The following is a 113,829-nucleotide window of genomic DNA, read 5'->3' as shown; positions in this document are numbered from 1 at the left end:
GGCTTTTCTTGACTTCGACAAAAACAACCGTGTCGCCGTCACGACAAATCAAATCAATTTCACCGCTTTGACCGCGCCAGCGTTCACCGGCAACCCGGTGATTGCGCCGCAAATAGTCGCGCGCGACAATCGCTTCAGCCGCAAGCCCTGCGTGATATCCGGTTTGCCCCGTCATTCATCATCCTTCATGCCAAGGGCGGTCTGGTAAACCTGCCTGCGCGGCAACCCCAACGCACCAGCCACAACCGTCGCTGCGTCTTTCACGCGCATCGTTTGCATCGCTTCGCGCAGCGCGTCTTCGACGTCCAATTCGGCCACATCTGTCGCCCCGGCGCGCCCAACCAACACAACCAATTCGCCTTTTACCGCACGTCCATCAAAAGCATCGGCTAATTCTGCCAGTGTCCCGCGTTGCGTTTCTTCAAATTTCTTTGTCAGTTCACGACAAACGACGGCCTGCCGATCCCCACCCAAAACATCGCGCAAATTCCCTAACATTTCACCAACGCGTTTGGGGCTTTCATAAAAAACCAACGTAAACGGGACATCCCGAAGCGCCGCAATTTCGGTTTCGCGCTGCTGTTTCGCCGCCGGCAGAAATCCAACGAACGCGAATCGGTCGGTTGGCAGCCCCGAAACGGTAAGCGCCGCCAAAACCGCCGAGGCGCCCGGTGCCGCTGTCACAAAAAGCCCCGCGGCAATAGCGGCGACGCCCAGTTCATAACCCGGATCGGCCACCAGTGGCGTTCCCGCCTCAGAGACGTAAGCGACTGATTTACCGCCCTGAATATCGCTCACCAACCGCGCGACCGCACCTTCGCCACTGTGGTCATGAAAGGCCACAACCTTGCGCCCATTCAGCGGCACACCGTGGATTTCCATCAGCTTGCGGGCTGTACGTGTGTCTTCGGCGGCAATCAAATCCGCGCTGGTAAGGATATCGAGCCCACGCAACGTCATGTCGCGTGCGGACCCGATAGGCGTGGCGACAAAATACAGTCCGGCAGAGAGTGGCTTGTTAACGAAATTCATATCTAGACCCGCGTGTCCCCTGCTTTATGATGGCGGTCAAATGGCGTTGCCACCAATTCAGACCAGCGCCCGATCCTGGAGGGATACCGCAAATGTTCGCCCGATACAGTAGTGCACGTCAGCTTGTTGCACGTTTTTTCGCTTTCACCGCTTTGCTTTGGCTGGCGGCCTGTGACGTCACCATCGATCCGAACGCCAATGTTGGGCAAGACATCGACCCAAGTGATCCGGTGCCTGTGGCCCTTTTGGTGCCACGTGGGTCTGGCACGGGCAGCGATGATTTCCTTGCGCAGAACCTCGAAAATGCCGCGCGCCTTGCAATCGCGGATCTAGAGGGCGCGACAATTGAACTGCGTGTCTATGATACCGCTGGCGATCCAACAACTGCGGCGGCGGCAGCTGTGACGGCTGTCAATGATGGCGCCAAAATCATCCTTGGGCCGCTTTATAGCGAAGCGGCGAATGCGGTTGGCGTGGCCGTCGCGGGGCGCAATGTGAACGTTTTGTCGTTTTCAAACACGACCAGCATCGCAGGCGGTAACGTGTTCGTACTGGGGGCAACCTTTGAAAATACGGCCAACCGCCTAGTACAATATGGCACCCGCACCGGGATCAGCCGCTATCTAATTGCTTACGGCGATGACGCTGCTGGGCAAATCGGGAGCCAAGCCATTGCGCGGGCTGTCCAAAATAACGGCGGTCAAGTTGTCGGCATGGAAAGCTACCCACTGTCGCAGCAAGGCATCTTTACATCGACCCGGCGCATTGTCGCAAGCGTGCGTAGTTCTGGGGCGCAGGCCGTGTTCACCACCGCTGGGGCCACGGCTGATCTTCCGATTATCGCAACCGCATTGCCTGACGCCGGTATGAGCGACAACGTGAACTTTATCGGGCTGACGCGCTGGGATACGGTACCACAGCTTTATGCGCTGCCGGGCGTTCAAGGCGGGCTATTTGCCATGCCTGACCAATCTACGGCGACGTTGTTTGCAAATCGCTATTCAGCAACCTACGGCCAAGCCCCGCACCCGCTAGCAGGTCTTGCATATGATGGCATCGCAGCGATCGGCGCGCTTGTCGCGGCCGGCAATACTGAGGCTCTGACCAAGGCCGCACTCACCAGTCCGCAGGGATTCCGTGGCACATCGGGTGTCTTCCGTTTGCTGCCAAACGGGCTTAACCAACGCGCATTGGCCATCGCAACCATTCAAGAAAATCAGGTGATCGTCCTTGAACAAGCCCCACGCAGTTTTGGCAACGCCGGTCTCTGACCACGCGGCCAAGCCCCATCAAAATACGCCGGATAGTTTGATCTGTCCGGCGTCTACTATTTTTGACCACGCCCAAGTCAGCGCCGACCTGACCGAGGCAAACAACGATGCGCAATCCGAAAAGGACGTGCGCGCTGCAACTGTGGGCATTTTATCGGCGGCGCGCAACAAAGGCCGCGCGGCGATTGCCGAAGCGTTTCACGCGCAGCCCTTTGCGTCGCGCGCAACAACGCAGGCCTATAGCTGGCTCACCGATCAAATCGTGAAACTGGTGCTTGAGGTGTCAACAGAGCGGTTGCACCCGCTGCCCAACCCGACCCAAGGCGAAAAACTATCACTGATCGCAGTTGGCGGGTACGGGCGCGGCGAAATGGCGCCTGAATCAGACGTCGATCTCTTGTTCTTGACGCCGTACAAAATGACCCCTTGGGCCGAAAGCGTGATCGAAACCATGCTTTACATATTGTGGGACCTGAAACTGAAGGTTGGGCATGCCAGCCGCACCGTCAAAGATTGCGTGCGCTTGGCCCGCGAAGATTACACAATCCGCACCTCGCTGGTTGAATATCGCTATATCGCGGGCGATGCCCCCCTAGCAGAGCACTTGGGTGAACAGCTTTGGGAAGACCTGTTTAAGAACACCGCCGGCGAATTTATCGAAGCCAAGCTTGCGGAACGCACAGAGCGCCATCGCAAGCAAGGTGGACAACGCTATGTTGTTGAACCAAACGTCAAAGAAGGCAAAGGCGGCCTGCGCGACCTGCAATCTTTGTACTGGATCAGTAAGTATATCTACGACGTCAAAAAAGCGTCCGACCTTGTCGATCTCGGCGTTTTTTCAACGGAAGAGTTCGAAACATTCGTCACTGCCGCCGACTTCCTTTGGGCCGTGCGCAGCCACATGCACCTGATCACCAAGCGCGCCACGGATCAGTTGACCTTTGATCTTCAGGTCGAGGTCGCGAATGCGATGGGCTACACCGATCATGGCGGACGTCGCGCGGTTGAACATTTCATGCAGGCCTATTTCCGACAGGCCAACCGCGTCGGCGAGTTGACACGCATCTTTTTGACCGCACTTGAAGCCACCCACTCGAAACCTGAACCAGTATTGTTACGGCTGTTTGGGCGTCGCAAAAAAGCCAAAGCCCCCTACGCCATCAAACAAAACCGCCTCACGATCGCAGATGAGGACGCTTTTTTCGCAGACAAACTAAACATGTTGCGGATGTTCGAAGAAGCCCTGCGTACGGGCACATTGCTCCACCCTGATGTGATGCGGTTGATCGCGGCCAATCTCGAAATGATCGACGATGATTTACGCCAAAACCGAGAAGCGCGCCGGATTTTCCTTGATCTCTTACTCAAGCACGGGAACCCCGAACGCGCGCTGCGCCGGATGAATGAACTTGGGGTGCTTGACGCCTTCATTCCTGAGTTTGCGCCAATCGTCGCGATGATGCAGTTCAATATGTATCATCACTACACCGTCGACGAGCATACGATCCAATGTATCTCTAATCTTGCGCAGATCGAACGCAACGAACTGATAGAAGAACTCCCGGTCGCCTCGGGGATATTGGAACGGGGTGTAAATCGTAAGGTGTTGTATATCGCGCTTTTGCTGCACGATATCGGCAAGGGGCAGAAAGAAGATCATTCTATTCTCGGGGCGCAGATTGCCCGCAAAGTGGCCCCAAGGCTGGGGCTGAACAAAAAGGAATGCGAGACCGTCGAATGGCTGATCCGCTATCATCTGCTGATGTCGGATGTGGCGCAGAAACGCGATATTTCGGAACCACGCACAGTGCGCGGTTTTGCCAAAGCGGTGAAATCCGTCGAGCGGCTTGATCTTTTGACGGTGCTGACGGTCTGCGATATCCGCGGTGTTGGGCCGGGCACATGGAACAACTGGAAAGCCGTACTGATCCGCAACCTCTATAAGGCGACCAAAAGTGCGCTCCAAAACGGGCTTGAGGATTTGAACCGCGAAACCCGCGAGACAGAAGCAAAGCGCGCCCTGCGCGCAGCGCTCGCGGATTGGCCCGCAAAAGACATCAAAACCGAAATCGCGCGCCACTATGGCCCCTATTGGCAGGGCATGCCTTTGGCCAGCCATGTGACTTTCGCCAAGCTTCTACGTGGCATTTCGGACAATGAATTGCGGCTTGATCTGATGCTTGACGAAGACCGCGACGCCACGCGTACCTGTTTTGCGATGGTGGATCATCCGGGGGTGTTTAGCCGAATGACTGGTGCACTGGCTTTGGTTGGCGCAAATGTCGTCGACGCGAGCAGCTACACGTCGAAAGACGGTTTCGTAACGGCCGTGTTTTGGATTCAAGACAACGACGGCAACCCCTATGAGGAATCGCGATTGCCGCGATTGCAGCAGATGATTTCTAAGACCCTGAGCGGGGACATCGTTGCGCGTGATGCATTGGTCAGCAAAGATAAAATCAAGAAACGCGAACGTGCCTTTAAGGTCCCGACCAATATTACCTTCGACAATGATGGGTCCGAAATTTACACGATCATCGAAGTTGAATCGCGTGACCGTCCCGGCTTGCTTTATGACCTGACGCGGACCTTGGCCAATAGCTATGTCTATATCGCCTCCGCCGTGATCGCGACCTACGGCGAACAGGTTGTTGATACATTCTATGTCAAAGACATGGTTGGGTTAAAGTTCTACTCCGACGCAAAACGCGCAACTTTAGAACGCAAGCTGCGCGAAGCCATCGAACAAGGCGCAGAGCGGGCGCATAAATGAAGCCTATCCGCCTCATGTCCGGTTTTTTCACCGTCGGCATATGGACGCTGGCGAGCCGGCTGTTGGGCTTTGTTCGCGACATCATGATTGCGGCCTTTCTTGGTACCGGCCCCGTGGCCGAGGCCTTCTTGGTCGCGTTTTCATTGCCCAATCTGTTTCGCCGGTTCTTCGCCGAAGGCGCGTTTAACATGGCGTTTGTGCCAATGTTTTCCAAAAAACTTGAAGGCGACGACGGCGCGCATCAGTTCGCCCAGGACGCCTTTGTCGGGATGACAGTCTTACTCACCGGGTTCACGATCCTTGGCATTATCTTCATGCCCTTGCTGGTCACCGCAATGGCCAGCGGTTTTATCGGAGATGCCCGGTTTGATCTGGCGGTGGCCTACGGGCGCTTTGCGTTTCCCTATATCTTATTCATCTCATTGGCGGCGCTTTTGTCGGGCGTTTTAAACGCAACTGGCCGCTTTATGGCTGCCGCTGCGGCCCCCGTCTTGCTGAATGTAATCTTTTTGATCGCCATCATCGGGACGGCCTTGTGGGGCTCTAGCACGCAAGAGGCGCAAAGCCACGAAGTAGGCAATGCACTTGCCATGGCGGTGCCCGTTGCTGGCATCGCACAGATGGCATTGGTCTGGTGGGCAGCGGCACGCGCGGGATTCCCACTGCGGCTGCGACGCCCAAAGATGACACCTGAATTGAAACGCCTTGCGATCATCGCCGCCCCTGCCGCACTTGCGGGTGGGGTCGTGCAAATCAATCTGTTGGTTGGCCGCCAAGTCGCCAGTTTTTTTGACGGCGCCGTTGCCTGGCTGAACTATGCGGATCGGCTGTATCAACTGCCGCTTGGCGTTGTGGGCATCGCGATTGGTGTTGTCTTGCTGCCTGATCTGTCCCGCCGTTTGCGTGCGGGCGACACCGAAGGGGGGCAAAACGCGTTTAACCGGGCCTGTGAAATCAGCCTCGCACTGACCATCCCTGCAGCTGTCGCCCTCATGGTGATCCCATATCCGCTGGTCAGCGTCCTATTTGAACGTGGCGCATTTGACGCAACAGATACCGCAGCGACCGCCATTGCCGTCGCAATCTACGGGTTGGGGCTGCCCGCGTTCGTGATGCAAAAGACGCTCAACCCGCTGTTTTTCGCCCGTGAAGACACCAAACGCCCGTTCTACTATGCGCTGGTTGCACTTGTGTTGAATGCGGCGCTCGCGATTGGGTTGGCCCCTTACATCGGCTATATCGCCGCCGCCATTGGGACCACGTTGACCGGCTGGGCGACGGTGCTGCTCTTGTGGAACGGTGCGCGCGATATGGATGGAGCAGCGCGGTTTGATGCGCGGTTCAAACGGCGGCTTCCGCGCATTTTAATTGCTTCACTCGGGATGGGTGCCATTCTTTGGGCAATGGCTGCACTACTATCCCCATGTTTCGCAATCGCGACCCTACGCTACGGCGCCCTGTTGGCCTTGGTTCTCAGCGGGATCATCAGCTACTTTGGAATTGGGCACTTGGTTGGCGCGTTCAAGCTCGCAGAATTCAAACGCAGCTTGCGCCGCTAGGATCGCTGCCGCATCCGACGCAAGAATGCCGCCCAACCACCAGGCGCCAGCAACAGTGACAGGCCAAACCCAACGACAAAGGCGCTCAACTCCGCGATCCAGCCATAGCCAGTGTCAAAGATCAGCCCAAACACCAACTGCAAACCAAGCAATACAGCAATCAAGCGAAACGCCTTCAACTGGTTTTCGCCCATCGCCTTAAGATCTAGCCAAAGCGCATAAGTATAAGCCCCGATCAGCCCGTAAACAGGCGGAAAGCCCCCAATCAATCGGTAGTTGTTTGGGGCGATCAATCCAAACGCGATAGCCCCCACAATTGCGGTGACACCATAAAGCAGAAGGATTTTAACCCCGCCGTAAAACTCAGCCGTGAACTTACCCAAGGCCAATGTCAGTGCCGCACAAAACGCCATCTGCGTGAGACCCCTGTTAATAAAAGGGTAGGTTACAAACCTCGCAAGCAAAGAAGCAGAATAATCATTGTTTATCATCAAACGATCCAAGACCCCACTTGAAAAGCCATAGTCTTGCTGTGCCGCCAAACGCCAGCCAACACCGCGTTGCCCGCCGACGATCCCTACATCAGCAAGCTGTAAAACGGCCTCGACCCCAATAATCGCCAGTGCCAACACAATGATGATGGGCGGAATCGCATTGATTGGACTTTCGGGTTTCATCATATAGCCTTGAGATGTTGAAGTTGACGGGTCTGTCTGGCATGGGTATGCGACCCCTGCCCTGAAATCCAGCCCGGACATTTGCACAATGACAGATACAACATTCACGCCCCGCGTTTTCTCTGGGATCAAACCCTCTGGCGGGCTGACGCTTGGCAACTATCTGGGCGCGATCAAACGGTTTGTGGGCATGCAGGGCCAGATGGAAACCATCTATTGCGTGGTCGATATGCATGCGATCACCGTCTGGCAGGACCCTAGAGAGCTGGCGCATATGACCCGCGAGGTCGCCGCCGGCTATCTAGCCGCCGGGCTTGATCCGTCACAATCAATCTTGTTCAACCAAAGCCAAGTCGCCGCCCACGCAGAACTGGGATGGATTTTTAACTGCGTGGCGCGTGTCGGCTGGATGAACCGCATGACCCAGTTCAAAGACAAGGCCGGTAGCAACGCTGAAAAAGTGTCGCTGGGGCTCTATGCCTATCCGTCATTGATGGCTGCAGATATTTTGCTGTATCACGCGACACATGTGCCCGTTGGCGAAGACCAAAAGCAGCATGTTGAACTGACCCGTGATATCGCGGCCAAGTTTAATCACGACTATAAGGTTGAATTCTTCCCAACGACGGAACCGGTCATCGAAGGCCCTGCCATGCGGATCATGAACCTGCGTGACGGCACCAAAAAGATGTCGAAATCAGGCGAAAGCGACATGGAACGCATCAACATGACCGATGATGCAGATAAGATCGCCAAGAAATTCAAGAAAGCGAAAACCGATCCTGAGCCACTGCCCGAAACCGTCGAAGGTTTGGCCAGCCGCCCGGAGGCCCGCAATCTGGTCGAAATCTACGCAGCTTTGGACGACACAACCCCCGAAGCCGTCATCGCGCAATATCCCGGCGCTGGTTGGGGCACATTCAAACCCGCGCTGGCCGATTTGGCGGTCGCAAAGCTCGCGCCGATTTCCGAAGAAATGGCACGGCTGATGGATGACCCTGCTGAAATCGACCGCACCTTGGCCGCTGGTGCCGATAAGGCGCGCGCCATCGCTGAACCGATTCTCAAACAAACCTATGATATTGTTGGACTATTGCGCGGATAGGCCGCTGTCACAAAAATGAATCGCGGCATGGCGACCATGATGGCGCGCAGCAACGATTCGCCATGCGCCCCCGGCCCCGCGCGTCACGTCCCGCCCCTTGTTGGACGCCTTGGTCAAGACGGCGTTCGATGTCCCCCCGGCATCGGACGCCAATTCTGACGGCCCCGTTCAAAACCGTTGCCACTATGCATGCAATGCGCCAATATCCCCGGAACGGGAGAATACTGAACATGCGTAAGTTCTTGGTTGTACTTGATGATAGTCGCGAATGCCTGAATGCGATGCGTTTTGCGGCGATGCGTGCCTCGTCGACGGGCGGTGGCGTTGCAATCCTGTCGGTTATCCCCCCGGATGAGTTTAACCATTGGATTGGCGTTGCTGAAATCATGCGCGCTGAGACCCGCGAACGCATCGAAGTCCATTACGAGGTCTTTGCCAAATGGATGCGTGATCGTCAAAATGTGCACCCCGAATTGATTATCCGCGAAGGCGAACCGATCGTAGAGATCATCAACCAAGTCACCGAAGACCCTGAAATCGGTGTTTTGGTCTTGGGCGCGGGCACCGATAATAAAGGCCCCGGTCCCCTGGTCACGCAGCTCACCCGTCAATCCGGCAGCCTGCCGATCCCGATCACCATTGTGCCGGGCGATCTGTCCAAAGAGCGGCTTGAGGCCATTACCTAGTTTAGAACTGTTCCAAACCTTGACACGGGCGGGGCCAAGGCGCATATCGTAACCCTGACAAAAAAGGTTTGCCCGATGTTCATTCAGACAGAATCTACGCCCAACCCCGCAACACTGAAATTCTTGCCCGGCCAGAACGTGCTGGACGCAGGCACCGCAGATTTTCCAAGCGTCGAAGCCGCCGAGAATTCTCCGCTTGCGAAGCGCATCTTTGCGGCAGGCCAAGTAACTGGCGTGTTCTTTGGCAATGATTTTGTGACAGTGACCAAAGCCGATAGCGTCGAATGGGACCATATCAAACCCGGTATTCTTGGCGCGATCATGGAACACTACCAATCCGGTCAACCTGTCATGGCCGACGACCATGCCCCTGCCAGCGGTCACGCCGACCATACCGGTGAAGACGGTGAAATCGTCGATCAGATCAAAGAACTGCTGGATACCCGCGTGCGCCCTGCAGTGGCCCAAGATGGTGGCGACATTACATTTCACGGCTTTGACCGCGGCATCGTTTATCTGCATATGCAAGGCGCCTGCGCAGGCTGCCCATCGTCTACCTTAACGTTGAAAATGGGGATCGAAAACCTGCTGCGCCACTATATTCCAGAGGTCGTAGAGGTGCGCCCCGTTGCCGCCTAAGCCAACAATCATTGCTTTTGATACATCGGCGGCGCATTGCGCCGCCGCTTTGTTGTTGGGCGACCGTGTTATCACCCGCATCGATGAGATGGCCAAAGGCCAAGCTGAACATTTGATGCTGATGGTGAACGAAGTATTAGCTGCCGAAGGGCGCACATGGGCAGATATCGATGCCATAGGTGTTGGCATCGGCCCGGGCAATTTCACAGGCATTCGGATTAGCGTGGCCGCCGCGCGTGGGCTGTCGCTAGGTCTTGGGAAACCCGCGATTGGCGTTTCGACGCTTGAGGCCCAAGTTTATGGCCTTTCTGGTGTTGTGGCGTCATGTCTGCGCGCACCGCGTGAACGCGTTTATATGCAAGGGTTCTGCAATGGCCCGACGACAAAGCCCGCGCTGTGCGATATGCGCGCCGATGATATGCCGCTGCTGCCAGCTAAGGCTGAGCCGCAGATCTGTGGCGATGCCGCAAACGAAGTCGGCGCGCTGATGGGATGGCAACCCGTTGCTGCACAAGCGCCCTATATCGTCGGGATCGCCAAACTGGCGCGCGCGCGGATGCATTCGCATACCACGCGCCCCGCGCCGCTTTATCTGCGGCCCGCGGATGCCGCGCCGCCGCGTGACCCTGCACCAAAAATTCTAACATGACACCGCATGCGCTTGCCCAGCTTCATGCTGCTGCGTTTACACAAACGCGCGCGTGGTCCGAGGCAGAGTTCACAACCCTGCTACAACAGCCCGGCGCGATTCTCTCAGCGCAGGAATTCTGCTTTGCCTTGCTGCGCGTGACATTGGACGAAGCCGAAGTGCTGACAATTGCGACGGCCCCGGATCAGCGGCGTAAAGGGCATGCCGCACGTATCCTTTCACAGGTCGAAGCATCTGCCCAAAAATCAGGCGCAACCACCGTATTTCTCGAAGTGGCCGAGGACAACCACGCGGCAATATCCCTTTATACAAAGGCTGGTTATGCCCAAGTGGGGCGGCGCCCGAATTATTATACGCCCAAAGATGGGGCACCTATTGCCGCGCTCGTGCTACAAAAACAATTTTAGCGCGACTAACCCGGCGTAACCCCCTGATTTCGCCCCCATCGCATCGGCAATGATCGTTCAATCATTGAAAAACCTGTTGATCTTCCGTGTTAGTCAGGGCCTTATCTGTTGATGGACCGACGCTAAGATCGGCTCGACATATTCAAAGAGGCGGCGCATCGCGCCAAAAATGCCTCACATAACGACTTGGGAGACCATAAATGACCCTTACACAAAAACTCTTTGGCGCTGCGGCGACCATCGCTTTGACAGCTGGTGCGGCTGCCGCTGATCCCGCGATCCTGTTCGATCTGGGCGGTAAGTTCGACAAATCCTTTAACGAAAGCGCGTATAATGGCGCAGAGCGTTGGGCAGCCGAAACTGGCGGCACATACGCAGAAGTTGAAATCCAATCTGACGCGCAGCGCGAACAAGCGATCCGTCGCTTTGCTGAATCTGGCGCGAACCCAATCGTGATGGCAGGCTTTTCATGGGCAACACCATTGGCTGAAGTTGCCGCAGATTACCCAGACACCGCATTTACCATCATCGACATGGTTGTTGATGCGCCGAACGTCCGTTCAGTTGTGTTTAACGAACACGAAGGATCATACCTTGTGGGGATGATGGCAGCGTTGACGTCTGAAACTGACACTGTGTCATTCATCGGCGGCATGGACATTCCGCTGATCCGCAAATTCGCATGTGGCTACGCCCAAGGCGCGTTGGCGGCAAACCCTGATGTCACAGTGATTGCAAACATGACAGGCACAACACCCGCGGCTTGGAACGATCCGGTAAAAGGATCAGAGCTGACACTTGCACAAATCAGCCAAGGTTCTGACGTTGTCTTTGCGGCCGCTGGCGGCACAGGCGTTGGTGTTTTGCAGACAGCTGCAGACGAAGGCATCCTATCAATCGGTGTTGACGCGAACCAAAACCACCTGCACCCAGGCATGGTTCTGACATCAATGATGAAGCGCGTGGACCTCGCGGTTTATGACGCAATGTCAGATGGCCCAGACATGGAAACTGGTTTTAACGTGATGAGCGTGACAAACCACGGTGTTGGTTTTGCAATGGACGCGAACAACGAAAACATCGTTGGCTATGACGTGCTTGCAGCGGCTTATGCAGCCGCTGCTGCAATCGAATCTGGCGAATTAGCTGTTCATGATTACTCAAGCGACGAAACCTGCCCTGCGCTTGATTTCTAAGCAAACACATTAAGCTATACATATTCGGGGCCGCGCGGCTACAGTTGCGCGGCCCTTCCTATTTCCAGACAGGTATCTCATGACCGACACTGCCCCAGCGATTGAACTCAGAGGTATCTCCAAAGCCTTTGGCCCCGTGCAAGCCAACAAGGACATCTCGATCCGCGTGATGCCGGGCACGATCCACGGGATCATCGGAGAAAATGGCGCAGGCAAATCAACGCTGATGTCGATCCTATATGGGTTTTACAAAGCGGATGCTGGCGAGGTTTTTATCGCGGGCGAAAAGAAAAATATCACCGATAGCCAGGCGGCCATTGCTGCGGGCATTGGTATGGTGTTCCAGCACTTTAAACTGGTTGAAAATTTTACGGTTCTTGAAAATGTCGTGCTGGGCGCCGAAGATTCCGGGCTGCTGAAGCCGTCACTGGCGCGCGCACGCCGCGAACTCAAAAGCCTTGCCGAGGAATACGAGCTAAACGTCGACCCCGACGCGGTCATCCAAGACGTGGGCGTCGGCACACAGCAGCGGGTTGAGATCCTTAAGGCGCTGTATCGCAAGGCCGATATTCTGATCTTAGACGAACCAACCGGCGTGTTGACCCCGGCCGAGGCGGACCACCTGTTCCGTATCTTAGAAAACCTGCGCCGCGAGGGTAAGACCATCATCTTGATTACGCATAAGCTGCGCGAAATCATGGAAATCACTGATACAGTCAGCGTCATGCGGCGCGGCGAAATGACGGCCACTGTCAAAACATCTGAGACCAACCCACCACATCTGGCCGAGCTGATGGTTGGGCGCAAAGTGCTGCTGCGCGTCGACAAAGCCCCGGCGCAAATCGGCCGCAAAATCCTAGAGGTCAAAGACCTCAATGTGACCGACGACAAAGGTGTGCACCGCGTGAAAGGTGTCAGCTTTGACGTCCATGCGGGCGAAATTCTGGGCATCGCGGGTGTCGCAGGCAATGGGCAATCTGAATTGCTCGAAGTGCTCGGTGGTTATGAAAACGCCACGGGCAGCATCGTGATGAACGGCGAGGCGATTGACCTGACAGGCGCGAAGTCAGACGGCCAAAGCCGCCGCGCGCGTGGCATCGCCCATGTGCCCGAAGATCGGCAACGCGAAGGGCTGATCATGGACTTTCACGCATGGGAAAACACCGGGTTTGGCTACCACCATGACGCCGCCTATCAAAAGAACGCGCTGTTCATGGATAATGCCGCGCTTAAACGTGATACCGAAGAAAAGATGGCCCGTTTTGACGTGCGTCCACCCGATCCGAACCTTGCCGCCAAAAGCTTTTCGGGCGGCAACCAGCAAAAAATCGTGCTGGCGCGCGAGATTGAGCGCAACCCAGATTTGCTGTTGATCGGCCAACCGACGCGCGGCGTGGACATCGGCGCGATTGAATTCATTCACCAACAAATTGTTGCACTTCGGGATCAGGGTAAGGCTATTTTGCTTGTTTCCGTAGAGTTAGAAGAGATTTTGTCGCTCTCTGACCGGATTGCTGTTATGTTTGACGGAAAAATAATGGGCGAGCGGATGCCTCAAAACACAGACGAAAAAGAACTCGGCCTACTTATGGCCGGGATGACAGGAGGCGATTCCTGATGGACGCGATGCCAAAATGGGCGGACGTGATCCTAATCCCTGTGATTTCGATCTTGCTTGCCGCCATTCTTTCTGCGCTGGTTATTCTTGCAATTGGTGAAAACCCTTGGGCTGCGCTGAAGTTAATGGTCAGTGGTGCGCTCGGATCCACCTATGGCTGGGGTTATACAATCTATTACGCCACCAACTTTATCTTTACCGGCCTTGCCGTTGCGATTGCCGCACAAGCGAAGATGTTCAACATCGGTGGTGAAGGTCAGGCGCTATTGGGCGGTTTGGGCGTTGCGATCATCTGTCTTTACATCCCTTGGCCCCATTGGACGATCGCACTGCTTGGCGCCGCTTTAGGGGCTGCACTGTTCGGCGCAGCTTGGGCGGCGATCCCGGCGTTCTTGCAGGCCAAACGTGGTAGCCACATCGTGATTACAACAATCATGTTCAACTTTATCGCCGCAGCTTTGCTAAACTACTTCCTCATCGGTGCACTGAAGGCACCGGGCATGGAACCTGCGACCGCAAAATTCCCAGAACCTACGCATCTGCCCTCCTTCCAAGACATGTTTAACTTTGGCGAAACCACGTTTTTCCGTGGTGCACCCGCGAATGTGACATTCTTTGTGGCCATTGCGGCATGTGTATTTGTTTGGGCCTTGGTCTGGCGCACGCGTTTGGGCTACGAAATTCGGTCATTTGGGGAATCTGAAACTGCCGCGAAATACGCGGGCATTAACCCCACAAAAATCATCATGGTCACCATGTTAATCTCTGGCGCGCTTGCCGGAATGATGGCCATCAACAACGTACAGGGCGAGGCCGAACGGCTGGTCCTGAACGCAGCAGAGGGCGCTGGCTTTATTGGCATCGCCGTCGCGCTCATGGGTCGCAACCATCCTTTCGGGGTATTGTTGGCGGCCCTTCTTTTCGGCTTTCTATATCAAGGCGGCGCAGAACTCGCCCTATGGACGTCGATCCCTCGTGAGTTGATCATCGTAATACAGGCATTGGTGATCCTCTTTACGGGTGCACTAGACAATATGGTGCGTATGCCGCTCGCGCGGCTATTTCTATCATTGAGGAGAGCATAAAAATGATGGCAGGACCTTTTAAAATAGGTGTCGATGACGACACCGGCGCAGATCTGGGCTTTGTGCTCAGCTGTCTTGCGTTAGGAATGATCACGATGGAGGAGCTACATATGTGGATCCATCACGTGATTGCACAAACACCCGGTGGCGACGTGCCGCCACATTTGGTGGCACTGCTTGCGCTACAAAAACCCGCAAGCGTCTTCCGCCCGAACGAGGCCGTGATGCGCCGCATCCCACATGACCCGTTCATCAACGATGACCGCTTTGACGCGATGCTGGGGCTGCAGTTCTTTTTGCGCCGCGACAAAACCCAAGCCGTCGACATTTCCCAAGCTGAGGCCGAAGATGCCCTGCGCCGGAACCCGGAAGTTGCGGATCGCTTCTTTGCGCTCTTCCCCTTCTTGATGGAGAAAGTTGCCTAAATGGATCTCGCGACCCTCTTGCAGATGCTAGACGCAACCCTGCGTCTAGCAACCCCGCTTTTGCTAGCTTGTTTGGCTGGTCTTTACTCCGAGCGGGCCGGAATTTTTGATATCGGGTTAGAGGGTAAGATGCTCGCCGCTGCTTTTTTATCGGCGGCAATTGCGTCGGTCACGGGCAACGTTTGGCTGGGGCTTGTTGCCGGGATTGGCGCGTCGATGGCGCTATCGCTGATCCATGGTTTGGCTTCGATCACGTTTCGGGGCAACCAATTGATTTCCGGGGTCGCGATCAACTTTTTGGCGGCTGGGTTGACCGTTGTCGTTGCACAAAGCTGGTTCAGCCAAGGCGGGCGTACACCGCAGCTATCTGGCGATGCGCGGTTCGAACCGATTACGCTGCCCTTTGCAGAGCAACTGCGCGAAGTCCCATTTCTTGGTCCCATATATTACGAACTAATTTCAGGTCACACGATCCTTGTCTATCTGGCTCTTTTGCTTGTGCCAGTGACATGGTGGGTGCTTTACCGTACCCGCTTTGGCCTGCGACTACGCGCGGTTGGTGAAAACCCTGCCGCGGTGGATACCGCTGGGGTATCTGTCGTGGGATTGCGGTTCGCTGCCGTGGCGATTTGTGGTGTTCTTTGCGGCATTGCCGGCGCTTACCTAGCAACTGCACTGCAAGCCGGTTTCACCAAAGACATGAGCGCAGGGCGCGGCTATATCGCGCTGGCCGCATTGATCTTTGCGAAATGGCGTCCTTGGTATGCGCTGTCTTCATGCATCTTGTTTGGCTTCCTGCAAGCAATGGCCCTGCGGTCCGATGTGGTTGAAGAGGTCATTGGCTTTGCGCTCAACGGACAACTTTTGGACGTGTTGCCATTCATCTTGGTCGTTGTGTTGACAGGCTTTGTCGGTAAGGCAACAGGCCCCAAAGCAGGTGGGCAGGCCTATGTCAAAGAACGCTGATACACTTGCGGCACAAATTCGCGCGCTTGCGGGTGACGCGCCCGTGCGTGTCGGCCTGATCCTTGGCTCTGGCCTTGGGCATATTGCCGATGCGGTTGACGGCGTGGCGATCCCTTATCGTGATTTACCGGGGTTTCCACATGCAGGCGTCTCGGGGCACAATCCGAACCTTGTGATCGGCGATCTTGAAGGCATGCGGGTCGCGGTCTTTGGTGGTCGCGCGCATTACTATGAAAACGGCACGGCGGATGCGATGCGCCTGCCGCTTGAGGTACTGTGCGCCCTTGGTGCAGAGCAAATGATCGCAACCAATGCCGCCGGATCTATGTTACCGGACATGCCCACCGGATCGATCATGTGCTTGTCTGACCATATCAATTTTTCTGGGTTAAACCCCCTCATCGGCGAACCGACAGACGCGCGGTTTGTACCGATGAAAGATGCCTATGATCCGGACATCCGCAAAGCCCTACGTGCGGCGGCTGACGCCGCAGGTGTCGATATGGCTGATGGGGTCTACGCATGGTATTCCGGCCCATCTTTTGAAACGCCTGCCGAAATTCGTGCGATTAAACTGCTAGGGGCCGATGCGGTCGGCATGTCCACCGTTCCCGAAGTGATCCTCGCCCGGTTCTTAGGACTGAAAGCCGCCGCGATTTCCACGATCACCAACATGGCCGCCGGAATGAGTGACGAATCTATCAGCCATGAACACACCAAGGCCATGGCCCCCATTGGTGCCGCCAAACTTGAAAAGGTTTTGCGCGGATATTTACGCGGATTGGTTTAAGTCCAGAACCTTATAGCTGTTAGCGCCAACGCGGCAATTCCGCACCGCCAGCCCATTATCTGAACCCGACGGTTTGACAGCCGCGCATGAAACCTGTTTTTGTTAGCCTGCAAACACCCGGAACAGTTCATGCAAGTTTACCTTCCCATCGCCGAAATCTCGGTGAACGCCTTCCTTCTTTTGGGGATCGGCGGGCTTGTCGGGATTTTGTCAGGGATGTTTGGCGTAGGCGGTGGTTTTTTGATTACGCCGCTGTTGTTTTTTATCGGCATCCCCCCTGCGGTCGCAGTTGCGACGAGCACGAACCAAGTTGTCGCTTCGTCGTTTTCTGCGCTTCTCGCGCATCTTAAGCGCAAAACCGTTGATATGAAGATGGGGACGGTGCTGCTTGTTGGCGGGCTTGCTGGCTCTGCGCTTGGGGTCCTGTTGTTTAATTTCTTGCGTTCCCTTGGCCAAGTCGACCTGCTTGTGCAGCTTTGTTATGTGCTCTTTCTTGGCGTGATTGGCGCGCTGATGTTTGTGGAAAGCTTGAACGCTATCCGCCGCGCCAACCGCCCCGGTGCCCGCGTCGTGCGGCGCAAGCACAACTGGGTCCACAACCTACCGTTCAAGATGAAATTTCGGGTCTCGGGCCTGTATATTTCAGTTGTCCCTCCCTTGCTAGTTGGTGTCTTGGTCGGCGTTCTCGCCGCGATTATGGGCGTCGGCGGAGGGTTCATCATGGTCCCCGCGATGATCTATTTGCTGGGTATGCCGACCAAGGTTGTGATTGGGACATCGCTGTTCCAAATCATCTTTGTCGCTGGCTTTACCACTGTGCTACACGCCACGACCAACCATACGGTTGATGTGGTCTTGGCGCTATTGCTGCTAATTGGCGGCGTGGTCGGTGCGCAATTTGGCACCCGTTGGGGTGTGCGGATGAAGGCAGAGCAATTGCGCATTCTGTTGGCCACACTCGTCTTGGGCGTTTGTATCAAGCTGGCCATTGATTTGCTTATTCAGCCAACTGAATTGTATTCGCTAACAGCGGGGGCACTATGATCCGGTTGATCATGTTTATGATTTTGCTGGCACTCCCCGCATCTGCGGACGAAGAAATCGTGCTTGGCCTGTCACACGATCAGGTCGCGATTACAGCCACCTTTGAGGGGTCCAATATCCTTGTGTTCGGTGCGGTTAGGCGTGAAACGCCGATCCCCGACAAAAGCGAGTTGGGCGTCATCGTCACCATCGCAGGCCCCGACATGCCTGTTGATATTTGGCGCAAAGACCGACGGGCAGGTATTTGGATCAACACCGATGAGGTCGAAGTCGACGCTGCCCCGTCATTTTATGCCGTCGCCACATCGGCGCCAATGCGCGATGTGCTGCACCATGTCGAAGACCTACAATACCGGATCACCGCGCCCCGCAAAATTCGGGCCATCGGTGGGCAGGTCAGTGATAGCGTCGCCTTTATGAATGCGCTGATCCGCATTCGTACCGATGAAGGGCTTTATCAGCGGCTTGAGGGGGCGGTCGATCTTGAACAAGATACGTTGTTTCGCACCGCGATTACCCTGCCCGCGAACCTGACCGAAGGCATCTATGAGGCGCGGATATTCTTGACCCGCAATGGGCGAGTTATCGATGAATATATCACCGAAATTCCGGTTCAAAAAGTAGGGCTGGAACGTTGGCTCTATAACCTCGCGCACAATCAATCGCTGATCTACGCATTGATGTCGCTTGCGATTGCGGTTGGGGCAGGATGGGGCGCATCAGCCGTCTTTGGGATGATCCGGCGCTAGCCGCGCTTAAACTTCTTCGCTGACCAACGTGAAGGGCGCGTCGGGTACCGTCAAATCATCGACACGTAGCGTGCCTTCGGGGCGGGCCAAGCGGTTGCGCACCACCCAGCGCAATTGGTTTTCTGCACGGGTGATCGCAACATAGGCAAGCCGTTTCCACAGGGGTTGCCCGGCTTCGACCCGACCCATGCGGCTGGCAATTTCGATGTCAGGTGCGAATACTTGCACCGTATCCCATTGCGACCCTTGCGCCTTATGGATCGTCACTGCAGCGCCGTGCAAGAACGTCGCCCCCATCCGCGCGGCAAAGGGGATAAACGGTTCCTCGTCACCCTCTTGTTCAATCTTCACGATGCTCGCCGCGCTGACTTGCGGGTCTTCGGCACCCATCACATGCAGGCGCGAAAAGCCGGGTTTGCGGCCCGGCCCAAGGTAGATCACTTGCGCACCTTTGATCAGGCCACGGGCCTCAAGATCAAGGCGCTTTTTGCGGTGCTTCAGCGGCAGTTCAATCCCGTCACAAATCAACGGCTCACCCGCGAGTAATTCATCACCTGGCGCACCAAACGCCGCGCGAAAGGCATGGATCAACCGGATACGTGTCGCGTTGCGCCAAACCAGGCAGGGCGAACGGGCCATCAAATCCGCTTCGACACGTTGGGCCATCACCACACGTTCGTCAATCTTTGCGGCCTCTGCAACCATCCGTTCAAACGCATAAAAATCCACCATCGGGTCGGCCAACGCATGGGCCAGATCAAGAATCGGGTTGCCCGCATCTTGACGGTGGATGCGGTTCAAGACCTGCACCCGTTTGGCCGGCAGGGTTTCAAACACCATCCCGCCAGATGATTTCACCGGGGGGAGCTGCGCTGGATCACCAAACAGAATGAGCGTCGGAAAAATTTCTTGCAGGTCTTCGAACTGCTTTTCATCCAACATGGAGCTTTCATCGACGAACCCTATGTCCAACGGGTCTTCGCGGCGTTTCCATCCGGTAATAAAATCACTGCCACGCAACCCCGCAGCCGCCAGTGCTGCCGGGACAGAGCTATTGACCTGATAGGACGCATAGGCGCGGTCCAGTGCCACATCTGTCAACCCTTCAATCTCAGGGCGGTCCCCCTGCCCGGCTAGCCATTCGGCGATTTTTTCGTATTCCGGATCATACATCGGTGTGTACAATATCCGGTGAATGGTGGTCGCCGGAACGCCCCGGTTGCGCAACACGCTGGCGGCTTTGTTTGTTGGCGCCAAGATCGCCAAAGTGCGCCGATCTTTGCGCTTGCGCCCTTCCCAATCGCCCGACACCACATCAACGCCGGCTTCTTCAAGCGCCTTGTATAGCTGGGCGAGCAACATGGTTTTGCCAGACCCGGCCTTACCGATAACCGCCATGACAGAGGATTTTTCTGATGCGGGCGGCGTCAGCAGGCTGTCGTCCAAATCCACACCCGATTGGCGTAGTGCGGCTGCGACGTTATCCCAAGCCTCGGCCTGATCGTCAGAGAATGTAATGGCTGGTGCGTTCATGCCGCGACACTACCTGCGCGATCGCGGGCGTGCCAGTGGATTACGCCACCTTTTGCATCGCCTGAATAGATTGACCAAACGATAGATCAAACCAGGCTTCGGATTGGTCCGACGTGACCTGCGCACGGCGCAAAACGCGCGCACGATCTTCGGGACGGAAAGGCCAAAGACCGACGCTGATTTTATCGCGGCCTGTTCCAGCGCTGCCCAATACCTCTGGCGAGGCGCCGATCATACTATAGATGCGTACCATACGTGGATCAAAGACGCCCAGAAGATGCGTTAACGAAAACGCGCGCATCAATTCGCCACCTGCAAGCATCATTGCCGCTGCGACACGGGGGGTGGCCTGTTGACCAAGGACAAAGCGCGTGCACTCCCAGATATATGGGCTTTCGATCCGTTCGCCGTTCAATAGGTTTGAAAAATGATCATTGACCATCGTGCGTTCGCTCGTTGGTAAAAACCGCATCGATCCACCATGGGTGCCATCCGCGTTTTCCCAGATTACATAGAGCGGGTTCATCGCATCATATTCGTCGTGTTCTTCGCCGTTTTCATCAACGGACACCGCCCAGCGGAGCCGCTCCGCAAATTGCTCGGCCCGATCACGGTGCATTGTGTGCTTCAAAACTGGTCGCCGGGCCAAGTCATTCCCGTAGATATAGCGCAACATAGAAAATTCCCCTTCAGCATGATTGGATAGCTCAAGGGTAAGGGCGCGTGCGCGGGCAGTTCGTTAATCGCGCGTGCGCGATATTAATGGTTTGTTAACAAATTGCTGCACCGCAGCGTTATTCGTCTTCGCGACCGGGCCAACCGCCGCTGGCCTCGCGGGCGGCACCGCCGACAACGATTAGCCCTTCACCAACCGCGCGTGCGACTGCATGGGTGGTGTTAAGCGCACCAAGCTTAAACCGGGCGCTTTCAATATAGGCGCGCAAAGTATGCTCAGAAATATTCAGCAATTCAGCAACTTGCGCGCGGCCATGCCCCATTCCAAGAAATGTCAGCGCCTCAACTTCGCGGGGGGACAGCTGACGTATCGGTTCTGGTCGTCGCTGCGCAGCAAGGGCCAGCACCTTTCTGTTCATAAAATGCGCGATCAATATCCATTCACGTTGATTCGCATGAACGAAATCATCCCAGCTTGCGTCATCGGTTGTGTGTGATGTGGTCAACAAAGCCAGTTGCCCATTGGGCCCGCGGATTGGGAATGAAAAACCTTGATTGCCAACACCATGCGCAATCGCATCTTTTCGGAACGCTTTTGCCGCACGCGATGACCAATCTAGTTGACGCCAGTCAACAGGGTGAAATCTTTGGAAGCACCCGATGATAACAGGGTCGATACGGATATAATCATTTTCGACATAGTGTTGGACCCAAACGGGATCATAGGTGCCAAACCCGTATTGCTCACCATCTGCACTTAGCCAATGATAGACCATGTGATCCACTGCGAAGATATCGCGCAGCTGCACGGTTAAATCTTGGATTTGTTCAAGCGTTTCCGCTTGTTCCAACGTTTGCAGAAAGCTGTTCAGTTCCAGTGTTTTCCCCTTGCGCTAAAAAATGCGCACTCTCGATCATACGGCTCATTTCAACCCTAGCGGAAGCTGCCGCATTTTCAAGCTGCGCTTCTAAAACGGAAAGCTGATGTGTTTGCGCGTATCGCTGCAGATCGGTGATAACATCGAGAATCCATTCGTGGCCCATTTATCGATTCCTTAACTAATTACAAAGTTGTTTCTTTCTGCAAGAACAACACGATAACTATTAATTATTTATCCACAGGCGCAAACCCCCCAATTATGGGGGGTTTGGACAGATTTCACATTAACTCAGCATAATTAGGCGCCAAGTACATTGCAGCGTCATAGGGATGAGATCCATCTATGCGTGTGCAATCAATCTCGTTCGATCGCGTCATCAAGCGAACGCAGCCCGGTTTTTGGTGCTTGGATCAACACAGCCATGTTGCCGGGTTTATGTTCATTGCGGCGCATCTTTGCATGGGCCTCTGGCAGTTCTGCCCAAGTGAAGACTTCGGACATGCACGGGTCCAAACGACGTTCAATCATAAGCTTATTGGCCGCGCTCGCCTGTTGCAGGTTCGCAAAGTGGCTGCCCTGAAGACGCTTTTGGTGCATCCACATGTAACGCACGTCGAACGTCAGGTTATACCCGGTTGTCCCCGCACAGATCACAACCATGCCACCACGTTTACAAACAAATGTGGACACGGGGAACGTGGCCTCGCCGGGGTGTTCGAACACCATATCGACGTTGTTGCCTTTTCCAGTGATTTCCCAAATCGCTTTGCCGAATTTACGTGTTTCATTAAACCACGTCTTATATTCGGGCGTATTCACGGTTGGCATCTGCCCCCAGCAATTAAAGTCATTGCGGTTAATGACCCCTTTTGCGCCCAATGACATAACAAAATCACGCTTTGTTTCATCACTTATAACACCAATCGCATTCGCGCCTGCGGTATTGATCAACTGAATAGCATAAGATCCCAGCCCGCCTGATGCGCCCCAAACCAAAACGTTTTGGCCGGGTTTCAACTCGTGCGGGTGGTGACCGAACAACATGCGGTAAGCGGTCGCAAGCGTCAGCGTATAACAGGCGCTCTCCTCCCATGTCTGGTGCTTTGGGCGGGCCATCAATTGCTGCGACTGCACGCACGTGAACTGCGCAAAGGAGCCATCGGGGGTTTCATAGCCCCAAATCCGCTGGCTTTCGGAATACATCGGATCGCCGCCGTTGCAATGTTCGTCGTCGCCATCATCTTGGTTGCAGTGAATGACAACTTCATCGCCGACCTTCCAGCGTTTGACCTTGTCGCCAACGGCCCAAACGATGCCGGACGCATCGGACCCGGCAATATGGAAATCTGCGCCATGGACATCAAACGGGCTGATCGGAATACCCAGACCGGCCCAAACGCCGTTGTAGTTCACACCAGCCGCCATCACGAGAACAAGCACCTCGTGGCTATCGGGCTTTGGGGTATCGACCGTCTCTACTTGGAACGCCTCAAGGGGCTCACCGTGCCGTTCACGGCGGATCGTCCACGCGTACATTTGATCGGGCACATGCCCAAGCGGTGGAATTTCACCGACTTCATAAAGCGCCTTTTGCGGGGCTGCTGCGGGGGCATTCAGATCTAGGGCCATGTCGGTCTCCATCACATAAGGTCACGTTTTGCTGCGCCGCAGAATCAGCGGCCTATGTGATGGATAATATTGACTGCGCAACTTTACAACTGCTCAATGTACATTTTTGTAACTTTATGTCCGCCGCGTCGCAGCGTAACTTAGTAGAAAGTCACGGCAGAGACCTGACAGACGTTAACATTGTTGCGTACGACGCTGCTTCCGTCCCGGAATTCTGCTTTCAAATCAAACATGCAAGCCCCCGTACCATCGTCGAAATCGATGTTGATGGAGCTACCGTTCGCCAAAATAGACGATCCGAGGATGTCTTCTTCCCATGAATTTGTGCTGGTGCGCGATCCGTAGAACCGCCAAATCGTGTAGCCCGTGTTGTTCACAATCAGCACATTGCGGTTCATTCCGCTGGATGCGGTGCTTGTTTCAACGCAGCCAGAGGCGCCCAATGCGACCGTCGCCGCCAGAGCAAAAGATTTAAAATGAAATGCCATACCGTTTACTCCCTCGTTAAACGCGGCCCAAACTGGCCACGAAACAAAGGTAAACACCGCGATTGATTCGGATCAATCCCTAGGGTGCCGCAACGTCAGCGTCAAAGTGATGCGCAATAGTGTTTGCGTAATATGCAAGAATTGCTTGGCCAGTTTCCGTGATTTCGATGGTGTCGCCAGCAATATTGATAGCCCCGCGGACGGCAAGCCGGTCCAACGCATCGGATGCAATCTGATCCGCAGGGCGTCGCGGCAGAGGCATTCGTTTTGGTTTGAGCTGAGTAAGTTTTTTCACGATCACCGCCTCGAGCGCAGCTCTGTCGGCGACGTTATCATGGACCAACGCATGCGCAACCAACGGCACGCCCAATACCGGGACCGCCCTCATGATCCGCTTCTTTAGTTCCTCAGCGACGGCCGTGGTGATCTCATTGGCAGGGGCCGTTGTGTGATACTCAGATAGCTTCAGTGGATCACCAAAGCTGACCGAGGCAGTTCCGAATGTCCGAAACTGGCGCGTGATCCGCAACCAAACATGTCGCCCTACCCGGCGCAGCACATGCATGAAAGGTGGCCGAAACCGCCGTGTCCCTGACTGATCAGCAGCGATGAGAAACGTATCTTCAAGCACCCGGTCATAGTTCAGGGCGACGGGTACGAAAATAACTTCGCGCGCGTCCGGGTCAAAATCATCTATGATATAATTGAGCAGCCCAACACGAGGCTGTGCCATCCGCCCATCAAGGCTCAGCCCACCTTCGGGAAATACCGCTTGGCTCACGCCGCCGCGCGTGGCCATCTGCACATAGCGCGCAAGCACCTGACGATAAAGCGCACCACGCGATTTACGTCGGATAAAATAGGCCCCCATCGCGCGGATGATCGGCGAAAGCGGCCACACCCGCGCCCATTCCCCCACCGCATAAGACAGCGCACCCGCATTGGCCGCAAGATAAGTGACCAGCACATAATCCATATTACTGCGATGATTAATCACAAAGACGACCGCAGCATCGGGGTCTATCTCAGCCAATTGTTTGCGATCAAATGTTCCCAGACGAATGCGGTACAGCGATTTCGACAGCCAGCGCGCCAACCGAATTCCATAGCTAAAATAAGCTGTCGCTGAAAAGGACGGAACAATCTCGCGGGCGTAGCCCTTGGCTTTTTCAAAGGCGACGTTTTCGGGGACATTCTCTTTGCGGGCGTATTCCACGATCGCACGAGTCACTTCGGGGTCATAGATCAATCGCTGGATCATGTCATAGCGCCGGGCGAGCTTGAACGGCTCAATTGGGCGCTGAAGCCGTTTATTCACCCGCGCGATGACGCGTTCGGCCCGTTTACGAAAAAACCAACGCACCGATGGAAATAGGAAATGCGACGCAAACGTCACCCCCGCAAACAGGACAATTAGGACGAAAGCCCACAATGGCATTGAAACAGTTTGCGTCATCGCGTGAACCTGACAGGGAAATGCGCCGACGTAAATCCCGTCATGCCGCAACGCAGCGAATTGACAACATCACAAAATACCGGATAGTAACCCATAAACGTAACATTATTTCAAAGGGACCCGACATGTCGCACGCGCAAAAAGATCGCCCATGGCTTTTCCGGACCTACGCAGGCCATTCAACTGCGGCCGCATCCAATGCGCTTTACCGGGGCAACCTTGCCAAAGGGCAGACCGGGCTTTCCGTCGCCTTTGATCTGCCAACCCAGACCGGATATGACAGCGATCACGTGCTGGCCAAAGGCGAAGTAGGCAAAGTCGGCGTACCTGTCAGCCATTTGGGTGATATGCGCGCACTGTTCAATGACATTCCGCTTGACCAAATGAACACGTCGATGACGATCAACGCCACCGCGCCTTGGTTGCTCTCGCTTTATATTGCCGTCGCCGAAGAACAAGGTGCAGATATTTCCGCGCTACAAGGCACCGTGCAAAACGACATCATCAAAGAATACCTGTCGCGTGGCACCTATATCTGCCCGCCGGAACCTTCTTTGCGGATGATCACCGATGTCGCCGCATATACCCGCGAGCATCTTCCTAAATGGAACCCAATGAACGTCTGTTCCTACCATCTACAAGAAGCCGGTGCGACACCCGAAGAAGAGCTCGCTTTTGCTTTAGCAACCGCGACGGCCGTTCTGGATGACCTCAAAGACAAAGTACCCACCGCTGACTTCCCAGCGATGGTGGGCCGTATTTCGTTCTTTGTGAATGCGGGCATCCGCTTTGTCACCGAGCTGTGCAAAATGCGCGCTTTTGTCGAGCTGTGGGATGAAATCTGCGCGACCCGCTACGGGGTGGAGGACGCAAAATATCGCCGGTTCCGCTATGGGGTGCAGGTGAACTCCCTTGGCCTGACCGAACAGCAGCCTGAAAACAACGTCTATCGCATTTTGCTTGAGACGCTCGCCGTGACATTGTCAAAGAATGCCCGCGCCCGCGCGGTGCAGTTACCTGCTTGGAACGAAGCGCTTGGCCTGCCGCGCCCTTGGGACCAGCAATGGTCGCTGCGGATGCAACAAATTCTGGCCTATGAAACGGATCTGTTGGAATTCGACGATCTCTTTGACGGCAACCCGGCCATTGACCGCAAGGTCGGCGCGCTCAAAGAAGGGGCGCGCGCAGAACTGGCGCAAATCGACGGGATGGGCGGCGCGGTTGGCGCGATTGGCTACATGAAATCACGGTTGGTCGAAAGCAACGCCGCGCGGATCGCAAGCATCGAAGACGGGCGCACCACCGTTGTCGGCGTCAATAAATGGCAAGCAGGCGAACCCTCACCGCTGACCGCGGGCGATGACGCGATTATGGTTGCCGACCCCGAAGCAGAGGCCGATCAGCTGGACCGTCTGCGTGCATGGAAAACTGACCGCGATAATGCTGCGGTTAAAACTGCACTCGCCGCGCTGCGTACTGCCGCCACAGACGGCAGCAACATGATGCCCCCGTCCATTGCCTGCGCGCGTGCAGGCGTGACAACAGGCGAATGGGCCGATGTGATCCGCAGCGTCTTTGGCCAATACCGGGCGCCAACCGGGGTCAGCGCGAACCAATCCAACCGGACTGAGGGGCTTGATGATCTTCGTGAGCAGGTCAATTTGGTCAGTTCCGCACTGGGACGACGTATGAAATTTTTGGTCGGCAAACCTGGTCTTGATGGGCATTCTAACGGCGCCGAACAAATCGCAACCCGTGCGCGCGATTGCGGCATGGATATTAGCTATGAAGGTATTCGCCTGACGCCCGATGAGATTGTCGCAGCCGCGCGCGAGAACGAGGCGCATGTCATTGGACTGTCGATCCTATCGGGATCGCATGTGCCATTGGTTCATGATGTGATGACAAAGCTTGCCGCCGCCAATCTAACCCATATTCCCGTCATTGCGGGCGGCATTATCCCTGACGATGACGCCATTTCGCTGCGGGAAATGGGCGTCGCGAAAGTATATACGCCGAAAGATTTCGAATTGAACAAGATCATGGGTGATATTGTTCAATTGGTCGACCCGCGCGAGAAACCTTAAGCTGACTGAAATCTAACTTCGGGTCTCCCGCTTTGCGCGTGTTCGGCATAGTCTGACGCAAAAGCAAAAGGAGACCTGACATGACCATCCACATCGGCGCTGAAAAAGGCGACATTGCCCCTACCGTCTTGATGCCGGGCGATCCGTATCGCGCGAAATGGGCGGCGGAAACGTTCCTAACAGATGCGCGCTGCATCAATCAGGTGCGTGGAATGCTGGGGTTTACCGGCACATGGAACGGCCATCCGGTCACAATCCAAGGGTCGGGCATGGGCATGCCGTCACTGTCGATCTACGCCAATGAATTGATCAAAGATTACGACGCGCAAACGCTGATCCGCATCGGGTCATGCGGCGGGATGCAAGAGAATGTCGGCATTCGCGACGTGATCTTGGCAATGACGGCATCAACGCTTTCAACCCCATCTAGCGGCATCTTCAAAGAATTGAACTTTGCCCCATGCGCGGATTACGGATTGCTTGCCGCAGCCCATCGCGCGGCCATGGCCAAAGACGTACCCACACATGTTGGCGGCATCTATTCATCTGATGTGTTCTATGACGAACGCCCAGATCTGAACGAACAAATGGTGCGTCATGGGATTCTAGGCGTCGAAATGGAAGCGGCCGAGCTATACAACCTTGCGGCCCGCCACGGGCGGCGCGCGCTTGCGGTTCTCACCGTCAGCGATCACCTCATCACCCATGAGGCCCTGCCTGCCGAAGACCGCGAAAAATCCTTTGGGGATATGGTTGAAATCGCGCTTGAGGCGGCTTTTACCTAAGTACCATGGCTGCGGTCATATCTGTTCATAACAGGCGGCACCCACTCATCTAGGGTGCCGTCTTGGGGGCGCAGCACTTCCATATCAAGCGGATAGCACGCAGCCGCATCGCTTGAATGTTCAGCACTGCAATCGCCGCCCGGACAAGCGCTGAGCACGGCAAGCAGGTCGATTTCCGCAAACAGTTCGATATAATCGCCGGGGCGCACGGGGCTGGCTTTCATAAAATACTGCCCGGTATCGCGGGTAAACCCGGTACACATGAATACATTCAACACATCATGCACCAGCGGTTCAGCGGCGTCTAACCCCTGGCCCATATGCGCGGCCAAGGCGCGGGTCAGGTTGGAATGGCAACAATGGTGATACTGCGCGCCAGACAATAAATTCCCGGTGTAAGGATCACAACGCGTCCCAATCACATCATGCACAGAGCCGCCAAATGCATCCATTCCGTACCAATCTAACGTATCATGCGTCACCGTTGCCATTGGGCGCAGCGTCGGAAACGACGACCACAACCGGTCGCCTGTGGTCACATGCGTGCCATGCAGCGCGCGGGTTTTACCGGAATAGAAACGCTCTGTCAGGTCATTGGCATTAAACAAGTTCAAATCACCAACCTGCGGGCCATCAACCGAATGAATACGCAAGAAATGCCCGGCAGGCACTTTGATTACCGCTGCATCACGTGGCGCGACAGTCACCCGCGACAGGGGTGTTAACCTGTCGCGGGCGGCTTGATATAGCGCCATATCGGCGGCGGGTAACGTATCCGTCGGATAGCATATGACCGGCGGGACCGCGCGGCGCGCATCGGCATCTTTAGGTGGAGTCATCAGGTACCTCTGTATGCGGCAGGGGCTGCGCGGTTTTGGCGCGCATCCAAGGTCGCGCTTTCTTGCCTTCTACCCCATACCATTCTTCGTCTTTCGTCGCGATCATAGTGGCGGCAATTGCCATAAACGCAAGGGTCGCGCCAAACATGAGCGCGTAATCCGCACTCCGCAGGATTAAATACAGCACCGCATAGAGAACCACGAGCAAAGCGCCCATTATCCATGCCCGATTACCAAGCTTCAGACCGACAAACGCGTAAAATGTGATCAACGCGGTCGTCACAGCGGCCGACAGCAGATATGCGGCGCCAAAGCCGATCTGTTCAGCATAGGCAACCATCAACAAAACGAATGTCGACTGCGCAAGACCAATCAATATGTATTGCACCGGGTGCGCCGGGCGGGCCTGACGTTTTTCGATTAACAACACTGTCAAAAACGTCAATGAGATAAAGAGCAGCCCATAACGCGCTGCGCGGTAAGCTTGCTGATAAAAATCATTGGGTTGATAAAAACGCACGCCAAAGCTTCGCTGTGCGGCGTTATCAATTTGATCGCTACGGGAAACTTGTGGAAGGGGGCGTGCAAGCCCTGGGATTGTCCACTGCGCGTGAAAACCCGCTTCTGATATCTCGGAGCTATCAGGTAAGAACGCACCAGAAAAACTTGGATGTGGCCAATCGCTCGACATGGTTATCGTATTTGACCAACCAACAGGTGCGACATACAGGCTCCTTGCGCCATTAAATTCAAGGACGAGTTCATAGGTTAGCGCCTCTTGCGGGTCACCGACTGCGGCCATCACACCAGATGACGACAGCCGTGGCCGAAGGGGCACGTCGTGACCATCGACGGACAATATCGCAGCACCGCGCAGCGCACGATTGGATGTTAATCCGACCTCGAGGCGCGCCAGTTGCCATAAAATCGTATCCTGATCATCTACGTTGGCATCAAGCCCATCAACCGAGAAATCAAAAGAAAGCCTGCTGTTCGCACGATAAACCGGGACTTCAAAAAGCCCCCGTTTTCGGATTTCGCTCACTGTCGAAAAATCCACTGCAAAGTTTTCAGGCAACAGCACAAGCGACTGGCGGCGGCGTATTTCGATTTCGGAGTAAGTTTCTGTCCGAACCTCACCGTCATCTCCTCTTATCTCACGTTGTTTTTCGACCTCAACGGGGCCTTCAACAGGAATGACAAGCTGCGGCCCCGATATGGTCTGTGGCCCGCCCCATTCGCTACTCACGCTGCGCAGGCTTTCGCGCGCATATCTTGCGCGGCTATCGACAATTTCGCCCGCAAAAAACAATGGAATAAACATAAGTAGGGCAAGAAGCCCCACGACAAAAAACCGCATTCCTGTTGACCGCATTTTATGATCTCTTTTTCAATTCATGTATGCGCGTTTACTAAACAAAAGCCCCCGCAAAATTGCGAGGGCTTTTCGTGAGTTTATGTGCAGGGCGTCACTGGCAACGTGACCAGGAAAGGTTAAACGACGCGTTCGACCATCATGCCTTTGATATGCGCAATCGCCTTGGCTGGGTTCAGCCCCTTTGGACAGGTCTTGGCGCAGTTCATGATCGTGTGGCAGCGGTACAGTTTAAATGGGTCTTCAAGATCATCCAAACGTTCGCCTGTTGCCTCATCCCGGCTATCAATGATCCAGCGGTACGCGTGCAAGAGCGCAGCCGGCCCAAGGTAGCGGTCGCTGTTCCACCAGTAGGATGGGCAGGATGTTGAGCAAGACGCGCACATCACGCATTCATACAGGCCATCAAGCTTTTTGCGGTCTTCGATTGACTGTTTCCATTCCTTGGCGGGGCGGTTCGTTTTTGTTTCCAGCCATGGCATGATTGAGGCGTGCTGCGCATAGAAATGGGTCAGGTCAGGGATCAAATCCTTGATGACAGGCATATGCGGCAGCGGATAGATTTTCACATCGCCCTTAATCTCATCCAGCCCGTAGATACACGCCAGCGTGTTCACCCCGTCGATCATCATCGCACATGACCCACAGATACCTTCGCGACATGAGCGGCGGAACGTGAGGGTTGGATCAATTTCGTTTTTGATCTTGATCAGAACGTCCAGCACCATCGGGCCGCAGGTGTCCATATCGACGAAATATGTGTCGAGTTGCGGGTTCTTCCCGTCATCTGGATTCCAACGATAAATCTGCACCTTGCGCAGATTGGTCGCGCCTTCAGGCTTTGGCCACGTTTTTCCCACCGTCATGCGGGAATTCTTAGGGAGTGTCAGTTGCACCATCGCGATGTTCCTTCCGTCACGGGCTATATTGCCCGAAAATTCTTACAATGACCGCAGCCGCGCGGGGCGGATCGGCATTTCGCCCGTCAAATCAATGACGCAGCTTTCGTATACTTCTTGCGGGTCACGTCCGCGCAGCAGATCGGCGGACAAGCCGATACTGATACCGGTTGAAACACCTGTGTCGCTATTTACACCAACGCTGACCCCACCAGTGGGGGCTTGGGCGGCACGCGCACGTTCTTCGCAACGTTGGGCTGCTTCCTCGGGCGTAGGCGGCGTTGCCGCGCAGGCACCCACAAGGCACATGGCCAAAATTGCGAAACTGCCCCGCCACACGCGCATCAGCCAAACACCGACAAAAGATCGCCAACACCCAATGTATCGTCCGCGATGCATGAAATCGTATCCGGACGCCCGGCAATTTCGACCACCAGATCCGTTGTCGCAGAGGTCGTGCCAACAACAGCAGCCTGTGCGATTTCAACGATTTCGCTGCTGGATGCGTTGTCGATAATACAATCGGTCACCGGTGTCGCATCGACCCCAGGGAACTTGCTCTCGACGACGCCATTCACCACAGTTTTTGCGCTGCTGCGCGCGATTTGGTCGACGCTATCAGACGCGTCAAGACACCCAGACAGGCCAAAGGCTGTCGCAGCAATCAATCCATATTTCCACATTAGAACGTCCTTTCTTTGGGCGCGATTTTCGCTTCGGAAATTCCGCCCTGCTTTTCGGTTGTCAGTGGGGTCGTGATGACAGGACGGTGGCTGAGCTTGACGCTATTGCCGTCAACGTGGCTGATTGTGTGCACCCGCCAGTTTTCATCGTCACGCGTTGCGTAGTCTTCATGCGCGTGGGCGCCACGGCTTTCCTTGCGGGCCTCAGCGCCAACGATTGTTGCCAAAGCGTTTGGCATCAGGTTGGTCAGTTCCAGTGTTTCCATCAGGTCAGAGTTCCAAACCAGGCTGCGATCAGTGACCTTGAGGTCATCCATCTTACCCGCAATCGCCGTCATTTTCTCAACACCTTCGGCCAGAGTTTTGTCGGTGCGGAACACCGCAGCGTCTGCCTGCATCGCCTTTTGCATCTCAAGGCGCAGATCAGCCGTGGCAATGTTGCCTTTGGCGTGGCGCAGCCCGTCAAAACGATCAAAACACGCATCAACAGATGGCTGGTTCAATGTTGGGTTTGGCGCGTTGCGATCAACCACTTCGCCTGCACGAATTGCAGCCGCGCGGCCAAACACCACAAGATCAATCAGCGAATTCGACCCAAGACGGTTCGCACCATGCACAGAGGCACAGCCAGCTTCGCCAACGGCCATCAGGCCCGGCACAACAGCGTTTGGATCTTTGGCAGTGGGGTTCAGCACCTCACCGTAATAGTTGGTTGGGATACCGCCCATGTTATAGTGCACTGTCGGCAGAACCGGGATCGGCTCTTTGGTCACGTCAACACCGGCAAAAATCTTGGCCGATTCAGAAATACCCGGCAGACGTTCTGCCAGCGCTTCGGATGGGAGGTGGTTGAGGTTGAGGTGAATATGATCACCGCCTGCGCCCACACCGCGCCCTTCGCGAATTTCCATTGTCATACAGCGGCTGACATAATCACGCGGAGCAAGGTCTTTGTAGTTCGGGGCGTACCGCTCCATAAACCGTTCACCTTCAGAGTTGGTGAGATACCCACCTTCGCCGCGCGCGCCTTCGGTGATCAGACAGCCAGCGCCGTAAATACCGGTTGGGTGGAATTGCACGAATTCCATGTCCTGAAGTGGCAGCCCCTGACGCGCCACCATACCGCCGCCGTCACCTGTACAGGTGTGTGCAGACGTGGCTGAGAAATAGGCGCGGCCATAGCCGCCGGTCGCGAGCACAACAGTTTTTGCGTTGAACACATGCATCGTGCCATCGTCAAGCTTCCATGCGATGACGCCTTGGCAGACGCCATCTTCGGACATGATCAAATCAAGCGCGAAATATTCGATGTAGAATTCAGCCTGCTGTTTCAGCGATTGCCCATAAAGCGTGTGCAAAATCGCGTGACCGGTCCGGTCAGCAGCGGCACAGGTCCGTTGCACGGGCGGGCCTTCGCCAAATTCGGTGGTGTGGCCGCCAAATGGACGCTGGTAAATCTTGCCTTCTTCAGTACGCGAGAATGGCACACCGTAGTGCTCTAGCTCGTATACCGCTTTGGGGGCTTCGCGTGCGAGATATTCCATCGCATCTGTGTCACCCAACCAGTCAGACCCTTTCACAGTATCATACATATGCCACTGCCAGCTATCGGGGCCCATGTTCCCCAGCGAAGCAGCGATACCACCTTGCGCCGCAACTGTGTGCGAGCGGGTTGGAAACACCTTTGAGATACAGGCTGTCCGCAGCCCTTGTTCCGCCAGACCCAGCGTCGCGCGCAGACCAGCACCACCAGCACCGACAACGATCGCGTCATAGGTGTGGGTTTCGTATTCGTATGCAGCCATTGTTTTGTTGCTCCGCTAAATTAAAGGGCGATGCGCACAATTGCGAAAATCGCAAAGGCAGCAGCAGAATAAGACAGGCAGTTCACACCGATGATCAAACCTTTGCGGGTCAACCCGCCGGTGTAATCTTCGATGGTGGACCGGGCGCCATGGGCAAAATGGTTAAACCCAACCAGCATGGTCAAGATCGCAATCATCGCCGGGAACGGACGTTGATAATAGGCGATCACTTCGGAATAGGGCGACCCAAGGATCGCCCCGAATGAAAAGATAAACATAATCACAAGCGGCAGCAGTGCCACAGAGGTGACCATCATATGCCAATGATGTTCGGTACCAGTTTTCGCAGAGCCAAGCCCCGCAGCGCGTTTACGGTCAGTGATAAAACCCATGATCCGTCTCCCTTACAGTACGACGACGACAAAGATCGTCAGCAAAACGGACCCAACCAACGCGGCCTGCGCGTATAATTCGGATTCATCGACTTCAAGCATCCGACCTGAATCCCAGATCAAGTGACGAATGCCGAACAGCATGTGATAAAACATCGCCCATGTTGACAGGAACAAGATCAAATCGCCAAACCAGCTGGTCAAAAAACCATTTGCAGTTGCAAATGCGTCCGGGCCAGATGCGGCAGCAACAAACCACCAAACAATCAACAATGATGCGACAAGCAACGAGAGCCCGGTAATCCGCGTAAAGATTGACGTCATCGACGTCCACTGTGGGCGGTAATATTGCCCGATCATGAACGGTGACAGAGGACGGTTGTCCTGTTTATTGTCGGCCATGAATGTTCCCTTCTTTGGCTTGGCTGCCATTTCGGTTGCGCCTTTGGCTCTTTTTTGCACCAATTCAAGCCAAGAGTCACGCAAAGTAAGATGGATAAACAGTGAATAATTGACGCAATTTTGGAAAAAGTCAGCTTTTGTGATCACACATTTTTTCCATGTGATCACAAAATAAAAGATGAGTTATTTTGTCAGAATTAATTTCAACAAGCTGTATCATATCTCCAGCAACGCACCCAAGATAGCTAAGGATATCGATCGCTGCATAGCGAACGGCAGGTTTGAGCCTAACTTTACCGGATGCTACAGGACATTCGAATGGCTGTTTCATGAGCACACACCTGAGTTTAGCTGTCAGGATCTGGACGGCACGGAAGATGTGCCCTGACCTTACTCTATGCCAACGAGCGTCAATCGGTTGCTTTCAAACCCGCGTCGACAATCTGTGGCGTCGTGCAATAAATCGGCAAACAAGAGTTCCAAGGCAGTCATGCCAACCCCTTCAAACCGCATGTCATCACATTCACCATTATTGGCAAATTCACTTGCATTGTCACCAAAGTCGATCACGTTACCATCAATGCCGCGCAACCTCACGTTTCCCGCCTCGTACTGCATGCGGCAGTCTTGCGCGTCATGCATCATATCCGGTTGGGCAAAGTATGTCCCAAAGGCCAGTTCTCCCATGCCGGGTCCGACGAAGCGCGGGTCGTCACATCTTCCATCCTTGGCCCATTCACTTGCGTTGTCACCAAAATCAACCTGCTGCGCCAAAAGCGCATGCGGTACGATCAAGAGAAAAAAAACTGATGAGAACAGGCGTAACAACATTGACATGACTCCCAAAAAATTTCGGTGACACTGGAAATGCTTAAGCCCCAAAACAGGTTTGTCCCGTTACGCAGCCTTTCAGATTCGTCGCGCAATTTTTGCGTCAGCCTAGGATGGCAGTCAAGGGCTGGCTACATTTCTTTGGGCGGTTAATTTGACATCCAAAGCTGCCACTCCCTTAGCTACATCGAGTGTACGTTTTGTCCCCGCAGCGCAGACATTGGCAAGAATAACGGTGACGGTCCGCCCTGGCAGCGAACCCACGTCGCCCCAGTTGTTAGGACAACTCGTTCATTCCGGCATCAACGCCCAATAATCCAAATCAAGCAGCACATCGGGGTCATACTTCCCATCATCCGTGCGCAGAACACCCGCCACGCCCTTGGTCGCAACCAGCCTTAGCCGGATCGCGCCGACGCCCGGTGCGGGTGTTTCGGCGATATCCAGGACCTCGGTCCACGCCCGCACTGTATCGCCCGCAAAACAGGGATTCGCATGCGCGCCGCCATTCAGCGCCACAATCATTTGCGCATTGGCCAACCCGTTAAACGACAGCGCCCGCGCCATAGAAATCACGTGACCACCGTAGATCAGTCGTTTTCCATCGGGGCGGTTGGTTGCGTCGAAATGCACCTTGGCGGTGTTCTGCCAAAGCCGGGTCGCAAGCATATGCTCGGCCTCTTCAATGGTGACACCGTCCACATGGTCGATGACTTCGCCCACCGCATAGTCTGATAGGCGGTGGGGTTCCCCCGCCAGCGCGAAGTCATAGGCGCTAAAATCAAGCCCCTCTGGGATCACCAGATCATCCGCCGCAACGGCGCTGTTCAGCGCAGGGATCACCGTTTCAGGCGCGGGACCGTCCCCGCGTTTGCGCACCATGACCCAACGCACGTAGGACATCAGCACTTCGCCATGCTGATTGCGCCCGGTTGTGCGCACCCAAACCACACCGCTTTTGCCGTTCGAATTCTGCTTGACCCCGATCACCTCGGATGTTGCCGTGATCGTATCACCCGGCCACAGCGACGTTTCCCAGCGACCCTCGGCATAGCCGAGATTGGCAACCGCGTTCAGCGACACATCAGGAACCGTTTTCCCAAAAACCGTGTGAAAGGTCACAAGATCATCGAGCGGGCTAAAGGGCAACCCGCAGTTCTGCGCGAATTGATCCGACGAATGTAACGCGTGGCGCGCCGGGTAAAGCGCGTGATATAGGGCGCGTTCACCCATCTTGATCGTGCGCGGCACGGCATGGGTGATCACAGCACCAACGGCGTAATCCTCGAAAAAGCGGCCTGCGTTTGTCTTGCTCATTGCTGGCCCAACTTCATGTCCGGTGTGTAGGGCGTGTCGATATCTTTGGTCACGGCCTGCCCGCAGCGCATCACACCATTGGCTTGGTCAAACGCATAGGTTGGGCCGCCGTGCAATTCCCAGCCTTTTGATAGGGCCAAAGACACTTTGTGGCAAAACGCAGATGTGTCGTCTTCAGTGAGCAAGCGGTAGATTTTCATGTCTTATCCAAACGGGTTATAGCCCAGCGCCACATGCACGCCCGCCACGACGGCAAAGACGACAAGAGTGGCGATCAAGGCGGTGATCTCTTTTTTCACGGGCACGGCTGGGCCCGGTGTCCAATCAGGTTGCGCACGGTTGATCAGCTGCACTTCGGAGCTTGCCCAAACAAGCAACCCACCAAACAAAACAAACGATGGGGTGTCGCCATTGACGATCAAATGCGCAAGCGCCCAGATCATCACGGCGGTCAACTGAGGATGGCGGATGTATTGGGTGATCCGGGCTTTTGATCCAGAGGCCGCAAAAAGGTAAAATGCAAGCAGCATCAACAGGTTGTTGATCCCTACCAGCGCCGGGGTCCGGCCCCAATAATAGGTACCTTGTGCCATACGGTAACCAATAACCATCAAGACCAACCCGACAACAGCACCAATGGCCACAACCATTTTGCCCCGGTCACCAAATTTGGCGCGATGTGTCGGCGCCAGCCGTTTCCAAAAATGCACCCCAACCCAAAGGGCAAGGCCGAGTAGCAAGAATATCATGAAGTCTCCAATGCGGTGATGGCGTCAGCTTTGGCCAACGTCGCCCGCGCGGTGACAATATGCAAGTTCTCAACGATGCGTCCGTCAACCACAGCCACCCCCTGCCCTTCGGCGGCGGCGGCGTCAAAGGCGGCGATCTGGCGGCGCGCCAAATCGATATCTTCCGCGCTCGGTCCAAAGGCCGCATTGGTAATCGCGACTTGGGCGGGGTGGATCAATGTCTTACCATCAAACCCCATATCGCGCCCTTGCGCACATTCGGCTTGCAACCCTTCGTCATCTTTGAATGCGTTATAGACACCATCCAGCACCACAATACCCGCGGCTTTCGCGGCCAGCACGCACAGTTGGAGCGAAGTGATCATCGCCCCCCGCCCGCGCGCGTTGAGGTCTTTGGCCAGATCATTCGTACCCAGCACAAACCCCGCCATGCGCGGATGGGCCGCGATACTAGCGGCATTTAAAATCCCTTGTGGCGTTTCCATCATCGCCCAGATCGGCAGGTCTGGCACCAACCCGGCCAACGCATCCAGATCAGCGGTGCTATTCACCTTGGGCAATAGGATCGCGTCGCAGTCCATATTTGCAATCGCAGCCGCATCATCCGCGCCCCACTCTGTATCCAGCCCGTTCATCCGCACGATTTTCAAACGCGGACCATATCCGCCCTGCGCCAATGCATCCGCCAAGGTACTGCGCGCTTCAACCTTCGCATCAGGTGCTACAGCATCTTCAAGATCAAATAAGATCACATCCACAGGCAAACTGCGCGCCTTATCAAGCGCACGCGGTTTTGAGCCGGGAATATAAAGGGCCGAACGAAAAGGGCGGGTCTGCATGATGTCTCCTCGCAATAAAATTGCGCATACATGGCCAGAACTTGAATGATAGTTCAAGTGAAAATATGCCGCAGCGCGGCAATTCATCAGTGACGTGTAGATTTGGCAGCTATTGAGAAGCGAAGGGTACTCATGCCTGCGTCCCAAAAAATCATCGCGAATCCTCCACTACTATTTTGTTACATTTCTCTAAGAATACGAAAGCCCACAAAGCGCGACCTTCGGTTTTGTGATCTATTTCCACGGTTGGCGGGGCGCGCATATTCTGCACTGGCACCGAACCTCCCACCTTTGACGACGAGTTCACACTGTTCTGTTTCTGATGCGGCAGCCGCATAAGCGCTTGTTGTTGGTAGGCCGAGGTGCCGTTCAGTAATGCACGACATTGTTAGCTCGGCAATATTCCCTGCGGCATGGCGCACTCCCCATGCATTGGCTGCTTCCAGCTCATCGACAGGCACTGGTATTGGTCGGTTGTTTGGATCACCGAAGTGAGTGCCATTCTCCGAATAGAATATTCCAATATTTGCTTGATCGACCGTCAGGGTGTCGCCCTGACCATATACCGTTGTTGCACCACCGCGCGCCAAGTATTCCCATTCTGCCTCGGTGGGGAGACGGTATGCATGCGTCCCGACCACGCTGTTCAGCCAGGTGACATATTCAAGCATATCGAAATAGGATACATCCATGACCGGGTGGCGCGGATCATCGGCATAACGTTTGCCTTGCCGTGTGAGAATTTCGGGGTCCGGCGTATGGGTGCACCCACCATCCGTAACACACGCCAAAAATTCTGCACGTGTGACCTCATTGCGCCCTACAGCGATTGGGATATCAACAACAACCTCATGTTCTGGTCCTTCACTCGGGAGGCCCAGAACCTCGTCCTGCGCAGGGTCGTTGTTCCATAAAAGGTATAGCGCCGCAGATTGCTCTAGCGGCGCCCCCATAGCAAATTTTTCCATTGGCAGAACAATCATCTCGGGGCAATCGGTGCATTCTTGGAACATCTCGAGTTCGCCGACAGTTTGCCCATCGGTAAGCTGATAGGTGGGGGCGGTTTCGGCTATGCCGACCGTGCCAAGCGCCGCACATCCGAGCGCTCGTAGAAATATCTTGGTCATCACGTTCATATGAGGGGTAACCTTCTGGTAGTGGGCCATCCACCCTAGAACCGCTAACATTGCGCCACCCCACCGTAAAGCGATGGATAGCGCGGCTAGGCTAGCGCCACCCAAATCAGCCGCGCGCCTGTCAGCACCAGCAAGACATAGGTCAGCCCAAAGAATAGCCGTTCGGGCACCACGTCATGGGCGCGCACCCCAATCCATCCGCCCAACAGTGCAAACGGGGCCAGTGCGAGACTGCCCATGAGCGTGTCCCAAGTGAAGACCCCTAAAAACGCATAGGGCAGCACTTTCATCCAGTTTACGGCCCAAAAAGTGACCACCATTGTCGCTTGATACGTTGTTTTGCTAAGCCCTTGCGACAGCAAATAGACAGTTGCCGGCGGCCCACCTGCATGGCTTATGAAGCTGGTAAACCCACCCACAAACCCCGCCCCACGTGCAAAGTTTTGCGAAAACGGGGCATCGCCGATCTTGAGCCACCCAAGCGAGCGGCTAAACTGAAAGACCACGAAAGCAAGACAGACGCACCCAATCAGCAGTCGGACAAAATCGGCGTCAACGACCGTATAGACCCACACCGCAAAGATGATCCCAGGCAAAGCGCCCTGGATCAACCCCTTGGCCGATGGCCAATCCCATTTGCGCCAATAGGCTTTCATCGTCGCGACATCGACCAACATGTAAAGGGGAAGGATAATCCCAAGCGCAGCCCCCGGAGGCACGACCAGCGCCAGAATCGCACCGCCCACAAAGGCGACACCACCACCGAATCCGCCCCGTGAGATACCCGCGAAGACCATCGCAGGAATGCCCGCCGCGAAAAAATGCCAATCAAGCTCGAACACGGTCATGCCTCTTAAATACCTTGGTTTCACCCTTTGTTAGCGCCTAACAGGATAGTGAACCACAATACAATATGGGATGCCGCGATGCGGCACTCTTGCACAGGCGCGTGCAAAAGCTTACCCAATGTCGCAAATCGAACCACCAAAGGATCCATTTCAATGGCCAGACCCAAGATTGCTCTCATCGGCGCCGGACAAATCGGCGGCACGCTTGCACACCTCGCTGCGATCAAAGAACTCGGCGATGTCACATTGCTTGACCTCAACGACGGCGCAGCAAAAGGCAAGGCGCTCGACCTTGCTGAAGCCGGCCCGTCCGAGGGTTTTGACGCCGAAATGGCGGGGACAGCGGATTACGCTGATATCGCAGGCGCCGATGTTTGCATCGTGACTGCGGGTGTTGCGCGTAAGCCCGGCATGAGCCGCGATGATCTTTTGGGCATCAACCTTAAAGTGATGAAAGCTGTTGGCGAAGGCATCGCTGCACACGCGCCAAACGCATTTGTGATCTGCATCACAAACCCGCTTGACGCGATGGTTTGGGCGCTGCGCGAATTCTCTGGCCTGCCCCACAACAAAGTTTGCGGCATGGCTGGCGTTCTGGATTCTGCACGTTTCCGTCACTTCCTTGCGGATGAATTCAAAGTTTCCATGCGCGACGTGACTGCATTCGTTCTGGGTGGCCACGGCGACACAATGGTCCCACTGACACGCTACTCCACCGTCGCAGGCATCCCATTGCCTGATCTGGTCGACATGGGCTGGACAACGCAAGACAAGCTTGACGCGATCGTGCAGCGTACACGTGACGGCGGCGCTGAAATCGTTGGCCTGCTGAAAACAGGGTCTGCGTTCTACGCCCCAGCGACATCCGCCATTGAAATGGCAGAAGCCTACCTCAAGGACCAAAAACGCGTACTGCCAGCTGCGGCCCACGTTGAAGGCGCTTACGGGCTGGACGGTTTCTATGTTGGCGTGCCAACAGTAATCGGCGCTGGCGGCGTTGAGCGCGTTGTCGAAATTAAAATGAACAAAGACGAACAAGCCATGTTCGACAAATCTGTCGACGCGGTCAAAGGCCTGGTCGCTGCTTGTAAAGACATCGACGGTTCACTGGCCTAAGCGCCATATCGCATCGTTTACACTAGGGCGCCCCTCGGGGCGCCCTTTTGCGTTTCGTATAGCTGACACTACCGCGAATCCCTCTATTTAGCTAAGTTCCGCGCGAACAACTTAGGTGACATCAAATTTGTGATCACAGCGTAAAAACGTGTGATCACAAATGTTCGATTATGCCCATATTTTTCATTTTTCAGTTACAAAACATTCATTCCTTGTGGTTTAGATAGGTCAACCGAAGCCAAATTGGACATGTCCCTATGAACATCCACGAATATCAGGCCAAAGCACTCTTGCGCAGCTACGGCGCGCCAGTTTCTGACGGCCGCCCAGTCACACGTGCAGAAGACGCAAAAACCGCTGCTGGCGAACTTGATGGCCCGCTTTGGGTTGTGAAGGCGCAGATCCACGCAGGTGGGCGCGGCAAAGGCAAATTCAAAGAAGCTGACGCAGGCGAAGCAGGCGGTGTCCGTCTTGCCAAATCAGTTGAAGAAGCTGCCGAAGAAGCCAAAAAGATGCTGGGCCGCACATTGGTCACGCACCAAACTGGTCCCGTCGGCAAAGTTGTGAACCGCATCTACATCGAAGACGGTTCCGGCATTGAGACTGAAATGTACCTTGCGCTGCTCGTTGATCGCGCGACAAGCCGGATTGGCTTTGTTGTTTCGACCGAAGGCGGGATGGACATCGAAGAAGTTGCCGAAAACACCCCTGAAAAAATCCTGAACTTCACGGTTGATCCTGCAACTGGCTATCAGGCGTTCCACGGCCGCCGCGTTGCGTTCGCACTTGGCCTGAATGGCCCGCAAACAAAGCAATGCGTCAAACTTATGGGCCAGCTTTATACAGCCTTCGTCGAAAAAGACATGGAAATGCTGGAAATCAACCCATTGATCGTCACCGACGGCGGCGCCCTCAAAGTGTTGGATGCCAAAGTTTCTTTCGACGGCAACGCGATCTACCGCCACGCGGATATTGCGGCGCTGCGCGACGAAACCGAAGAAGACCCCAAAGAATTGGCCGCATCAAAGTTCGACCTGAACTACATCGCCCTTGAAGGCGAAATCGGCTGCATGGTGAACGGCGCTGGCCTCGCGATGGCCACAATGGACATCATCAAACTTTACGGCGCAGAACCAGCCAACTTCCTCGATGTTGGTGGCGGCGCGACCAAAGAAAAAGTAACCGAGGCGTTCAAGATCATCACATCTGATCCTAACGTTAAGGGCATCCTTGTGAACATCTTTGGCGGCATCATGCGTTGCGATGTCATCGCCGAAGGGGTGATCGCCGCTGTCAAAGAAGTCGGCCTGCAAGTACCACTGGTTGTCCGCCTCGAAGGGACAAACGTTGAAAAAGGCAAAGAGATCATCAACAACTCCGACGTTGACGTGATCGCTGCTGACGATCTCAAAGACGGCGCCGAAAAAATCGTGAAGGCGGTTAAGGGGTGATGCTGCAGCTATTAAAACCTGCTGGCATTGCGGTCTTCGCAACGGTTGGTCTTGGCGGTTGCATGGAAGCACCCGTCGAGGCGGCTGTTGAAGCTGCGCCAGAAGCAGACGCACCTGCTCAGGCTACGCAGCCTGCGACAAGCTCTGGCAACGCAAAGGCTACAGAAGCCATCAATCAATGCTTGGACAATCTACCTGGGCATAATGCAACGCGTACGTATTTGCGCACCAACGGTTTCCGCCACGAAGGTAAATATACCGGGGTAGATTTCTATACGGCGTATAACCGTTCCATTATCGTCGGGCTAACCCGTGGTTCCGAAGCACCTTATTGCTTTGTCGGACGCAACAACCTGCGTGACGACGAAGCAGTTCTTGTAGCGTCAAACGCAATGCGTGCGAAATATGGCGATAGCTTCGGCGAATTCGACACCTCATCTGATAGCGAATTTATTGCAGCATTTTATGGCGAACGCCCGGACGGCGTCGGCGTCGTCGCTGCAGTACGCAACCAATTTGCAGTCGCGGGTGTATATCGTGGTTCGATTATTGTCGTTCACGAATACATTGCTCCTGATCAATAGAAAGAGACCATCACTATGGCCATTCTCGTAAACGAAAACACCAAAGTCATCTGTCAGGGCCTTACTGGTTCGCAGGGGACATTCCACTCTGAACAAGCAATTGCTTATGGCACAAAAATGGTTGGCGGCGTGACACCCGGCAAAGGCGGCCAAACCCATTTGGACCTGCCGATCTTTAACTCGGTCCACGAAGCCAAGCACGTCACCGAAGCCAACGCATCGGTCATCTACGTGCCACCGCCGTTCGCAGCGGATTCAATCCTCGAAGCGATCGACGCTGAAATGGAACTGATCATCTGTATCACCGAAGGCATCCCTGTGCTGGACATGATGCGCGTGAAAAAGGCGCTCGAAGGCTCTGCCTCACGCCTGATCGGGCCAAACTGCCCCGGCGTGATCACACCTGACGCTTGCAAGATCGGCATCATGCCGGGCCACATCCACAAACGTGGTTCCGTTGGTGTTGTGTCGCGGTCCGGCACATTGACATATGAAGCCGTGAAACAGACATCGGATTCTGGTCTTGGTCAGTCAACCGCTGTCGGCATCGGTGGCGACCCCATCAAAGGGACAGAGCACATCGACGTGCTGGACATGTTCTTGGATGATGACGAAACGCATTCAATGATCATGATCGGTGAAATCGGTGGTTCTGCAGAAGAAGAAGCCGCTGAATTCCTGGCTGATCAGCGCAAAAAAGGCCGCTGGAAACCAACTGCTGGCTTTATCGCTGGCCGCACGGCACCTCCGGGCCGCCGCATGGGTCACGCTGGCGCGATTGTTGCCGGTGGTAAAGGCGATGCGGAAAGCAAAATCGAAGCCATGAAATCTGCTGGCATCATCGTCGCAGACAGCCCAGCCACACTTGGCGAAGCTGTGCTCAAGGCAATCGGCTAAATGACTGGGCGGGGTTCGCTCCGCCCTTTCCCTGCCGCGTCAGGGGAAAGTAATGTAGGGAATTCGATTAGAATGACACTCGTTGAAGCGACCAAGTCATGCTTTGCAAAATACCTGACGTTCTCAGGTCGCGCCCCACGTTCGGAATTTTGGAAATTCATTCTCTTCATGTTGCTCGGTTTGTTTACCTGCCTTCTCGTAAATAGCATGATTTTCGGCCCAGAGTTTCAATACCTCCACGAAACCGATGAAAATGGCTTCCTAACGGGTCGAACCTCAGTTCGAAAATTCCACTCTAGCGGCTTCGTTGGTAACATTTTTCTCCTTGGAACTCTAATTCCTTGGCTCAGCGTCACTTGGCGCAGAATGCACGATAGCGGGCGCGCTGGTTTCCTGCCGTTTCTACCGATCCTTGGTTGGGTAGCACTCATTTTTGCAATTACAATTGCGCATATGGGTTTTTCCAATTTTGCAGATGCGATGCGAACAACGGGCAGAGCAAATACACAGGTTTCGGGAACTGTCGGTCTAATTGCGTTTGTAACTCTAATTCTCAGTGTGACCATCAATATCTATTGGCTAAACCAAGCTTCCGATCCCCAAACAAACAAATACGGCCCCAACCCAACTGAGGTTCTCTCATGAACGATCAATCACCTAACGACATTCTTCACGCCTCATCGTTCCTGCAGGGGCACAATGCGGAATATGTAGAACAGCTTTATGCGCGCTATGCCGACAACCCAAATGCGGTTGACGAAAGCTGGCGTGAATTCTTCAAGGCGCTGGGTGATGCCCCGACGGACGCAAAGGCAGAGGCCGCAGGCCCGTCTTGGGGTCGTATGGATTGGCCCCCGGTTCCAAATGATGACCTGACATCCGCGCTTGATGGCCAATGGCCAGCCGAGCCCGAAGCTGCAGGCAAAAAGATCAAAGCGAAAGCCGCCGAAAAAGGCGTGTCACTGGACGAAAATCAAGTCCGCAATGCCGTGCTGGACAGCATCCGCGCGTTGATGATCATCCGCGCCTACCGTATTCGCGGGCATTTGATTGCGGACCTTGACCCGCTTGGCATGCGTGAAAACGTGCCCCACCCAGAGCTTGATCCGAAATCTTACGGCTTTACCGCCGCCGACATGGATCGCCCGATTTTTATCGATAATGTGCTCGGCCTTGAGGTCGCGACGATGAACGAGATCATGGCGATCGTGCAACGCACCTATTGCGGCACATTTGCTTTGCAATACATGCATATTTCCAACCCCGAAGAAGCGGGTTGGTTGAAAGAGCGCATCGAAGGTTACGGGAAAGAAATCACCTTTACCCAAAATGGCCGCAAAGCGATTTTGAACAGCCTTGTGCAGGCAGAAGGTTTTGAAAAATTCTTGCACGTCAAATACATGGGTACCAAGCGTTTTGGTCTTGATGGTGGCGAAAGCCTGATCCCCGCGATGGAGCAGATCATCAAGCGCGGCGGTCAGTTGGGGCTAGATGAGATCATCATCGGCATGCCGCACCGTGGTCGTCTCTCCGTTCTTGCGAACGTGATGGAAAAACCCTACCGCGCGATCTTTAACGAATTCCAAGGCGGATCGTTCAAACCCGAAGATGTCGATGGGTCCGGCGATGTGAAATACCACCTTGGCGCATCATCCGACCGCAGCTTTGACGACAATAGCGTGCACCTGTCACTGACAGCGAACCCGTCCCACCTAGAGGCCGTGAACCCCGTTGTTTTGGGCAAGGTCCGCGCAAAGCAAGACCAAAAAAACGACGTGGATCGTACGCGCGTCATGGCAATCTTGTTGCACGGCGATGCGGCCTTTGCTGGCCAAGGCGTTGTTGCCGAAGGGTTCGGCCTGTCCGGCCTCAAGGGTCACAAAACAGGCGGCACGATGCATATCGTAGTCAACAACCAAATTGGTTTCACCACCGCGCCGCACTTCTCGCGCAGCTCGCCCTATCCGACTGACATCGCGCTGATGGTCGAAGCCCCAATTTTCCACGTCAACGGCGATGACCCAGAGGCCGTTGTTCACGCCGCACGCGTCGCGACTGAGTTCCGCCAGAAGTTCCACAAAGATGTGGTTCTTGATATCATTTGCTACCGCCGCTTTGGTCACAACGAAGGCGATGAGCCGATGTTCACCAACCCGGTGATGTACAAAAAGATCAAAAAGCAAAAAACCACGCTGACGCTTTACACCGAACGTCTGGTCAAAGACGGGCTTATCCCCGAAGGCGAAATCGAAGATATGAAGGCCGCGTTCCAAGCGCACCTGAATACGGAATTCGAAAACGGTAAAACCTTTAAACCCAACAAGGCCGACTGGCTTGATGGGAAATGGTCACATCTGGATCGCCAAAAGGATGATTATCAACGCGGTGCCACCGCGATTGATGAAAAGACATTCCAAGAAATCGGGCGTGGTCTGACAACTGTGCCGGATGGTTTCCCTGTCCACAAAACCGTGAACCGCATTTTGGGTGCCAAATCTAAAATGTTCGAATCCGGCGAAGGGTTCGATTGGGCCACGGGTGAAGCGCTCGCATTTGGGTCACTCGCAACCGAAGGCTACCCTGTGCGCCTGTCTGGCCAAGACAGTACCCGCGGTACATTCAGCCAACGTCACTCTGGCCTGATTAACCAAGAAAACGAAGATCGCTATTACCCGCTGAACAATATCCGCGAGGGGCAGGCGCACTACGAAGTGATCGACAGCATGCTGTCGGAATATGCGGTGCTTGGCTTTGAATACGGCTACTCGCTCGCTGAACCAAATGCGCTGACCCTATGGGAAGCCCAATTTGGTGATTTTGCCAACGGCGCGCAGATCATGTTCGATCAGTTTATTTCTTCCGGTGAAAGCAAATGGTTGCGGATGTCAGGCCTCGTCTGTCTTTTGCCGCATGGTTACGAAGGACAAGGGCCAGAGCATTCGAGCGCGCGACTGGAGCGGTTCTTGACCATGTGTGGTGGTGACAACTGGATCGTTGCGAATTGTACAACGCCTGCGAACTATTTCCACATTCTGCGTCGCCAGTTGCACCGCAGCTACCGCAAGCCATTGATCATGATGACGCCAAAATCGCTTTTGCGTCACAAAATGGCGGTGTCTAAGGCTGACGAATTCACCACCGGATCAAGCTTCCACCGCGTATTGTGGGATGATGCCCAGCAAGGAAACTCTGAAACAAAACTTGTTGCAGACGACAAAATCAAACGCGTCGTGATGTGTTCGGGCAAGGTCTACTATGATCTGCTCGAAGAACGTGACGCGCGCGGCATCGATGATGTCTACATCTTGCGGTTCGAACAGTTCTACCCGTTCCCAGCCCAATCGGCCATGAACGAACTGACCCGGTTCAAAAATGCAGACATGGTCTGGTGCCAAGAAGAGCCTAAAAACCAAGGTGCATGGTCATTTATGGAGCCCAATATCGAATGGGTCCTGTCCCGCACCAAAGCCAAAACAACACGCCCCGTCTATGCAGGGCGCGCAGCCTCGGCTTCCCCGGCGACGGGCCTTGCAAGCAAACACAAAGCAGAACAAGCGGCGCTCGTTGACGACGCCCTGACTATCAAAGGAACAAAGTAATGAGCACCGAAGTCCGCGTACCAACGCTTGGCGAATCCGTCACCGAAGCGACAGTTGCCACATGGTTCAAACAGCCCGGCGACGCCGTGGCCGTTGATGAGATGCTGTGTGAACTTGAAACAGACAAAGTCACCGTCGAAGTGCCATCACCCGTCGCAGGCACATTGTCAGAAATCGTCGCCGCTGAAGGCGACACAGTTGGCGTTGATGCGCTGCTTGCGCAAATCGCCGCAGGCGATGCGGCCCCAGCACCCAAAGCCGAAGCACCCGAAGCGGCCCCTGCCCCAGCGGCCGCACCAGCAGCCAAAGACGTTGAAGACGCCCCATCCGCGAAAAAGCTAATGGCAGAAAACAACCTGTCCAACGTCGCAGGCACCGGCAAAGACGGCCGCGTCATGAAAGAAGACGTGTTGAACGCATTGGCAACACCTGCGCCCGCTGCCCCAGCCGCACCGCGCGCACCAGTCGCCGCCAATCAGGTCGACCGCGAAGAGCGTGTCAAAATGACCCGCCTGCGCCAAACCATCGCTAAGCGCCTGAAAGAAAGCCAAAACACCGCCGCGATGTTGACCACCTATAACGAGGTCGACATGACAGAGGTCATGGCCCTACGGAACCAGTACAAAGACCTGTTCTTGAAAAAGCACGGCGTCAAACTGGGTTTCATGTCTTTCTTTACCAAGGCATGTATCCACGCGCTGAATGAAGTGCCTGATGTGAACGCAGAAATCGACGGCACCGACGTTGTCTATAAAAACTACGTCAACATGGGTATCGCTGCAGGCACGCCCACTGGCCTTGTGGTTCCCGTGATCAACGACGCCGACCAAATGTCATTCGCAGACATCGAAAAGGCCATCGCTGAAAAGGGTGCCAAAGCCCGCGACAGCAAACTGTCCATGGCAGAAATGCAGGGCGGCACGTTCACTATTTCGAACGGTGGTGTCTACGGCTCGCTGATGTCCTCACCGATCCTGAACCCGCCACAGTCCGGCATCCTCGGTATGCACAAAATCCAAGACCGCCCAATGGCGATCAACGGTGAAGTTGTGATCCGCCCGATGATGTACCTCGCACTGTCCTACGACCACCGGATCGTTGACGGCAAAGGCGCTGTGACATTCCTCGTACGCGTCAAAGAAGCGCTCGAAGACCCACGCCGTCTGTTGATGGATCTATAAGCCACATGCACGCAACACCGAGCAGCGCCCCGAGGTCGGGGCGCTGCCCATGCAAGCACGGGCTGAATAGATTTCAACCAAGTGAAGGAAATACTATGAAAGCCTTGGAAAAAAACGCAGCAGTAATTTCCGTAATACTAGCGAAGCTCCTCGACATCGGCATCAATGACGACTTCGTCGATGACACGGACATTGACGTAGACAATGATCTTCGCGATATGGTTAAGCCCTGTATGGAATGGCTCGCTAACGAGGGTTTAGTAAGGTGGGCAAATACAGCGCATTCATCGAGCGGCGCTACCTGGGTCGGTCCAGTGCTTACCAGTCGAGGTATTGCAATAATGGGTGCCCGACTTGAGGTTGATGGCCAGACCGTAACAATAGCCGAGTATGTGACCCACCCGAGTAAAACCAAAGGTAGCTTCACAGTTATTGGTGATTTTCTTGGCAGCGCTCTCGGTGGTTACACAAAATCCATGATGTCATAAAATGCCCCCTGAACTCACCGTCCTCGCCCTCGCGGCTCTGCTTCAAGCTATCCAGTTTTGCCTGATGGCGATTCCGGCCAATATCGAACTTGGCCCCGGCAAAACGGCAAGCCCACGTGACCCGCAGCGGCTGAATAAACCGTTAATGGATCAAGCCAGCGTTGGCACGGGTCGCCTGTTCCGCGCGATGAATAACCACTTTGAGGCGTTAATCTTATTCACCATTGCCGTGGTCGTGATCACGCTGGGTGACAAGGGGACCGGGTTCAGCGCGATTTGCGCTTGGGTCTATCTAGGTGCCCGTATTCTTTATGTCCCCGCATATTATTTTGGCTGGACGCCTTGGCGCTCGCTGATTTGGTTTGTGGGGTTTCTCTCGACCATGCTCATGATAATCTCGGCGCTGTTCTAGACGCCGACCAAAAACCGACATTTGTCCGACATAAGTCCGACAGCTAAGAAATCTAAAGGAGACACCATGTCCAGCTATGACGTTATTGTAATCGGTGCCGGCCCCGGCGGCTATGTCAGTGCAATCCGTTCTGCCCAATTGGGGATGAAAGTGGCCGTGGTTGAAGGCCGTGAAACGCTTGGCGGCACTTGCCTGAACGTGGGCTGCATCCCGTCCAAAGCGCTGTTACACGCGACGCACATGTTGCACGAAGCAGAACATAACTTTGCGGATATGGGCCTGAAGGGCAAAGCCCCATCGGTCGATTGGAAGCAGATGCTATCCTACAAAGATAACGTTGTTGGCCAAAACACCGGCGGTATCGAATACCTGTTCAAAAAGAACAAGATCGACTGGATCAAAGGCTGGGCAACCATCCCAAGTGTTGGCAAAGTTCAGGTCGGTGACGACACATATGACGCCAAAAACATCATCATCGCATCCGGGTCCGAGGCATCTGTCCTGCCGGGGATCGAGATCGATGAAAAGACCGTCGTGACATCCACAGGCGCGCTGACACTGAACAAAGTGCCTAAATCCCTTGTCGTCATTGGTGCGGGTGTCATCGGGCTTGAGCTTGGGTCAGTCTATGCCCGTCTTGGCGCCGAGGTAACAGTGATCGAATTCTTGGATGCAATCACCCCAGGTATGGACGCCGAAATTGCGCGTCAGTTCCAAAAAATGCTGACCAAGCAAGGCCTAAAATTCAAACTGGGCGCGGCGGTTCAAGGCGTCGAAGTTAAGAATAATAAGGCCACTGTCAGCTATCAGCTGCGCAAAGACGAAAGCGAACACACAATTACCGCTGACACCGTTTTGGTCGCAACAGGTCGCAAGCCTTTCACCACCGGATTGGGGCTTGATGCACTTGGTGTTGAATTGTCAGAACGCGGTCAGATTAAAACCGACGCGAACTATGCGACAAACGTGCCTGGCATCTACGCAATTGGTGACACGATTGCCGGCCCCATGCTTGCCCATAAGGCCGAGGATGAAGGCATGGCCGTCGCAGAAGGCATCGCAGGTCAAAAGCCGCATGTGAACTATGGCGTGATCCCGGGCGTGATTTACACCCACCCCGAGGTCAGCAATGTCGGTGAAACCGAAGAAAGCCTCAAGGCGGCTGGCCGCGCGTATAAGGTCGGGAAATTCCCGTTCTTGGGCAACGCCCGCGCAAAAGCCAACTTTGCTGGTGATGGCTTCGTCAAGCTACTGGTTGACGCACAGACAGACCGTATATTGGGTGCACATATCATTGGGCCGATGGCAGGTGATCTGATCCATGAAATCTGTGTTGCTATGGAGTTCGGCGCCGCTGCCGAAGACATCGCACGCACCTGCCACGCGCACCCGACCTACTCCGAAGCCGTCCGCGAGGCCGCTTTGGCCTGTGGTGACGGCGCAATCCACGTTTAACACTTTGGTGCGCCGATTGTTGGTCGGCGCGCCAGTTGCGAAATTCTATTGATCCGAATCTAAAGACAATTCTCGGAAAAATGGTTAACCTTGCAGCGCTATTAGGCATCTGCGACCATATATCCGCCACATTTTTGCACCCAATCCATGTTTTAAGGCGTCAACGTTTTGTGAGAGCCGAAATGAATTATCTCTTAGTTGCCCTTTTCCTTGTTTTCTCCTTTGGCTCTGCTGCGCAGGCCCAAACCGAAATTGTCACGCGTGCACCGGGTCTCGAGTTTGTGACCGACACCCGGATTCCCGGCGCCGATGAAGCCATGATGTCGCTTTGCTATGTCACCGATGATTTGGTCGTTTTCGGCATTGTCTTAACCAGCGATGTGCAGGGGTATGCATTGGCCAGCGACGGCTGCGAAACCAGCTATGACCAGCTTTATTCCGAAGACAAGATAGTCGCAGCGCAGGCCCTAGGCCTTATTCCAGCTGAGATAAACCCGGTAGCGGGCAATGATTGGAAACATAAGCTCGGCATTTATGGGCTGCTGCTTTCGGGGTGTTTAGGGCTCATTGCGGTGATCATCCGCCGTGTCAAATCCCTGCTTGGCTATGACCTGCGCGGGCCAATGCGCAAGAAAGCCGCCATTCGAATTTTGTCTGCGATGTGCCACATGGCGAAATGCGATGGCATCGTAGATTCGATTGAACTCACACATATCCGCAAAACCATTCGTCGCCTGACCGGGCGGAATTACCCGACCTCAGAGGTGATCCAAATGGTTGATTCGATTGATATGTCGGCGGGCCTAGACGAACATCACTTTATCGCCTTTGGCAAAGGTTTGCGCGACCGTGAAAAAGATTTGATGATGCAGGGTATTTTGTCAGTGGCAATCGCGAGCGGACGCTTGATCCCAGTGGAACATGCCTTTGCAACGGAATTGGCCTATGGGCTGGGCATCCCCGGCGAGGATTTCCGCCGCCTGCTAGATCTCGTCTATGCATCCGAAGAGGCCGCTTAGGTCTTAAGCATCCGCAAACCCTGCGTCGCATCTGTGCGCACCGCAAGCCGCAAGCCCGGTTCATCCCCTGCCTTCAGCGCCGCCAAAATCAGCTTGTGATGATAGGGCGGCTCTGTCCGGTTCAACCGCCCATAAAGTGCGCACATTGTCGGCCCCAACTGCAACCAAACTGTTTCCGTCATCGCCAACATCGCAGGTGCCTGCGCGCGCAGGTACAGCGTGCGATGAAATTCAAGGTTCATTCGAATATAGCCGGACGAATCGTGGCGCGCGATCATCTGGCTCACGCCGTTGTTGATGGATTCAAGCCGGTCGATCAGCGCAAAATGGGCACGCGGCAAGGCACGCGACGCTAGTTCTGGCTCAAGTAACGCCCGCAATGTCGCAAGCTCTTCGATCCGGTCGTTGGATAGTGCCGGCGTCGACACGCGCCCCGAAGACGAAAGAAACAAGGCCCCTTCGGCCACAAGGCGGCGCACGGCTTCGCGCGCGGGGGTCATCGAAACATCGTAGTCATGCCCAATCCCGCGCAGGGTCAACGCCTCGCCGGGGGCGATTTCGCCGTGCATGATGCGCGTACGCAATGCACGGTACACCCGTTCATGGGCGGCAATCGTTGGGTCGGTGGGGCGTGGTTGGATCATAATCCCAATATGTGATCACAAACTGGGCTGCGGTCAATCGTCGAATTGAATACGGTGCAGCTGATCCCCGTTTTCTCGCAGCCAAACCCGGTGAATTTCATAATCCGGGCATAGCCCTGCCACGACCGCCCAGAACGCGGGCGCATGGTTCATTTCGCGCAAGTGCGCGACCTCATGTGCAGCAACATAGTCCAACACCGCTGGTGGGGCCAAAATAAGCCGCCAAGCATACATCAACGCCCCAGCGCTACTGCACGACCCCCAACGCGATCGCGTATCGCGTATGGTCAACCGCGTATAGGTCACCCCCAACTGCGCCGCATAAGCATCAGAGGCCGCAGCTAGCGCATCGCGTGCAAGCACCTTGAGCGCGGCTTGCAGGGCAGCCCCGTTCAGCTTGGCCCCGTTTGGCACCCAAATGGCATCCTGTTTGATTTGCAAACGTGGCACATCAGCATGGCGGATCGGTACCTCTTGACCGCGTAACAACATGGCCCCACCGACAGCGGCGCGCACCACTGGACTGAGTTGTGCAAGGTGCCCGCGTAGCCAATCTTCTTGCGCGCGCAAGAATGCAAAGGCCTCGCGGTCGGGGGTGCGCGCCGGCATTGTCAGCGTCACACGCCCGTCCAGCCGAGACACACGCAATGATAATCGACGCGCCTGCGCAGAACGGCGTAAATCTACCGCAATCGAGGGGTTGCCTTCAAGCGTATGACGGCCCATATCCAACTACTCATGATTTATGTGTCAAAGGCTTTGACACGCCTGCCTGCTTATGGCAGTTGGCACCGATCACCCGCAAGGGTTAGACAAGAATTTGAAGGGATAGCCTATGCCTAAGGAAGAATGGGGCACAAAGCGTGTTTGCCCTGAAACCGGCAAACGCTTTTACGACCTGAACGCGACACCAATCATTAGCCCATACACAGGCAATGAAGTGGCGGTCGATACGTCCAAAACCCGGACCATGGTCGCAGACGCCGAAGACGCGCAATCTGCGAAAGCCAAAGAGGCTGACGACGCAGAAGATCTGGTACTCGATGACGATGATGATTCTGATGACGTTGATCTGGGCGATGATGTGCTCGAAGATGACGATGACGAAGATACAGTGTCACTCGACGAACTGGCTGACGTCGCGACAAACGACGACGAGTAATTTTACCTGTTCCGGGCGCGATTTTACACTTGATCTCGCCCGGTTCGCTGCATAGACAGCACCTCGCAACATATGTTGCACCCGATGACAGCGTCATCATGATGGGGCCTTAGCTCAGCTGGGAGAGCGCCTGCATGGCATGCAGGAGGTCAGCGGTTCGATCCCGCTAGGCTCCACCAATAACTTTTCCTACCCGAAATCGCATTCACATAATTACGCGCGCGCTTAATGTGTTTTGACAGAACTTTAGGCATCCGATCCGCTGCATACCCTTATGTATGTGCCGTGAACTGACTAAATTTCTCATAACTCATCATATTCTCTTACCTCAAATTTAAACCAGCCACGTATTTGACATCCTTGGCCGGCCCCGACACAGTTCTCAATGTATCGAAATTGATTGGGGCTTTGGGTGTCACTGCCACGTGTATCATTGCAGGCGTTGGACGCTTTTGAACGGGTTGCGCGCACCGGGTCCATCCAAGCTGCGGCCGCTGAAATGGGCCTGTCGATTTCATCAATATCGCACCAGATTGCCCGGCTTGAAGATCAGATAGGCACGGTCTTGTTTGACCGCACGTCGCGTCCGTTTGTGCTGACCCGGGAAGGGCATCAGGCGCTTCAACATTTGTCGAAAGGCTTGCATCACATTCGGCGTGCGGCGGATGCCACGGTGATTTCGGGCCTGCTGCACGCCCGATCCTTACGCATCGGTATGATCGACGAATTTGAAAGCAACGTGACCCCCGCGCTGGCGACCTTCTTGGCCAAAGAAATGCCTAAAGCAACACTATCGATCCGCAATATCCCAAGCCATCAAGCCACTGATCTTTTACAAAAGGGAGAGATTGATCTTGCTGTTGTCGCCGAAAGCGATGATGCCGCGATGGGTGTCACACGCTTGCGTCTTATGCGTGATCCCTTTGTGTTGGCCCTGCCTGATGGGCACAATGATGCGCCAGCGGATATCGTTCGGGGGCGCGCACAGCTGGATTTCCTGCGCTTCAACCCAAACCATTTAATCGGCAAACAAATCGCTGCACATCTGGCCCGCAATCAGATCGATCTGCCGCGCCGCTTAGATTTTGACAGCGTGCAATCAATCATGGCGATTATTGCAGGCGGGGCGGGATGGTCGATCATCACGCCTGTCGGCTTTGTGCGGTCGCAACGGTTTGCGCAAAACACGCAGTTACACCCGCTACCGCTCCCAGCATTTTCGCGACGCATAGCGCTTGTTGCGCGCGATACCATTGATATCCCCACCCGCGAAGCCGTCGCGACATTGCTGCGTCAAATCATGCGGCGCGAGATCATCCAACCCGCCTGCGCCGCCTACCCTTGGCTGACAGAGCCGTTGGATATCTCGGAACTTAGTTTCGAATAATACGAAACTGTTGTTTCAAGATTGACCCTTTGATCCGTTGCGCTTTGATAGGGGAAATACCCATATATCACGGATAAATCGACATGAGAGACCAAGCACGCGTTGTTGTTATTGGCGGCGGGATCGCCGGCTGTTCAGCCCTGTATCACCTGACCCAGGAAGGCTGGACCGACGTGATGCTGATTGAACGTGACGAACTCACATCAGGCACAACGTGGCACTCTGCTGCGCAGGTCACCAACTTCGGCATGACCCAGACGATGGTTGGGCTGAAAACGCATTCGATCAACCTGTATAAAGAGCTGCGCGACGACCCAGAGTATCCTGTTGGCTATAACTACGGCGATGGCGGCATTCGTCTGGCCAACACTGCGGAACAGATGGACGGTTATCGGCATTTCGCGTCAGTGGCCGCAGGCATGGGTGTCGAATTTGAAGTTATCGACGCCGAAGAATGCGCCCGCCGTCACCCGCTCATTTCAACCGACAACCTTTTGGGCGGTTTGTGGGACCCAACCGATGGTCACATTGACCCTGCACAGCTCTGTCAGGCATTGGCGCGCCGCGCCCGCCTTGCCGGGGCCGAGGTCAACCGCCACACACCCGTCACCGGCCTGACCCAACACGCCGATAGCACATGGACCGTCCACACGGAAAAGGGCGATGTGAAATGTGAAATCGTGGTGAACGCGGGCGGCTATCGCTGTAATGAAATCGGCGCGATGATGGGTGTGCAGCACCCTGTTGCCTCGATGGAACACCAGTATTTCCTGACCGAAGACATCCCGGCCATCGCTGAGGCTGGTCACCGGATTCCCCTGCTGCGTTGTCCAATTAGCGACTATTACAGCCGCCAAGAAAAAGGCGGGCTTCTGCTCGGTTTCTATGAACAAGATTGCCGGACATGGGGCATGGATGGGATCGACCCACATTTCACCAATGCCCTGTGCCCTGATGATCTTGAGCGTGTGACCGATGTGCTTGAGGGGGCGTTTGAACGGATGCCCGCCTTGATGGAAACGGGCATCCGCGAAATCGTCAACGGCCCCATCACCTACACCATCGACGGTGCGCCGCTTGTTGGGCCTATCCCGGGCAAACGAAATGCGTATTGCATCATTGGTCTGCGTGCGGGGCTAGGTGAAGGCGGTGGCCACGGCTGGCTGCTCGCCCAGCAGATCGTGCACGGCGAAGCCCAATATGACACTTGGGTCATTGATCCGCGCCGCTTTACCGGTCACGCGACAGTTGAGCTCACCGCGCTCAAAGCGATCGAAGATTACCAAAACGAATTCCGCTTTCACTTCCCGCATGAACATCGCCCCGCCGGGCGCCCGATGAAAACGACGCCATTGACCACAGTACTCGTGGCGGAAGGTGCCGAGATGGGCACTGTCAACGGATGGGAGCGCGTCGACTACATCAAGCCGACCCCTGATTTTAAAGAAACGCTCGGTTTTCGCTTTAACGAGGTGCATGATGTCGTCGCGGCAGAGGTCAAAGCCGTTTCAACCGGCGTGGGCATGACCGAAGTTTCTGGCTTCAACCGCTTTGAGCTGACGGGCCACGACGTGCATAGTTTCCTTGACCGCATGTTCTGTGGCACCGTCACAAAACGAGCAGGCCGTGTTGGGCTTGGGTATCTTCTGAACGACCATGGCCTGCTGAAGGGCGAGGCCACAGTGGCCAACCTGCCCGCCTCTGATCGTGGTCCAGAACGGGTGTGGTATGGTTCTGCCGCCGCGTCTGAATTCCACGATATGGATTGGTTGCAAAGCCATCTACGCGCCGATGAAGATGTCACCATTACATCCCTCACCAACAGCCAAACTATCCTTGTGCTGGCGGGGCCAAAAGCGCGTGATGTTCTTGCTGCGGCGTCACGCGGCGATTGGTCACGCGAGGCGTTCCCTTGGCTGTCGGTGCGCGAAACCCATATCGGGATCGCCCCTGCGACGGTGCTTGGCGTGAGCTTCTCGGGCGAGTTGGCCTATGAAATCCACGTCCCCAATGAAAACCTTCATGCCGCCTATGCCGCATTGCGCAAAGCAGGTCAGGCGCATGATCTGCGTCTCTTTGGTGCGCGGGCCGTCGATTCCATGCGCGTCGAAAAGGGGTTCTTGCACTGGAAAGCCGATATTTTGACCGAATTCGACCCTTTCGAGACGGCGCTGGATCGGTTTGTCAAACTCGACAAAGGTGACTTTATTGGCAAGGCAGCTTTGCTCAAACGCGTTAAAGACGGGCCGCAGGTTAAACTGGTCACACTGGCGATCGACACCGAAGATGCCCCCGCCCATGGCGGCGCGTCCGTCTGGTACGATGGGGCAATTGTCGGCACTGTCACATCAGGTGACTGGGGGCATCGCACGGGGCTCAATCTGGCCTATGCCTTTGTGAACCCCGATCTGGCGCAGGTCGATACCGCGCTGACGGTTGACGTCATCGGCGCACCGGTGAGCGCCCGCGTGATTGCAACAGGCCCTTATGATCCAAGCTACGCGCGTATGCGGGCTTAATCGACGGAGGCTGCGATCAATTCCATAACCGATGGTCCGATATCTGCAACGATCAACCCCACACCAGTGGGGTTGGGATGCAGCCCATCTGACTGCACAAATTCGGCCAACGCCGCGGGGGTATCAACCACCGCGCGGATCCCCGCCAAAAAATCAGGGTAAAGCGGAACATCGTATTTTGCCGCGAGCGTCACATAGTTTTGCTCAAACGCTGCCTCATATTCCGCACCATAGTTCGCCCCCACATCAAGCCCGACCAACAACATGCCGACGCCCGCCGCCTGCCCTGCGGCCAGAATTGCATCAAGATTTTCAAAACTCACTGCGGGATCAATCCCGCGCAAATAATCATTCCCGCCAAGCGCAACGATCATCGCATCAACATCCGGCGTTAGGGTCCAATCCACCCGGCTGCGCCCGCCCGCCGTCGTATCCCCAGACACGCCAGCATTGATCAGCCGAACATCCGCCCCCTGCCCGTCCAGCCACGCCTGCAATTGCGGCACAAAGCCATCATCTTGCTGCAAGCCATACCCCGCAGTCAGACTATCCCCGAGTGCCGCGATTGTGACGGTTTGGGCCTGAACAGAACTTGTTGTTAGCAAAACAGCAGTAGTAAGGTTGCGAAATGCGCCGCGCGCGCCATATCCAAAAGACATGATCTGACCAAAGGCCCCACGCATGACCGACCCTGTTTTTTCTATTTCTGGCACCAACCTATCCCTCGACGGAAATGCAGGGCGCGTCGACATCTTGCATGATATCTCGTTGGATATCGCAGCGGGCGAAACATTGGGGCTTATCGGGCCTAGCGGATCGGGCAAATCGTCTCTCCTTATGCTTTTGGGCGGGCTGGAACAGGCCACATCTGGAAGCATCATGGCGCTTGGCCAAGAGCTGACAACAATGACCGAAGACCAGTTGGCCCGCTTTCGCAGTGACAATATGGGGGTGGTGTTCCAATCTTTCCACCTGATCCCGACAATGACTGCACTTGAAAATGTCGCAACCCCGCTCGAATTAGCTGGCGCGGGCGATGCATTCTGCCGCGCACAGGCAGAATTAGAGGCCGTCGGCCTTGGCGACCGGATCAACCATTACCCCAGTCAAATGTCAGGCGGCGAACAGCAACGCGTCGCACTTGCGCGCGCCTCGGCACCGCGTCCGCGTATTTTGCTTGCGGATGAACCGACGGGCAATCTTGATGAAACCAATGGGCAAGCGATCATGGATCTGCTGTTTGATTTGCGCGACAAACACGGCGCGACCCTGATCATGGTTACCCATGCGCCCGAACTTGCGGCGCGCTGTGACCGTGTTGTGCGTCTGCGCGGTGGTCGGATCGACACAGCAACGCAGGCCCCACAATGAGCCTGCGCATCGCTGCCCGTTTTGCCGCGCGCGAATTGCGTGGGGGCTTGCGCGGCTTTCGGGTGTTTTTGGCTTGTCTTGCGCTAGGTGTCGCAGCGATTGCGGCCGTGGGCACCGTACGCGCCGGGATCGAGGCGGGTCTCAAACGCGATGGCGCAGCCCTTTTGGGCGGCGATGCCGAGGTATCGTTTACCTACCGTTTTGCGCGCGACGCTGAACGTGATTGGCTGGAAAGCATCGCAACCCAAGTGTCCGAAACAGTTGATTTTCGATCAATGGCCGTTGTCGGTGACGCCCGTGGTTTGACCCAAATCCGGGCCGTAGATGATCTATATCCGCTGATTGGCGCTGTCACACTTGACCCACCCATGCCGCTCGCAGATGCACTTGCGGATTATGGCGCCGTGATGGAAAGGGTCTTGGTTGACCGGTTAGGGCTGACACCCGGTGATCAATTTCGGCTTGGCACCCAAAGCTTTACCCTGCGCGCGGTGTTAGATCGCTATCCTGACAATGCGGCGGGCGGTTTTGGGCTTGGGCCGCGCACAATTGTTCTGACACGCGCGCTGGAAAACTCTGGGCTGCTAACCGAAGGCACATTATTTTCAACAGAATACCGGCTAGACTTGCCCGACGGGGCCAATCTTTCTGAGCTACGCCGCGATGCCGCCCTGCAATTTCGTGACGATGGGCTGCGCTGGCGCGATAGCCGCCGGGGCGCGGGCGGGACCGCACGATTTGTCGATCGGATCGGCGCGTTCTTGATCCTTGTCGGCCTGTCAGGATTGGCAGTCGGCGGCGTCGGAGTATCCGCAGCCGTCCGCGCCTATCTCGCGACCAAAACAAATGTGATCGCCACACTGAAGACCCTAGGGGCGACACGGGCGACGATTTTCCAGACGTATTTCATTCAAATTGGGGTGCTCTCGCTTGTGGGTATCAGCATCGGATTGGTCTTGGGGGCTGTACTTCCGCTCATGTTCGCTCCTCTGATCGAAGCACGCCTGCCGATCCCCGCAGTATTTACCATATATACCACGCCCTTAATTGAGGCTGCGGTTTACGGCGTACTTGCGGCGCTTATTTTCACACTTTGGCCGCTTGCAAAGACGGATGACATCCGCGCCGCGACCCTGTTTCGCGACGCATTTGGTGGGTCCAAAACGCTACCCCCGCGCCAATATCTCAGCGTCTTGACCGCGTTGGTAATCACCCTTGTCGCTGCCGCGGTCTATTTTTCAGGCACCACATTCTTAACCCTGTGGACGGCAGGTGGGATCGCAGGGGCGCTCGCAATCCTCGTCTTTGCAGCCTTCGTGATCCGCTGGATTGCGAAACGCCTGCGTACGCCATCGCGCGGACGGCCGGCCTTACGCCTCGCGCTTGCCGCAATCGGCACCCAAGGCGGCGAAGCCACATCTGTTGTGCTCTCGCTTGGGCTTGGGTTGACGGTTTTGGCGGCGGTTGGGCAGATCGACGGCAACTTGCAAAATTCATTCACGGATGAACTGCCCAGCATCGCGCCGAGCTATTTCTTTGTCGACATCCAGCCTGATCAAATTGACGGGTTCAACGCCCGGCTTGATAGTGATCCTGCAGTCAGCAAGGTTGAAACAGCCCCGATGCTGCGCGGTGTCATCACCCGGATCAACGACCAACCGGCACAACAGGCAGCTGGGGGCCATTGGGTGGTGCGTGGCGATCGCGGAATTACCTATGCCGATGCGCAGCCAAATGGCACGGAAATTACCGCCGGTGAATGGTGGCCGGTCGGCTACGACGGCCCGCCGCAGATTAGCTTTTCACAAGAAGAAGCCGCCGAGATGGGGCTGCAACTGGGCGATACGATGACCATCAACGTGCTTGGGCGCGACATCACAGGCACTATCACCAGTTTCCGCAATGTGAGCTGGGAGGACGCCGGGATCGGCTTTGTCCTTGCGTTGAATCAAGCCGCCCTTGCAGGCGCTCCGCATAGTTGGATCGCGACCGTTTACGCAGAAGAAGAGGCCGAAGCCGCAATTTTGCACGATCTCGCATCTGCCTATCCCAACATCACTGCAATCCGTATCCGGGATGCGATTGACCAGATTATTACGCTAATCGGCGGCATCGCAGGCGCGACGCGGTATGGCGCGTTGATCACACTGATCACTGGGTTTTTGGTGTTGATTGGGGCGGCCGCGGCAGGTGAGCGCGCCCGCACCTATGAAGCCGCCGTTCTCAAGACGTTGGGTGCCACACGGGGCCGCATTTTGTTTAGCTTTGCATTGCGTTCCGCGCTGCTTGGATTAGCCGCTGGATCGGTCGCATTAGGGGCTGGAATCTTGGGCGGTTGGGCCGTTACAACATTCATCATGGAAAACACTTACAGCGTTATTTGGGGCAATGCCCTGTTGATCATTCTTGGTGGGTTGCTCGCCTCAACCTTCGCCGGGCTTGGGTTTGCATGGCGATCATTGGCGGCAAAGCCCGCCCAAGTATTAAGGGCACGCGAATGAGCGATCCGGCATTTTTCGGCTATGGTAGCCTCGTCAACTTGTCAACGCACGACTACGATGACCCGCGCCCGGCGCGGCTTAAGGGCTGGCGGCGCACATGGCAGGGCACCACGGCACATGACATCGCCTATCTGTCAGTCATTCAGGACGCAGGTAGCGAAATTGCAGGTGTAATCGCGCGTGTGCCTGGGGCCGATTGGGTCGCGCTTGATGCGCGCGAGGATGTCTACAACCGCCATAACGTGACAGATGCAGTCACCCATGATGCGCCCAGCGCGATGACGGCGGTGTATCAGGTCACACCCGATCTTTATACGTCACATACCCGGGACCACTGCATTTTGCGCAGCTATTTGGATGTTGTTGTGCAAGGCTATCATCAGATGTTTGGGGTCGATGGCGTGGCTGCGTTTTTTGACACAACCGATGCATGGGCCCCGATCATCGAAGATCGGGACGCCCCGCAATATCCGCGTCACCGCGATCTCAGCTTAGCTGAAACCGCGCTCGTGGATCATCATTTGAACAGGCTTAACCTGCTTTAGGTTTCACCTGCAGCAATGGCATCACGTCGGCCATTTCCGGACCGCGCTCCAAACCGGTGACAGCCTTGCGCAGCGGCATAAACAAGCCACGCCCTTTGCGGCCCGTCTCGGCTTTTGCTTGTGCGGTCCATTCACCCCATGTGGTCGCGGTGTAGGGCGGCTCGCCCAGCAGCTCAAACGCTTGTGCGACGAAGTCTGCATCTTCATCAGCGATCAATGGGGTCGCGCCATCGCGGAACAAAGCCCACCAAGCGGCCACATCATCCAATGTGTTGATGTTGTCGCGCACGACTTTCCAGAATGGTTCAGCCAAACCATCAGGCACACCCGCCGCAGTTATTGTTTCGGCGACGGCCTCATGACCTAGCGTCGCCAAATGGCGTGCGGTCAGTGGGCCCAAATCGTCAGCGTCGAACTTTGTCGGCGCAGAACCAAATTTGGTGATGTCAAAGCCTGCAACAACTTCGTCAATATCTGCACGCAGTTCAACCGGATCAGAAGACCCCAATCGCGCCATTAATGACAAAATCGCTTCGGGGGCGATGCCTGCCTTGCGCAAATCACGCAACGCCAATGTGCCCAGACGCTTTGATAACGCCTCGCCTTGCGGACCTGTCAGCAAAGAATGATGTGCAAAACGCGGCGGCGTGCCGCCCAGCGCGTGCATGATTTGAATTTGTGTCGCGGTGTTGGTCACGTGGTCGGACCCGCGCACAACATCCGTCATGCCCATTTCGATATCATCCACGACCGAGGCCAGCGTATACAGAATTTGACCGCCATTCTTAAACAGCACCGGATCGCTGACAGAGGCCGCATCGATTGAAATGTCCCCGATAATCCCGTCGGCCCACTCGATCCGTTCTAGATCCAGTTTAAACCGCCAGTGCGAACCGCGCTCTTCGCGCAGTGCATCTTTTTCGGCATCAGACAGCGCAAGGGCGGCCCGATCATAAACCGGCGGTTTGCCCATGTTCAGCTGTTTCTTGCGCTTGAGGTCTAATTCAACCGGGGTTTCAAAGCATTCGTACAAACGCCCCATGTCGATCAGCTTTTGTTTTGCCAACTCATAGCGGTCCATCCGCTGCGACTGACGTTCAATGCGGTCCCATTTGATACCAAGCCAAGTCAGATCTTCTTTGACGCCCTCAACATATTCTTCCTTAGAGCGTTCCGCATCTGTGTCATCGATCCGCAGCACAAACTGCCCGCCATTTTGGCGCGCAATAGCGTAGTTAAAAAGCGCTGCGCGCAGGTTGCCGATGTGCAGCCAACCGGTGGGCGAAGGGGCGAATCTGGTCGTTGTCATGGGGTCATCTCCTGTTGGCGCACTTATGACCATGCAACAGGCAAGATGTCCAGTTTAGCCTTTATGCCCCACTGTTATCACGCCAGCGGTTCACAATCGGATAGCGCCGATCAAGCCAAAACGCGCGGTGCGACAGGCGCGGACCGGGGGCGGACTGGAACCGCTTATATTCACTGATATAAATCAGATGTTCGACCCGCTTCACTGTCTCATGATCATACCCGGCAGCCACGCAATCGGCGACGGACGCTTCATCATCAACCAACATTGTGAGGATGCCATCGAGAATGTCATAGGGCGGCAGGCTGTCTTCGTCTTTTTGATCCGGGCGCAGCTCGGCTGACGGAGGTTTGTCGATAATCGCGGTTGGGATCACCTCTCCCGCAGGGCCATGCATCCAATCGCAGTGATGGGCATTCCGCCAGCGACATGTCTCAAACACACGCGTTTTATACATATCTTTGATCGGGTTATACCCACCCGCCATATCGCCATAGATCGTCGCATAGCCAACAGCGACCTCGGACTTATTGCCAGTGGTCAGCAGCATTTCGCCAAATTTATTGGACTGCGCCATCAATAACAATCCACGGATACGCGATTGAATGTTCTCTTCGGTCAAATCGGCGGGCATATCGCCAAACAAAGGTGCCAGCGCTTCGGTGACGGCCGCACGCGGGCCTGCGATATTGACGATATCATATTTGACACCCAATGCATCCGCCGCCGCCGCCGCATCGTCAAGCGAGGCCTGCGAGGTATATTCAGACGGCAACATAACACAGCGCACATTCTCAGGGCCAAGCGCGTCAGCGGCTATTGCCGCGACGATCGCACTATCGATTCCCCCCGACAGGCCCAAAAGCACCTTCTTAAAGCCAGTTTTGCGCATGTAGTCGCGCAAGCCCAGAACCATCACGTGATAGTCTTGCGCGATGTCATCGGGCATCGGCGCGAATTCGCCGGGGATTGCTTCCCATCCTGTATCTGTATGTTTGAAATCGACATGGGTGATCGCAGTTTGCAAAACTGGCATTTGCACAGCCAATTGGCCGCCACGGTTCAACACAAATGATCCACCGTCAAAGACTTGGTCATCCTGTCCGCCAACCATGTTCAAATAGACCAGCGGCACATCGTTTTCGACAACACGCGCAACCATATTGTTGAGCCGAACCGGGAATTTATTCCGAAAATAGGGCGACCCATTGGGAACGATCAAAATTTCCGCGCCAGTTTCTACCATCGCTTCAGCAACGTCAGGATACCACGCATCTTCACAAATTGGGCTGCCAAGGCGAGGGCCATCATTAACCGTGTAGGGGCCTGAAATATCATCGCTTTTGAACAGGCGCACTTCGTCAAAAACATTAAAGTTCGGTAAAAAATGTTTTTTCATGCGAGCAGAAATTTTACCGCCACGCAGGATAAAATAACAATTGTAGAGCCGCTCATTTTCGAACTGCGGCCCACCAATTGCCAAGGCCGGACCATCCGCGCAATCAGCGGCAAGCAGCATGATATGCGCCATCGCATCGGCAACAAATGCGGGCTTTTGCACAAGGTCCTGGGTCTGATAGCCAGTGATAAACATCTCTGGCAGGGCGACCATATCAGCCCCTGCGTCGCGTCCGGCGGCCCAGGCCTCGCGGGCGAGGTCTGCATTGCCTGATAAATCGCCAACGGCGGAATTTAGCTGAGCCATCGTTAGGCGGAACATTTTTGTCATAGTTTTGTCCTAATTCACAGCAATGCATGTACCAGAATAACGCGTATTGAAAAGGCGGCTGCAAAACAATGTAGGGATAATGTTCCCTTAACCGTTGTCAGAACGCAGAGCCTTACCTAAGCTGCGGTGTGAGTTAAGTGATCGGAGGACTCGAATGACTATGTTTGGATTACCAAAAACAATGGCGGTCGCCCTGCTTACTGTTGGGTTGGCGACAGGCGCGCAAGCGCAAACAGTCCAAACAAAGCAGTACGATGACGGCGGCGTCTACGAAGGCGAATTCCTTGATGGAAAGCAGCACGGTATCGGCACCTACACTTTGCCCACCGGCTATGAATACACAGGCGAATGGGTCGAAGGCGAAATTCGTGGACAAGGCGTTGCACGTTTTGCCAACGGGTCCGTCTATGAAGGCGCGTTTGTCGCGGGCAAGCCCGAAGGCCAAGGCCGAATCACATTTGCGGATGGCGGCACATTTGAAGGCGATTGGGTCGACGGCAACATCACCGGCCAAGGCATTTCAAATTACGCGAACGGGCTGACCTATGAAGGCGAGTTCCGCAACGCAATGTACCACGGTACAGGCACCATGACGAGCGAAACAGGCTATGTCTACGCAGGCGAATGGGTTAACGGCATCAAAGAAGGTGAAGGTACGATCACTTACCCTGACGGCGCTGTTTATACTGGCAACCTGACCGCTGGCGAACGCAACGGCATCGGCACAATGACGATGGCCGATGGCGTGATATATAGCGGCGAATGGGTTGACGGCCAAATTCAAGGACGCGGAACCCTGACCCAAACCAATGGCGACGTCTATGATGCCAACTTTGTCGCCAGTAAGCGCGAAGGCGAAGGCACCGTCACCTACGCCAATGGCGACGTTTATACAGGCTCCTTTGCTGATGATAAACGCCACGGCACGGGCACGCTGCAAGGCGCAGACGGGTATATCTATGTTGGTGAATGGGCCGAAGGGCGGATCGAAGGTACAGGCGAAGCCACCTACCCCGACGGGTCCGTTTATGCCGGGACATTTATGAATGATCTCGCACATGGCACGGGCACAATGACCTATCCTGACGGTTCAACCTATGAAGGCGATTGGGACAACGGCGTGATCAGCGGCTCTGGCACAGCAACCTTCGTCAATGGTCTTGTCTATGAGGGTGAATTCCTGAACGCGAAAAACCACGGCCAAGGCAAAATGACCTACACCGATGGATATACCTATGAAGGCCAATGGTCCGAAGGTCAGCGCAACGGCTTGGGGCAAGCCTCTTATGCAGACGGCACTGTCTACATTGGTGAGTTTTCGAACAACCAACGTAACGGTAAGGGCGAAATTACCCTGCCCGATGGGTTCAACTATGTCGGCGATTGGGTCGAAGGCACAATCAACGGCGAAGGTCTTGCGACCTATGCCAACGGCGATGTCTACGAAGGTGCATTTGTACGCGGCCGCCGTGAAGGCGAAGGCAAAATGACATTCGCCACCGGCCAAGAAAGCATCGGCATCTGGTCAGACGGCGCGCTCGTGTCAGAAACGACAGAGTAAAAATAATCGAAAAACAGTAAATAAGCCCGCATGCAACCAGCATCGCGGGCTTCTTTGCTCCCATTCCAAAGAGCGCGTAAAATGATTGCTTATGTTGCCGTCGGGGCCGATGATATCGCACTTGCCAAACGGTTTTATACGGCATTCCTGCCTAAGCTTGGGTATGACCTAAAAGAAGGGCCTGAAGGGCTCAGTTTTGCGTTGCCAGTCGCGCCGGGCCAATCGCCCTTGCTGCCAGACTTCTATGTAAAGCCCACCTTTGATGGGCAGCCAGCCTCGGCCGGGAATGGTGCAATGATCGCCTTTGAAGCAAACACCCAAGAATTGGTGCGGGATCTGTATGCTTCAGCGCTTTCCGCAGGTGGCGCGGATGAAGGCCGGCCCGGTTTTCGTGCATCCTACGGGGCACATTTTTATGTTGGCTATTTGCGCGACCCGCAGGGGAATAAGATCGCGTTGTTTTGTGATGACCCGACTGCGCCCGGGCGGGATGGATAAAACAGATGTTTTGCATTTGTGCCTTTTCAACGCGAAAAACCTGACTATAGTCGCCCCATGATGAACGCCCAACATATCGCGAACCCGCAGCGCCTTCCGGCGCCGTTTGCGCGTGGGCTTGACCTACTCCTAGCTCGCCTCTGAGCGCGGCCTTGTTTGGCGCGCGTGCTCAGAGGAGTTGAGATACAGCGCTAAAGCACCCCATCAGAGTTAGGAAAATCATGCAAGCTATTAACATTGCGCAAAAGCTATCGTTATTCGACAGCCATTGGGACCCCAAGGTGGTCGCCAGCTACAATAACAACGACGTCATGGTCGTAAAGTTCCAAGGTGAGTTCCCTTATCACAAGCATGACGACACCGATGACTTCTTTTTGGTCATCGAAGGTCAGGTCACGATGGACTTTGAAGGCCAAGAAAGCGTGACTTTTCACGCTGGCGAGCTTTTCATTGTCCCCAAAGGTGTCGTACATCGCCCCCGAGCCGAACACGAAGCCAAAGTGCTTTTGATCGAACCAAAAGGTGAACCGAATTCTGGCGATGCGGATCGACCCGCCGCCCCCAAAGACCATATTTGAAGGATTAATCAGATGACCAAAGACAAAGTTCTGATTTTTGACACCACATTGCGCGACGGCGAACAGTCACCCGGCGCGACCATGACCCATGCCGAAAAGCTTGAGATCGCGGAGCTGCTGGACGAGATGGGCGTCGATATTATCGAAGCTGGTTTTCCGATCGCCTCTGAGGGCGATTTCAAAGCGGTCAGCGAAATTGCAAGGCTTGCGAAGACCTCAACGATCTGTGGCTTGGCGCGTGCCAACTACAAAGATATCGACCGTTGCTGGGAAGCCGTGAAACACGCGCGGTCCCCACGTATCCACACGTTCATCGGGACATCACCGCTGCACCGCGCGATCCCGAACCTGACGATGGATGAAATGGCCCAACGGATCCATGACACGGTCACCCACGCCCGCAACCTGTGTGAAAACGTGCAATGGTCGCCAATGGATGCGACCCGCACCGAATGGGATTACCTGTGCCGCACCGTCGAGATCGCGATTAAAGCTGGTGCCACGACCATCAACATCCCCGACACCGTCGGCTATACCGCCCCTGTTGAAAGCGCCGATTTGATCCGCAATTTGATCGCGACCGTACCGGGTGCGGATGACGTGATCTTTGCGACCCACTGCCACAATGACCTTGGCATGGCGACGGCGAACTCGCTGGCGGCTGTCGAAGGCGGCGCACGTCAAATCGAATGCACGATCAACGGTTTGGGCGAACGCGCGGGCAATACAGCCCTTGAAGAAGTCGTCATGGCCCTAAAAGTGCGCGGCGACATCATGCCATTTTCAACCGAAATCGACACCACGAAGATCATGAACATCTCGCGCCGTGTTGCGGCCGTGTCGGGTTTTGCTGTGCAGTTCAACAAGGCCATCGTCGGCAAGAATGCCTTTGCGCACGAAAGCGGTATCCACCAAGATGGCATGCTGAAAAACGCCGAGACGTTTGAAATTATGCGCCCCGAAGATGTGGGGCTGTCCGGCACCTCGCTGCCATTGGGTAAACACTCTGGCCGTGCCGCTTTGCGTGCTAAGCTCAACGAGTTGGGCTTTGATGATCTCGCGGATAACCAATTAAAAGACGTCTTTGTCCGCTTCAAAGACTTGGCGGACCGTAAGAAAGAAGTCTTTGACGACGATCTGCTTGCTTTGATGCACCAAAATAGCGGCGACGAAGATCGGTTGAAGTTGAAATCCTTGCGGGTTGTCTGCGGGACCGAAGGCCCCCAAACAGCCGATATGGTCATGGAGATCGACGGCGCTGATGTTAAAACATCAGCCACGGGTGACGGCCCGGTTGATGCCACCTTTAACGCTGTTAAGGCGCTGTTCCCACATGGCGCACGTTTGCAGCTTTATCAGGTCAGCGCCGTCACCGAAGGCACCGACGCGCAAGCCACAGTATCCGTGCGAATGGAAGAAGAAGGCCGTATCGCGACAGGACAATCGGCGGATACCGACACTGTCGTCGCCAGTGCCAAGGCCTATATCAACGCCCTCAACCGCTTGCTGGTACGACGTGAAGAATCTGCGCCCGGTTATGATGTCAAAGGCGTCAGTTACAAAGATCGTTAACTTGCTTTGCGAGTCGTAATCTTGGGCGGCCCTCGGCAAAGGGCCGCCCATTTGCGTTTTGAAGACGTCCCCTCAGAACGCAAGACGCAGCCCCTGTTTGATCGCTGGAAGGGGATAATGTTGATTATTCAATATAATTTGCAAATATATCAGATACTTAAAAAGACATATGTCGAATAAGTGCAATTCAATTTACCCGCAGGTCAACTCTCAAATCTAGGGCTTCTATCCTTAGGCGCACCGCCCTATAACATCTGGGAACTTTCGCGCGGGGACGGCGCGTTCGAAAAAACATAGATACGGAAGGCCATCGAATGGCAGGCTTTGGCGGGTTATTTTCTTCAGATATGGCGATCGACTTGGGGACTGCGAACACCCTCGTTTACGTCAAAGGCAAAGGCATCATTTTGTCTGAGCCTTCGGTGGTAGCCTATCACGTCAAAGACGGTGTTAAAAAAGTGCTGGCTGTTGGTGAAGACGCGAAATTGATGCTGGGCCGCACGCCGGGCAGCATCGAAGCCATCCGCCCCATGCGCGATGGTGTTATCGCCGATTTTGATACCGCCGAAGAGATGATCAAACACTTCATCCGCAAGGTGCACCGTCGGTCGACCTTTTCAAAGCCCAAGATCATCGTCTGTGTTCCACATGGTGCGACACCGGTTGAAAAACGCGCGATCCGACAATCTGTGCTATCTGCTGGCGCCCGCCGTGCGGGCCTGATCGCGGAACCGATTGCTGCCGCGATTGGCGCAGGCATGCCGATCACTGACCCGACCGGTAACATGGTTGTCGACATCGGTGGTGGTACGACCGAGGTCGCGGTGTTGTCGCTGGGAGATATCGTTTATGCGCGCTCTGTTCGCGTCGGCGGCGACCGCATGGACGAGGCGATCATCAACTATCTGCGTCGCCAGCATAACCTGCTCATCGGCGAAGCAACGGCGGAACGGGTAAAAACATCCATCGGCACCGCCCGTATGCCTGACGATGGCCGCGGCCAATCGATGCATATCCGTGGCCGTGACCTGTTGAATGGCGTCCCTAAAGAAACTGAAATCAGTCAAGCCCAAGTTGCAGAAGCGCTCGCAGAACCCGTGCAGCAAATCTGCGAGGCTGTGATGACCGCGCTCGAAGCGACGCCACCAGATCTGGCTGCGGACATCGTGGATCGCGGCGTGATGTTGACCGGAGGCGGTGCGCTTCTTGGGCAACTTGACCTGGCATTGCGCGAACAAACGGGGCTGGCCATTTCGGTGGCCGATGAATCGCTGAACTGTGTGGCTTTGGGCACCGGGCGTGCGCTTGAGTACGAAAAACAGCTACGGCATGTTATTGATTACGACAGTTAAAACCGACCGGGGATAATTGCCCTTGGCAAAAGATAAAAACAGCGAAGACTTTATCGGCCCACTGCGCAGATTGCTGGTTGGGGTGATCCTGCTTGTGTTGTTTGGATTGTTCCTTGTGTGGCGGATTGACAGCCCACGGGTCGAACGGTTTCGCGCCGCTGCGATCGACAAATTCGTACCGTCGTTTGATTGGGCGATGGCCCCGATCACGGGTATCGGCCATCTGATCAGCGACTTTCAAAGCTATCAACAGCTTGCGGATCAAAACCAAGACCTGCGCCGCGAACTTCAGCAGATGAAAGCCTGGAAAGAGGCCGCGCTGCAGTTGGAACAAGAAAACGCTAAACTGCTTGACCTGAACAATGTCAGCATCGACCCGCAACTGACCTTTGTCACCGGGGTGGTCGTAACGGATAGCGGGTCGCCCTTTCGCCAATCAGTGCTGGTTAACGTCGGCGCGCGTGACGGGATCATCGATGGTTGGCCCACGATGGACGGCATCGGCTTGGTCGGGCGCATCGCCGGGGTTGGTCAAGAAACCAGCCGCGTCATGCTTTTGACCGACACATCAAGCCGTATTCCTGTGATCATTCAGCCCTCCGGCCAAAAGGCGATTTTGGCGGGGGATAACACGCTGAACCCGCCGCTCGAATTTCTTGAAGATACCGGATTGGTACGACCGGGCGACCGGGTTGTGTCATCGTCCGATGGTGGCGTGTTCCCATCCGATCTTTTGGTGGGTCAAGTTGCCCTTGGGACGGATCAGCGGCTGCGCGTGCGTTTATCTGCCGATTATCAACGTTTGGAATTTCTACGCGTGCTCCGCGCCCATCCACATGAGGTCATCGAAGATCCCGGCGGCCTATTGACCCCCGGCGCCGAATTTTTTGGCCCCGCCGCCTTGCCCGTCATTGCGCCGCAGCCACTGCCATCGGATGATCTCGACGATGGCTAGCCCCGCCGGACCACAGATTTGGGTTAAATGTATGACGTATGTATTGATCGCCTTTGTGATCATGGTTCTGCAATTGGTCCCGCAAAGCATGGAACCCCATATTTTAACGATTGCCTTGCCCGGCGATATGTTCGCACCTTGGCGCTTGCGCATCGTACCGCCTGATCTTTGTTTGGCTGTAACGATTGTTTGGGTCGTGCGCCGTCCCAAATTTATCCCCGTTTGGATCATCGCAGGTATTTTTTTATTAAGCGATCTGGTCTTTCAACGCCCACCTGGACTATGGGCGGGTATGGTCGTTTGGCTGACAGAAGAGTTGCGCAAACGACACCGTGATTTTCGGGCTATGCCCTTCTTAGGCGAATGGAGCAGCGTCGCGCTTGGTATGTTTGCGCTTTTTGCAACGTATCGGCTGGTGCTTGCTATATTCGCGCTGAACGTCCCGCCTTTGGGCATGGTGCTTCTTCAATTGATTTTGACAATTGCAGTCTACCCTTTTGTTGCAGTTTTCATGCATTATGTCTTCGGCATTACCCGCGTGGCACCCGGTGAAACCGGCAGCAGAGGGCAACGTGTATGAAACGACAACCGAAAGATATTATCGCGAGCAGCCGCACCATTAGCAGGCGCGCATTGGTTTTAGGCACCTCCCAAATTGCGCTGATGGCCGTGTTGGGTTGGCGTATGCGGTCAATGCAGGTTGAACATGCTGACGAGTTTCGCCTGCTCGCCGAAGAGAACCGGATCAACATTCGTCTTTTGCCGCCCGCGCGTGGGTTGGTATTTGACCGCAACGGGATCGCGATCGCAGATAACGAACAAAACTATCGGGTTGTGATGGTCCGCGAAGACGCGGGCGACGTGGGCGAGGTGCTCGCGCGGCTCACTGAAATCGTCGATATCGCCCCCGAGGATCTCAGCCGTGCCATGGAAGAAATGCAACGTCGCTCGCCTTTTGTGCCTGTCACCATCGCTGAGCGTTTGACTTGGGAAGATGTCGCAAAGATCAATCTCAATACCCCCGCCCTGCCCGGTATTTCCGCCGAAGTCGGCCAAAGCCGGGTCTACCCTTGGGGCGCTGATCTAGCGCATGTGGTGGGTTATGTCGGTCCGGTCAGCGATTACGATCTCAGCCGGATCGACGACCAAGACCCGCTTTTGCAAATTCCGAAATTTCAAATCGGCAAGACGGGCGCAGAAAACAAACTCGAACATACTTTGCGCGGCAGTGCGGGCCATCGCCGGATCGAAGTCAACGCTGTCGGCCGGGTGATGCGCGAATTGGACCGCCAAGAGGGCGACGCCGGCAAAGACGTGCAACTGACCATTGACAACCGATTGCAAACCTATGCCCAAGCTCGCTTAGATGGTGAATCCGCAGGCGTCGTTGTGATCGACCTTGAACATGGTGATTTGCGCGCGATTGCCTCGGCCCCGTCTTTTGATCCAAACCTATTTGTACGCGGGATTTCTGTAGCCGATTGGGAAGGTCTGAACGCAGATAAATATCGCCCGCTTGCTGCGAAGGCCGTGCAAGGCACTTACCCGCCCGGATCAACCTTCAAGATGATAACGGCGCTGGCCGCAATGGAAGACGGCGTCGTCACTGCAGATGAAACTGTCTACTGCCCCGGACATACCGATGTTTATGGCATCCGCTTTCACTGTTGGAAACGTGGTGGGCATGGCAATATCAACCTTCACGACAGTCTCAAGCAAAGTTGTGACTGCTATTATTATGAAATTTCTCAGCGCGTCGGTATCGACAAAATGGCTGCGATGGCGCGCAAGCTCGGGCTCGGCACGAAACATGACCTGCCGCTTTCTGCCGTGGCCTCTGGTCTTGCGCCCGATAAGGAATGGAAATCATCTGTCCGCGGCGAAGACTGGCGGATCGGGGACACGGTGAATGCGTCAATCGGGCAAGGCTATGTGCTCGCCTCGCCGCTGCAATTGGCTATCATGACCGCGCGGATCGCCACGGGGCATGAAATTACCCCTCGGCTGGTACGGTTGATTGACGGGGTTGAACAGCCTTCCGGGCGTGGCGAAAGTCTTGGCCTGAACGAAAACACATTACGCCGCATCCGCGCGGCCATGACGGATGTCTGCAACAACCGACGCGGCACAGCCTACGGGTCACGCATTTTGGCCGAAGGTTACGAAATGGCCGGGAAAAGTGGCACCAGTCAGGTCCGCCGCATCACCCCCGAAGAACGCGCCGCCGGGGTTACCCGCAACGAGGACCTGCCATGGGAACGCCGTGATCACGCACTTTTTGTCAGCTACGCGCCGCTTGATAACCCGCGCTATGCTGTCGCGGTGATCGTCGAACATGGCGGCGGTGGTTCAAGTGCTGCCGCGCCCATCGCGCGTGACGTGATTTTACAAGCGCTCTATGGTGGTGCCCCCCCGCTTGACGCCTACCCAGCAAGCCAACGCGACAAGATTGATCAACAGCAGCGCCGCATCGAAGCCCGCATCCCGATGGGTGCAAAGTCCCAGAGCCGCGCATGAGCTATCTTGCCCATAACACACAGCACGTCCCCACAGGGCTGCGCAAAATTTGGTATATCAATTGGCCGTTGGTCATGTTGATTTCGGCCGTGGCCAGTGCCGGGTTCTTGATGCTGTATTCTGTCGCGGGCGGGTCCACGTCGCCGTGGATGGAACCGCAAGTCAAACGTTTTGGCCTTGGCATGGTGTTGATGTTCATCGTGGCCATGGTCCCTATTTGGTTTTGGCGCAACATGGCGTTTGTCGCTTATGCGGTGTCGATCATCTTGCTGCTAGGCGTTGAGTTTTTTGGCGAAGTCCGTATGGGCGCGCAGCGCTGGATCGATTTGAAGTTTATGGTGTTGCAGCCGTCAGAGCTGACGAAAATCACAGTGGTGATGTTTATCGCAGCCTATTACGATTGGCTACCGTTGGAAAAAACATCACGGCCTCTCTGGGTGGCTTTGCCTGTGATCTTTATTCTTGTGCCAACGATGTTGGTTCTTAAGCAACCCGACCTTGGCACATCGCTTTTGCTGTTGTTTGGCGGCGCGACGGTGATGTTTCTGGCTGGCGTACATTGGGCCTATTTCGCGACTGTTGTCGGGGCCGGCGTGGGCGCGATCGTTGCCGTGTTCGAAAGCCGTGGCACGTCTTGGCAATTGCTTAAGGACTATCAATACCGCCGGATCGACACGTTTATTGACCCGTCCAATGACCCCCTTGGCGCTGGCTACCACATCACGCAGGCGAAAATTGCACTTGGGTCAGGCGGCTGGACCGGGCGCGGGTTTATGCAAGGGACGCAATCGCGGCTGAATTTCTTGCCCGAAAAACATACCGATTTTATCTTTACTACTTTAGCAGAGGAATTCGGTTTTGTCGGTGCCTCAACGTTATTGCTGCTCTATCTTCTGATCGTCGTTTTCTGCATCGTCTCGGCGCTTGGCAATCGTGACCGCTTTGCTGCACTTTTGACGTTGGGCATCGCCATGACGTTTTTCCTATTCTTCGCAGTCAACATGTCGATGGTTATGGGGCTGGCGCCTGTCGTCGGTGTGCCCCTTCCACTTGTCAGTTATGGTGGGTCCGCCATGCTTGTTCTTCTTGTTGCTTTCGGCCTTGTCCAAAGCGCCCACGTTCATAGGCCTCGCTAATGATCAATATTCTTTTTGCTGCGACCGACGATCTTTGGCGCGACTATGAATCCCCGCTAAAGCGCGCGCTAGAGGCTGCAGGCGTCGCGGCCAATCTGCGGCGCGATCACGGGGCAGAAGTCACGGATTATATCATCTTTGGCCCCGGCGGACCTGTCGATGACTTCACGCCATTTACCCGCTGCAAGGCAGTGTTGAACCTTTGGGCTGGCGTTGAAAAGATCACGCAAAACAAGACCCTGACCCAACCGCTTTGCCGCATGGTTGATCCGAGCCTCACGAACGCGATGGTCGAATGGGTCGTGGGCCATACGATGCGCCATCACTTGGGAATGGATGCACATATTCATGGGCAAGATGGCATTTGGCGCAACGATGTCTATCCGCCCATTGCTGCAGATCGTCCGGTAACGATCCTAGGGATCGGCGCGCTAGGTGCTGCCTGTGGACAAGCCCTGCATCAGCTTGGGTTCCCGGTGACTGGGTGGAGCAGATCGCCCAAAGATATTCCGAATATGCGCTGCCTACATGGCGACGACGGCTTGAACACGGCGCTAAGCGGTGCACAGATTGTCGTTCTCTTGTTGCCTATGACGGCGCAGACAGAAAACACCCTGAACGCCGCACGCCTCGCCATGCTTGCGCCTGGGGCCTTTATCATCAACCCCGGACGTGGCCCGCTGATAGACGATGCGGCCCTGCTCGCGGCGCTTGAAACCGGCCAAGTCGCCCATGCAACGCTTGACGTATTCCGCACAGAGCCCCTGCCGCAAGATCATGTTTTCTGGGGGCACCCGCAGATAACCGTAACCCCACATATCGCCGCCACAACGCGCCCTGATACCGCAGCGCGGGTCATTGCGGAAAATATTGCAGGCCACGAAAACGGCGCGCCCTTACAGAACCGCGTTGATCGCGGGCGCGGGTACTAATGCAGCTTGGGCGGTTTTGCCGGGTCCATTCCAGGGGCGCCGGGCACATGTGGTGTTTCGGGCTCAGGTAGATCAAAACGCAGCCCGACCTTGGCCAGATGTGCCGCAAGCGGGTCGCTGGCCCGCACAAACATCACATCCATCATCCCCGCTTCGATCCCCGAAAAGGTCAGCACTTCGCTTGCGGCGTTGGCGAGCGCCTGTTCTGCGCCCGGCGTTGCATCGATAAAGGCCAAGACATGCCCTGTCGCCCCACCCTCATAGGTTGCTGCGGCCAGATAGGCAGATTTTGCCATACCCGCCGCAATCGCGAGTTTCCGGTCAAGCCCCAGCACGACCTCTTCTGGCAGGCCGCCGGGTGCGTTGATTTCGGTCAGTCGCGCTTCGGTTTCATCGGGTGCGTGTGACAGGGTTTGCACTAACCAATCCACCGCCTCTGCCGGGATCAGCATTGCAGATGGGGCGACCTCTAGGTTCAATGCGAGCCCAACCCCCTGCCCGGCCAGCATTTGCACCAACCCGCGCCCCGGCACCCCAGCATAGGGGGCCGCACGGCCCACAAATTCCGCGAGCCGTTCTTCGCGATCGAAGACAAGCGCGAAACGCTGGTCTTCGATTTCAAATAATTCGGGAAGAACTTGGTCACCTTCGGCTTCTGCGGTAAGCAGCATGAACAGTTCGGTATCTGCAAGCCTCTCATAAAACCGCAACCGCGCTGCATCGTCTTCAGGGGCGGCTTCCATGGCCGCATGGGCCGTATCGAGATCAGTCATCTAACACGTCTTTCACTTGGGCCCGCAGTGCAGGCAGCAGGTCAGTCTCAAACCATTGGTTTTTCTTTAACCACCCGGTATTGCGCCACGACGGATGAGGCAAGGGAAACACGCGTGGTGCATAGTCGCGCCAATTGGCGACTGTCTCAGTCACACGGCCGCGGGTCTGCAAATGCCAGCGCTGCGCATGACCGCCAATAACCAACGTCAAAGGAACGTCACCAAGATGGGCCATCACCTTTTGATGCCATGTGTCGGCACAAATTTTCGGAGGAGGCAGGTCCGATCCCGCCGCATTGTACCCCGGAAAGCAAAACGCCATCGGCACAATCGCAATCTTTGCGACATCGTAAAATGCGTCATGATCAAGCCCTAGCCAATCCCGTAACCGATCACCTGAGCGGTCCCAAAACGGTTTACCCGTTTCATGCACACGCAGCCCTGGCGCTTGGCCCGCGATCAATATGCGCGGTGTGGCACAAAACCAAACGACAGGCCGCGGGTGATGCGCCGTCTGCGTCAGCGCAAATCGATTTGCACATAATTCACAGGACAATATGTCTTGCCTGAGGCCCAACTTCTCACTCTCCCCACCTAGAATTCACGAAACCGCACGCTCACAATTAGTTAATTTGTCGCTTGCTTGATGCCTTCGCACCTTTGCGGTAATTGCGGGGCAAGTAAACCGGGAGACAGCATGTACCGCGTCTGGAATTTTCTAACGAACTACTCACTATTGTTAATTTTCGGTGCGGGTATTGCGCTCGTTTGGGCGAATGTTGATCCCGCTAGTTACCACCATTTTGTTGATCTCGAACTGATCCATGATTCATGGGTTGGGCACGCCCACTATGACGCCAATGGGCAGGTCAAATATCGCTCCCTGACACTGCATTACCTTGTCAACGATGTGCTGATGGCCTTCTTCTTTGCGATTGCCGCGAAAGAAGTCTGGGAAGCCGTTATTCTAAAAAACGGCAGCCTGCGCGGAAAGAAAGCTGCGACGCCCCTGTTCGCAACACTTGGCGGCATGGTCGGCCCGATTGCAGTTTACCTTGGACTTGCACTGTTTTTGGGGTCAGAAACCTATGATGCCGTGGCCAACGGCTGGGCTATTCCAACCGCAACCGACATCGCGTTCAGCTACCTCGTTGGGCGTTTGGTGTTTGGCGCTGGCCACCCCGCTGTCCGCTTCCTACTGCTTTTGGCGATTGCCGATGATGCGGCTGGGTTGATCATTCTGGCGATCTTCTACCCGTCAGGTGAATTGGCACCGGAATGGCTGTTGCTGTCACTCTTTGCGGCCATCGCGGTATTTTACTTCTTTAACCGCCTGCCGCGCCAATTGGATCGCGGCAAAGAAATGCGCCCGAATTCAACATGGATTCGCAACAAACTGTCGTTCTGGCCATATCTGATAGCAGCCGCAGCAAGCTGGTACGGTTTTCAAGAAGCAGGTATTCACCCCGCCCTTGGCCTGCTTCCAATCGTGCCAACGATCCCACATGCAGACCGCGCGTTTGGTATTTTTGCCGAGGCAGAGCAGTACCTGACCGATCTTTTGAACCACATTGAGCATATTCTTAAACACCCGGTTGAGGTCGTGTTGTTCTTCTTTGGACTGTTGAACGCCGGAGTCGAATTTTCGTCCATTGGTTCGCCAACTTGGCTTGTCCTCGCAGGTCTGTTGATCGGGAAACCGGTTGGCATCTTGCTCTTTGGCTGGTTTGCGGCACGTCCGCTTGGGCTCGGGCTGCCAGAAGGCATGCGGATCATTGACTTGGTTGTAATCGGCTGTGTGGCCGCGATTGGCTTTACGGTATCGCTGTTTATTGCCGCCGTCGCGTTTGATAGTGCGGTGATGCTTGGCGAAGTGCCTGTGCAGGATGCTGCGAAAATGGGTGCGCTGTTTAGCTTCTTTGCTGCGGTCGTTTCACTCGCCGCTGGCAAGTTGACCAAGGTGCAAAAGCAGCACGTCTAGGGACATGCACAGATCGTGCTGTATTTCCGACGCAATTTGGCGATACTGTATCATAAGGTGTTGATCGTGACCGGGTATTAACCTTTTTCGGTCACGATCGACCAAACCCTTGTCGGGGCACCGTGGGAATAAGATGCTCGAATTTGCACAAGTCAGTAAATCGTTTTGGACAGGCACCCAGCGCAAGGTGATCCTTGACCGCGCCTCGTTCCGCGTTGAACTTGGGCATTCGCTTGGCATTCTTGCGCCAAACGGCACCGGAAAGACCACGCTGATCAATATGATGGCTGGGCTCGAAAAACCGGACGAAGGGCGCATCACCCGAAACTGCCGCATTTCGTTCCCGCTTGGGTTCATGGGCGGTGTGGTACAAAGCCTATCAGCCAATGAAAACTGTCGCTACATTGCGCGGCTCTATGGGTTGGACCCCGATTATGTCGAAGCCTATTGCCGCTGGCTTTGCGGGTTGGAAGAATATTTTGACATGCCCGTCGGGGTTTATTCCAGTGGGATGAAATCGCGGTTTTCATTTGCGTTGATGCTTGCGCTTGATTTCGACATCTATCTCATCGACGAAGGGATGCCGGGATCAACCGACGCCGAATTTAACCGCAAAGCCGGCGAAATCTTACGCGAACGCTTGGAAACCACCACGATGATCATCGTGTCGCACCAACCTGCCACGTTGGAACGCTTTGTCCGCTCGGCGGCTGTTTTGAAAAACGGTCAACTTTACCTATTTGACACCTTGGAAGAGGCAAAGGCCGCATATGAGTACTAATCCCAAGGTCAAACGGTTCCGTATCCGGCGCGGCGCGGCTTCTGCCACGCAAGCCGCGCCGCAGGAATCTGCTGTCGATACAAACCCTGACGATCTAGACGCCCAGATCGAAGCAATCCGTAACGAAGGTCTGACCGCACGCCAACTGCGAATGGCGCGCCGCGTTGCGCAAAAACGTGGGCTGACATTTACCTCTGAATTTGATGCGGTCCGCCAATTGCGTGCCGCGGGCATTGATCCGTTCCAACAAAAATCGGTACTTGAATTGGTGATGCCCGAGGGCAGCCAGAATGCAGGCGAACAAGGGCAAATCCAATTGCCGCAAAAGGTAAACCGTCGACACAGCGCGCAGGTCAGTACGCAAAACGGGCTAAAGATGAACCCGGAACATGCTGCGGAAATCCGCCAAATTCAAATCGACATCGCACGCAGACGGCGGCGCAAAATGCTGCTGATGTTCACGCGGCTCGCGTTTTTCGTGTTCCTGCCGACCTTTATGACGGGCTGGTATTTCTACACGATGGCGACCCCGATGTACGCCACAAAATCCGAAATCGTCATCCAGCAAGCACAATCGGCGTCCGCTGCACCAAGCGGCCTGTCTACCCTGTTTCAGGGCACCTCGATGGCAACGCAACAGGACAGTATTGCCGTGCAGTCCTATCTGGCCTCGCGCGAGGCATTGTTGCGTCTGGACGCCGATCACGGGTTCAAAACGCATTATAGCAACGAAAATATCGACTCTATTCAACGTCTTCCGGCCGACGCAACCAACGAAGAAACCTTTAAGCTGTACACCGACCACGTACGCATCAGCTATGATCCCACCGAAGGCATCATCAAGATGGAGGTTATCGCCGCCGATCCTGTGACCAGCTTCGAATTCTCGACCGCCCTGATTGCTTACGCCGAAGAACAGGTTGATCAGCTGACGGCGCGTTTGCGTACCGACCAAATGCGCGGCGCATTGCAAAGCTATGAAGATGCCGAAACCCGCCGCGCCGAAGCACTGGCGGTATGGCTCGCATTGCAAGAAAGCATGCAGCAAATCGATGCGGGCAGTGAATCGGGGGCCCGCATGGGCCAGATCAACGCGCTCGAAAGCGAACGCCAACAGTTAAGCCTTGTGTTGCAATCGCGCCTGAACGTCGACCGGCCGAGCGAAATTCAAGTGCAGGCGCTACGGAACCAAATCGCAAATATTGACGCGTTGATCGCAGAGTTGCGGCAAGAATTAACCGGGTCTGTGGGCGACGGCGTATCGCTCGCGGTGCGCAATACAGAACTGCGCGTGGCTGAAGAAAACTATAATTTCCAAACGGCTATGGTGCAGCAGGCACTCACCCAAATGGAAACTGCCCGGATCGAGGCAAACCGACAGGTCCGCTATCTGTCGCAAAGTGTGAACCCAGTGATCCCGGATGAGCCGGCATACCCTCGCGCATTCGAAAACACATTGCTGGCTTTGTTGATATTCTCGGGTATTTACCTTCTTATCTCTATCACTGTCTCAATTCTTCGCGAACAGGTAAGCTCTTGATGCACAACGTCGACATTGGCCCACTCACCGTCAGTAATGACGCCCCTTTGCTGCTTATCGCGGGCCCTTGCCAGCTCGAAAGCGTGGATCACGCGCAAATGATCGCCGGGCATATGGCCGAGGTTTGCGCCCGCCACGGCGCGCAATTTGTGTTCAAAGGCAGCTACGACAAGGCGAACCGCACTTCGCTAAATGGGGTGCGCGGGCTGGGCATGGATGAAGGGTTGAAGGTCATGCAATCGGTCAAAGACAGCATTGGTTGCCCGGTCCTGACAGACATTCACGCGCCCGAACATTGCGCAACCGTTGCCGAAGTCTGCGACGTCATGCAGATCCCCGCGTTCTTGTGTCGGCAAACGGACCTGTTGCTTGCGGCGGGCGAAACAGGTGCCGTCATAAACGTGAAAAAGGGTCAGTTCCTCGCGCCATGGGATATGCCCAATGTCGTGTCCAAAATCGAAAGCACGGGCAACAAACGGATCATGCTCACCGAACGCGGATCATCGTTTGGCTATAACACGCTGGTCGCCGATATGCGGTCGCTGCCCACGATGGCACGCAGCGGATATCCGGTTGTGATGGACGCGACCCATTCGGTGCAACAACCCGGCGGAATGGGCGGATCATCTGGCGGGCAGCGTGAATTTGCGCCTGTTATGGCACGCGCAGCCGTGTCGCTTGGCATCGCAGCAGTGTTTATCGAAACCCACGAAGACCCCGGCAACGCCCCTTCTGACGGACCGAATATGATCGCACTTGAAAACATGGATGCGCTGGTCAAAAGCCTGATGGGCTTTGACGCATTGGCCAAGGCTGACCCTCTACGGGTCTAAAATTTAGGGCTTTTCCCGCACGCGTCATCTTCATAGGATCGACCAAAGTTATTCTTTGGACGGATTCTATGCGCATTTTTGTATTTCTGATTTTTGCCCTGTCGTTTGCAGCACCAGCCGCAGCCCAAAGCACCGCTGGCGTCTCTCCCGATTACGAACAGCAAGACGCGGATATTGCGGTGCGCATGCGCGAAATTCTTGCTGAATTGGGCAATTATGGCGATGTGACCGTTCAGGTGAACGACGGGGTGATCACCTTACGCGGCACGACCACATCGGCAGTAGAGATCACAGCGCTTGATACCGTGGCGACTGGGATCACAGGGGTGGTCGCCGTCAAAAACCAAGTGACCGAAACCGCGGATATCGGCCGCCGATTAGACCCCGCAATTGAACGGTTCCGCGCGCGCATCGATCAGTTTATTGTGTTTTTCCCCCTCGCGTTGATCGCCGGTCTTGTCTTTTCTTTCGTGGTTTTTGTCGGCTTTTCGATCGCGCGCATGCGCCAACCATGGGAACGACTGGCCCCGAACCTGTTTATTGCCGAACTGTTCCGTCAATTGCTGCGCATCGCATTTGTGATCTTCGGGATCGTGATCGCGCTTGATATTGTGAATGCGACAGCCCTGCTTTCAACGATTTTGGGCGCCGCCGGGATCATCGGCTTGGCGCTTGGTTTTGCGGTGCGCGACACGGTCGAAAACTTTATCGCGTCAATCATGCTGTCGATAAGGCAGCCATTTCGCCCCAATGACACGGTGGAAATCAATGGCGACCAGGGCAAGGTGATCCGCCTGACCAGCCGGGCCACGATCCTCTTGTCATTCGACGGCAACCATATTCGCATTCCCAACGCTACCGTGTTCAAAAGCAGAATCATTAACTTCAGCCAGAATGCGGAGCGCCGGTTTAAATTTGCAATCAAGGTTGAACGTGACGCCGATCTAAAGGCAACCCGCGGCCTGATCGCGGACACGGTGCAGGCCCTACCGTTTACCTTGGACGAACCTGCCGCAGACACTTGGATCGAAGCCCTGCACCCCGAAGGCGTTGAACTGGTTGTGACGGGTTGGGTGAACCAAAATGAAAGCTCACTCGTGCGCGCCAAAGGCGAAGCGCTACGGCAGGTTAAATTGGCCCTTCAAGGCGCTGGCATTGTGATCCCCGACGCAACGCAAGCCATCCAAATGATCAAAGAGCCGACAAAACCCACCCTTGTTGAAAGCACCGGCGTTGAAACGGTTGCAGCCAAAGACGATGCCGCACTAACACGGATTGTCGATGCAGAACGCGGCCTTGAAAGCTCCGAAGATCTACTGCGTGAAGACAGTTTAAAAGAATAGTGGTTTTTGAAAAAAACGGGGTTGAACCCTGCCCGCCTTCGCAGTATTCACCGCTTCGCTGATGGGGTGTAGCCAAGTGGTAAGGCAACGCTTTTTGGTAGCGTGTACCGTAGGTTCGAATCCTACCACCCCAGCCATGCACTTCCATTGTGCCGTCCGGTATGAATCGCAACTTGTCCGGCGAGAAAAACAACTTATGTCGGGTAAGAATGCGACTTTGTATAATTCCTCCTGATTCTCAGATTTTTGTGTAGCCTTGCAAGCGTGTTCCGAGTTTTCGTAAAACGCCCTTGCCAACTACGCTGCGAAAGCCCTTCGCGGCCTATTGGGTGACCTTCGGTGATCTGAAATTGCGACCAAGCGGCTTCTCGGAAGCGGCCGTTAATGCATTGCGCAGCATTTCAGTATTTAACTGGTAGCCCAATGCAGCGTCGGCTGTTGCATCACCCATGTCGCTGCTGCTCTCAGTTCGTTTTTTTGCCGAGTATTGGTCTAGACTGCAGATGCGAGAAACAGGTATCCATCGTCGATGTCAGATTGCGGGGGCGCATCTGAACGCCAACGGTGAATGAAAGTTTATTGCGTTACAGGTGTCAGCGCTGGTCGTGCCCAAGTCGAGCGTATAAAGCTAGATGCCACTGGGTATTCAATCTGGTGCGTGAATAAAGTGGAGTGGCAGATGACATTTGTTACGATCGACGGAGACGATATAGGTCGGCGATTGGCCGCGTGCTATCTTTCGAATGACGTCAAAGCCTTGGAAACAACAAGGGAACTTGTTGATCTCAAAACTCAACAAATTTCGGACTTGCTCACCGAGCTTGGCTACAATGTGTTATTTTGCGCCGCAGATGGTGTTACTGCTCATTCCAAAGCCGATATTATCGATGACATGCGCCTGTATCAAATGATCAAAAACACCGTAGGTCTCGAACTTGCATTCTCGGTTGGCGTTGGCAAAACCTTGAGAGAGGCATACATCGCTCTCCTTTTTGCCAAGAGCACAGGAAAAGCTCGACTTTGTAACTTCAAATCCATGGAATCCGATGTTTAGAGTAGTTAACTTTACCTACCTGTTGCGCTACGTCGCAATCTTAACGACTGGCCTCAGCATTCTGGGCTACATGGGCGCGGAGCACTTCATGCAGAGTGATGTTCCGATTATTCGTCTTCTCAGCGTTGCGCCTTGGATCGTATTACTTGTGGTCTTAGTCATAACAACCAACACCACTTCGAGAGTCATTTGGCGAATTCTCAAAGCCTTCAACCCATCTCTTTACCCAGACTTGAATGGCGCTTGGGAAGGAGAAATCACGTTGGAAAGCGGAGTGAAGATTCCCGCAAGGGCGGTGATACGACAAAACCTCATAGAGGCTCAAATTGACTTACACACTGAAACGTCAAAATCCACTACTCTAGAGACTACACCTGTAATCGACGCGGGACAATTTAAGCTGTATTATACATACCGCTCGACACCGTCCAATGTTGACTGGTCTTCATATACTGGTTCTACGATCTTGGATGTACGCAATTCTGTCCGAAGAGCTGACGGTAAACTTGAGCTGTCGGGCTATTACTACACGGACAGGAAGACCAATGGTAGGATTAGCTTACAGCAAACGTCACCTGAGACAGATGTCGACGTTTCTTACTACTAGCCCTTTTTCTAAACGAGTTGATGATTCAGGTCAAAAGTACGTCTACTTTGAACAGGCAGGGCAAGACTGTGCAACATCGACATTCTTAAAGGGTATATTGACGGTTTGCGCGGGATCTACTTGCGCAGTGCGCAGGTCGTGCGAATAATCCTCAGAAAAAAACTCAGCAACGTGGTTCGCTGCGAGACCGGCAGCTTGCATAGAAGCTGGGACTGCAAAAGGAACGAATGCCCCTTGGGAGCAGGGTCTTATGGCTGTTTCAGTTTTCTTGGCTGTCGACTTGAGCGGATCAAAGCGCCAGCCGTTCTCAAAGTGCGGTTTGAGACAACGGTAGCACGCGCTTCCATTTTTCCAGCGTGCCAGATAGCTCTGGGCCGCAAGACCGTTGCCAAAGATCATAGTAAAGAGGGTCGGTGGAAAGCTACCAGAAGCTTTCAACGCCCCAAGTGCAAACGCATTCAGTGCATTGGAGAACTGCTCATCGCCGGTTGCATCGATCACAAGATCATAGCTTGAGATGCGGTCGAATGCCCGTTGAGCCTGTTCATAAATTGCTTCCAAATGCACATCTGGAAAATCAGCGCCAAGCTGTGCCTTAAGCGCCTCAGCCTTGTTTCGCCAAAGATGACGAGCTCCCAGAATGTGCCGGCCAAGATTTTCCGGTTTGATATCATCATGGTCGACTAGTAGTAAGTTGGCGTTTTGACCTGCCCCAAGCTGGACAAGAGATCGAGCAAGATAGCCGCCAATCGTTCCGCAACCGATGATTGCCAACCGTTGATTGGAAAGCGGTGCTGATCCGTTCAAATTTCGTGTCGTAATCTGTGCATGGGACGCATGAACACAATGGAACGTTTCAAGATTGGCCCGATGTGCTTCCTTCTTCCACACCCCGGGGATTGCGGATGGACGGAAGCCGCTTGTCTCAGATTTCTTGATCAGCGCAGTTTTTTCCGCCCGGAAACCGATCAGGGCATTTGAAGCCACGACCATTAGAGAAGGTCGATCTTTAGCTGTCCCGATGGCGGTATCGATCAAGGGTCTCGGAATCAGCACCTGAGGTTCAAGCCAGTCTGTCGCACCTTTTAGTGTCAGTGTTTCCAATGAAGGTGGGCGGATCGCGTCGACAGCATGTACGACAGATGCTTCAAACGCTTTGGTAAAGGTCCCCCCTGCATTGCCAGACCACGTCTGTAAGCGTTTTTCAGTTGATCCCGCTACCAAAATTTGGGCTTTTTTATCAAAGCTGCATATTCCGAGTACTATTCGGTTGAGGTTTTTAGGCTCATCAATGAGACAATATGGTGTCTTGCTCCAATACGCCGCAACCTCCGCCATATAGGCTGCGGTGGGATTGCCATGCAACAAATTGCTTAGCGTTGCATGCGCTTGCTGAAGGCACGAAGAGATACTGCGATCCGGTTGATAGCGATCAAGCAAAAATGTCGCCTTATCAGCGTAGCACAACGAACCGTAGCTAACCATGTGGGCTTTGAGCCGTTTCGGCAGCGACGCCCGCTTCAGGACACGAATTTTTGGTAGTTCCAGGAACTCGTAATCTACGATTTCAACTTCCAGTGATACAGAAACCGAACCGACCTTCATGTACCCTTCATACCTGTCTCGGCCAGTTCCAGGCACAAGAGAGTAGCCTTGCGCGGTGAGAACTTCTTGTACGCGCTTCCAGGACTCCATTAACCGGATGTCGTGCGTGCTGTCGTTCTGAGCGGTGCGGTTGATACGATCGCCGCTGGAGCAGAAATCTCAGGCACTTTTGTGTGGGCCTTCACCAAATCAGGACGGTTGGGGACCCGCGCACCCAAAGCTCCCTGAAGACGTTTTACAGTCAATTCTTGCAAATAATGTCCACTTAAGGCCTCGCTGACACTACCACGAAGTGCATTAGCGGCATTTTGATAGCGCGAACGTTCAAGGTCATCCCAATCGTTGAGTGCACTTGGCACATCAAGAACTGGATTCAAAATAGGCTTATCCAGCAAGCGAGGAAGGGCCCCTGCAACTTGGAGAAATGCGAGATCATCGCGCCCTTCGTCAGCAGTCACGAAGCCCTCGCGGTAGCAGTTGGCGATACATACCATTAACGCGACAGAAGACGGACCGCCCTTCTCGAATTCAAAGTCACGCCAACCCTTAAAGTAGCGGCTCTGTCGCCGAAGCTGTGGGCCATATCGTCTAAACTGCTCTTCGAACCAATCATGCAGCGAACGAGGATCCGACTGGATCCAACTGCCCTCATCGCCGTTTTCGCGAATGGCAAGCATGATGCGATCTGATGGGATGCGCAAAGTGCGATGGCGATCCATAAGCGTCATCATCCGCGACGAAGCTGTTACGAGCGTTTCACCTGCTATATCTTGAAGACTATTTTCCAACGCCTCAAAGGCGTCGTCCGGGATAGCATACAGCGGAAAGTCGATGTGCATATGTTGGTTCAGTTCGACCCGCACGCACGTATTTTTTTCCTTAATGGTCCAGCCTTCAGCATTGCAAAGAGGCCTTATTGCATCTTCAACAAGTTTGAAAAACGTCTTTGCTGCAAGGCCCGGTTCTTGGCGCGAGAGAAACGATGTCTTAACGTAAACGCCAGTATCGCGGTCACTTTGTTGTGGCGGCATTAGGGCTGGTTCGACCGCTGTGTCGTAGGCCAACCCACCCTGAAGCAAGAAACGCACCTCAAGACTAGGCGGTGACTGCTTGGCTGCACGATAAGCATTGGTGGCCAATCCCATCTGCTTTCCGTACCGCACAGCATCTTGCGCCGCACTACGGATTGCGGTTCTGAGCTTGCGGTCGGCTTGCAACAAAACGCGACGGGTACGATCTGGAAGTAAGATCGCCTGATGGTACGATTCACTCGTATTCGCGCCAACAAAAAGGGCATGTGCATTCATTGTAGACGCAGTCATCAAACAGTCCCTTTTGCAGCCTATCTTGTAGGTTTGACCCATTGTTACCATATAGATGGTGTAACTTCGTAGAATCATCAATACCAGAGGCGGTATAATTTGGCAAAGTTTGTTCCACTTACGTTCTGGGTCACGTTGGCGGTGTATCTCGCCTTGGCGCTGGTACCGTTCGCAGAACTCGCCATAAACTGGCTGAGTGAGACCTTTCCGTCGATTGGACCTGTAATCGATGGGGTTAAGACAACAAGGCTCATCGCCTCGATAGTGTCCGGAGTTGTCTCTCTATTTGTGATTTCACAAGGCTGGCGGCTAGTTTGGAAGATTCCTTATTTGAAAACTAAACTTAGCAAAGCCCTATTTTACGATCTCAATGGTGATTGGACAGCTGAGCTACAATCCAATTGGCCAATCGTTGAGAAAACTAAGGATGCAGCCCTGAATAGAGGGGATGTCTTTGATGTGTTCGACGACGAATCACTTCCCGACCTTTGTGAGCTGAGTTTTGATGTGACTATAAAGCAATCTTGGTTCAGGACCGACGTAGAGTTCTTTCCAAACGATTCTACCCCACTACTAGTGTCGAAAACTGTTTCAGTTGAATTTTTCAAGGCTGAGAACGGGACAAAGTCCATGGCCTGGGTCTTTGAGGTCAAGAATAAGAGCAAGAATGGTGCCCGCCTAGCCATCACAGATGAACAGAGTTATCTCGGTGCAGCGAAACTAAATCTCAACGAAGATGGGAGTGAGCTGGCGGGTGAATTTTGGCAAAACCGTTCCTGGCATCGCGGTCTGAACGCTGCGGGCCTGATTGTTCTAAAGCGCAAGAGATGATTGCCATATTAGCCGTTGGGCGCTGTGGATCCGATGGCAGGCTGCGGGAATTTTTGAAATCACTGTGTTCACATTAGGCTAAATGCCACTGACACTTTCGAGCTCTTGGCTGATTTCGGGCGGTAACCAGAAATGCTGCCGTCTTGTGATATTTTAATCCCCAAACCTACTTTCGCCAGTTCTTGTGCTGCCGCCGTTCGCCCACCCCCAGTCCCACTGTTGCTAATCTGAACGATTGCCCCAACTGCGAGAATTTCACCTTTATGGTTGATTACAGTTGCGCCATCAATTGAGATCAACTCTAGCCGGAGCGTGCGTTCTAAATCTTGGAAATTTCTTCCTCGAATTACGCCCCAGAGCGCTCTAGCCCTCTCGGAGCTCTTGAGGCTAATTCTGTCTGCTGATGAAACCAAAGATTGCCATTTTTCGCTTTGGCTAGAGCCTACGATGCCAATACATGCGCCCCTTCTTTCGAAGGATGCATCAAGTGCAGACTCGTAGACAGCCCCACGAATTATTGGGTCGCGGGGAACAACCATTTGCCCCAAAATTGGACTGTGCGTCAGGAAGTGCCAGCTTCCATTTCTTCTCGCAAAAAGTAGTTGACCATCGCGAAAAACTAGAATTTCTCCCTGCGTATTTAGGGCAATTCCGACCCGACCCTCGCCAGCAGTCCAACAAGCGATTGGTGCTTGCATCCAAGGACTCGCACGTGCGGAAAACCCGCCAGACTGCAAGACAAGATGGTCAATAAACCCTAATCCCGCGTCGAAAGCCAGTAAGCTGTTGTACCCGTTTGACAGAACTGCCCCAAAGTCATGCGATCCGAAAGCCCCAAACTTCTCCCCCGTACCATTTGGTCCGATGGGGTCAAAACCAACCGCGCTCGTAACAGGAACTCCTTCATAGAGGCGCTCTGCCCAACTTGCCATTTGATCAAGCAGAATAAGTACCTGCTGTTCGTGGGCAAGATCGGAGACTGCTCTTGCAACGACCCTTCTTTGAAATGTCGAAAGTAGATCGTTTCTTAATTTGCCCTTCAGTTCGTCGTTCATTGCGGCAAGAATACTGGTAAAGGCTTCCACGACCCTCAGTTCCCTTGCCGGGTCTTGCTTTTGCGCGAAAGGCTGATCTCGCCGAAATTTCAACCGATAGGTATCAGACTTGTTTACCTTGAACCCGATCGTTTGGGGATCGAGATAAGCTACGGTCGCTTCAGATGAGCTTGAACTATCAGAAATGTCATCCACCGACGCACCAGAGAACAATGGTAGAAGATACTTGTCTGCGATTTCTCTTAAGAGCTCTTCGGTCATCATTTTGGGCAACGATGAAGCCTTTCTCTTTCTTATTGCCAACTTAACGCATTCCTCTTGTTCTGTTTCGTCTCGAGCAACTAGTAGGCGGCAAGCTCGCCTCTCATGGGGCTCGAAAGGTCTCGTTTGGAACGCCGTCCCAGTGCGCGCCGTCTCGACCTTCTGATTGCTGAGGTATAATGAGGCTTGTTAGTGAAAGAGGCCGCTTGTCGCTCCTGATGCCTCGCCATTGACAAGTCTCGTCAAACGCCCAAGTTGCCTCTGGCGAAGCTTCTGGGGCGAAGTAGTGCCAGTAGATAAATGACAAAGGCTTCCCTTTAGGATCGAAGTCATTGATCGTATTCATGATCTTTTCGTAGCGGCGATGTTCAATAAGGTCGTCGCCCAGAGCCTCTAAGCCAATGTGTATGACACCTGGGCGATCAACTGGCAATTGCCGGCTTGCTTCAACAAGCTTGCGTTTGAAGTCGCGGGCCTTCTTCTCGATAGCACCTTCAGACAGACTTCGAGTACGTAGAACTATAGCTTGGTCAACCTCGTCGATGAAGTGAGGATTCTCAGCGTATTTTACTTTCTGGAGTGTGTTCAGCTCATCGTAGCGAATATAAGTGCCGGTCAACAGCTTGTTGTATATTGGGCCAGGGTAGAGGAGGTAGCCATCTTCGAGGGCCGTCTGCAAGGGTTCTAGATCAAGATCCCCGATGACACCCGAAGCGTAGTCATCGGACCATCGACTTGAATCTTTACCAGAGCGCAGGAACTCAACTACGTTCTGGAACAGGTAGTCATCAGGGACATCGCCGAGTTCGACCGAAAAATCGACGTTTGCATATATGCTACGTCCTGAGGGTACAATGAGCCGAGCGGCGGGACTCCAAAGCTCTCTTTTTCGCGCACGTTCGCTTTCGACATAGTCACCGCCTTCGAGTCGTTTGCATTCAACAGCCCAGGACGTCCCATCTACTTCAACGTCCAAGTCATAGGCCTTCGCACGCCCGGGCTCTTCAGGTTTAAAGGCAACTTTCGCACCGTCGCGGGCATAGGCCAGTGCAACTAACATCTCAAAGAGGCCCCCATTGGGTTGAGACCTGCCAGGTCCGATCAAGTCCCGAGCACGCTCTTCGAAGCCTTCGATTTGAGAGACGAGTGCTAGATTCCGTCCTATCGCGGCAAATACAGGTACTACACGGCAGCCATAGAAGACTTCATAATTTTGAGGGTGGTCAGTGAAAGACTCACCGAGAAACAAGTACCAGCCGAATAGGTCTTTAAGGCCGTAGAACCTGCCTTCGCTGCTCGGATCTTCTTGCTCACCGACCAACGAACGATAGAACCGCCACGCGGCAGCTTCGCGGCGTTCTTTCCAGTTTTCCATGCCCATGAGATCTTGGAAATATCCGACACCTGCGCTTAGATCAGGAAAATCACCATAGTGGAAAGTTTCATCTGGCAGACGCTCAAACATGTGGGGCGGAAATTCTGGAAGCAACATTCCATACATTCTCTCAAAAAAGTATCTCTAACTCTCTCTAGCTTGCCCTTTTTTGTAGGAAGCGCAAAGGATGATTGTCAGCCAGAATAGTGTAGCATCGGACGTCCGATAACGGGTCATGACAACATCAGCCTGAATCGCGAGGTCATTCCCGTGACGGGCAAACGCCTGATATATCGCTCCCCCATTTTTGAGATGCGCGCAAACCTTTCCTTTGCTCCGCACCGGAAAGCCGACGCCGCAACCAGGACAACATGGCATCATATTCCCACAAAGCTGAACGTGCTCACACCGATAGAATGTGCTACCCTCGCGCTTGGGGATTGGCTGAAGATGTCCCTGACATTCGCCGCAAGTCTGAACTTTCGCCGTTTCGATATCCGTCGTCAGCAAGCCGTATTCAGCGTCTTCCATAAGCTCTTCGACAAAGACAGATGGCTTTGCCGCTGAGCCCATTATGGTCAGCGTTTTACGTGCCCGCGTCATTGCGACGTACATGACCCGCCGCTCCTCCGCATGTTCGAATGGCTCGGCTTCGGGGGACACCATCGTCAAAAGGACGTTATGCCCGCCATGAAACATCAATCGCATACAGTGGATCGCATCTTCAGGGCGAGATCGATGTGATCAAGGGAAGCCTATGTGGCCGCGAGAGGCGGTAGTTCTTCTTCCTCTTCTTTCATGACAGTGCCTGCCCCGCGCGCGGGTACATGAGTATGGTTCGTCGAAAGGAATCAGGCGATTCTCGCACCAGACTCGGCAGCAGATTGAGCGATACGCTGCGCACCTGGTTGCGACCACAGCGCGAGTAGTTTTTCTAAGAGACTTTGTGATTGCTGGTTAGCCATCTCCACGCCAGATAGGTGCCGAGCAATCCGCGATGCTCTAATTCCTTCATTGGCTTCGAAAGCGACCCCATCTAAGTCAATTAAGTCGGAAATCACTTTTGTTGGTTGACCACGCACCAAAACCGGCGATCCATTTGAGCCAAGAATGAAGCCATCAAGACTTCGTGCTGGGACGCCCGAGTGATGTAGCGCTACAACTTGCCAACGCGGATCAAAAACTGGTGCACCGGAGCTGCCGCGCTCTGTGTCGCCAGTGTACCAACAAAAACGTTCGAGTTTCTTTGTTTCGCTGACTTGAATGAAGTGACTATTGTGGACTGTCACCGATTTCGCTCGACCGTCTGGATGGTGAATAACACTCACGGGATGACCTGGATCAATCACCTCATCCTTTTGGGATAAAACATGCCACCCAAAACTATTGATATCTGGCGCTGTGCCGGTGAAATCTTCCACCGCGCATAGTGCTAAGTCGTACTCATTGTTAACATAAAAAAATCGTTGGGGTACGAACGCGTAGTCCCTAATCTTTGAAGAAGGCCCCAACGTGTGCTCTTCGGCATCAAGCTGGAAGACACGATCACTTGCAGTCACATCTGATGGCAAAGCGTGTGCAGCTGTCATGACTATACCCAAGCCAACATGAAACCCAGTTGCATAGTCGTCTGCACCATTCCAAATCCTTCCAACAGCGCGCTTTGCTAAAAGTCCTTGCTCCAAAAACTCAATCGACAAGATGTCATCTGTCGGCCCAATAAGTCGTTCAAAAACCAAGTCTCTAGGGCGATACGAAGCTGTTTGAACAGACCCATAGCGTGTCGGTTCGCCGCTTATCCGACGAGCTACTGCCATGATTGAGCTCTCAGTCGTTCGTATGCGACCAAGGTGGCTGTCGAGGCGCTCTGCTGCACCTGCCATTCGTTTAAGCTCAGGAATAGACATTGTTCGTCCCATAAATTTAAACTTAGACGCGAAATGACACTACTGCTACACTTGATTTTATTTGCGATATTTGGAGTTATTTTATGACTGAGAAAATTTCTTATGACCGCTTCCTTGAGATGATCCGGAATCCACAAACTTCCGACGCGGAGATAGCTCCATATGTAGAATTAATATCTGTCAATGGAGCCCTAGACTTTGAAGTGAACGTAAATCCTCTCACTGTGGAAATGACAGCGGCCGATGAAGAGCTAGAGAGCGCCATGTCAATTGGAAATGGCCTTGCGAGATTTAGGAGGCGGTCTCTTTTCTTCAGCGTTGCAAAGTCACATCCAGAGCGTGCAGTGGTTGTATCCGAAGGGGATAGTTGGTTTCAATTTCCGATCTTGATCGAAGAAACAATAGACAAACTGTTACCAAACTATAACATTTGGTCGCTCGGCTCAGCCGGAGCGACCTTGGAAGAAATGACATCTGGTCCGATCAAACCTCGTGGTTTTGAATTCTTGCTAGGCTTGCGAAAACACCGAAAACAGGTAAGAGCCTTTTTGTTTTCAGGTGCTGGAAACGACGTGTTAGGTGAAGACCCAGTGAGTGGTGACTCCATGTTGGCTAGCCTGCTAAGGCCATATAACGGCGATCGCGATGACATCGAAGGCCATATAGACAAAGAGGCATTGCACGAACGTATTGAGGCGCTCGAGAGTAAGTATAGAAAGGTAATCGAGACCGTGCACTCTGAGCCGGGTCTAGAGCGACTGCCTATTCTAATCCACGGATACGACTATGCGTTTCCTTACCCTGCAGGACCGGAGGACATCCGTAACCCCGTTTACGCGAAGCGCGACCAATGGCTTGGCCGAGCCTTTCAGCAAAAAGCTATAGCGGATCCCCAGCAACGTAGAAAAATCATTATCGTATTGATTGACCGACTTTACAGTATGCTTGAAGGATTGAGAGATACACCGGGGCAAAAAAACATTCACGTGGTCGATTGTAGGGGTGCTATGCCAAGAGTCACCGATTGGAACGATGAAATTCACGGCACCTCAAAGGGGTTTTCCGAAGTAGGAAGACGTTTCGAGGCAAAGTTGAAAGAGGTCATTGGCACTGAGGGCGTTTCCTAATGAATGATATCCCTGATCCCATTCCATCCCCTCCAGGACATATCATGAGCCGGGCTGGCATCCTTGTTGGTTCGATATTGATCTTAGTCGGTGGAACGGTAATGCTGGCTCCTTTGTTGCCGTTCTGGGTCCGCAGCGATGGAGACCTAGCACTACACTTGGCGAGTTACACTGTCTTCTATTGGTTTGGACTCCTTCTTCTCTTGGCAGGGATAACTTCTCTCATTACATCGCTTATTCCGTTTGATGCTACTGGAGCAGGGAACCTAAAAATTGGCAGTTTTGAACTGCCGGTACAGATTACTGGTGCTGCGTTCTTACTGTTCTTCCTCATTCTTGGTGGAGCGTATGCAACTAATGTTTACGGACTTGATGAAGTGCAAGATCGCTATAGGCGAACTGCTGAATCTTTAAAAATTGAACAGGAGTTTCCGATACTGAAGGCACGCCATGATGCATATCAAGGCATTCTTGAAGCAAGGATCACCACAGGTTTGGCGTTGCTAAAAATGCGTGTTGAATGCCCCGATGGAGGAATCCATTGGATTAAGTGGAGCGAAGAATTGAATGAAAATGGTGTATTTGAAGGAGTAAAATGGACCGATGGGTCTGATACCACGCCGATAACAGTTTCTCGTGGGGTAGGATTTCAACTGCAGACTGCGCTCGGGGATCCAATCATTCGAACTGAGCTGGATTTGATTGGTGATGACTTGGTTGCGACGATCCGTCCGATGAGAGTTTCACTTTTTGACTATTGTGGTCGTCTAGCCGAAGAGGTCGATGCGCCAACGGTCACTACCGTCGATGCTGCTCCAAACAATCCTGACCTAACTAGACAAGCTGCTGAGATCGGAGCAAACCAATGATACTTAAAATCGCTGTGGTTTCATTTTTATTTGCCAGTTTTTCGTCCGCTGCCCATGGGCTTACTCTTGGCGATCTATTGGAAAATCGCAATATTCCCGTGCATCAAGCTATTGATGGACTGGATGAGGATGAACGGATCAAAGTTTTGTCTGAAGTGGCTCTCCGGTTGGATTCAGAAACTGTCGATATGGCAGAGCTTCTTTGCGCAGTCCGACCGTGGAGTCTTGGATCAGATGAGCGGGACTCAGACTTACAAGTTGAAATCTGGGTGCTGATGGCCAATCAGGATGATGCTGAAACTGAAGTATTCAAGTGGCTAGACTGTGCCGCCGCGAACAGAGAAGGGCTTTACCGCGCATTAGTATTAGATCCTATGTTTGACCTTCGTCAGGCTTATTGTACCGGAATTTTAGGAGGGGACGCCCTTTCCGCGAGAATTACCCTCTTGGAAAACGAAATTCGAGAGTTCAATAAAATTATTTCGGATGGTATGAACGATGCTGCAGGTGGAAGCGCGTCTATGTACTCCTACTTTCCTGTTCGCAATGAACTGCGGCTGGCGAACCTTGGTGCGGCAAGAGCCGTTTCTATTGAAGAAAGTGACCCTGCGGGTGCCCGTCAAATTTTGGAATCCGTCGCCAATCGCCTCGAAAGAGTTCAAATGGATTTAGACATTTCAGGCACAAGAAATGGGTGGCGTATACATAACGACCTCGATTTTTATGCAACGCTTTACAGGTGGTTGTCGCGAGGTTCAGGAAGCCAACTTGATTTGTCCCGATTTCGCAACCCTACGCCAGCAGCTCAAAACCCTTTTTATAAAGAAGCTATCCGGACATACGTTCCTGACAACTATCAAGATATGATCTACATTGAGCGGTTTTTGCCTGGTGCCCAGACGAACGATGCAAATGACCAAACTCAAGAATGTTCTGCTTGGAGAAGAAGGTCGTATAGTCCTGCGGCAATTTCTGAAGTGATAGCGACACGATGTACTGACTTTAACAGCTTGCGTGAGTTTGATTCTTGCATGTTGGAGTACGAAGCTGACGATTGGACATTACGTTTTTCAAACCTTCCAACACGACAAGCACGACAAGCGCTTTCTGATGCTGAAGAATTCGCGCGGCGATTGAGTGAGCCCCTCGCTCGCTTGGGCGCATCGGAGTTGACTGCAAAAATCGCCTCATTACAACAAAATTCCATAGGGCAACGCACCGTGACCGAAGCCGACGCAGAATTCACAACGTCTGAGCGTGCTGTTTTGGAGATGGCGTTTGATGATGTAACCTTTGCAGGTGTCGATCCTTATTTTCGAAGGCCAAGGTCTTACTAGCCGGGTCTGGCCCGAATTTGTTAAGTTGGGCTGCGATTGCACCTGCTAAATCCAACTGGGACATGGTAATCCCCCCATTTTTAATGGGGGGATTACCATGCCGCCAGTCATCGGCTCTCTACTTCTCAGTAAGTACCTTTTCCGAAAGCTCCTTTAACTTAGGATATCTCCAGCTATCATAGTATGTAGATCTACTACTCGGTCTAAAAAGTGTCTCGATATCTTGTTGTTTAGAAGGGTACCAAAAGTCCTCGCTCTTCAAAATTTGGCAACCAACTATCAAATATCGAAAGATTAATTCAGAACAAATAACCTGTTCTACAACAGGCCCTTCAAAACAATAATTGAATCCAAATCTTTCATTGAAGACCTCAAGAAAGTTGGTGTTGGAAATTACGCAAACAATAGCGTCTTCAAGCAATTTATCATCAACAACTTTCTCAGAAGAAACATCTCTACGCGAAAAAAGACGGAATTTTTGGACGACAGCACACTGAATGATGTTAGTAGCAATAGAAACTTTTGTTCCTATACGACCAACAATCAAAACATCCAGATTTTCTACAGAAGCATCGCCAACGTTCCTTTCCCTAGGTGAAATGCATGAAGTTAATCTGCGGGCGATCCTCCAAATGTTCTTAACAGCGCCATCTTGGAAATCGGCATCATTTTCAGCTCGCAGCATGTAATATTTACTTAATGCCAGGGCAAGCCCTTCATTGACAAATCGTTCGGACTCTAAGCCCCTTACTTCTGACCAAATCGAGCCTTTGCGCGACGCCCTACTGGACACACCATTTGACACAATTGGGGTAAAGGTTTGCGAAACTGGCATATGTATCGACCATCTTTGGAGCGGTTCAGTGCAAGATCTCGATTTATCAAGCCTTCTCGACAATCGGCTAGGCGACTGGCTCGGGGGAGAGATCTTTCCGGAAGGCATAGTCCGACCCGACAGGCTGCGTCTTCGCTCGAAACACTCATTGTAGATAACGATGGCGGCTATGCTTAGTCAAACACCAGTGGTGCAAATTCATATCTCCCGGTTCTGTAATTACCGATGCTTGCATTGTTATTCGTCATCCGGGCCACACCAGAAAGAGAGCCTGAAAATACCGGATGTGCTGGCATGGACTGCAAGCTTATTTGCTTCGGGTTATCGTCGCGTTTGCTTGTCTGGAGGAGAACCGACGCTTGCCTCCGGCTTTCTCGAATTGGCGAATGGTCTGTCAGATCAGGGTTACCGAGTGTCCATGATCACAAACGGATCGCGAGTTCAAACCGTATTGGATGCTATGAATACAGGTGCGGTTCAACACACCTCTGTCAGCTTTGACGGACCAAAAGCGCTTCACGATCAGATTCGTGCCAAAGCGGGTGCCTTCGATAGAGCTCTGTCGACGATAAAAACCCTTGCACAATCAGGGTTGTCGTGTGGCGTGGTACCACGGGATTCTTCCGTTATTGGGGGGGTATGAAGGTTACGTACTTTACCAAGCTCCGCGTCAGCAGGCGTAAAAGCGTTCTCCCCCAGCGGGATTCTCTGAACCTGTTGACTGAGCCGATTTAGTAATGTGAATGTAACGCATTGATTGCGGGCCATTTTTTTCGAAAGTGAAAACTCTCTTCGACGCCAGTCGCGTTCGACCAGATGAAACTGAAATCGGAATGTTTTCCGAGCATCTGCGGTAGCGTGGTTCTCCAAGATCGCGGCGGCGCAACAACTGGCATCATGGGCGGAAACCGGACATTCGCCGCGTATGCGAAGCTTCGTTGCATCATGTGAGAAAGCCGCCGTTCGGCAGCACGTGACACTTTCAACAACAGCGAATGGCAGGAACGAGCCCAATTTTGACCGAAGCTGTTGCATCAACAAATGTCGGCTTTGATGACCTTCGCTGTTTGGAAAGTGCATTTTGCAGAATAACTGTTGGCAGGTCTAACCCTTCGCCTTTAGATTGGGCAAAACCTTTACGGTCGCCCCACCGGAATTCCAGCCTCTTTAAAGTGAGGTGAAAGAAATCTCAGCCGTCCTGCTCGAGACCGCTCAGTCTTTTGGCACTGCTGGGGTCGACTGCGAGAGAGATACCACTAGCCTAAACGGGTTGCCCATCGAACTGCGCAAGGGTGACGCCACTCTCTTGCAATGCACGGCGAACCTCGGATGCAATGCGGACCGCTGTTGGGGTGTCACCGTGAAGACAGATCGTATCTATGCGCGTTTCGATGCGTTTGCCGCTTTGGGTGATTATGGCGCCTTCGCGGACCATTTCGGCCATGCGGAGGCCTGCCTCGTCCGGGTCATGGATCACGGCACCGGGTAGCGCGCGATCAACCAAGGTTGCGTCGTCGTTATATGCCCGATCCGCGAAAATTTCGCAGGCAACTTTGCAGCCCAAGGCAGATGCGGCCCGGTGCTGGGCCGTGCCGGCCAGAACCATGATGATAATGTCCGGCGCGACATCAAGCGCGGCTTCATAACAGGCCTTGGCCATCGCCTCATCCTCGGATGACATATTCGCCAGCGCGCCATGAAGCTTTAGGTGGCGCACTGTGCCGCCTGCAGATTTCGCCATGGCCTGCGCTGCACCTAATTGATACCGTACCAGATTTTGTAGGGAGTCAGAGGCAATGTTCATCCGTTGCCGCCCGAAGCCGTGCAGATCAGGAAAGCCCGGATGCGCGCCGATGCCGACGCCTTTTTCAGCCGCCATTTTCATTGTCGTGGCCATCACGTCCCAATCTCCCGCATGAAACCCGCAGGCGACATTGGCAGAGGTCACGATATCCAGAAGGGCTCCGTCATCGCCCATTTTCCACGCACCATAGCTTTCGCCCATATCGGCGTTTAAATCGACCATTTGTGTCATTCTATATTCCCTCAATGTCTTCGTTTCCGGCGACCATTCCGCCAATCAGATTGTACGACAGCAGATCACGCATAAGGTGCGGATCACGGATCAACGGGCGGCAGTGCTTGCCCAGCTCTGCGCGTCGTTGAGCATCAGCGTGTTCCAGCTCTACTGCCTCTTCCAGATCTACAAAACGAAACCGCAGTTCTGCCCCCGCTGGCGCCTGCGCCACGCGTGGCAGATCGCAGGGTAAAACCGTTCCGATCCGAGGGTAGCCGCCAGTTGTCTGGCATTCGACCATCAGCACAAAGGGCGTGCCATCGCCCGTGACCTGAATGTCGCCGGGCAGCACGATTTCTGACACCACGTTGCGTCCGCCTTCGATATGATACCCACCGCCATCGGGGATCAACGCCACACCCATCCTGTTTGCCCGCGCCGCGCGGTGCAGGGGTTCTGATTGCAGGCGACCCAATTCAGCCTTGCCGAAAAGGTGGGTTTGAAAACTGGGGGTAAGGCGAACCTCACCACCTTGAAAACGGTCTTCGATGTCGATCACCCTGTTTGTTTCGCGCCCTTTATCGGTGCCAATAGCCAGAGCTTCGCCATCCTGCAATAAAGCGCCAATTCCGGCAGAGAGATGCGCGGAACCCGCCCCCAAGAAAGGATCAGGCGCAAACCCGCCGCCAACATGCAAATAGCCGTAGCACCCCGCCGTGGCCGCGCCGATGGTCAAACGCGCACCGGCTGGCAGCCTGTGCGAGGCGTTCCACACCACCGTTTCACCGTCGATGGTGACGCGCATGGGCGCGCCAGTGAGAGCGATGCGAGTGTCTTCGCTCGCCTGAAATTCCCCACCTAGTGCCGCCATTTCCAGCGCAAGCGTATCAGTAGGCTGACCAAGCAACGCCGCGCCCTCGGCCAGCGCCAGCCTGTCCGATGCCCCGCCACACGACAGGCCAAGCGCCAGATGGCCGGGGCGCCCCATGTCCTGCAATGTCATGCTAGGACCGGCGCGTAAGATCGTCAGTTGTGCGCTCATTTGAGTGTCTCGTAGGTTGCACCGCCGTTGGGATCGCCGCGCATGTTGTTTAACGACCCTGCATCCGTCGCGGTGAATTGCACTTCGTCACCGGGCCGCAAAAGGATCGGATCGTCGGCATCGGGTTGGAACAGGTTGATAGCCGTCTGGCCGACGTGCTGCCAGCCGGTCGGCGCAGACACGCCAAACAATACAAATTGCCGGATCGCCACAACCAGCGCGCCTTTCGGGACGCGGTCAGTCAATTGGCTTTGGCGAGGAATATCCCAGGCCTCGGGCAATTCACCCAGATAGGGCTGACCGGGAGAAAACCCGAGCGCTTGGACACGCACGCGTGCGTTTGAAAGAGAGGTCTCCGCCTCGGCTTCGCTCATTCCCGCTGCCATCGCGGCCTGTGCCAATTGCGGGGCCAGATCGCTGCCATAAACGGTCGGAATGCTCCAAAAACGCCGCCCTTCGGGCAAGGCGGCATCAAACCAGTTGCGGTGTTTCAAAAGAGTATTGACCTTGGATTGCAGCACATCGTGCGGCAGATGCAAAGGATCAAAGCGAACGAAACAAGACACGAGCGTCGAGGATGTTTCCTCGACACCGTCCCAACCTTCGGCCTCGATCGCGGCACGAAAAGCCAATGCTGCGCGGTTGGCAGGTTCGCTGAGCCTGTCGCCAAAGCTGACAAGAAGACCGTCCACACCTCCGGTGCGGATCATGGGAAATGCATGAGAGGATTGAGTCACATCTGCTCCGGCAGGTAAGTCACGATGGATGGGAAGATCACGATTAGAGCCAACGCGACGACCATCAAAAAGAAGAAAGGAAGTGCCGCATAGGCGATCGTCAGAATATCGCGCCCGGTCAGGGATTGTAGCACAAAGAGGTTGAAACCAACCGGTGGGGTGATCTGGCTCATCTCAACAACGATCACCAGATAGATGCCAAACCACAGCGGATCAATTCCGGCCTGTTGCACCATCGGCATGATGACCGAGGCCGTCAGCACCACGACCGAAATTCCGTCAAGAAAACAGCCAAGGATCACGAAGAACACTGTTAGCGCAGCCAGCAGGGTAAATGTCGACAGACCAAGCCCACCTATCCATTCGGCAAGGATACGCGGGATGCCGGTAAAGCCCATAGCAACGGTCAGGAAAGACGCCCCCGCAAGGATGAAACCGATCATGCAAGAGGTCACAGTTGCGCCCATCAACCCCTCACCAAAACTCGCGCGGCTTAGCGTGCCGGAACTCCATGACAGGATCAGCGCCAGCACGACCCCGACAGCAGCAGCATCCGTTGGCGAGGCGATGCCAGCATAAATCGAGCCGATCACCCCGCCGATCAGCATCATAACCGGTAGCAAACGACGGGAGCGGCGCAGCTTTTCGCGAAAGCTGGCCGAGATGTCTTCCATGGGAAGGGTTTCACGGTTCAACGTGGCCCATATCGCGACATAGCCTACGAACAAGGTCACCAGCAGCAGCCCGGGCAGGACGCCGGCAACAAACAACCGCGCGATGGATTGCTCGGTCGCCACGCCATAAACGATCAGGATGATTGATGGCGGGATCAATAGCCCCAGCGTCGCCGATCCGGCCAGCGTCCCGATCACCATCTTTTCAGGATAGCCCCGTCGCGACAGTTCGGGAATAGAAAGCTTGCCAATGGTGGCGGCCGTTGCCGCCGACGATCCGGATACCGCAGCAAAGATCCCGCAGGCAAAGACATTGACGTGCAAAAGCTGCCCCGGCAGGCGGTTCATCCACGGTGAAAGGCCTGTAAACATGTCGTCGCTCAGGCGGGACCGAAACAGTATTTCTCCCATCCAGATAAACAGCGGCAACGCGGCCAAGGCCCAGGAATTCGAATGGCCCCACATGGTCGTCGCCATAACAAGACCCAGCGGCGCGTTGCTGAACAAAGCCATGGCTGCAATGCCAACACCCAACAGCGAAAGAGCAACCCAAAGCCCCGCGCCGAGGAAGGCAAAAAGAAGGACAATCAGAATGACAGAAAGGACGGCAACAGACATAGTTTGGGCTCCTATTCGCTTAGCAGGTTTTCGCCCTTGCCGTCCCAAGACGCAGGACGACCGCGCAAAAGGCCGACAAGTTCGTCAAGCAAAGCAATGGTGAGAATAGTAAGGCCAAACGCGACGGGCAGTTGCGGCAACCAAAGCGGAACGGAGACCATGCCGGACGACCGATCACCATATTCAAAAGATTCATAGACAAGCTGGAAGACGAACCAGCTTGCATAGGCGCTCATCGCCAAGGCGATCGCGACGGTGACAATTTCAAAGCCGCGCTGCGCGCGCGCCGGCAGGCGGCTCAGCAAGAGCGTAACGCGGATGTGCCCGCCTTCCCGAAGTGCATAGGCAAGCGCAAGAAAGGTCGATGCAGCTAGAAAGAATCCTGTGAAATCCGCATAGGACGGGATCGTCAGCCCTAGGCCGGTTCCGGTAATGGCAGCGGCGATCTTGTCTGCAATGTTAAGGCAGACCTGCACAAAAACGACCGCGACGATAGCCACAATGAAGGCTGCAGCCAACCCGCCAGATATACGATAAAGACTGTCTAAAGCTCGCCGCATGATCGCTTCCTTTATGGCTGATGGGGGTAGGCAGGGCGCTGTGGTGCACCCGGCCAGTTAGGTTATTGGCCGTAGGCGTTCAGCAATGCCGCACCGGCGTCGCCTGCTTCGGCGCTCCAGTTTTCCAGCATTTGCACACCAATCTCGCGCAGCTCTGTCATCAGCTCTTCTGATGGCTCGACGACAATGATGCCGTTTTCAGCCAAAACCGCAGTTTGTGCTTCGGTTTCGGCACGGCTCATCTCCCAGCCGCGGGCCTCTGCTGCTGCTGCGGCATCAAGAACAGCGGCCTGAGTGGCCTCGTCCAGACGGCGGAAAGAACGGGTGTTCACCACGACGACGTTCTTGGGAATCCAGGCCTGAATGTCGGTGTAATGGGTCAGAAAGTCCCAGGCCTTGGAATTCACGCCCGTCGAGGACGAGGTGATCATCGCCTCGACACGTCCGGTGCTGAAGGCCTGCGGAATATCCGGATTTTCGACCTGTGTGGGAGCGGCACCTGCAAGGTTGGCGAATTCTTCGAGGGTGGCGTTATAGGTGCGGAACTTCAGCCCCGCGAGGTCTTCGACCGAATTGATTTCGCCGGTGGTATAAAGCCCCTGTGGCGGCCATGGCACCGAATAGAGAACCATCATGCCCTGCTCGTCCAAAAGCTCGGAAATTACGTCTTTCTGGGCGGCCCAAAGCCGTTCTGCATCTTCGTAGTTGGTGGCAAGGAAAGGCAGCGAATCCGCGCCAAAGGCCGGATCTTCATTGGCTAGAAGCGACAGGAAAAATTCGCCAATGGGCACCTGGCCGCTGCGTACAGCCCTGCTGATTTCGGGGTGTTTAAAGAGCGACGCCGCAGAATGGACGTTGATTTCGAGAGCGCCATCTGTGGCCGCAGCCACGTCAGCGGCAAATTCGGTGATATTGACGGTGTGAAAGGTCGCGTCCGGGTAAGGTGTCGGCATGTCCCAAGTTTCGGCCTGCGCACTGATCGCCAGACTTGCTAGAGCGGCGGCAGTCCCGCCAAGAATTCGTGAAATGAGCATTTTGCTCTCCCTACTTTGTTGGATGAAAACAGGCTTGCACTATGCTTACATTTCGTCAACGTTTTATAAGTTTGATCGCCAAATTCAGTCCCGCCTGTTGATATACTGGGGAAATATTGACATCATATGCGGAAATTATCAGCGAATTGAGCATAAAGAGAGCCATAAATGACCGACATCCCCCCCGCTGACCGCCGAATCGTCTCATCCCGCCACCTCGCCCAAGGCGACGGCTGGGAGCTATCAGAGCTCGAATTCGGGCTGATCGTTGGGTTTAATGCCTTCTCGCGATGGGTCACACGCTGCATGGCTGCTGCGGGCCAGCCCGACCTGAGTCCTCTCGAAATTCTGATCCTGCATAACGTCAACCACCGGGATAAGGACAAGCGGCTCTCTGACATAAGTTTTCTGCTGAACATCGAAGACAGCCATACGGTGAATTATGCCCTGCGCAAATTGCTAAAGGCTGAATTGTTGGTTTCGGAAAAAAGAGGCAAAGAAGTATTTTATCGTACATCACCCGAAGGCATCGCCCTGTGCGAAGCTTATCGCGACGTGAGGCGGCAATGCCTGCTGAACGGTCTATCGCCCGCAGAAATGAGCGGCGCAGAACTGCGTGAACTGGCCCGAATGCTTCGCGCCTTGTCTGGCCACTATGACCAAGCCAGCCGCGCCGCCGCCACACTTTAAAATCGCCGCTCGCTCCTGCATAGAAACCGCTTCGCCCTATGTTTTCGACAGGCACGCATCCCGTTTTTCGATCATTCGTTGAACTCTCGCGCCTCCAAACCGCAGCCCTTCAGAAATCTGCGTTACGACGCTGTACTGTACGGCCCCAGGCCTTCGCCCTATGCTCTCGCTTGGTGCAGTGGATTTAGGCCAATGTCGACTTGCTCTGTCGTACAAAACTGTTTTCGCGCATCTCAGCTAACGGCTCCTTACCGGACCCGGTGCTTTTCGCAAGAGTTGTAGCCTCAAGAAAGCAGTCATTGGCTGCAAAATCTTCCAAGTCGCCTTTGTCCGCAGAGCCGACATCGATCGTCAGTTTTGCGCGATTGTCACGATGCAAGCGCGGCGAATGGCTCCTGCGAGCCAATTTTGTTGAAAAACTCTTTGCTGCATCTACAAATTTCGAAAATGTAGGAGCCTGTTCTCCAATGAGGTTTTTACACGCTGTGAAGCCGTTTAAATTCTTGCAATCTGGAATTTTGTTCTGCCAAATTTGGCCTCAATGTGCTGTATGAGAGTTTTTCATCAGAATTAACCCATTTTGACCTGTGCTGCATTCCTTACGAATGGCAGCTATATGAGGCCGAAGTGGACTGACGGTGTGACAAATCTGGCCCTATGCCTGCAGGGTGAACTGCGATCTGGTCTTGCTAAAATCCAGTAGGAAAAACGCTTATGTGCACAGACAATGGTTCAGCGATACCAACCGTGACGATTGAAAATGAACGCGTCCGGGTCACGGAATGGCGCTTTAAAATGCGTGGCGACAATACCGGCTGGCATTGTCATGAATACGACTATGTTGTCATTCCCCTATTTGACGGTGTTCTTGAGATCGACTTGGGCCAAGGCGAACGCGTGACAGCGCAGATGCAAAATGGGGTGCCCTACTTTCGCGAAATTGGTGTTGAACACGATGTTATCAATGGCAACGACTTTGAATGTGCCTTTGTCGAGGTTGAGCTGCTAGAGTCCCGAAACGATAAATCCGCCTAAACACACCCAATGGGTTCAATTTTGAGGTTCCCGTTGTTTCCTCACCTCCCAATACCTTGACCAAGCCGCCGAAACCCGCTTCCCTTGATTGAAAGCGTCGACGCTGTCGACGTCAGTTATTTTCCAACAAATATGCCTTCGAAAGGATTTGAAGACGTGCCCAAAAACACGACGACTTTTCGAGGTATCGTCTTGATGTCTCTGGCGATGCTGGGGGTCCCCGTTGTTGATGGCATCGCAAAGTATCTAAGCACGAGCTATTCGCCGCTGTTTATCGGCTGGGCGCGCTATGCCGTCGCCGCAATGATCGTGCTGCCTTTAGCCTATCGGCGCTATGGCTTCGCGTTCTTCCCCGAAAAGCAGCGATTTGCCCATTTGGTGCGGACCGCGTTCCTTGTAACGGCAATGACGCTTTATTTCCTAGCTATTGCACGGATTCCAATCGCGCTTGCGGTAAGCGCTTATTTTGTCGGGCCAATCGTCGCCACCGTTCTATCTGTCTTCTTCCTTGAAGAAACTTTGACGCTTCGCAAACTCCTTAGCCTTGCGATTGGGTTCGCTGGCGCGCTTGTCGTGTTGCAACCGTCTGGAGAGATCGAGATTGGCGTCATCATGGCCTTTGGCGCAGGGCTTTTCTTTGCGCTTTACCTAATTGCGACACGGCAGGCATCGCAACAAAGCGATCCCATAAAGACGCTCGCATTTCAGGTGGTTCTTGGCAGTATTCTGCTTGCCCCCCAAGCCGCGTTCACCTTTGCGATGCCAGCTTTGGATGTGCTTTGGTTATTTGTGGGTCTGGGCTTGTTTTCGGCCATCGCTCATCTTTTAACGATACAGGCATTTCAGCTGGCTGAAGCCTCAACACTTGCCCCGCTCGTCTATCTGGAACTGATCGGAAGCGCGATGATTGGCTTTCTTTTCTTCTCAGAGGTTCCAACCATACTGACAGTTATCGGCGCAATCCTGATTGTTCTGTCGGGTCTCATCCTGATTGAAAGAAAAACAACGGACGTTCGTAAAGGCTAGATGACAGGCAGCAAAGTCCCGCATTACCGACATCGAACGGGTCAAAATGCTGCGCACCTGCTCCAATGTCCGCTTCGGGGAAGCTGCGACGCAGCGACCAAGCACTTGGCCAATGGCCGGTTTGGGCCGTCCATAACAACCCAATCTGGACAAATCCGGCATGATACTGCAAAGCGGCTAATGACCGCGAAGAGCCCAAATCGACCGATGCTGCATGACGCTCGAATGACCACTAAGCGTGGGAAAGCGGAACTTCACTGCTAAATAACGTCGTCTTCGCTGGTATGCTGAAAGCGGTCATTGGAGAGGTTTTGCATCCGCCTTTCCCCCGCAACCGGATACGTCAGTTCAGCTCTCACGCTCCAAAAGACGTCGATTGGGTCGACGGGATTAGAACGCCGAGAAACTGGACAACTTCGCACGGGCCGCTCCAACCTTTGCCGAGCTATAGTTGCGGCACACCAGACATTGCGACGCCGTTTCGGTTGCCTCTCTTATGTGCGTGACATTGAATGCCTTGTCTAAAAAATCGCGAACCTGTCAGATGGTTGTGCAAAGGGCTCGATCAAGGCTTTGCATCGCTTCGGCCAGCTCAACCTCCGATGCAATGAAGGGCGGCGCGAGCATGACATGATCGCCACTTCGGCCATCGCGCGTTCCCGGCATCGGGTAACACGCGAGCCCTTCGGCAAAAGCCGCCTTCTTAATCTTTCCGGCGAGACCGAGACTGGGATCGAATGGCGTTTTGGTATCGCGATCCTCGACAAGTTCAATTCCCCAAAACAGCCCACGGCCGCGAATGTCGCCCACATGGGGGTGTTGTCCAAAGACCCGATTTAGCTCTCGACCCAGAAACTCGCCACGTTTGCGTACCTGCAAGACCAAATCGTTGTCCAATATTTCACTTAGGACTGCACGGCCCACCGCCGCCGCAATCGGGTGTGCAAGGTAAGTATGGCCGTGTTGAAAAAAGCCCGTCCCGTTGGCGATGGCGTCATAGATTTGAGATGTGCACAGCATTGCGCCGATGGGTTGGTAGCCAGCACCAAGGCCTTTAGCGATGCAGAGTATGTCAGGCGCGATGCCTTCGGCCTCACATGCAAATAGATGGCCCGTGCGCCCCATGCCGCACATCACTTCATCGAGGATCAAGAGAACACCGTATTGATCGCAAATCTCGCGGATGCGTTTGAAGTACCCTTCGACGGGTGGAACTGCGCCCAAAGTCGCACCGACAACAGGTTCGGCGAGAAACGCCATTACGTTTTCTGGCCCGAGGCGCAGGATTTCGGCTTCCAGTTCGTTGGCGACGCGCAGACCGTAGTCCTCAAGGCTCTCGTCGTCGCGACGCTCGGCATATTCATAGCACGGTGCAATGTGGCTAACGTCTATGAGCAGAGGCGAGAATTGCTGTTTGCGCCACTCATTGCCGCCTGCGGCCAAGGCGCCAAGGGTGTTGCCGTGATAGCTTTGACGACGGGCGATAACGTGTTTGCGGTTTGGCTCTCCATTTTCGAGGTGGAACTGGCGGGCGAGTTTCAGGGCTGCTTCCACAGCTTCGGACCCACCCGACACCAGATAGACACGGTCCAAATCGCCCGGAGCGTTGTCGATCAAGAGGTTGGCAAGATCTTCGGCGGGCTGGGTCGTGAAGAAACTGGTATGAGCGTAGGCCAGTGCGGCCGCTTGATCCTTGATGGCATGTATGACCCGCTCGTTACTGTGGCCAAGGCAGGACACAGCCGCGCCACCGGACCCGTCAAAGTAGCGCTTCCCGTTTTCATCGATCAGGAAACAACCATCGCCGTCAACCGCGGTTGGCATCGACGAATGACAATGGCGAGGGAAAATATGGGACATGTCAGTCTTCCTTCAGGGCAATGACGAATTGTTTGCTGAAGCTCCGCAGGTCATGGGCTTCGTAGAATCTATGAGCGTCGGCGCGCGTCAAACCACTGCACAATCGAATATGATCACAGTCGCTTTTACGGGCGCGATCCTTGGCGGCTTGGAGTAGCAAGCCGCCGATCCCTGCGCCGCGCGCATCCGCGGCAACATTCAGGTCATCGATATAGCAGGTCTTGCCCCAGCAAATATCATGCACAAACCGGAAGCCCAAGACGCCAATGATAATGCCGTTTTGCTCTGCCCCCAAGACGCGGTAGCCACCCTCAAGTGCTGCGTTCAGACGGGTGCGGAACGTGGTGGCGTCGAGCGTTGATCGCAAGTCCGCCAACAGTGGCACAGCCAGTTCAATATCGAGCGGATCTATGATCTTGATCATGGGGTGCCTTTCAGCCGAGCGTGTAGCGCCGAAACAGAGGCGGCGTTGTCTTCGAATGCTTGGCCTTCGCTATCAGTCAAGCTGTTCTCGAACCCGACCCGTAGATTGCCGCCCAGTTTTGCCGCCTCAACGAGGCAGGGGTGTTCTTGCGCCCCGAAGGCGCAAACCATCCAATTGCCACGCGCGGGCATCGCGTCAAGAAACGGCGATAGGTCTGATGGGGCCGAAGTTTGCCCATGCGTGTAACGACCCAAAACAAAGATGACGTCGCTTTGCTCAGGGCGGATGATGCCTTGGGCTTGTCGTTGCGCCAGCAGCACGATGTCATCCACACCATAAAGGATGTGTTGCACCTTGGTGCCGTTGTCAGCGCAAACGCCGTAAACCGCATCGGCAAGCTCGGGGGATCTGTCGATCTCGCGCACGGAAATAGACGCCCAACTGGGGCGCACAGCGGTGAGGCATTTCAGCTGCGCGGCAACGTCAAACAGGCCCGCCGCCTCGGTGGTGATTTGTACGGGCATATCCGGTAGGACGCGCGACAATTCCGCAAGCGTTTCAAGGTATCTATCCGCGTCCAGAGAATGCAAGCCCTCGTCGTCACGCACATGCAAGTGCAGGGCGTCGGCACCTGCGGCATGGCAAGCGATGGCGGTTTCGATGTTCTCTGTCACAGATATCGGTATAGCTAGGTGATCCGCCTTGCTGCGTCGCGCGCCACTTGGCGCTATCATGATGAACGGATCAGCCATCGATCAGGGTTTCATCAATGTGCCATCGGGATCAAACAGCGGCCCGAGCACGATTGTGGCTGCAAATTTTTGCCCCGCAATGTCGACATCAACGGCCGTGCCGTCCGCAACGGGCGCGTCCAGCAGGACCAGCGCCACAGGGCAACCGATACGATAGCCAAAGGATGTCGACGTGGTTAGCCCGATAATCGTATCGCCAAAATAGACGGGTTCATGACCCAGCGGTACGGCGTTTTTATCGTCGATCTTCAAGGAGGCGACGCGCCCCTCGTTATCTGTTTCGCGTTTGGCGGCCAGCGCCTCGGCGCCGATAAAGCCGCCCTTCTTGCGGGTGGCAAAATCGAGGCCTGTGTCAATCGGCGTGACGTCAGAATCGAGCTCGTGGCCCATGGCGCAGAACCCCTTTTCGATCCGCATGGACGTCTGCGCGAACATACCGGCAGGGACAGCGCCCGCGTCCGTCAAAGCGGCGTAAATCGCGGGGGCGTTTTCTGCTTTGCAGGTGATTTCCCAACCCGCCTCGCCGACATAAGACAAACGCGCCGCGCGCACGTGTTTGCCTGCGATATGGGCGGGGCCGATTTTGAAATAGCCGAGATCGTTCAGCTCTGGCGCACCGCATTCCGTCGCAATGCGCGCCGCGTCCGGCCCCATGAGGCCAAGCACGGCGTAGGCTTCGGTTGTGTCCTCTAGCTGAACATCAAAGCCGTCGCTGACCCGTTTGAAATGCGTCAGATCGCGTTTGATCGCATTGGTGCCGACAAACAGACGGTAGTGATCATCGGCAATGCGTTGCGCGGTGATGTCAGAGAGGAACGTGCCGTGCTCGTTCAGCACGGCTGAGTAGATTACCGAGCCCGGCTTGCGCGCCATGTAGCCTGCACAGCTGTGCAGCAAGAAGGCCTCGGCGTCTGGTCCGGTCACGTCGATCTTACCGAAGGATGAGGCATCAAAGATCGCCGCCTTCGTGGTGGCAGCTTCGACCTCAGCGGCGACATTGGCGTGCCAGTCGGGGCGCGTGAATGTCATCGCGGGTTCGGCGGTTCTGCCAAAATAAAGGGGGCGTTCGAAGCCGTAGAATTGCCCCATATGCGCGTTGGCGGCGCGGTATTCTTTGTCCAGCGGCAAGGCGCGCAAATCACGGGCCGTCGCCAATTGGCGCCCCGGATAAGCGATTTCATAATGCGTGCCGAGGATTTCAGGCGCGCGCGCCATCAGGTGCTCAAGCCCATTGAAAACAGGCGCAAAGCGTTTGGAGTCCGCCTCGCCCAGATCATAGGCCGTGCGGCCATGCACGATCTGATGGGCGAGGTTCATACCCGCGCCGCCACCCGATGCCATACCGACAGAGTTCATGCCGCAACCAAGGAACAGACCCTTGGTCTCAGCCGTCTCGCCCAACATGAACGTCCCGTCCGGCGTAAAACTCTCAGGACCATTCAGCAGCATCTTCACTTCTGCCGTTTCCAGAGCAGGCAAACGGTTCAAAGCATTCATCATCATGGGTTCAAAATGATCCCAATCTTCGCCCAACAGCCCGAATTCGAAGTCTGCGTTTAGGATACCCGGCTCGATAGGCTTGCCCATGGGTTCAAAACACCCGACCAGCAGCCCGCCGCTGTCATCGCGGATATAGAGGTGGTTGTCGTGGTCTGACAGCGTCGGCATATTGCCTTTAATCCCATCAATTGGCTTGGTCAGCAGGTAAAAGTGTTCGCAGGCAAGTGCCGGAACCTCGGCCCCAGCCATCGCCCCAACTTCCCGAGACCACAGCCCAGCACAAAGCGCGATCGCATCGCAGGTCACAACGCCCTTGTCGGTTTCAACGCCAGCGATGCGGCCGTTTTCCGTCATGATGCCGGTGACGCCCGTGTCCTCAAATATCTTCGCACCAAGTCCCTTGGAGGCTTTGACGAGGGCGGCGCAAACATCGGATGGCGACACACGGCCATCATCCGGCGACCAAACCGCGCCGATCACATCGTCGGCATTCATCAGCGGCCAACGCTCTTTCGCTTCGTCCACGGAAATGGAATCCACCTGCAGGCCGAATGCCTTCGCCAGTGATTCCTGACGTTTGATGTGAGTCAGGCGATCTAGGGTCGTGGCGATAGACAAAGACCCTTCTTGGATCCAGCCAACGGATTGCCCTGTTTCCTCTTCTAACTGTGCATAAAGGTCCACAGAATACTGGATCATTTTCGTCAGATTGTGTGAATGGCGCAGGGCCCGAACTTGGGCTGCCGAATGCCACGTTGTGCCGCTGGTCAGCTTGTTGCGTTCGAGCAGAATGACGTCGCTCACTCCCATTTTTGCAAGGTGATACAGGGTTGAGCACCCCATAATTCCACCACCAATGACGACAACGGAAGCGTGGGAAGGAAGCTCAGGCATTTTGGAGACTCAATATCAGTTGAAGAATATGTTGAGACTAGATTGAGCGAATTACAAATTCTGTCAATCTCCGCACAAAAAAACTAATGTTTTTTAAGTAGTCAGCGAAAAGAAGGCGATTCGGGATGGATCCCACACTGAAATCTAAAACATTATCAATACTTAAGGACACGTTGCCCGACCTGGCTCCCCGTCTTGGTGTGGTTGCAAAATACATCGTGGACAACCCTGCGGACTTCGGATTGGACCCAATTCGCGAGACGGCGCGCAAGTCTGGGGTGTCGACTTACACCTTGGTGCGCATGGCAAATCGGCTCGGCTTTACCAGCTTTGAAGAGCTGCGCGACCCGTTCCGGCATGCGCTTGTTTCGACGATCAATAGCACCGACGTACCAGACTGGATCAGCAGCCTAAGAGAAGGGTCAACCATTGGCCCAGCACAAGCCGATGCGGCAGCCAATTCCCTGAGTGTGGTCCAGCGGTCATTGGAGCGCCAGTCGGCCGAGCAAATGGAGCGTGTCGTCGACATGCTGCTAGGCGCGCGCAACACCTATCTGACGGCAGTGCGGGCGAGTTATGGTCTTGCCTATTATTTCCACTACGTCGGCCGTATGGCTTTGCCTTCATTGCAATTAATTCCGCGTCATATGAACAGCGCCATCGATGAGCTGAACGATGCAGATGAAAATGACGTTCTGGTTGCAATCACATTTACCCCATATTCAAAAGAAACAATCGAG

112 protein-coding genes and 2 tRNA genes (1 of these 114 only partly in view) are annotated in these 113,829 nt (G+C 54.5%); 63 read left to right on the top strand and 51 right to left on the bottom strand.

Annotated elements, in window-relative coordinates; translation table 11 throughout:
- Together Yoon_RS03485 and rsmI are read right to left on the bottom strand one after the other, a co-directional pair.
- Positions 1-175, bottom strand: partial view of a YraN family protein gene (locus Yoon_RS03485; RefSeq protein ID WP_238110181.1) — the 5' end (the start) only. The gene continues 182 nt to the left of window position 1, outside the view; 175 of the gene's 357 nt are visible here — the first part of the coding sequence; the start codon lies at positions 173-175; its stop codon lies off the left edge, out of view.
- Complete coding sequence (gene rsmI / locus Yoon_RS03480; protein ID WP_238110179.1) at positions 172-1,032, bottom strand: 16S rRNA (cytidine(1402)-2'-O)-methyltransferase; 861 nt, start codon at positions 1,030-1,032, stop codon at positions 172-174. Before rsmI ends, Yoon_RS03485 begins: the two co-directional genes overlap by 4 nt.
- Positions 1,033-1,124: 92 nt before the next feature.
- Between rsmI and Yoon_RS03475 the strand changes: the two genes are divergently transcribed.
- The 3 genes from Yoon_RS03475 to murJ are packed head-to-tail and all read left to right on the top strand — an operon-like array spanning position 1,125 to position 6,635.
- Entirely contained in the window at positions 1,125-2,303 is a 1,179-nt protein-coding gene (locus tag Yoon_RS03475; protein ID WP_238110177.1) for a penicillin-binding protein activator, read from the top strand.
- Entirely contained in the window at positions 2,263-5,076 is a 2,814-nt protein-coding gene (locus tag Yoon_RS03470) for a [protein-PII] uridylyltransferase (RefSeq protein ID WP_370642097.1), read from the top strand. Before Yoon_RS03475 ends, Yoon_RS03470 begins: the two co-directional genes overlap by 41 nt.
- A complete protein-coding gene (gene murJ / locus Yoon_RS03465; protein WP_238110176.1) occupies positions 5,073-6,635 on the top strand; it encodes a murein biosynthesis integral membrane protein MurJ in 1,563 nt (520 codons plus the stop codon). The genes Yoon_RS03470 and murJ overlap by 4 nt, the downstream gene beginning before the upstream one ends.
- Here the strand turns inward: murJ and Yoon_RS03460 are convergent.
- The gene (locus Yoon_RS03460; RefSeq protein WP_238110174.1) at positions 6,632-7,315 is read right to left on the bottom strand and encodes a rhomboid family intramembrane serine protease; all 684 of its coding nucleotides are present in this window, start codon (positions 7,313-7,315) and stop codon (positions 6,632-6,634) included. The two genes, murJ and Yoon_RS03460, sit on opposite strands and share 4 nt — an antisense overlap.
- An 85-nt stretch (positions 7,316-7,400) precedes the next feature.
- On the opposite strand from Yoon_RS03460, the gene trpS reads away from it, so the two are divergent.
- The 13 genes from trpS to Yoon_RS03395 all read left to right on the top strand — a co-directional run bounded on the left by trpS (position 7,401) and on the right by Yoon_RS03395 (position 18,671).
- Complete coding sequence (trpS, locus tag Yoon_RS03455; protein WP_238110166.1) at positions 7,401-8,417, top strand: tryptophan--tRNA ligase; 1,017 nt, start codon at positions 7,401-7,403, stop codon at positions 8,415-8,417.
- A 230-nt stretch (positions 8,418-8,647) separates the two neighbouring features.
- Entirely contained in the window at positions 8,648-9,103 is a 456-nt protein-coding gene (locus Yoon_RS03450) for a universal stress protein (RefSeq protein WP_113778056.1), read from the top strand.
- A 75-nt stretch (positions 9,104-9,178) separates the two neighbouring features.
- On the top strand, positions 9,179-9,742 hold the full coding sequence (locus Yoon_RS03445; RefSeq protein WP_238110157.1) for a NifU family protein: 564 nt from the start codon (positions 9,179-9,181) through the stop codon (positions 9,740-9,742).
- A complete protein-coding gene (gene tsaB, locus Yoon_RS03440) occupies positions 9,732-10,391 on the top strand; it encodes a tRNA (adenosine(37)-N6)-threonylcarbamoyltransferase complex dimerization subunit type 1 TsaB (protein ID WP_238110155.1) in 660 nt (219 codons plus the stop codon). The genes Yoon_RS03445 and tsaB overlap by 11 nt, the downstream gene beginning before the upstream one ends.
- Positions 10,388-10,798, top strand: a complete 411-nt coding sequence (locus Yoon_RS03435; RefSeq protein WP_238110152.1) for a GNAT family N-acetyltransferase — start codon at positions 10,388-10,390, stop codon at positions 10,796-10,798. The genes tsaB and Yoon_RS03435 overlap by 4 nt, the downstream gene beginning before the upstream one ends.
- Before the next feature lie 200 nt (positions 10,799-10,998).
- Positions 10,999-11,994: a BMP family protein gene (locus Yoon_RS03430; protein WP_238110150.1), complete on the top strand. Its 996-nt coding sequence runs from the start codon at positions 10,999-11,001 to the stop codon at positions 11,992-11,994.
- A gap of 79 nt (positions 11,995-12,073) precedes the next feature.
- Positions 12,074-13,612, top strand: coding sequence for an ABC transporter ATP-binding protein (locus Yoon_RS03425; protein WP_238110148.1), 1,539 nt, complete (start codon positions 12,074-12,076; stop codon positions 13,610-13,612).
- Positions 13,612-14,697, top strand: coding sequence for an ABC transporter permease (locus Yoon_RS03420; RefSeq protein ID WP_238110147.1), 1,086 nt, complete (start codon positions 13,612-13,614; stop codon positions 14,695-14,697). The genes Yoon_RS03425 and Yoon_RS03420 overlap by 1 nt, the downstream gene beginning before the upstream one ends.
- A 2-nt stretch (positions 14,698-14,699) precedes the next feature.
- The gene (locus Yoon_RS03415; protein ID WP_238110146.1) at positions 14,700-15,122 is read left to right on the top strand and encodes a hypothetical protein; all 423 of its coding nucleotides are present in this window, start codon (positions 14,700-14,702) and stop codon (positions 15,120-15,122) included.
- Positions 15,123-16,088, top strand: a complete 966-nt coding sequence (locus Yoon_RS03410; protein WP_238110145.1) for an ABC transporter permease — start codon at positions 15,123-15,125, stop codon at positions 16,086-16,088.
- Positions 16,072-16,878, top strand: coding sequence for a purine-nucleoside phosphorylase (locus Yoon_RS03405; protein WP_238110144.1), 807 nt, complete (start codon positions 16,072-16,074; stop codon positions 16,876-16,878). Before Yoon_RS03410 ends, Yoon_RS03405 begins: the two co-directional genes overlap by 17 nt.
- Positions 16,879-17,007: 129 nt before the next feature.
- Positions 17,008-17,922: a sulfite exporter TauE/SafE family protein gene (locus tag Yoon_RS03400; RefSeq protein WP_238110143.1), complete on the top strand. Its 915-nt coding sequence runs from the start codon at positions 17,008-17,010 to the stop codon at positions 17,920-17,922.
- Positions 17,919-18,671, top strand: coding sequence for a TIGR02186 family protein (locus Yoon_RS03395; protein ID WP_238110142.1), 753 nt, complete (start codon positions 17,919-17,921; stop codon positions 18,669-18,671). Before Yoon_RS03400 ends, Yoon_RS03395 begins: the two co-directional genes overlap by 4 nt.
- A gap of 6 nt (positions 18,672-18,677) precedes the next feature.
- Here Yoon_RS03395 and Yoon_RS03390 read toward each other — a convergent pair whose 3' ends face one another.
- The 7 genes from Yoon_RS03390 to Yoon_RS03360 all read right to left on the bottom strand — a co-directional run bounded on the left by Yoon_RS03390 (position 18,678) and on the right by Yoon_RS03360 (position 25,333).
- Positions 18,678-20,204, bottom strand: a complete 1,527-nt coding sequence (locus tag Yoon_RS03390) for an ATP-dependent RecD-like DNA helicase (protein WP_238110141.1) — start codon at positions 20,202-20,204, stop codon at positions 18,678-18,680.
- A gap of 40 nt (positions 20,205-20,244) precedes the next feature.
- A complete protein-coding gene (locus Yoon_RS03385) occupies positions 20,245-20,880 on the bottom strand; it encodes an acyl-homoserine-lactone synthase (RefSeq protein WP_238110139.1) in 636 nt (211 codons plus the stop codon).
- Positions 20,881-20,998: 118 nt separating this feature from the next.
- Positions 20,999-21,730: a LuxR family transcriptional regulator gene (locus tag Yoon_RS03380; RefSeq protein ID WP_238110135.1), complete on the bottom strand. Its 732-nt coding sequence runs from the start codon at positions 21,728-21,730 to the stop codon at positions 20,999-21,001.
- Positions 21,708-21,923, bottom strand: coding sequence for a hypothetical protein (locus Yoon_RS03375; protein WP_238110129.1), 216 nt, complete (start codon positions 21,921-21,923; stop codon positions 21,708-21,710). The genes Yoon_RS03380 and Yoon_RS03375 overlap by 23 nt, the downstream gene beginning before the upstream one ends.
- 191 nt (positions 21,924-22,114) lie before the next feature.
- Positions 22,115-23,389, bottom strand: a complete 1,275-nt coding sequence (gene ccrA / locus Yoon_RS03370; protein ID WP_238110128.1) for a crotonyl-CoA carboxylase/reductase — start codon at positions 23,387-23,389, stop codon at positions 22,115-22,117.
- A gap of 140 nt (positions 23,390-23,529) precedes the next feature.
- Entirely contained in the window at positions 23,530-23,877 is a 348-nt protein-coding gene (locus tag Yoon_RS03365; RefSeq protein WP_238110127.1) for a hypothetical protein, read from the bottom strand.
- Positions 23,878-23,956: 79 nt separating this feature from the next.
- Positions 23,957-25,333: a 1-acyl-sn-glycerol-3-phosphate acyltransferase gene (locus Yoon_RS03360; RefSeq protein ID WP_238110126.1), complete on the bottom strand. Its 1,377-nt coding sequence runs from the start codon at positions 25,331-25,333 to the stop codon at positions 23,957-23,959.
- 125 nt (positions 25,334-25,458) lie between these two features.
- Between Yoon_RS03360 and Yoon_RS03355 the strand changes: the two genes are divergently transcribed.
- Together Yoon_RS03355 and deoD are read left to right on the top strand one after the other, a co-directional pair.
- Entirely contained in the window at positions 25,459-27,420 is a 1,962-nt protein-coding gene (locus tag Yoon_RS03355) for a protein meaA (RefSeq protein WP_238110125.1), read from the top strand.
- An 80-nt stretch (positions 27,421-27,500) separates the two neighbouring features.
- The gene (deoD, locus tag Yoon_RS03350) at positions 27,501-28,205 is read left to right on the top strand and encodes a purine-nucleoside phosphorylase (RefSeq protein ID WP_238110124.1); all 705 of its coding nucleotides are present in this window, start codon (positions 27,501-27,503) and stop codon (positions 28,203-28,205) included.
- Here deoD and Yoon_RS03345 read toward each other — a convergent pair.
- From Yoon_RS03345 to Yoon_RS03270, 16 genes are all read right to left on the bottom strand, one after another.
- The gene (locus tag Yoon_RS03345) at positions 28,202-29,044 is read right to left on the bottom strand and encodes a DUF1989 domain-containing protein (protein WP_238110123.1); all 843 of its coding nucleotides are present in this window, start codon (positions 29,042-29,044) and stop codon (positions 28,202-28,204) included. The genes deoD and Yoon_RS03345 overlap by 4 nt on opposite strands.
- Positions 29,031-30,419, bottom strand: a complete 1,389-nt coding sequence (gene creD / locus Yoon_RS03340) for a cell envelope integrity protein CreD (protein ID WP_238110122.1) — start codon at positions 30,417-30,419, stop codon at positions 29,031-29,033. The genes Yoon_RS03345 and creD overlap by 14 nt, the downstream gene beginning before the upstream one ends.
- 119 nt (positions 30,420-30,538) lie before the next feature.
- Positions 30,539-31,318: a succinate dehydrogenase iron-sulfur subunit gene (locus tag Yoon_RS03335; protein WP_238110121.1), complete on the bottom strand. Its 780-nt coding sequence runs from the start codon at positions 31,316-31,318 to the stop codon at positions 30,539-30,541.
- 42 nt (positions 31,319-31,360) lie between these two features.
- A complete protein-coding gene (locus Yoon_RS03330; protein ID WP_238110119.1) occupies positions 31,361-31,663 on the bottom strand; it encodes a hypothetical protein in 303 nt (100 codons plus the stop codon).
- Positions 31,663-32,001, bottom strand: coding sequence for a succinate dehydrogenase (locus tag Yoon_RS03325; RefSeq protein WP_238110117.1), 339 nt, complete (start codon positions 31,999-32,001; stop codon positions 31,663-31,665). Before Yoon_RS03325 ends, Yoon_RS03330 begins: the two co-directional genes overlap by 1 nt.
- Entirely contained in the window at positions 32,001-33,806 is a 1,806-nt protein-coding gene (gene sdhA, locus Yoon_RS03320) for a succinate dehydrogenase flavoprotein subunit (RefSeq protein WP_238110114.1), read from the bottom strand. Before sdhA ends, Yoon_RS03325 begins: the two co-directional genes overlap by 1 nt.
- A 20-nt stretch (positions 33,807-33,826) precedes the next feature.
- Positions 33,827-34,198: a succinate dehydrogenase, hydrophobic membrane anchor protein gene (locus Yoon_RS03315; protein WP_238110113.1), complete on the bottom strand. Its 372-nt coding sequence runs from the start codon at positions 34,196-34,198 to the stop codon at positions 33,827-33,829.
- 12 nt (positions 34,199-34,210) lie between these two features.
- A complete protein-coding gene (gene sdhC / locus Yoon_RS03310; RefSeq protein ID WP_238110111.1) occupies positions 34,211-34,600 on the bottom strand; it encodes a succinate dehydrogenase, cytochrome b556 subunit in 390 nt (129 codons plus the stop codon).
- 130 nt (positions 34,601-34,730) lie between these two features.
- On the bottom strand, positions 34,731-34,931 hold the full coding sequence (locus Yoon_RS03305) for a hypothetical protein (RefSeq protein WP_238110109.1): 201 nt from the start codon (positions 34,929-34,931) through the stop codon (positions 34,731-34,733).
- Between the two features lie 59 nt (positions 34,932-34,990).
- Complete coding sequence (locus Yoon_RS03300; RefSeq protein ID WP_238110107.1) at positions 34,991-35,431, bottom strand: hypothetical protein; 441 nt, start codon at positions 35,429-35,431, stop codon at positions 34,991-34,993.
- A 291-nt stretch (positions 35,432-35,722) separates the two neighbouring features.
- The gene (locus Yoon_RS03295) at positions 35,723-36,748 is read right to left on the bottom strand and encodes a MaoC family dehydratase (RefSeq protein WP_238110100.1); all 1,026 of its coding nucleotides are present in this window, start codon (positions 36,746-36,748) and stop codon (positions 35,723-35,725) included.
- On the bottom strand, positions 36,745-36,948 hold the full coding sequence (locus tag Yoon_RS03290; RefSeq protein WP_238110098.1) for a DUF1737 domain-containing protein: 204 nt from the start codon (positions 36,946-36,948) through the stop codon (positions 36,745-36,747). The genes Yoon_RS03295 and Yoon_RS03290 overlap by 4 nt, the downstream gene beginning before the upstream one ends.
- A 3-nt stretch (positions 36,949-36,951) precedes the next feature.
- Positions 36,952-37,497 carry an NnrU family protein gene (locus Yoon_RS03285; RefSeq protein WP_238110096.1) on the bottom strand — a complete coding sequence of 182 codons (546 nt, stop codon included), beginning with the start codon at positions 37,495-37,497 and terminating at the stop codon, positions 36,952-36,954.
- Positions 37,494-38,336 carry a CoA ester lyase gene (locus Yoon_RS03280; RefSeq protein WP_238110094.1) on the bottom strand — a complete coding sequence of 281 codons (843 nt, stop codon included), beginning with the start codon at positions 38,334-38,336 and terminating at the stop codon, positions 37,494-37,496. The genes Yoon_RS03285 and Yoon_RS03280 overlap by 4 nt, the downstream gene beginning before the upstream one ends.
- Before the next feature lie 179 nt (positions 38,337-38,515).
- Positions 38,516-39,472 carry a formylglycine-generating enzyme family protein gene (locus Yoon_RS03275; RefSeq protein WP_238110092.1) on the bottom strand — a complete coding sequence of 319 codons (957 nt, stop codon included), beginning with the start codon at positions 39,470-39,472 and terminating at the stop codon, positions 38,516-38,518.
- 86 nt (positions 39,473-39,558) lie between these two features.
- Entirely contained in the window at positions 39,559-40,320 is a 762-nt protein-coding gene (locus Yoon_RS03270; protein WP_255698659.1) for a sulfite exporter TauE/SafE family protein, read from the bottom strand.
- Positions 40,321-40,473: 153 nt separating this feature from the next.
- Between Yoon_RS03270 and mdh the strand changes: the two genes are divergently transcribed.
- From mdh to Yoon_RS03215, 11 genes are all read left to right on the top strand, one after another.
- Positions 40,474-41,436: a malate dehydrogenase gene (gene mdh, locus Yoon_RS03265; protein ID WP_238110091.1), complete on the top strand. Its 963-nt coding sequence runs from the start codon at positions 40,474-40,476 to the stop codon at positions 41,434-41,436.
- Between the two features lie 257 nt (positions 41,437-41,693).
- Entirely contained in the window at positions 41,694-42,887 is a 1,194-nt protein-coding gene (gene sucC / locus Yoon_RS03260) for an ADP-forming succinate--CoA ligase subunit beta (protein ID WP_238110090.1), read from the top strand.
- The gene (locus Yoon_RS03255; protein ID WP_238110089.1) at positions 42,887-43,471 is read left to right on the top strand and encodes a hypothetical protein; all 585 of its coding nucleotides are present in this window, start codon (positions 42,887-42,889) and stop codon (positions 43,469-43,471) included. The genes sucC and Yoon_RS03255 overlap by 1 nt, the downstream gene beginning before the upstream one ends.
- A gap of 15 nt (positions 43,472-43,486) precedes the next feature.
- Positions 43,487-44,368, top strand: coding sequence for a succinate--CoA ligase subunit alpha (gene sucD / locus Yoon_RS03250; RefSeq protein WP_238110088.1), 882 nt, complete (start codon positions 43,487-43,489; stop codon positions 44,366-44,368).
- A gap of 72 nt (positions 44,369-44,440) precedes the next feature.
- A complete protein-coding gene (locus tag Yoon_RS03245) occupies positions 44,441-45,013 on the top strand; it encodes a DUF805 domain-containing protein (RefSeq protein WP_238110085.1) in 573 nt (190 codons plus the stop codon).
- Positions 45,010-47,967 carry a 2-oxoglutarate dehydrogenase E1 component gene (locus Yoon_RS03240; protein ID WP_238110082.1) on the top strand — a complete coding sequence of 986 codons (2,958 nt, stop codon included), beginning with the start codon at positions 45,010-45,012 and terminating at the stop codon, positions 47,965-47,967. The genes Yoon_RS03245 and Yoon_RS03240 overlap by 4 nt, the downstream gene beginning before the upstream one ends.
- Entirely contained in the window at positions 47,967-49,148 is a 1,182-nt protein-coding gene (gene odhB / locus Yoon_RS03235; protein WP_238110081.1) for a 2-oxoglutarate dehydrogenase complex dihydrolipoyllysine-residue succinyltransferase, read from the top strand. Before Yoon_RS03240 ends, odhB begins: the two co-directional genes overlap by 1 nt.
- 95 nt (positions 49,149-49,243) lie before the next feature.
- Positions 49,244-49,636 carry a hypothetical protein gene (locus tag Yoon_RS03230; RefSeq protein WP_238110080.1) on the top strand — a complete coding sequence of 131 codons (393 nt, stop codon included), beginning with the start codon at positions 49,244-49,246 and terminating at the stop codon, positions 49,634-49,636.
- A 1-nt stretch (position 49,637) separates the two neighbouring features.
- Positions 49,638-50,048: an MAPEG family protein gene (locus Yoon_RS03225; protein ID WP_238110079.1), complete on the top strand. Its 411-nt coding sequence runs from the start codon at positions 49,638-49,640 to the stop codon at positions 50,046-50,048.
- Positions 50,049-50,114: 66 nt separating this feature from the next.
- Complete coding sequence (gene lpdA, locus Yoon_RS03220) at positions 50,115-51,503, top strand: dihydrolipoyl dehydrogenase (protein ID WP_238110077.1); 1,389 nt, start codon at positions 50,115-50,117, stop codon at positions 51,501-51,503.
- A 182-nt stretch (positions 51,504-51,685) separates the two neighbouring features.
- Complete coding sequence (locus tag Yoon_RS03215) at positions 51,686-52,522, top strand: TerB family tellurite resistance protein (protein WP_238110076.1); 837 nt, start codon at positions 51,686-51,688, stop codon at positions 52,520-52,522.
- Here Yoon_RS03215 and Yoon_RS03210 read toward each other — a convergent pair.
- Positions 52,519-53,166: a GntR family transcriptional regulator gene (locus tag Yoon_RS03210; protein ID WP_238110075.1), complete on the bottom strand. Its 648-nt coding sequence runs from the start codon at positions 53,164-53,166 to the stop codon at positions 52,519-52,521. The genes Yoon_RS03215 and Yoon_RS03210 overlap by 4 nt on opposite strands.
- Positions 53,167-53,199: 33 nt before the next feature.
- The gene (locus tag Yoon_RS03205; RefSeq protein ID WP_238110074.1) at positions 53,200-53,892 is read right to left on the bottom strand and encodes a M48 family metallopeptidase; all 693 of its coding nucleotides are present in this window, start codon (positions 53,890-53,892) and stop codon (positions 53,200-53,202) included.
- Between the two features lie 109 nt (positions 53,893-54,001).
- Here Yoon_RS03205 and Yoon_RS03200 point away from each other — a divergent pair, with 109 nt between their 5' ends.
- The 4 genes from Yoon_RS03200 (at position 54,002) to Yoon_RS03185 (ending at position 58,234) form a co-directional block, all read left to right on the top strand.
- Positions 54,002-54,328: a TIGR02300 family protein gene (locus tag Yoon_RS03200; protein WP_238110073.1), complete on the top strand. Its 327-nt coding sequence runs from the start codon at positions 54,002-54,004 to the stop codon at positions 54,326-54,328.
- A 103-nt stretch (positions 54,329-54,431) separates the two neighbouring features.
- Positions 54,432-54,507, top strand: a tRNA-Ala gene (locus Yoon_RS03195).
- A gap of 233 nt (positions 54,508-54,740) precedes the next feature.
- Positions 54,741-55,715: a LysR family transcriptional regulator gene (locus Yoon_RS03190; RefSeq protein WP_238110072.1), complete on the top strand. Its 975-nt coding sequence runs from the start codon at positions 54,741-54,743 to the stop codon at positions 55,713-55,715.
- Between the two features lie 83 nt (positions 55,716-55,798).
- Entirely contained in the window at positions 55,799-58,234 is a 2,436-nt protein-coding gene (locus tag Yoon_RS03185; RefSeq protein WP_238110071.1) for an FAD-dependent oxidoreductase, read from the top strand.
- Here the strand turns inward: Yoon_RS03185 and Yoon_RS03180 are convergent.
- On the bottom strand, positions 58,231-58,917 hold the full coding sequence (locus Yoon_RS03180) for an arylesterase (RefSeq protein ID WP_238110948.1): 687 nt from the start codon (positions 58,915-58,917) through the stop codon (positions 58,231-58,233). The two genes, Yoon_RS03185 and Yoon_RS03180, sit on opposite strands and share 4 nt — an antisense overlap.
- On the opposite strand from Yoon_RS03180, the gene Yoon_RS03175 reads away from it, so the two are divergent.
- Genes Yoon_RS03175 through Yoon_RS03165 form a run of 3 tightly spaced genes read left to right on the top strand, consistent with a single transcriptional unit; the run spans position 58,916 to position 62,651 of the window.
- Entirely contained in the window at positions 58,916-59,605 is a 690-nt protein-coding gene (locus Yoon_RS03175; RefSeq protein ID WP_238110069.1) for an ABC transporter ATP-binding protein, read from the top strand. The two genes, Yoon_RS03180 and Yoon_RS03175, sit on opposite strands and share 2 nt — an antisense overlap.
- Positions 59,602-62,106 (top strand): ABC transporter permease, encoded by a 2,505-nt coding sequence (locus tag Yoon_RS03170; RefSeq protein ID WP_238110066.1) that lies wholly within the window; start codon positions 59,602-59,604, stop codon positions 62,104-62,106. The genes Yoon_RS03175 and Yoon_RS03170 overlap by 4 nt, the downstream gene beginning before the upstream one ends.
- Complete coding sequence (locus tag Yoon_RS03165; RefSeq protein ID WP_238110064.1) at positions 62,103-62,651, top strand: gamma-glutamylcyclotransferase; 549 nt, start codon at positions 62,103-62,105, stop codon at positions 62,649-62,651. The genes Yoon_RS03170 and Yoon_RS03165 overlap by 4 nt, the downstream gene beginning before the upstream one ends.
- Here the strand turns inward: Yoon_RS03165 and gltX are convergent.
- The gene (gene gltX, locus Yoon_RS03160) at positions 62,638-63,960 is read right to left on the bottom strand and encodes a glutamate--tRNA ligase (RefSeq protein WP_238110062.1); all 1,323 of its coding nucleotides are present in this window, start codon (positions 63,958-63,960) and stop codon (positions 62,638-62,640) included. The two genes, Yoon_RS03165 and gltX, sit on opposite strands and share 14 nt — an antisense overlap.
- 61 nt (positions 63,961-64,021) lie before the next feature.
- Entirely contained in the window at positions 64,022-65,689 is a 1,668-nt protein-coding gene (locus Yoon_RS03155) for an NAD+ synthase (RefSeq protein WP_238110060.1), read from the bottom strand.
- A gap of 160 nt (positions 65,690-65,849) precedes the next feature.
- Here Yoon_RS03155 and Yoon_RS03150 point away from each other — a divergent pair, with 160 nt between their 5' ends.
- The 10 genes from Yoon_RS03150 (at position 65,850) to Yoon_RS03105 (ending at position 76,790) form a co-directional block, all read left to right on the top strand.
- Positions 65,850-67,250, top strand: a complete 1,401-nt coding sequence (locus Yoon_RS03150) for an MORN repeat-containing protein (RefSeq protein WP_238110946.1) — start codon at positions 65,850-65,852, stop codon at positions 67,248-67,250.
- Positions 67,251-67,331: 81 nt separating this feature from the next.
- Positions 67,332-67,748 (top strand): VOC family protein, encoded by a 417-nt coding sequence (locus tag Yoon_RS03145; protein WP_238110058.1) that lies wholly within the window; start codon positions 67,332-67,334, stop codon positions 67,746-67,748.
- A gap of 221 nt (positions 67,749-67,969) precedes the next feature.
- Positions 67,970-68,326 carry a cupin domain-containing protein gene (locus Yoon_RS03140; protein ID WP_238110057.1) on the top strand — a complete coding sequence of 119 codons (357 nt, stop codon included), beginning with the start codon at positions 67,970-67,972 and terminating at the stop codon, positions 68,324-68,326.
- A 12-nt stretch (positions 68,327-68,338) separates the two neighbouring features.
- Positions 68,339-69,898 (top strand): 2-isopropylmalate synthase, encoded by a 1,560-nt coding sequence (locus Yoon_RS03135; protein WP_238110055.1) that lies wholly within the window; start codon positions 68,339-68,341, stop codon positions 69,896-69,898.
- A 314-nt stretch (positions 69,899-70,212) separates the two neighbouring features.
- On the top strand, positions 70,213-71,250 hold the full coding sequence (locus Yoon_RS03130; protein WP_113778065.1) for a rod shape-determining protein: 1,038 nt from the start codon (positions 70,213-70,215) through the stop codon (positions 71,248-71,250).
- 22 nt (positions 71,251-71,272) lie between these two features.
- The gene (mreC, locus tag Yoon_RS03125) at positions 71,273-72,205 is read left to right on the top strand and encodes a rod shape-determining protein MreC (protein WP_238110053.1); all 933 of its coding nucleotides are present in this window, start codon (positions 71,273-71,275) and stop codon (positions 72,203-72,205) included.
- Positions 72,206-72,236: 31 nt separating this feature from the next.
- Entirely contained in the window at positions 72,237-72,785 is a 549-nt protein-coding gene (locus tag Yoon_RS03120; protein WP_238110051.1) for a rod shape-determining protein MreD, read from the top strand.
- On the top strand, positions 72,782-74,722 hold the full coding sequence (mrdA, locus tag Yoon_RS03115; RefSeq protein ID WP_238110049.1) for a penicillin-binding protein 2: 1,941 nt from the start codon (positions 72,782-72,784) through the stop codon (positions 74,720-74,722). The genes Yoon_RS03120 and mrdA overlap by 4 nt, the downstream gene beginning before the upstream one ends.
- Positions 74,719-75,858, top strand: coding sequence for a rod shape-determining protein RodA (rodA, locus tag Yoon_RS03110; RefSeq protein WP_238110047.1), 1,140 nt, complete (start codon positions 74,719-74,721; stop codon positions 75,856-75,858). The genes mrdA and rodA overlap by 4 nt, the downstream gene beginning before the upstream one ends.
- On the top strand, positions 75,858-76,790 hold the full coding sequence (locus tag Yoon_RS03105; RefSeq protein WP_238110046.1) for a glyoxylate/hydroxypyruvate reductase A: 933 nt from the start codon (positions 75,858-75,860) through the stop codon (positions 76,788-76,790). The genes rodA and Yoon_RS03105 overlap by 1 nt, the downstream gene beginning before the upstream one ends.
- Here Yoon_RS03105 and Yoon_RS03100 read toward each other — a convergent pair.
- Positions 76,787-77,563, bottom strand: coding sequence for an SseB family protein (locus tag Yoon_RS03100; protein WP_238110045.1), 777 nt, complete (start codon positions 77,561-77,563; stop codon positions 76,787-76,789). The genes Yoon_RS03105 and Yoon_RS03100 overlap by 4 nt on opposite strands.
- Complete coding sequence (locus Yoon_RS03095) at positions 77,556-78,119, bottom strand: uracil-DNA glycosylase family protein (protein ID WP_238110044.1); 564 nt, start codon at positions 78,117-78,119, stop codon at positions 77,556-77,558. Before Yoon_RS03095 ends, Yoon_RS03100 begins: the two co-directional genes overlap by 8 nt.
- A 141-nt stretch (positions 78,120-78,260) precedes the next feature.
- On the opposite strand from Yoon_RS03095, the gene Yoon_RS03090 reads away from it, so the two are divergent.
- From Yoon_RS03090 to Yoon_RS17985, 8 genes are all read left to right on the top strand, one after another.
- Positions 78,261-79,544 (top strand): Na+/H+ antiporter NhaA, encoded by a 1,284-nt coding sequence (locus tag Yoon_RS03090; RefSeq protein ID WP_238110043.1) that lies wholly within the window; start codon positions 78,261-78,263, stop codon positions 79,542-79,544.
- A gap of 133 nt (positions 79,545-79,677) precedes the next feature.
- Positions 79,678-80,325 (top strand): ABC transporter ATP-binding protein, encoded by a 648-nt coding sequence (locus Yoon_RS03085; RefSeq protein WP_113777793.1) that lies wholly within the window; start codon positions 79,678-79,680, stop codon positions 80,323-80,325.
- Positions 80,315-81,865 carry a capsule biosynthesis protein gene (locus Yoon_RS03080; RefSeq protein WP_238110042.1) on the top strand — a complete coding sequence of 517 codons (1,551 nt, stop codon included), beginning with the start codon at positions 80,315-80,317 and terminating at the stop codon, positions 81,863-81,865. The genes Yoon_RS03085 and Yoon_RS03080 overlap by 11 nt, the downstream gene beginning before the upstream one ends.
- Positions 81,865-82,698, top strand: a complete 834-nt coding sequence (kdsA, locus tag Yoon_RS03075; protein WP_238110041.1) for a 3-deoxy-8-phosphooctulonate synthase — start codon at positions 81,865-81,867, stop codon at positions 82,696-82,698. Before Yoon_RS03080 ends, kdsA begins: the two co-directional genes overlap by 1 nt.
- A gap of 68 nt (positions 82,699-82,766) precedes the next feature.
- Complete coding sequence (locus Yoon_RS03070; RefSeq protein WP_238110038.1) at positions 82,767-84,041, top strand: mechanosensitive ion channel domain-containing protein; 1,275 nt, start codon at positions 82,767-82,769, stop codon at positions 84,039-84,041.
- Positions 84,042-84,103: 62 nt separating this feature from the next.
- Positions 84,104-84,178 (top strand) — tRNA-Gln (locus Yoon_RS03065).
- Positions 84,179-84,720: 542 nt separating this feature from the next.
- The gene (locus tag Yoon_RS03060) at positions 84,721-85,095 is read left to right on the top strand and encodes a mCpol domain-containing protein (protein WP_238110037.1); all 375 of its coding nucleotides are present in this window, start codon (positions 84,721-84,723) and stop codon (positions 85,093-85,095) included.
- Positions 85,088-85,702, top strand: a complete 615-nt coding sequence (locus tag Yoon_RS17985; protein WP_370642094.1) for a hypothetical protein — start codon at positions 85,088-85,090, stop codon at positions 85,700-85,702. Before Yoon_RS03060 ends, Yoon_RS17985 begins: the two co-directional genes overlap by 8 nt.
- Positions 85,703-85,744: 42 nt before the next feature.
- On the opposite strand, the gene Yoon_RS03055 is transcribed toward Yoon_RS17985, so the two are convergent.
- Both Yoon_RS03055 and Yoon_RS03050 read right to left on the bottom strand, forming a co-directional pair.
- Entirely contained in the window at positions 85,745-87,307 is a 1,563-nt protein-coding gene (locus Yoon_RS03055; protein ID WP_238110036.1) for a ThiF family adenylyltransferase, read from the bottom strand.
- A gap of 89 nt (positions 87,308-87,396) precedes the next feature.
- Positions 87,397-88,629 carry a cyclic GMP-AMP synthase DncV-like nucleotidyltransferase gene (locus Yoon_RS03050; protein ID WP_238110035.1) on the bottom strand — a complete coding sequence of 411 codons (1,233 nt, stop codon included), beginning with the start codon at positions 88,627-88,629 and terminating at the stop codon, positions 87,397-87,399.
- A gap of 99 nt (positions 88,630-88,728) precedes the next feature.
- Here Yoon_RS03050 and Yoon_RS03045 point away from each other — a divergent pair, with 99 nt between their 5' ends.
- Complete coding sequence (locus tag Yoon_RS03045) at positions 88,729-89,460, top strand: hypothetical protein (RefSeq protein ID WP_238110034.1); 732 nt, start codon at positions 88,729-88,731, stop codon at positions 89,458-89,460.
- 68 nt (positions 89,461-89,528) lie between these two features.
- Here the strand turns inward: Yoon_RS03045 and Yoon_RS03040 are convergent, their stop codons facing one another.
- The 4 genes from Yoon_RS03040 to Yoon_RS03025 form a co-directional block, all read right to left on the bottom strand.
- Positions 89,529-90,818 carry a hypothetical protein gene (locus Yoon_RS03040; RefSeq protein ID WP_238110033.1) on the bottom strand — a complete coding sequence of 430 codons (1,290 nt, stop codon included), beginning with the start codon at positions 90,816-90,818 and terminating at the stop codon, positions 89,529-89,531.
- 61 nt (positions 90,819-90,879) lie between these two features.
- Entirely contained in the window at positions 90,880-92,268 is a 1,389-nt protein-coding gene (locus Yoon_RS03035; protein WP_238110032.1) for a hypothetical protein, read from the bottom strand.
- Positions 92,269-92,295: 27 nt separating this feature from the next.
- Positions 92,296-92,817 (bottom strand): 3'-5' exonuclease, encoded by a 522-nt coding sequence (locus Yoon_RS17980; RefSeq protein WP_370642118.1) that lies wholly within the window; start codon positions 92,815-92,817, stop codon positions 92,296-92,298.
- Between the two features lie 185 nt (positions 92,818-93,002).
- Positions 93,003-94,058, bottom strand: a complete 1,056-nt coding sequence (locus Yoon_RS03025) for a serine protease (RefSeq protein ID WP_238110031.1) — start codon at positions 94,056-94,058, stop codon at positions 93,003-93,005.
- An 83-nt stretch (positions 94,059-94,141) separates the two neighbouring features.
- Between Yoon_RS03025 and Yoon_RS03020 the strand changes: the two genes are divergently transcribed.
- The 3 genes from Yoon_RS03020 to Yoon_RS03010 are packed head-to-tail and all read left to right on the top strand — an operon-like array spanning position 94,142 to position 97,391.
- Positions 94,142-95,185, top strand: a complete 1,044-nt coding sequence (locus Yoon_RS03020) for a hypothetical protein (RefSeq protein ID WP_238110030.1) — start codon at positions 94,142-94,144, stop codon at positions 95,183-95,185.
- Positions 95,185-96,054 carry a hypothetical protein gene (locus tag Yoon_RS03015; protein ID WP_238110029.1) on the top strand — a complete coding sequence of 290 codons (870 nt, stop codon included), beginning with the start codon at positions 95,185-95,187 and terminating at the stop codon, positions 96,052-96,054. Before Yoon_RS03020 ends, Yoon_RS03015 begins: the two co-directional genes overlap by 1 nt.
- Positions 96,051-97,391, top strand: coding sequence for a hypothetical protein (locus Yoon_RS03010; RefSeq protein WP_238110028.1), 1,341 nt, complete (start codon positions 96,051-96,053; stop codon positions 97,389-97,391). Before Yoon_RS03015 ends, Yoon_RS03010 begins: the two co-directional genes overlap by 4 nt.
- 118 nt (positions 97,392-97,509) lie before the next feature.
- On the opposite strand, the gene Yoon_RS03005 is transcribed toward Yoon_RS03010, so the two are convergent.
- The gene (locus tag Yoon_RS03005; RefSeq protein ID WP_238110026.1) at positions 97,510-98,226 is read right to left on the bottom strand and encodes a hypothetical protein; all 717 of its coding nucleotides are present in this window, start codon (positions 98,224-98,226) and stop codon (positions 97,510-97,512) included.
- 160 nt (positions 98,227-98,386) lie between these two features.
- On the opposite strand from Yoon_RS03005, the gene Yoon_RS17975 reads away from it, so the two are divergent.
- On the top strand, positions 98,387-98,869 hold the full coding sequence (locus tag Yoon_RS17975) for a radical SAM protein (RefSeq protein ID WP_370642093.1): 483 nt from the start codon (positions 98,387-98,389) through the stop codon (positions 98,867-98,869).
- Between the two features lie 618 nt (positions 98,870-99,487).
- Here Yoon_RS17975 and Yoon_RS03000 read toward each other — a convergent pair.
- From Yoon_RS03000 to Yoon_RS02975, 6 genes are all read right to left on the bottom strand, one after another.
- Positions 99,488-100,261, bottom strand: a complete 774-nt coding sequence (locus Yoon_RS03000) for a LamB/YcsF family protein (protein WP_238110024.1) — start codon at positions 100,259-100,261, stop codon at positions 99,488-99,490.
- Position 100,262: 1 nt separating this feature from the next.
- Positions 100,263-101,285 carry a biotin-dependent carboxyltransferase family protein gene (locus Yoon_RS02995; RefSeq protein ID WP_238110023.1) on the bottom strand — a complete coding sequence of 341 codons (1,023 nt, stop codon included), beginning with the start codon at positions 101,283-101,285 and terminating at the stop codon, positions 100,263-100,265.
- The gene (locus Yoon_RS02990; protein ID WP_238110022.1) at positions 101,282-101,995 is read right to left on the bottom strand and encodes an allophanate hydrolase subunit 1; all 714 of its coding nucleotides are present in this window, start codon (positions 101,993-101,995) and stop codon (positions 101,282-101,284) included. The genes Yoon_RS02995 and Yoon_RS02990 overlap by 4 nt, the downstream gene beginning before the upstream one ends.
- 23 nt (positions 101,996-102,018) lie before the next feature.
- Positions 102,019-103,314, bottom strand: coding sequence for a TRAP transporter large permease (locus Yoon_RS02985; RefSeq protein ID WP_238110021.1), 1,296 nt, complete (start codon positions 103,312-103,314; stop codon positions 102,019-102,021).
- An 11-nt stretch (positions 103,315-103,325) separates the two neighbouring features.
- Complete coding sequence (locus Yoon_RS02980) at positions 103,326-103,874, bottom strand: TRAP transporter small permease (protein ID WP_238110020.1); 549 nt, start codon at positions 103,872-103,874, stop codon at positions 103,326-103,328.
- Between the two features lie 62 nt (positions 103,875-103,936).
- A complete protein-coding gene (locus Yoon_RS02975; protein WP_238110019.1) occupies positions 103,937-104,908 on the bottom strand; it encodes a TRAP transporter substrate-binding protein in 972 nt (323 codons plus the stop codon).
- Positions 104,909-105,076: 168 nt separating this feature from the next.
- Between Yoon_RS02975 and Yoon_RS02970 the strand changes: the two genes are divergently transcribed.
- Positions 105,077-105,598: a winged helix DNA-binding protein gene (locus tag Yoon_RS02970; RefSeq protein ID WP_238110018.1), complete on the top strand. Its 522-nt coding sequence runs from the start codon at positions 105,077-105,079 to the stop codon at positions 105,596-105,598.
- A gap of 184 nt (positions 105,599-105,782) precedes the next feature.
- On the opposite strand, the gene Yoon_RS02965 is transcribed toward Yoon_RS02970, so the two are convergent.
- Complete coding sequence (locus Yoon_RS02965) at positions 105,783-105,977, bottom strand: hypothetical protein (protein ID WP_238110017.1); 195 nt, start codon at positions 105,975-105,977, stop codon at positions 105,783-105,785.
- 335 nt (positions 105,978-106,312) lie between these two features.
- Here Yoon_RS02965 and Yoon_RS02960 point away from each other — a divergent pair, with 335 nt between their 5' ends.
- Positions 106,313-106,633, top strand: coding sequence for a cupin domain-containing protein (locus Yoon_RS02960; RefSeq protein ID WP_238110015.1), 321 nt, complete (start codon positions 106,313-106,315; stop codon positions 106,631-106,633).
- A gap of 156 nt (positions 106,634-106,789) precedes the next feature.
- Positions 106,790-107,659 carry an EamA family transporter gene (locus Yoon_RS02955; protein ID WP_238110013.1) on the top strand — a complete coding sequence of 290 codons (870 nt, stop codon included), beginning with the start codon at positions 106,790-106,792 and terminating at the stop codon, positions 107,657-107,659.
- Positions 107,660-108,199: 540 nt separating this feature from the next.
- Here the strand turns inward: Yoon_RS02955 and Yoon_RS02950 are convergent.
- The 4 genes from Yoon_RS02950 to Yoon_RS02935 are packed head-to-tail and all read right to left on the bottom strand — an operon-like array spanning position 108,200 to position 113,089.
- Complete coding sequence (locus tag Yoon_RS02950) at positions 108,200-109,519, bottom strand: aspartate aminotransferase family protein (protein WP_238110011.1); 1,320 nt, start codon at positions 109,517-109,519, stop codon at positions 108,200-108,202.
- Between the two features lies 1 nt (position 109,520).
- Positions 109,521-109,943 carry a GNAT family N-acetyltransferase gene (locus Yoon_RS02945; protein ID WP_238110009.1) on the bottom strand — a complete coding sequence of 141 codons (423 nt, stop codon included), beginning with the start codon at positions 109,941-109,943 and terminating at the stop codon, positions 109,521-109,523.
- Positions 109,940-110,695, bottom strand: coding sequence for a 3-keto-5-aminohexanoate cleavage protein (locus Yoon_RS02940; protein WP_238110007.1), 756 nt, complete (start codon positions 110,693-110,695; stop codon positions 109,940-109,942). Before Yoon_RS02940 ends, Yoon_RS02945 begins: the two co-directional genes overlap by 4 nt.
- A gap of 3 nt (positions 110,696-110,698) precedes the next feature.
- Positions 110,699-113,089 (bottom strand): FAD-dependent oxidoreductase, encoded by a 2,391-nt coding sequence (locus tag Yoon_RS02935; RefSeq protein WP_238110005.1) that lies wholly within the window; start codon positions 113,087-113,089, stop codon positions 110,699-110,701.
- Positions 113,090-113,214: 125 nt separating this feature from the next.
- Between Yoon_RS02935 and Yoon_RS02930 the strand changes: the two genes are divergently transcribed.
- The coding region (locus tag Yoon_RS02930) for a MurR/RpiR family transcriptional regulator (RefSeq protein WP_238110003.1) at positions 113,215-113,829 on the top strand (615 nt) is incomplete at its 3' end.

The sequence above is a fragment of the Yoonia sp. I 8.24 genome, assembly GCF_022096995.1.
In the GTDB taxonomy this organism is placed as follows: Bacteria; Pseudomonadota; Alphaproteobacteria; order Rhodobacterales; family Rhodobacteraceae; genus Yoonia.
The sequence above is the reverse complement of the archived record's forward strand: the minus strand, read 5'-3'. Positions and strand labels throughout refer to the sequence as shown.

What these genes read in the sequence shown, in the direction of transcription:
- deoD (WP_238110124.1), top strand. Translation starts at nt 27,501, where the DNA reads ATGACCATCCACATCGGCGCTGAAAAAGGCGACATTGCCCCTACCGTC.
- kdsA (WP_238110041.1), top strand. Translation starts at nt 81,865, where the DNA reads ATGCACAACGTCGACATTGGCCCACTCACCGTCAGTAATGACGCCCCT.
- Yoon_RS03335 (WP_238110121.1), bottom strand. Translation starts at nt 31,318, where the DNA reads ATGGTGCAACTGACACTCCCTAAGAATTCCCGCATGACGGTGGGAAAA.
- Yoon_RS03015 (WP_238110029.1), top strand. Translation starts at nt 95,185, where the DNA reads ATGAATGATATCCCTGATCCCATTCCATCCCCTCCAGGACATATCATG.
- Yoon_RS03055 (WP_238110036.1), bottom strand. Translation starts at nt 87,307, where the DNA reads ATGAAGGTCGGTTCGGTTTCTGTATCACTGGAAGTTGAAATCGTAGAT.
- Yoon_RS03240 (WP_238110082.1), top strand. Translation starts at nt 45,010, where the DNA reads ATGAACGATCAATCACCTAACGACATTCTTCACGCCTCATCGTTCCTG.
- Yoon_RS03325 (WP_238110117.1), bottom strand. Translation starts at nt 32,001, where the DNA reads ATGTGGAAATATGGATTGATTGCTGCGACAGCCTTTGGCCTGTCTGGG.
- trpS (WP_238110166.1), top strand. Translation starts at nt 7,401, where the DNA reads ATGACAGATACAACATTCACGCCCCGCGTTTTCTCTGGGATCAAACCC.
- sdhC (WP_238110111.1), bottom strand. Translation starts at nt 34,600, where the DNA reads ATGGCCGACAATAAACAGGACAACCGTCCTCTGTCACCGTTCATGATC.
- Yoon_RS03365 (WP_238110127.1), bottom strand. Translation starts at nt 23,877, where the DNA reads ATGGCATTTCATTTTAAATCTTTTGCTCTGGCGGCGACGGTCGCATTG.
- Yoon_RS03100 (WP_238110045.1), bottom strand. Translation starts at nt 77,563, where the DNA reads ATGACTGATCTCGATACGGCCCATGCGGCCATGGAAGCCGCCCCTGAA.
- gltX (WP_238110062.1), bottom strand. Translation starts at nt 63,960, where the DNA reads ATGACAACGACCAGATTCGCCCCTTCGCCCACCGGTTGGCTGCACATC.
- Yoon_RS03155 (WP_238110060.1), bottom strand. Translation starts at nt 65,689, where the DNA reads ATGACAAAAATGTTCCGCCTAACGATGGCTCAGCTAAATTCCGCCGTT.
- Yoon_RS03300 (WP_238110107.1), bottom strand. Translation starts at nt 35,431, where the DNA reads ATGTTGTTACGCCTGTTCTCATCAGTTTTTTTTCTCTTGATCGTACCG.
- Yoon_RS03460 (WP_238110174.1), bottom strand. Translation starts at nt 7,315, where the DNA reads ATGATGAAACCCGAAAGTCCAATCAATGCGATTCCGCCCATCATCATT.
- Yoon_RS03355 (WP_238110125.1), top strand. Translation starts at nt 25,459, where the DNA reads ATGTCGCACGCGCAAAAAGATCGCCCATGGCTTTTCCGGACCTACGCA.
- creD (WP_238110122.1), bottom strand. Translation starts at nt 30,419, where the DNA reads ATGCGGTCAACAGGAATGCGGTTTTTTGTCGTGGGGCTTCTTGCCCTA.
- Yoon_RS17975 (WP_370642093.1), top strand. Translation starts at nt 98,387, where the DNA reads ATGGCGGCTATGCTTAGTCAAACACCAGTGGTGCAAATTCATATCTCC.
- Yoon_RS03295 (WP_238110100.1), bottom strand. Translation starts at nt 36,748, where the DNA reads ATGAGCAAGACAAACGCAGGCCGCTTTTTCGAGGATTACGCCGTTGGT.
- Yoon_RS03090 (WP_238110043.1), top strand. Translation starts at nt 78,261, where the DNA reads ATGTACCGCGTCTGGAATTTTCTAACGAACTACTCACTATTGTTAATT.
- Yoon_RS03410 (WP_238110145.1), top strand. Translation starts at nt 15,123, where the DNA reads ATGGATCTCGCGACCCTCTTGCAGATGCTAGACGCAACCCTGCGTCTA.
- Yoon_RS02940 (WP_238110007.1), bottom strand. Translation starts at nt 110,695, where the DNA reads ATGGCTGATCCGTTCATCATGATAGCGCCAAGTGGCGCGCGACGCAGC.
- Yoon_RS03005 (WP_238110026.1), bottom strand. Translation starts at nt 98,226, where the DNA reads ATGCCAGTTTCGCAAACCTTTACCCCAATTGTGTCAAATGGTGTGTCC.
- Yoon_RS02950 (WP_238110011.1), bottom strand. Translation starts at nt 109,519, where the DNA reads ATGTCCCATATTTTCCCTCGCCATTGTCATTCGTCGATGCCAACCGCG.
- Yoon_RS03290 (WP_238110098.1), bottom strand. Translation starts at nt 36,948, where the DNA reads ATGAAAATCTACCGCTTGCTCACTGAAGACGACACATCTGCGTTTTGC.
- Yoon_RS03430 (WP_238110150.1), top strand. Translation starts at nt 10,999, where the DNA reads ATGACCCTTACACAAAAACTCTTTGGCGCTGCGGCGACCATCGCTTTG.
- Yoon_RS03315 (WP_238110113.1), bottom strand. Translation starts at nt 34,198, where the DNA reads ATGGGTTTTATCACTGACCGTAAACGCGCTGCGGGGCTTGGCTCTGCG.
- Yoon_RS02945 (WP_238110009.1), bottom strand. Translation starts at nt 109,943, where the DNA reads ATGATCAAGATCATAGATCCGCTCGATATTGAACTGGCTGTGCCACTG.
- Yoon_RS03070 (WP_238110038.1), top strand. Translation starts at nt 82,767, where the DNA reads ATGCGCATTTTTGTATTTCTGATTTTTGCCCTGTCGTTTGCAGCACCA.
- sdhA (WP_238110114.1), bottom strand. Translation starts at nt 33,806, where the DNA reads ATGGCTGCATACGAATACGAAACCCACACCTATGACGCGATCGTTGTC.
- sucC (WP_238110090.1), top strand. Translation starts at nt 41,694, where the DNA reads ATGAACATCCACGAATATCAGGCCAAAGCACTCTTGCGCAGCTACGGC.
- rsmI (WP_238110179.1), bottom strand. Translation starts at nt 1,032, where the DNA reads ATGAATTTCGTTAACAAGCCACTCTCTGCCGGACTGTATTTTGTCGCC.
- Yoon_RS02990 (WP_238110022.1), bottom strand. Translation starts at nt 101,995, where the DNA reads ATGATCCGCACCGGAGGTGTGGACGGTCTTCTTGTCAGCTTTGGCGAC.
- Yoon_RS03080 (WP_238110042.1), top strand. Translation starts at nt 80,315, where the DNA reads ATGAGTACTAATCCCAAGGTCAAACGGTTCCGTATCCGGCGCGGCGCG.
- Yoon_RS03215 (WP_238110076.1), top strand. Translation starts at nt 51,686, where the DNA reads ATGAATTATCTCTTAGTTGCCCTTTTCCTTGTTTTCTCCTTTGGCTCT.
- odhB (WP_238110081.1), top strand. Translation starts at nt 47,967, where the DNA reads ATGAGCACCGAAGTCCGCGTACCAACGCTTGGCGAATCCGTCACCGAA.
- ccrA (WP_238110128.1), bottom strand. Translation starts at nt 23,389, where the DNA reads ATGGCCCTAGATCTGAATGCCCCCGCAGCAGCCCCGCAAAAGGCGCTT.
- Yoon_RS03375 (WP_238110129.1), bottom strand. Translation starts at nt 21,923, where the DNA reads ATGGGCCACGAATGGATTCTCGATGTTATCACCGATCTGCAGCGATAC.
- Yoon_RS03200 (WP_238110073.1), top strand. Translation starts at nt 54,002, where the DNA reads ATGCCTAAGGAAGAATGGGGCACAAAGCGTGTTTGCCCTGAAACCGGC.
- Yoon_RS03085 (WP_113777793.1), top strand. Translation starts at nt 79,678, where the DNA reads ATGCTCGAATTTGCACAAGTCAGTAAATCGTTTTGGACAGGCACCCAG.
- Yoon_RS03060 (WP_238110037.1), top strand. Translation starts at nt 84,721, where the DNA reads ATGACATTTGTTACGATCGACGGAGACGATATAGGTCGGCGATTGGCC.
- Yoon_RS03205 (WP_238110074.1), bottom strand. Translation starts at nt 53,892, where the DNA reads ATGGGCCGTCATACGCTTGAAGGCAACCCCTCGATTGCGGTAGATTTA.
- Yoon_RS03000 (WP_238110024.1), bottom strand. Translation starts at nt 100,261, where the DNA reads ATGACACAAATGGTCGATTTAAACGCCGATATGGGCGAAAGCTATGGT.
- Yoon_RS02985 (WP_238110021.1), bottom strand. Translation starts at nt 103,314, where the DNA reads ATGTCTGTTGCCGTCCTTTCTGTCATTCTGATTGTCCTTCTTTTTGCC.
- Yoon_RS03165 (WP_238110064.1), top strand. Translation starts at nt 62,103, where the DNA reads ATGAGCGATCCGGCATTTTTCGGCTATGGTAGCCTCGTCAACTTGTCA.
- rodA (WP_238110047.1), top strand. Translation starts at nt 74,719, where the DNA reads ATGAGCTATCTTGCCCATAACACACAGCACGTCCCCACAGGGCTGCGC.
- lpdA (WP_238110077.1), top strand. Translation starts at nt 50,115, where the DNA reads ATGTCCAGCTATGACGTTATTGTAATCGGTGCCGGCCCCGGCGGCTAT.
- Yoon_RS02995 (WP_238110023.1), bottom strand. Translation starts at nt 101,285, where the DNA reads ATGAGCGCACAACTGACGATCTTACGCGCCGGTCCTAGCATGACATTG.
- Yoon_RS03185 (WP_238110071.1), top strand. Translation starts at nt 55,799, where the DNA reads ATGAGAGACCAAGCACGCGTTGTTGTTATTGGCGGCGGGATCGCCGGC.
- Yoon_RS03450 (WP_113778056.1), top strand. Translation starts at nt 8,648, where the DNA reads ATGCGTAAGTTCTTGGTTGTACTTGATGATAGTCGCGAATGCCTGAAT.
- Yoon_RS03145 (WP_238110058.1), top strand. Translation starts at nt 67,332, where the DNA reads ATGATTGCTTATGTTGCCGTCGGGGCCGATGATATCGCACTTGCCAAA.
- Yoon_RS02975 (WP_238110019.1), bottom strand. Translation starts at nt 104,908, where the DNA reads ATGCTCATTTCACGAATTCTTGGCGGGACTGCCGCCGCTCTAGCAAGT.
- Yoon_RS03330 (WP_238110119.1), bottom strand. Translation starts at nt 31,663, where the DNA reads ATGCGCGTGTGGCGGGGCAGTTTCGCAATTTTGGCCATGTGCCTTGTG.
- Yoon_RS03180 (WP_238110948.1), bottom strand. Translation starts at nt 58,917, where the DNA reads ATGCGTGGGGCCTTTGGTCAGATCATGTCTTTTGGATATGGCGCGCGC.
- Yoon_RS03425 (WP_238110148.1), top strand. Translation starts at nt 12,074, where the DNA reads ATGACCGACACTGCCCCAGCGATTGAACTCAGAGGTATCTCCAAAGCC.
- Yoon_RS17980 (WP_370642118.1), bottom strand. Translation starts at nt 92,817, where the DNA reads ATGGTGTCCCCCGAAGCCGAGCCATTCGAACATGCGGAGGAGCGGCGG.
- Yoon_RS03050 (WP_238110035.1), bottom strand. Translation starts at nt 88,629, where the DNA reads ATGACTGCGTCTACAATGAATGCACATGCCCTTTTTGTTGGCGCGAAT.
- Yoon_RS03230 (WP_238110080.1), top strand. Translation starts at nt 49,244, where the DNA reads ATGAAAGCCTTGGAAAAAAACGCAGCAGTAATTTCCGTAATACTAGCG.
- Yoon_RS02935 (WP_238110005.1), bottom strand. Translation starts at nt 113,089, where the DNA reads ATGCCTGAGCTTCCTTCCCACGCTTCCGTTGTCGTCATTGGTGGTGGA.
- Yoon_RS03475 (WP_238110177.1), top strand. Translation starts at nt 1,125, where the DNA reads ATGTTCGCCCGATACAGTAGTGCACGTCAGCTTGTTGCACGTTTTTTC.
- Yoon_RS03130 (WP_113778065.1), top strand. Translation starts at nt 70,213, where the DNA reads ATGGCAGGCTTTGGCGGGTTATTTTCTTCAGATATGGCGATCGACTTG.
- Yoon_RS03175 (WP_238110069.1), top strand. Translation starts at nt 58,916, where the DNA reads ATGACCGACCCTGTTTTTTCTATTTCTGGCACCAACCTATCCCTCGAC.
- mdh (WP_238110091.1), top strand. Translation starts at nt 40,474, where the DNA reads ATGGCCAGACCCAAGATTGCTCTCATCGGCGCCGGACAAATCGGCGGC.
- Yoon_RS03210 (WP_238110075.1), bottom strand. Translation starts at nt 53,166, where the DNA reads ATGATCCAACCACGCCCCACCGACCCAACGATTGCCGCCCATGAACGG.
- Yoon_RS03035 (WP_238110032.1), bottom strand. Translation starts at nt 92,268, where the DNA reads ATGTTGCTTCCAGAATTTCCGCCCCACATGTTTGAGCGTCTGCCAGAT.
- Yoon_RS03395 (WP_238110142.1), top strand. Translation starts at nt 17,919, where the DNA reads ATGATCCGGTTGATCATGTTTATGATTTTGCTGGCACTCCCCGCATCT.
- Yoon_RS02960 (WP_238110015.1), top strand. Translation starts at nt 106,313, where the DNA reads ATGTGCACAGACAATGGTTCAGCGATACCAACCGTGACGATTGAAAAT.
- Yoon_RS03345 (WP_238110123.1), bottom strand. Translation starts at nt 29,044, where the DNA reads ATGACTCCACCTAAAGATGCCGATGCGCGCCGCGCGGTCCCGCCGGTC.
- Yoon_RS03225 (WP_238110079.1), top strand. Translation starts at nt 49,638, where the DNA reads ATGCCCCCTGAACTCACCGTCCTCGCCCTCGCGGCTCTGCTTCAAGCT.
- Yoon_RS03010 (WP_238110028.1), top strand. Translation starts at nt 96,051, where the DNA reads ATGATACTTAAAATCGCTGTGGTTTCATTTTTATTTGCCAGTTTTTCG.
- Yoon_RS03420 (WP_238110147.1), top strand. Translation starts at nt 13,612, where the DNA reads ATGGACGCGATGCCAAAATGGGCGGACGTGATCCTAATCCCTGTGATT.
- Yoon_RS03255 (WP_238110089.1), top strand. Translation starts at nt 42,887, where the DNA reads ATGCTGCAGCTATTAAAACCTGCTGGCATTGCGGTCTTCGCAACGGTT.
- mrdA (WP_238110049.1), top strand. Translation starts at nt 72,782, where the DNA reads ATGAAACGACAACCGAAAGATATTATCGCGAGCAGCCGCACCATTAGC.
- Yoon_RS03270 (WP_255698659.1), bottom strand. Translation starts at nt 40,320, where the DNA reads ATGACCGTGTTCGAGCTTGATTGGCATTTTTTCGCGGCGGGCATTCCT.
- Yoon_RS03135 (WP_238110055.1), top strand. Translation starts at nt 68,339, where the DNA reads ATGACCAAAGACAAAGTTCTGATTTTTGACACCACATTGCGCGACGGC.
- Yoon_RS03435 (WP_238110152.1), top strand. Translation starts at nt 10,388, where the DNA reads ATGACACCGCATGCGCTTGCCCAGCTTCATGCTGCTGCGTTTACACAA.
- Yoon_RS03285 (WP_238110096.1), bottom strand. Translation starts at nt 37,497, where the DNA reads ATGATATTCTTGCTACTCGGCCTTGCCCTTTGGGTTGGGGTGCATTTT.
- Yoon_RS03105 (WP_238110046.1), top strand. Translation starts at nt 75,858, where the DNA reads ATGATCAATATTCTTTTTGCTGCGACCGACGATCTTTGGCGCGACTAT.
- Yoon_RS03360 (WP_238110126.1), bottom strand. Translation starts at nt 25,333, where the DNA reads ATGACGCAAACTGTTTCAATGCCATTGTGGGCTTTCGTCCTAATTGTC.
- Yoon_RS03170 (WP_238110066.1), top strand. Translation starts at nt 59,602, where the DNA reads ATGAGCCTGCGCATCGCTGCCCGTTTTGCCGCGCGCGAATTGCGTGGG.
- Yoon_RS03385 (WP_238110139.1), bottom strand. Translation starts at nt 20,880, where the DNA reads ATGTTGCGCTATATCTACGGGAATGACTTGGCCCGGCGACCAGTTTTG.
- Yoon_RS03390 (WP_238110141.1), bottom strand. Translation starts at nt 20,204, where the DNA reads ATGAACGCACCAGCCATTACATTCTCTGACGATCAGGCCGAGGCTTGG.
- Yoon_RS03150 (WP_238110946.1), top strand. Translation starts at nt 65,850, where the DNA reads ATGTTTGGATTACCAAAAACAATGGCGGTCGCCCTGCTTACTGTTGGG.
- Yoon_RS03120 (WP_238110051.1), top strand. Translation starts at nt 72,237, where the DNA reads ATGACGTATGTATTGATCGCCTTTGTGATCATGGTTCTGCAATTGGTC.
- Yoon_RS03405 (WP_238110144.1), top strand. Translation starts at nt 16,072, where the DNA reads ATGTCAAAGAACGCTGATACACTTGCGGCACAAATTCGCGCGCTTGCG.
- Yoon_RS03400 (WP_238110143.1), top strand. Translation starts at nt 17,008, where the DNA reads ATGCAAGTTTACCTTCCCATCGCCGAAATCTCGGTGAACGCCTTCCTT.
- murJ (WP_238110176.1), top strand. Translation starts at nt 5,073, where the DNA reads ATGAAGCCTATCCGCCTCATGTCCGGTTTTTTCACCGTCGGCATATGG.
- Yoon_RS03445 (WP_238110157.1), top strand. Translation starts at nt 9,179, where the DNA reads ATGTTCATTCAGACAGAATCTACGCCCAACCCCGCAACACTGAAATTC.
- Yoon_RS17985 (WP_370642094.1), top strand. Translation starts at nt 85,088, where the DNA reads ATGTTTAGAGTAGTTAACTTTACCTACCTGTTGCGCTACGTCGCAATC.
- Yoon_RS03280 (WP_238110094.1), bottom strand. Translation starts at nt 38,336, where the DNA reads ATGCAGACCCGCCCTTTTCGTTCGGCCCTTTATATTCCCGGCTCAAAA.
- Yoon_RS03020 (WP_238110030.1), top strand. Translation starts at nt 94,142, where the DNA reads ATGACTGAGAAAATTTCTTATGACCGCTTCCTTGAGATGATCCGGAAT.
- Yoon_RS02980 (WP_238110020.1), bottom strand. Translation starts at nt 103,874, where the DNA reads ATGCGGCGAGCTTTAGACAGTCTTTATCGTATATCTGGCGGGTTGGCT.
- Yoon_RS03025 (WP_238110031.1), bottom strand. Translation starts at nt 94,058, where the DNA reads ATGTCTATTCCTGAGCTTAAACGAATGGCAGGTGCAGCAGAGCGCCTC.
- sucD (WP_238110088.1), top strand. Translation starts at nt 43,487, where the DNA reads ATGGCCATTCTCGTAAACGAAAACACCAAAGTCATCTGTCAGGGCCTT.
- Yoon_RS02970 (WP_238110018.1), top strand. Translation starts at nt 105,077, where the DNA reads ATGACCGACATCCCCCCCGCTGACCGCCGAATCGTCTCATCCCGCCAC.
- Yoon_RS03140 (WP_238110057.1), top strand. Translation starts at nt 67,970, where the DNA reads ATGCAAGCTATTAACATTGCGCAAAAGCTATCGTTATTCGACAGCCAT.
- Yoon_RS03245 (WP_238110085.1), top strand. Translation starts at nt 44,441, where the DNA reads ATGACACTCGTTGAAGCGACCAAGTCATGCTTTGCAAAATACCTGACG.
- Yoon_RS03415 (WP_238110146.1), top strand. Translation starts at nt 14,700, where the DNA reads ATGATGGCAGGACCTTTTAAAATAGGTGTCGATGACGACACCGGCGCA.
- Yoon_RS03275 (WP_238110092.1), bottom strand. Translation starts at nt 39,472, where the DNA reads ATGAACGTGATGACCAAGATATTTCTACGAGCGCTCGGATGTGCGGCG.
- Yoon_RS03305 (WP_238110109.1), bottom strand. Translation starts at nt 34,931, where the DNA reads ATGAAACAGCCATTCGAATGTCCTGTAGCATCCGGTAAAGTTAGGCTC.